The 98964-nt window shown below is 55.8% G+C and carries 96 protein-coding genes and 2 pseudogenes (1 of these 98 cut by a window edge); 47 read left to right on the forward strand and 51 right to left on the reverse strand.

Features of this window, described 5'->3' with window-relative positions; genetic code table 11:
• Both ACP15L_RS18005 and ACP15L_RS18010 read left to right on the forward strand, forming a co-directional pair.
• Positions 1 to 1397 carry the 3' portion of an FAD-dependent oxidoreductase gene (locus ACP15L_RS18005; protein WP_425085225.1) on the forward strand. 1081 nt of this gene lie to the left of the window's left edge, so 1397 of the gene's 2478 nt are visible here — the last part of the coding sequence; its start codon lies beyond the left edge, outside the window; its stop codon occupies positions 1395 to 1397.
• 66 nt (positions 1398 to 1463) lie between these two features.
• On the forward strand, positions 1464 to 2567 hold the full coding sequence (locus tag ACP15L_RS18010; RefSeq protein ID WP_425085226.1) for a mandelate racemase/muconate lactonizing enzyme family protein: 1104 nt from the start codon (positions 1464 to 1466) through the stop codon (positions 2565 to 2567).
• Positions 2568 to 2572: 5 nt separating this feature from the next.
• Here the strand turns inward: ACP15L_RS18010 and ACP15L_RS18015 are convergent, their stop codons facing one another.
• The 14 genes and pseudogenes from ACP15L_RS18015 to napF form a co-directional block, all read right to left on the reverse strand.
• The gene (locus ACP15L_RS18015; RefSeq protein ID WP_425085227.1) at positions 2573 to 3532 is read right to left on the reverse strand and encodes an ornithine cyclodeaminase family protein; all 960 of its coding nucleotides are present in this window, start codon (positions 3530 to 3532) and stop codon (positions 2573 to 2575) included.
• 11 nt (positions 3533 to 3543) lie between these two features.
• The gene (locus ACP15L_RS18020) at positions 3544 to 4671 is read right to left on the reverse strand and encodes an aminotransferase (protein ID WP_425085228.1); all 1128 of its coding nucleotides are present in this window, start codon (positions 4669 to 4671) and stop codon (positions 3544 to 3546) included.
• A gap of 9 nt (positions 4672 to 4680) precedes the next feature.
• Positions 4681 to 5646: an ornithine cyclodeaminase family protein gene (locus tag ACP15L_RS18025; RefSeq protein WP_425085229.1), complete on the reverse strand. Its 966-nt coding sequence runs from the start codon at positions 5644 to 5646 to the stop codon at positions 4681 to 4683.
• 93 nt (positions 5647 to 5739) lie between these two features.
• Positions 5740 to 6729 carry a pyridoxal-phosphate dependent enzyme gene (locus ACP15L_RS18030; protein ID WP_425085230.1) on the reverse strand — a complete coding sequence of 330 codons (990 nt, stop codon included), beginning with the start codon at positions 6727 to 6729 and terminating at the stop codon, positions 5740 to 5742.
• Positions 6730 to 6842: 113 nt separating this feature from the next.
• Complete coding sequence (locus ACP15L_RS18035) at positions 6843 to 7793, reverse strand: LysR family transcriptional regulator (protein ID WP_425085231.1); 951 nt, start codon at positions 7791 to 7793, stop codon at positions 6843 to 6845.
• Positions 7794 to 8163: 370 nt separating this feature from the next.
• Positions 8164 to 8441: pseudogene (locus tag ACP15L_RS18040) on the reverse strand (IS5/IS1182 family transposase); the annotation flags it as partial.
• 63 nt (positions 8442 to 8504) lie between these two features.
• Positions 8505 to 8768, reverse strand: a complete 264-nt coding sequence (locus tag ACP15L_RS18045) for a hypothetical protein (RefSeq protein ID WP_170472389.1) — start codon at positions 8766 to 8768, stop codon at positions 8505 to 8507.
• Positions 8769 to 8781: 13 nt separating this feature from the next.
• Positions 8782 to 9474 carry a NapC/NirT family cytochrome c gene (locus ACP15L_RS18050; RefSeq protein ID WP_170376985.1) on the reverse strand — a complete coding sequence of 231 codons (693 nt, stop codon included), beginning with the start codon at positions 9472 to 9474 and terminating at the stop codon, positions 8782 to 8784.
• A gap of 29 nt (positions 9475 to 9503) precedes the next feature.
• Positions 9504 to 9941 (reverse strand): nitrate reductase cytochrome c-type subunit, encoded by a 438-nt coding sequence (locus ACP15L_RS18055; RefSeq protein ID WP_170376987.1) that lies wholly within the window; start codon positions 9939 to 9941, stop codon positions 9504 to 9506.
• A 12-nt stretch (positions 9942 to 9953) separates the two neighbouring features.
• Positions 9954 to 10871 carry a quinol dehydrogenase ferredoxin subunit NapH gene (gene napH, locus ACP15L_RS18060; protein ID WP_425085232.1) on the reverse strand — a complete coding sequence of 306 codons (918 nt, stop codon included), beginning with the start codon at positions 10869 to 10871 and terminating at the stop codon, positions 9954 to 9956.
• Positions 10868 to 11686, reverse strand: a complete 819-nt coding sequence (gene napG / locus ACP15L_RS18065) for a ferredoxin-type protein NapG (protein WP_425085233.1) — start codon at positions 11684 to 11686, stop codon at positions 10868 to 10870. Before napG ends, napH begins: the two co-directional genes overlap by 4 nt.
• A gap of 27 nt (positions 11687 to 11713) precedes the next feature.
• Positions 11714 to 14206 (reverse strand): nitrate reductase catalytic subunit NapA, encoded by a 2493-nt coding sequence (napA, locus tag ACP15L_RS18070; RefSeq protein ID WP_425085234.1) that lies wholly within the window; start codon positions 14204 to 14206, stop codon positions 11714 to 11716.
• Between the two features lie 17 nt (positions 14207 to 14223).
• A complete protein-coding gene (locus ACP15L_RS18075; RefSeq protein ID WP_425085235.1) occupies positions 14224 to 14496 on the reverse strand; it encodes a chaperone NapD in 273 nt (90 codons plus the stop codon).
• Positions 14493 to 15005: a ferredoxin-type protein NapF gene (gene napF, locus ACP15L_RS18080; protein ID WP_425085236.1), complete on the reverse strand. Its 513-nt coding sequence runs from the start codon at positions 15003 to 15005 to the stop codon at positions 14493 to 14495. The genes ACP15L_RS18075 and napF overlap by 4 nt, the downstream gene beginning before the upstream one ends.
• 590 nt (positions 15006 to 15595) lie before the next feature.
• Between napF and ACP15L_RS18085 the strand changes: the two are divergent.
• The 3 genes and pseudogenes from ACP15L_RS18085 to ACP15L_RS18095 form a co-directional block, all read left to right on the forward strand.
• Positions 15596 to 15819: pseudogene (locus ACP15L_RS18085) on the forward strand (hypothetical protein); the annotation flags it as partial.
• A gap of 106 nt (positions 15820 to 15925) precedes the next feature.
• Positions 15926 to 17299, forward strand: coding sequence for a cytochrome ubiquinol oxidase subunit I (locus ACP15L_RS18090; protein ID WP_425085237.1), 1374 nt, complete (start codon positions 15926 to 15928; stop codon positions 17297 to 17299).
• Positions 17300 to 17305: 6 nt separating this feature from the next.
• Complete coding sequence (locus tag ACP15L_RS18095; RefSeq protein ID WP_425085238.1) at positions 17306 to 18316, forward strand: cytochrome d ubiquinol oxidase subunit II; 1011 nt, start codon at positions 17306 to 17308, stop codon at positions 18314 to 18316.
• A gap of 294 nt (positions 18317 to 18610) precedes the next feature.
• On the opposite strand, the gene ACP15L_RS18100 is transcribed toward ACP15L_RS18095, so the two are convergent.
• Genes ACP15L_RS18100 through ACP15L_RS18110 form a run of 3 tightly spaced genes read right to left on the reverse strand, consistent with a single transcriptional unit; the run spans position 18611 to position 21077 of the window.
• Complete coding sequence (locus ACP15L_RS18100) at positions 18611 to 19774, reverse strand: saccharopine dehydrogenase NADP-binding domain-containing protein (RefSeq protein WP_425085239.1); 1164 nt, start codon at positions 19772 to 19774, stop codon at positions 18611 to 18613.
• Entirely contained in the window at positions 19771 to 20472 is a 702-nt protein-coding gene (locus ACP15L_RS18105; RefSeq protein ID WP_425085240.1) for a DUF4166 domain-containing protein, read from the reverse strand. The genes ACP15L_RS18100 and ACP15L_RS18105 overlap by 4 nt, the downstream gene beginning before the upstream one ends.
• A gap of 41 nt (positions 20473 to 20513) precedes the next feature.
• Positions 20514 to 21077 carry a GbsR/MarR family transcriptional regulator gene (locus ACP15L_RS18110; RefSeq protein ID WP_425085241.1) on the reverse strand — a complete coding sequence of 188 codons (564 nt, stop codon included), beginning with the start codon at positions 21075 to 21077 and terminating at the stop codon, positions 20514 to 20516.
• A 545-nt stretch (positions 21078 to 21622) separates the two neighbouring features.
• On the opposite strand from ACP15L_RS18110, the gene ACP15L_RS18115 reads away from it, so the two are divergent.
• The 4 genes from ACP15L_RS18115 to ACP15L_RS18130 are packed head-to-tail and all read left to right on the forward strand — an operon-like array spanning position 21623 to position 24580.
• A complete protein-coding gene (locus ACP15L_RS18115) occupies positions 21623 to 21964 on the forward strand; it encodes a copper resistance CopC family protein (RefSeq protein WP_425085242.1) in 342 nt (113 codons plus the stop codon).
• A gap of 2 nt (positions 21965 to 21966) precedes the next feature.
• Positions 21967 to 22833: a copper resistance D family protein gene (locus ACP15L_RS18120; protein WP_425085243.1), complete on the forward strand. Its 867-nt coding sequence runs from the start codon at positions 21967 to 21969 to the stop codon at positions 22831 to 22833.
• An 8-nt stretch (positions 22834 to 22841) separates the two neighbouring features.
• Positions 22842 to 24152 carry a multicopper oxidase family protein gene (locus ACP15L_RS18125; RefSeq protein WP_425085244.1) on the forward strand — a complete coding sequence of 437 codons (1311 nt, stop codon included), beginning with the start codon at positions 22842 to 22844 and terminating at the stop codon, positions 24150 to 24152.
• On the forward strand, positions 24149 to 24580 hold the full coding sequence (locus ACP15L_RS18130) for a c-type cytochrome (protein WP_425085245.1): 432 nt from the start codon (positions 24149 to 24151) through the stop codon (positions 24578 to 24580). Before ACP15L_RS18125 ends, ACP15L_RS18130 begins: the two co-directional genes overlap by 4 nt.
• A 156-nt stretch (positions 24581 to 24736) precedes the next feature.
• Here ACP15L_RS18130 and ACP15L_RS18135 read toward each other — a convergent pair whose 3' ends face one another.
• Entirely contained in the window at positions 24737 to 25639 is a 903-nt protein-coding gene (locus ACP15L_RS18135; protein ID WP_425085246.1) for a LysR family transcriptional regulator, read from the reverse strand.
• A gap of 164 nt (positions 25640 to 25803) precedes the next feature.
• Between ACP15L_RS18135 and ACP15L_RS18140 the strand changes: the two genes are divergently transcribed.
• The 8 genes from ACP15L_RS18140 (at position 25804) to ACP15L_RS18175 (ending at position 33034) form a co-directional block, all read left to right on the forward strand.
• The gene (locus ACP15L_RS18140; RefSeq protein ID WP_425085308.1) at positions 25804 to 26847 is read left to right on the forward strand and encodes a D-cysteine desulfhydrase; all 1044 of its coding nucleotides are present in this window, start codon (positions 25804 to 25806) and stop codon (positions 26845 to 26847) included.
• 32 nt (positions 26848 to 26879) lie between these two features.
• Positions 26880 to 27839, forward strand: coding sequence for a glycine betaine ABC transporter substrate-binding protein (locus ACP15L_RS18145; RefSeq protein ID WP_170377011.1), 960 nt, complete (start codon positions 26880 to 26882; stop codon positions 27837 to 27839).
• A 69-nt stretch (positions 27840 to 27908) separates the two neighbouring features.
• On the forward strand, positions 27909 to 28964 hold the full coding sequence (locus tag ACP15L_RS18150) for a quaternary amine ABC transporter ATP-binding protein (protein WP_425085247.1): 1056 nt from the start codon (positions 27909 to 27911) through the stop codon (positions 28962 to 28964).
• Entirely contained in the window at positions 28961 to 30505 is a 1545-nt protein-coding gene (locus ACP15L_RS18155) for an ABC transporter permease subunit (RefSeq protein ID WP_425085248.1), read from the forward strand. Before ACP15L_RS18150 ends, ACP15L_RS18155 begins: the two co-directional genes overlap by 4 nt.
• Entirely contained in the window at positions 30502 to 31224 is a 723-nt protein-coding gene (locus tag ACP15L_RS18160) for an alpha/beta fold hydrolase (RefSeq protein ID WP_425085249.1), read from the forward strand. Before ACP15L_RS18155 ends, ACP15L_RS18160 begins: the two co-directional genes overlap by 4 nt.
• A 685-nt stretch (positions 31225 to 31909) precedes the next feature.
• A complete protein-coding gene (locus tag ACP15L_RS18165; protein WP_170690236.1) occupies positions 31910 to 32212 on the forward strand; it encodes an SH3 domain-containing protein in 303 nt (100 codons plus the stop codon).
• Positions 32213 to 32452: 240 nt separating this feature from the next.
• Positions 32453 to 32599, forward strand: coding sequence for a hypothetical protein (locus tag ACP15L_RS18170; RefSeq protein WP_425085250.1), 147 nt, complete (start codon positions 32453 to 32455; stop codon positions 32597 to 32599).
• A gap of 30 nt (positions 32600 to 32629) precedes the next feature.
• Positions 32630 to 33034: a hypothetical protein gene (locus ACP15L_RS18175; RefSeq protein ID WP_425085251.1), complete on the forward strand. Its 405-nt coding sequence runs from the start codon at positions 32630 to 32632 to the stop codon at positions 33032 to 33034.
• Between the two features lie 118 nt (positions 33035 to 33152).
• On the opposite strand, the gene ACP15L_RS18180 is transcribed toward ACP15L_RS18175, so the two are convergent.
• The 4 genes from ACP15L_RS18180 to ACP15L_RS18195 all read right to left on the reverse strand — a co-directional run bounded on the left by ACP15L_RS18180 (position 33153) and on the right by ACP15L_RS18195 (position 36902).
• On the reverse strand, positions 33153 to 33926 hold the full coding sequence (locus tag ACP15L_RS18180) for a heme ABC transporter ATP-binding protein (RefSeq protein WP_425085252.1): 774 nt from the start codon (positions 33924 to 33926) through the stop codon (positions 33153 to 33155).
• 2 nt (positions 33927 to 33928) lie between these two features.
• Positions 33929 to 35002 carry a FecCD family ABC transporter permease gene (locus ACP15L_RS18185; protein WP_425085253.1) on the reverse strand — a complete coding sequence of 358 codons (1074 nt, stop codon included), beginning with the start codon at positions 35000 to 35002 and terminating at the stop codon, positions 33929 to 33931.
• Entirely contained in the window at positions 34999 to 35778 is a 780-nt protein-coding gene (locus tag ACP15L_RS18190) for a heme/hemin ABC transporter substrate-binding protein (protein WP_425085254.1), read from the reverse strand. Before ACP15L_RS18190 ends, ACP15L_RS18185 begins: the two co-directional genes overlap by 4 nt.
• 71 nt (positions 35779 to 35849) lie before the next feature.
• On the reverse strand, positions 35850 to 36902 hold the full coding sequence (locus tag ACP15L_RS18195; protein WP_425085255.1) for a hemin-degrading factor: 1053 nt from the start codon (positions 36900 to 36902) through the stop codon (positions 35850 to 35852).
• 238 nt (positions 36903 to 37140) lie between these two features.
• On the opposite strand from ACP15L_RS18195, the gene ACP15L_RS18200 reads away from it, so the two are divergent.
• Genes ACP15L_RS18200 through ACP15L_RS18225 form a run of 6 tightly spaced genes read left to right on the forward strand, consistent with a single transcriptional unit; the run spans position 37141 to position 41884 of the window.
• Positions 37141 to 39180, forward strand: coding sequence for a TonB-dependent receptor domain-containing protein (locus ACP15L_RS18200; RefSeq protein ID WP_425085256.1), 2040 nt, complete (start codon positions 37141 to 37143; stop codon positions 39178 to 39180).
• A gap of 22 nt (positions 39181 to 39202) precedes the next feature.
• Positions 39203 to 39640: a hypothetical protein gene (locus tag ACP15L_RS18205; RefSeq protein ID WP_425085257.1), complete on the forward strand. Its 438-nt coding sequence runs from the start codon at positions 39203 to 39205 to the stop codon at positions 39638 to 39640.
• Between the two features lie 4 nt (positions 39641 to 39644).
• Complete coding sequence (locus tag ACP15L_RS18210; RefSeq protein WP_425085258.1) at positions 39645 to 40310, forward strand: MotA/TolQ/ExbB proton channel family protein; 666 nt, start codon at positions 39645 to 39647, stop codon at positions 40308 to 40310.
• On the forward strand, positions 40300 to 40671 hold the full coding sequence (locus ACP15L_RS18215) for a biopolymer transporter ExbD (protein ID WP_425085259.1): 372 nt from the start codon (positions 40300 to 40302) through the stop codon (positions 40669 to 40671). The genes ACP15L_RS18210 and ACP15L_RS18215 overlap by 11 nt, the downstream gene beginning before the upstream one ends.
• Complete coding sequence (locus tag ACP15L_RS18220; protein ID WP_425085260.1) at positions 40668 to 41063, forward strand: ExbD/TolR family protein; 396 nt, start codon at positions 40668 to 40670, stop codon at positions 41061 to 41063. The genes ACP15L_RS18215 and ACP15L_RS18220 overlap by 4 nt, the downstream gene beginning before the upstream one ends.
• A complete protein-coding gene (locus ACP15L_RS18225; RefSeq protein WP_425085261.1) occupies positions 41060 to 41884 on the forward strand; it encodes a TonB family protein in 825 nt (274 codons plus the stop codon). Before ACP15L_RS18220 ends, ACP15L_RS18225 begins: the two co-directional genes overlap by 4 nt.
• Positions 41885 to 42472: 588 nt before the next feature.
• Here the strand turns inward: ACP15L_RS18225 and ACP15L_RS18230 are convergent.
• The 3 genes from ACP15L_RS18230 to ACP15L_RS18240 form a co-directional block, all read right to left on the reverse strand.
• Entirely contained in the window at positions 42473 to 44449 is a 1977-nt protein-coding gene (locus ACP15L_RS18230; protein WP_425085262.1) for a bifunctional 2',3'-cyclic-nucleotide 2'-phosphodiesterase/3'-nucleotidase, read from the reverse strand.
• Positions 44450 to 44968: 519 nt separating this feature from the next.
• Positions 44969 to 45460 (reverse strand): AAA family ATPase, encoded by a 492-nt coding sequence (locus tag ACP15L_RS18235; protein WP_425085263.1) that lies wholly within the window; start codon positions 45458 to 45460, stop codon positions 44969 to 44971.
• A gap of 16 nt (positions 45461 to 45476) precedes the next feature.
• Positions 45477 to 46376: a LysR family transcriptional regulator gene (locus ACP15L_RS18240; protein WP_425085264.1), complete on the reverse strand. Its 900-nt coding sequence runs from the start codon at positions 46374 to 46376 to the stop codon at positions 45477 to 45479.
• Positions 46377 to 46472: 96 nt separating this feature from the next.
• Here ACP15L_RS18240 and ACP15L_RS18245 point away from each other — a divergent pair, with 96 nt between their 5' ends.
• Entirely contained in the window at positions 46473 to 47120 is a 648-nt protein-coding gene (locus ACP15L_RS18245) for a class I SAM-dependent methyltransferase (protein WP_425085265.1), read from the forward strand.
• Between the two features lie 284 nt (positions 47121 to 47404).
• Here ACP15L_RS18245 and ACP15L_RS18250 read toward each other — a convergent pair whose 3' ends face one another.
• The 7 genes from ACP15L_RS18250 to ACP15L_RS18280 all read right to left on the reverse strand — a co-directional run bounded on the left by ACP15L_RS18250 (position 47405) and on the right by ACP15L_RS18280 (position 55356).
• The gene (locus ACP15L_RS18250) at positions 47405 to 47890 is read right to left on the reverse strand and encodes a DUF3124 domain-containing protein (RefSeq protein ID WP_425085266.1); all 486 of its coding nucleotides are present in this window, start codon (positions 47888 to 47890) and stop codon (positions 47405 to 47407) included.
• 353 nt (positions 47891 to 48243) lie between these two features.
• Positions 48244 to 49260, reverse strand: a complete 1017-nt coding sequence (locus ACP15L_RS18255; protein WP_425085267.1) for a D-cysteine desulfhydrase family protein — start codon at positions 49258 to 49260, stop codon at positions 48244 to 48246.
• Positions 49261 to 49276: 16 nt separating this feature from the next.
• Positions 49277 to 50005, reverse strand: a complete 729-nt coding sequence (locus ACP15L_RS18260; protein WP_425085268.1) for a TSUP family transporter — start codon at positions 50003 to 50005, stop codon at positions 49277 to 49279.
• 37 nt (positions 50006 to 50042) lie between these two features.
• Entirely contained in the window at positions 50043 to 50783 is a 741-nt protein-coding gene (locus tag ACP15L_RS18265) for an aspartate/glutamate racemase family protein (protein ID WP_425085269.1), read from the reverse strand.
• Between the two features lie 28 nt (positions 50784 to 50811).
• Positions 50812 to 52050 (reverse strand): NAD(P)/FAD-dependent oxidoreductase, encoded by a 1239-nt coding sequence (locus tag ACP15L_RS18270; protein ID WP_425085270.1) that lies wholly within the window; start codon positions 52048 to 52050, stop codon positions 50812 to 50814.
• A 4-nt stretch (positions 52051 to 52054) separates the two neighbouring features.
• Positions 52055 to 54268, reverse strand: coding sequence for a TRAP transporter permease (locus tag ACP15L_RS18275; protein WP_425085271.1), 2214 nt, complete (start codon positions 54266 to 54268; stop codon positions 52055 to 52057).
• An 80-nt stretch (positions 54269 to 54348) separates the two neighbouring features.
• Entirely contained in the window at positions 54349 to 55356 is a 1008-nt protein-coding gene (locus tag ACP15L_RS18280) for a TAXI family TRAP transporter solute-binding subunit (protein WP_170377124.1), read from the reverse strand.
• Positions 55357 to 55493: 137 nt separating this feature from the next.
• On the opposite strand from ACP15L_RS18280, the gene ACP15L_RS18285 reads away from it, so the two are divergent.
• On the forward strand, positions 55494 to 56453 hold the full coding sequence (locus ACP15L_RS18285; RefSeq protein ID WP_425085272.1) for a LysR family transcriptional regulator: 960 nt from the start codon (positions 55494 to 55496) through the stop codon (positions 56451 to 56453).
• A 288-nt stretch (positions 56454 to 56741) separates the two neighbouring features.
• Positions 56742 to 57641 carry a histone deacetylase family protein gene (locus tag ACP15L_RS18290; RefSeq protein ID WP_425085273.1) on the forward strand — a complete coding sequence of 300 codons (900 nt, stop codon included), beginning with the start codon at positions 56742 to 56744 and terminating at the stop codon, positions 57639 to 57641.
• Positions 57642 to 57823: 182 nt separating this feature from the next.
• On the opposite strand, the gene ACP15L_RS18295 is transcribed toward ACP15L_RS18290, so the two are convergent.
• The 5 genes from ACP15L_RS18295 to ACP15L_RS18315 form a co-directional block, all read right to left on the reverse strand.
• On the reverse strand, positions 57824 to 58810 hold the full coding sequence (locus tag ACP15L_RS18295; RefSeq protein ID WP_425085274.1) for a zinc-dependent alcohol dehydrogenase family protein: 987 nt from the start codon (positions 58808 to 58810) through the stop codon (positions 57824 to 57826).
• Between the two features lie 80 nt (positions 58811 to 58890).
• Positions 58891 to 59736: an enoyl-CoA hydratase/isomerase family protein gene (locus tag ACP15L_RS18300; protein WP_425085275.1), complete on the reverse strand. Its 846-nt coding sequence runs from the start codon at positions 59734 to 59736 to the stop codon at positions 58891 to 58893.
• Positions 59737 to 59828: 92 nt separating this feature from the next.
• Entirely contained in the window at positions 59829 to 60617 is a 789-nt protein-coding gene (locus tag ACP15L_RS18305) for an SDR family NAD(P)-dependent oxidoreductase (protein WP_425085276.1), read from the reverse strand.
• 12 nt (positions 60618 to 60629) lie between these two features.
• Positions 60630 to 61595, reverse strand: a complete 966-nt coding sequence (locus ACP15L_RS18310; protein ID WP_425085277.1) for an LLM class oxidoreductase — start codon at positions 61593 to 61595, stop codon at positions 60630 to 60632.
• A 13-nt stretch (positions 61596 to 61608) separates the two neighbouring features.
• A complete protein-coding gene (locus tag ACP15L_RS18315; protein ID WP_425085278.1) occupies positions 61609 to 62385 on the reverse strand; it encodes a CmcJ/NvfI family oxidoreductase in 777 nt (258 codons plus the stop codon).
• A 113-nt stretch (positions 62386 to 62498) separates the two neighbouring features.
• Here ACP15L_RS18315 and ACP15L_RS18320 point away from each other — a divergent pair, with 113 nt between their 5' ends.
• Entirely contained in the window at positions 62499 to 63404 is a 906-nt protein-coding gene (locus ACP15L_RS18320; RefSeq protein WP_425085309.1) for a LysR substrate-binding domain-containing protein, read from the forward strand.
• 626 nt (positions 63405 to 64030) lie between these two features.
• Here the strand turns inward: ACP15L_RS18320 and ACP15L_RS18325 are convergent.
• Positions 64031 to 64960: a LysR family transcriptional regulator gene (locus tag ACP15L_RS18325; RefSeq protein ID WP_425085279.1), complete on the reverse strand. Its 930-nt coding sequence runs from the start codon at positions 64958 to 64960 to the stop codon at positions 64031 to 64033.
• A gap of 105 nt (positions 64961 to 65065) precedes the next feature.
• Here ACP15L_RS18325 and ACP15L_RS18330 point away from each other — a divergent pair, with 105 nt between their 5' ends.
• Genes ACP15L_RS18330 through ACP15L_RS18375 form a run of 10 tightly spaced genes read left to right on the forward strand, consistent with a single transcriptional unit; the run spans position 65066 to position 74951 of the window.
• A complete protein-coding gene (locus ACP15L_RS18330) occupies positions 65066 to 66127 on the forward strand; it encodes a maleylacetate reductase (RefSeq protein ID WP_425085280.1) in 1062 nt (353 codons plus the stop codon).
• Between the two features lie 25 nt (positions 66128 to 66152).
• Entirely contained in the window at positions 66153 to 67427 is a 1275-nt protein-coding gene (locus ACP15L_RS18335; protein WP_425085281.1) for an ABC transporter substrate-binding protein, read from the forward strand.
• A gap of 49 nt (positions 67428 to 67476) precedes the next feature.
• Positions 67477 to 68196: an ABC transporter ATP-binding protein gene (locus ACP15L_RS18340; protein ID WP_425085282.1), complete on the forward strand. Its 720-nt coding sequence runs from the start codon at positions 67477 to 67479 to the stop codon at positions 68194 to 68196.
• Positions 68196 to 68906, forward strand: coding sequence for an ABC transporter ATP-binding protein (locus ACP15L_RS18345; protein WP_425085283.1), 711 nt, complete (start codon positions 68196 to 68198; stop codon positions 68904 to 68906). Before ACP15L_RS18340 ends, ACP15L_RS18345 begins: the two co-directional genes overlap by 1 nt.
• Positions 68903 to 69766, forward strand: a complete 864-nt coding sequence (locus ACP15L_RS18350) for a branched-chain amino acid ABC transporter permease (protein WP_170473291.1) — start codon at positions 68903 to 68905, stop codon at positions 69764 to 69766. Before ACP15L_RS18345 ends, ACP15L_RS18350 begins: the two co-directional genes overlap by 4 nt.
• Positions 69766 to 70833, forward strand: a complete 1068-nt coding sequence (locus ACP15L_RS18355; RefSeq protein ID WP_425085284.1) for a branched-chain amino acid ABC transporter permease — start codon at positions 69766 to 69768, stop codon at positions 70831 to 70833. The genes ACP15L_RS18350 and ACP15L_RS18355 overlap by 1 nt, the downstream gene beginning before the upstream one ends.
• Before the next feature lie 3 nt (positions 70834 to 70836).
• Positions 70837 to 71418, forward strand: coding sequence for a VOC family protein (locus ACP15L_RS18360; protein ID WP_425085285.1), 582 nt, complete (start codon positions 70837 to 70839; stop codon positions 71416 to 71418).
• A gap of 28 nt (positions 71419 to 71446) precedes the next feature.
• Positions 71447 to 73204 (forward strand): FAD-dependent oxidoreductase, encoded by a 1758-nt coding sequence (locus ACP15L_RS18365; protein ID WP_425085286.1) that lies wholly within the window; start codon positions 71447 to 71449, stop codon positions 73202 to 73204.
• Positions 73205 to 73243: 39 nt separating this feature from the next.
• Positions 73244 to 74128, forward strand: coding sequence for an intradiol ring-cleavage dioxygenase (locus tag ACP15L_RS18370; RefSeq protein WP_425085287.1), 885 nt, complete (start codon positions 73244 to 73246; stop codon positions 74126 to 74128).
• Position 74129: 1 nt separating this feature from the next.
• Positions 74130 to 74951 (forward strand): 3-keto-5-aminohexanoate cleavage protein, encoded by an 822-nt coding sequence (locus tag ACP15L_RS18375; RefSeq protein ID WP_425085288.1) that lies wholly within the window; start codon positions 74130 to 74132, stop codon positions 74949 to 74951.
• Between the two features lie 45 nt (positions 74952 to 74996).
• Here the strand turns inward: ACP15L_RS18375 and ACP15L_RS18380 are convergent, their stop codons facing one another.
• From ACP15L_RS18380 to ACP15L_RS18425, 10 genes are all read right to left on the reverse strand, one after another.
• Complete coding sequence (locus ACP15L_RS18380; protein ID WP_425085289.1) at positions 74997 to 75974, reverse strand: pirin family protein; 978 nt, start codon at positions 75972 to 75974, stop codon at positions 74997 to 74999.
• 81 nt (positions 75975 to 76055) lie between these two features.
• A complete protein-coding gene (locus ACP15L_RS18385; RefSeq protein ID WP_425085290.1) occupies positions 76056 to 78236 on the reverse strand; it encodes a molybdopterin cofactor-binding domain-containing protein in 2181 nt (726 codons plus the stop codon).
• A gap of 1 nt (position 78237) precedes the next feature.
• Positions 78238 to 78690: a (2Fe-2S)-binding protein gene (locus tag ACP15L_RS18390; RefSeq protein WP_425085291.1), complete on the reverse strand. Its 453-nt coding sequence runs from the start codon at positions 78688 to 78690 to the stop codon at positions 78238 to 78240.
• Between the two features lie 55 nt (positions 78691 to 78745).
• A complete protein-coding gene (locus ACP15L_RS18395; protein WP_425085292.1) occupies positions 78746 to 79630 on the reverse strand; it encodes an efflux RND transporter periplasmic adaptor subunit in 885 nt (294 codons plus the stop codon).
• A 14-nt stretch (positions 79631 to 79644) separates the two neighbouring features.
• Positions 79645 to 81255 carry an MFS transporter gene (locus tag ACP15L_RS18400; protein WP_425085293.1) on the reverse strand — a complete coding sequence of 537 codons (1611 nt, stop codon included), beginning with the start codon at positions 81253 to 81255 and terminating at the stop codon, positions 79645 to 79647.
• Positions 81239 to 81547, reverse strand: a complete 309-nt coding sequence (locus tag ACP15L_RS18405) for a GNAT family N-acetyltransferase (RefSeq protein WP_170660609.1) — start codon at positions 81545 to 81547, stop codon at positions 81239 to 81241. The genes ACP15L_RS18400 and ACP15L_RS18405 overlap by 17 nt, the downstream gene beginning before the upstream one ends.
• Before the next feature lie 24 nt (positions 81548 to 81571).
• Complete coding sequence (locus tag ACP15L_RS18410) at positions 81572 to 83305, reverse strand: amidohydrolase (protein WP_425085294.1); 1734 nt, start codon at positions 83303 to 83305, stop codon at positions 81572 to 81574.
• A gap of 132 nt (positions 83306 to 83437) precedes the next feature.
• Entirely contained in the window at positions 83438 to 84142 is a 705-nt protein-coding gene (locus ACP15L_RS18415) for a hydrolase (protein ID WP_425085295.1), read from the reverse strand.
• A 30-nt stretch (positions 84143 to 84172) separates the two neighbouring features.
• Positions 84173 to 84427, reverse strand: a complete 255-nt coding sequence (locus ACP15L_RS18420) for a DUF1427 family protein (protein ID WP_425085296.1) — start codon at positions 84425 to 84427, stop codon at positions 84173 to 84175.
• On the reverse strand, positions 84424 to 85185 hold the full coding sequence (locus tag ACP15L_RS18425; RefSeq protein WP_425085297.1) for a pirin family protein: 762 nt from the start codon (positions 85183 to 85185) through the stop codon (positions 84424 to 84426). Before ACP15L_RS18425 ends, ACP15L_RS18420 begins: the two co-directional genes overlap by 4 nt.
• Before the next feature lie 137 nt (positions 85186 to 85322).
• Here ACP15L_RS18425 and ACP15L_RS18430 point away from each other — a divergent pair, with 137 nt between their 5' ends.
• Positions 85323 to 86273, forward strand: a complete 951-nt coding sequence (locus tag ACP15L_RS18430) for a LysR family transcriptional regulator (RefSeq protein WP_170637726.1) — start codon at positions 85323 to 85325, stop codon at positions 86271 to 86273.
• Here the strand turns inward: ACP15L_RS18430 and ACP15L_RS18435 are convergent.
• Both ACP15L_RS18435 and ACP15L_RS18440 read right to left on the reverse strand, forming a co-directional pair.
• Complete coding sequence (locus ACP15L_RS18435) at positions 86235 to 86855, reverse strand: alpha/beta hydrolase (RefSeq protein ID WP_425085298.1); 621 nt, start codon at positions 86853 to 86855, stop codon at positions 86235 to 86237. The two genes, ACP15L_RS18430 and ACP15L_RS18435, sit on opposite strands and share 39 nt — an antisense overlap.
• A gap of 14 nt (positions 86856 to 86869) precedes the next feature.
• Positions 86870 to 87805, reverse strand: a complete 936-nt coding sequence (locus ACP15L_RS18440; RefSeq protein ID WP_425085299.1) for a VOC family protein — start codon at positions 87803 to 87805, stop codon at positions 86870 to 86872.
• Positions 87806 to 87918: 113 nt separating this feature from the next.
• Here ACP15L_RS18440 and ACP15L_RS18445 point away from each other — a divergent pair, with 113 nt between their 5' ends.
• Positions 87919 to 88830 carry a LysR substrate-binding domain-containing protein gene (locus ACP15L_RS18445; protein ID WP_425085300.1) on the forward strand — a complete coding sequence of 304 codons (912 nt, stop codon included), beginning with the start codon at positions 87919 to 87921 and terminating at the stop codon, positions 88828 to 88830.
• Positions 88831 to 89125: 295 nt separating this feature from the next.
• On the opposite strand, the gene ACP15L_RS18450 is transcribed toward ACP15L_RS18445, so the two are convergent.
• The gene (locus ACP15L_RS18450) at positions 89126 to 89518 is read right to left on the reverse strand and encodes a DUF1254 domain-containing protein (RefSeq protein ID WP_425085301.1); all 393 of its coding nucleotides are present in this window, start codon (positions 89516 to 89518) and stop codon (positions 89126 to 89128) included.
• A 372-nt stretch (positions 89519 to 89890) separates the two neighbouring features.
• Here ACP15L_RS18450 and ACP15L_RS18455 point away from each other — a divergent pair, with 372 nt between their 5' ends.
• The 8 genes from ACP15L_RS18455 to ACP15L_RS18490 all read left to right on the forward strand — a co-directional run bounded on the left by ACP15L_RS18455 (position 89891) and on the right by ACP15L_RS18490 (position 98890).
• Positions 89891 to 91216 carry a mechanosensitive ion channel family protein gene (locus ACP15L_RS18455; RefSeq protein ID WP_425085302.1) on the forward strand — a complete coding sequence of 442 codons (1326 nt, stop codon included), beginning with the start codon at positions 89891 to 89893 and terminating at the stop codon, positions 91214 to 91216.
• Positions 91213 to 92826: a mechanosensitive ion channel family protein gene (locus tag ACP15L_RS18460; RefSeq protein ID WP_425085303.1), complete on the forward strand. Its 1614-nt coding sequence runs from the start codon at positions 91213 to 91215 to the stop codon at positions 92824 to 92826. The genes ACP15L_RS18455 and ACP15L_RS18460 overlap by 4 nt, the downstream gene beginning before the upstream one ends.
• Positions 92827 to 92910: 84 nt before the next feature.
• Positions 92911 to 93237 carry a potassium channel family protein gene (locus ACP15L_RS18465; protein ID WP_170377193.1) on the forward strand — a complete coding sequence of 109 codons (327 nt, stop codon included), beginning with the start codon at positions 92911 to 92913 and terminating at the stop codon, positions 93235 to 93237.
• A 180-nt stretch (positions 93238 to 93417) separates the two neighbouring features.
• Positions 93418 to 94497: an AI-2E family transporter gene (locus ACP15L_RS18470; RefSeq protein ID WP_170377195.1), complete on the forward strand. Its 1080-nt coding sequence runs from the start codon at positions 93418 to 93420 to the stop codon at positions 94495 to 94497.
• Positions 94494 to 95558 (forward strand): HlyD family secretion protein, encoded by a 1065-nt coding sequence (locus ACP15L_RS18475; RefSeq protein WP_170377197.1) that lies wholly within the window; start codon positions 94494 to 94496, stop codon positions 95556 to 95558. Before ACP15L_RS18470 ends, ACP15L_RS18475 begins: the two co-directional genes overlap by 4 nt.
• Positions 95548 to 96564: a DUF2955 domain-containing protein gene (locus ACP15L_RS18480; RefSeq protein ID WP_425085304.1), complete on the forward strand. Its 1017-nt coding sequence runs from the start codon at positions 95548 to 95550 to the stop codon at positions 96562 to 96564. The genes ACP15L_RS18475 and ACP15L_RS18480 overlap by 11 nt, the downstream gene beginning before the upstream one ends.
• Positions 96565 to 96862: 298 nt before the next feature.
• Positions 96863 to 97495 (forward strand): sulfatase-like hydrolase/transferase, encoded by a 633-nt coding sequence (locus ACP15L_RS18485; protein WP_425085305.1) that lies wholly within the window; start codon positions 96863 to 96865, stop codon positions 97493 to 97495.
• Positions 97496 to 97538: 43 nt separating this feature from the next.
• A protein-coding gene (locus ACP15L_RS18490) for an IS3 family transposase (RefSeq protein WP_425084199.1) occupies positions 97539 to 98890 on the forward strand; the annotation gives its coding sequence in 2 pieces (ribosomal slippage) (positions 97539 to 97875 and positions 97875 to 98890; 1353 coding nt in all).
• Positions 98891 to 98964 lie beyond the last annotated feature (74 nt).

Below are 98964 nucleotides of genomic sequence, written 5' to 3' on the forward strand. Positions count from 1 at the left end.
GCTGGGGTCCGGGTCTGACCCGCGAACTGGCGAAATGGATGGTTCACGGTGCCGCCGATATCAACATGCGCGACTATGACCCGCGCCGCTTTGGCAGCTACGCCAAGAAAGACTGGCAGGTTGTTAAGGCGCATGAAGACTACAAACTGCGCCACGAGATTCCCTTTCCGCATTTCAACCGTCTTGAGGGGCGCCCGATCAAACCGTCTCCGCTATATGAGATCCTCAAGGAAAAAGGTGCGGTTTATGAGGAGGTCTTCGGCCACGAACGCCCCCGTTGGTTTGCCCGTAATGGCGTGGAACAGCGCGACCACTACTCGTTCCGCCGCAACGAGGTCTTCGACATGGTTGCGCTGGAATGTCAGGCCGTGCGTGAGCGCGTGGGGATCATGGACGTGACCGCCTTCACCAAGGTTGAGGTCTCGGGGCCGGATGCCTATGCGCTGCTGGATCGCCTGACCGCGAACAAGATGCCTCAGAAAGACGGTTCGATCACGCTGACTCATTTCTTGAACCGCAGAGGGCGGATCGAGCTTGAGACCACGATCGTGCGCATGGCCGAAGATCGCTACTATCTGGTCTGCGCGGCCTTCTTCGAGCAACGCCTTGTGGATCACCTGAACCAGAACCTCGCGGGGGAGACCGTCTTCGTCAAAACGCTCTCCGAAGATTGGTCGGCTTTGTCCCTGAACGGGCCAAAATCCCGCGAGGTGCTGGCCAAATGCACCGATGCTGACCTGTCCAATGCCGGTTTCCGGTGGTTGTCGGCGCAGGAAATCACTGTCGCCGGGCACAAGGTTTGGGCCTTCCGCATGTCTTATGCGGGTGAATTGGGCTGGGAATTCCACATGCCGGATGAGGCTTGCGTTGACGTCTACAACGCGCTCTGGGCCGCGGGTGAGGCATTCGGGATCGAGAACTACGGCTCGTTCGCGATGAACAGCTTGCGGATGGAGAAAGCCTTCCCTGGCGCTGGTGAGCTGACCAATGAGGTCACTTTGCCCGAGGCGAACGTGGGCCGATTCTTCAAGCTGGACAAAGAGTATCTGGGGGTCGAAGCCACCCGCGCCAGCGCCGCACAGGCCCAGGCCGGTCAAATGCCTTGGATCTGCGCCTATCTTGAAATCGAGCCGGACGGCATCGAAGACGGTCATGGGGGTGAGGCAATTCGCATCGACGGCGATGTCGTGGGCGCGACCGCTTCGGTTGCCTATGGTCATAGCGTCGGCAAGATCCTCGCCTTTGCTTTCGTCAAGCCACATGTGAATGTCCCGGGCACCGAGGTTGAGGTCGTGATCGCCGGCTGTCCACGCAAGGGGCGTATCCTTGGCGAAGCGGCTTATGATCCGAAGTCTGAGCGTCCCAGAACGGATGCTCCAGCTGCAGTTCCGGCATAAATACGATGGGGGCAGGGCGCGCGCGCCTGCCCCCTCAACAAGCTCTGCGCCAAAAGGAAGCCTAAGTTGAAGATCACCCGCATTGCCGTTTGGGAAGTCCCTCTGACCAGCCATGAAACCTACTACATGGCGGATGGGAAAACCTGCGATACCACGACATCAGTGGTTCTGCGGCTTGACACGGATACAGGCTTGCAGGGCTGGGGGGAGGTCTGCCCGATCCCTCATTATCTGCCGGCCTACGCCAAAGGTGTCGTTCCAGCCGTCTCCGAGTTGGCACCGGTCCTGATTGGCGCCGATCCCCTTGGGCCCGAGGCTTTGATGGAGAAACTGAACGCATACCTTCCGGGCCACGCCTATGCGAAATCGGCCATTGATACGGCGCTTTGGGATCTGACCGCGCAGGCCGCCGATCTGCCTTTGCACAAGCTTTTGGGCGGCCGTCAGGTCAAGGATATGCCGCTCTATCACTCGATCACGTGCGTTGCCCCGGATGAGATGGCCCGGATGGCGCGCGACGCTTTTGACAAAGGTATGCGCCAGTTTCAGGTCAAACTGGGTGCAGATGCAGATTGGCAAACCGATGTCGAGCGCCTGGCCAAAGTGCGTGAGGCTGTTGGCCCCGGCCCGCTGGTCTATGGCGATTGGAACTGCGGCAGCGATGCGTTGACAGCGATCCGCGTGGGGCGTGCGGCGTCCCATCTGGATGTGATGCTGGAACAACCCTGCGCGACGCTGGAAGAATGTGCGCACGTTCAGCGCTCAACCGGTCTGCCGATGAAGATCGACGAAAACGCCTTAGATATAACCTCTGTCATTCAGGCACATCAGTTGGGCTGTATGCAGGCCGTTGCGTTGAAATTATCCAAGATGAGCGGCCTGTCCGCTATGCGTCAGATCCGCGATCTGTGTCTGACCCAGGGTACGCAGATGTGTATCGAGGATACCTGGGGCAGTGACATCACCACGGCTGCGCTGTTGCATCTGGCCGCCTCGACCCCTGCACGCGGGATCATGAACACCTGTGACCTCAGCCACTATGTCGGCCCCCGCCTTGCGCCGGATGGGCCAGTGCGCGAAAACGGCCGTATTGCTCCGCCCGAAGGGGTTGGGCTTGGGGTGACCCCCGATACCGAAGTCTTGGGTCAGCCCGTTGCGATCCTTGACTAAGCTGTCTACGCCAGTTGTCCGGTTTCTATCTGCAACGCGCTTGAGATCGCAATGTCCTGAGCCGCCAGCCCGGTCAAATCCGCGATGGTGATCTGATCAGCCGATTGTCGACCGGGACGCGCGCCCGACAGAATGTTCCCGAGTGTGGCAACATCGGCCTCGGTCAGGTGACCGGACTTAGCAAGGGTCTGGAACTCTCCGTGATCCAAACACTGCTCGGGTGAGTTGCAGACCAGCAGATCGGCGCGGGCGACCAGATCGGCCTCAAGCTCCTGTTTGCCGGGGCAGTCGGCGCCGACGGCCGAGATATGCGCGCCCGGTTGTACCCAGTCGTTTGCGATCAGAAAGCTCTGCGCAGGTGTTGTCGTGATGATGGCTTGCGCTGTCTTGCAGGCCGATGGCAGGTCATCGGCGCGTTCAGCCTTTAGCCCCATTGCGGTCAGGTCATCGACTGTCGCCTTGGCCTGATCCGGGGACCGCCCCCAGATTTGGAAGGACAGACGGCGATCCGGGATCAACTGTTGCAGACACTTTGCCTGATGGCGGGCCTGCAAGCCGGTGCCGACGATCAGCACCTTCTCAAACCCCTCAACCGCAAGCGCCTGCGTCGCCAATGCCCCGCCGATCCCGGTGCGGATATCCGTCAGCCAACCTTCGTCCTGCAAAAATGCCAACGGCGCGCCAGTTTTGGCCGAAAAGACAAGGTTCATGCCGTTTGAGCTGGGCAAGCCTTTGGAGGGATTGTCGTAAAACCCGGTCGCGATCTTGATGACGAAGATATCGTCCCCCTCGATATGGCCGGATTTGACGTGGCAATCCCCGGAGGCCTCGGGGAAGCCCAGATAGGTGACGGGCGGGGATTGAACCCGCCCCTGCGCGACGGCGATATAGGCCGCGCGGATCGCATCAACGGCCCTGGGGAAATCGAACCGATCCTGAATCTGCGCCTTGTCCAGCTGGATCATCTGTGCCCCTCTCAGGCGCCGCCGTGACGGGCCAGAAAGCCCGAGAATTTCTCCAGACCCGCCACCAGATCCGACGTGGGATTTGTGTAGCCCAGACGCAGCCAGCCCTCCATGTCCATGGCGCTGCCGGGGGTCAGCATCACGCCGTCCTCTTTAAGCAAGGTGACGCACAGCTCACGTGAGGACATGGGCAGGTCGTATTTCAGCAACGCCGTTGTGCCGGATTTCGGCTTGACCCATGAGATCAGAGGCTCCTGCGCGATCCAGTCTTCGACGATCTGCAGGTTCTCACGGGTGATCCGCTGCGCGCGATCCAAAATTTTGTCGCGATTTTCCAGTGCCATAGCGGCCAACAGCTCATCGACCTGACCGACCGAGATGGTGTTGTAATCGCGGTGGATCATCACGTCATGTAGCATGTCCTTGGGTCCCGCGATCCAGCCAACGCGCAGACCGGCCAAAGAATAGGCTTTGGACATCCCCGCCGTGCTGATCCCTTTTTCGTAAAGATCAGCGACCGCGGCCGTGAAGCCATCCCCGGTCTGATCGGTACCGCGATAGACCTCATCACACAGCAGCCACGCACCGGCGCTTCGCGCGATCTCGACGATCTGCTCCAGCATTTCGCGGTCTATCAAAGCTCCCGTCGGGTTGTTCGGGTTGTTGATCGCGATCAGGCGTGTGTCAGGGCGGACCATGGCGCGCAATTCATCCAGATCGGGCAGGAACGCGTTTTCAGGCTTCAGGTGCAGTAGCTTGATCTCGGCGCCGATGCTTTCAGGGATCGAGTAGTGCTGCTGATAGGTCGGGATCACCGAAATCACGTGATCCCCGCGCGCCACAAGGGTCTGATGCACCAGCGAGTTCGCCCCGATGGTGCCATGGGTGGTCAGGATGTTTTCGCGTGTCTGGTTTTCGTACAATCCGCAAATCGCGTCGCGCAACCGGTCCGAGCCTTCGATCGCGCCATAGGTCATCTTCATCGCCGACAGGTCGTTCATGATGCTGTTGTGCTGCCCCGCCATCTCGAACAACTCACCCAGAGTGATGGATTCCACGCAGGTTTCCGCGAGGTTGAGGTCGCATTTCGTCTCGAACTCATTCATCCACATTTCGACGCCGAAAGGTCTGATATCCATAGGTCTCTCCTAGTCTCTTTGTTGCGCCGAGGCCGCGTCATAAACGGCGCGGGCCATGAAGATGTCCTCTAGCCCCAGCCCGATTGAGCGGAAGAAGACGGGTTTGTCGCCCGAAGGCGGCTTGCAGGCTTCAACTTGCAATTCGGCCAGATCACCGCGAATGCTGCCCGGTTGCCATCCGGCTTCGGCCGCCAATTTCATCTCTCCGGCCGAACCGGGCGTGGTGGCGCGGTAGTCGCAATAGACCTCGGCCGTGGTCAGGAAGGCCGGGTCGACCTCATGCGCGTTGGCGACATTGGTGCTGATCGAGGTGACCAATGTTCCTGCGGCCACTGACGCGGTGTCGAACACGGGCGTACCTGACGAGGTGCAGAGCATGACGACATCCGCGCCCTGACCGGCGGCTTCGGCGCTGCCTGCCAGCTGGACGCGGCTGTCTGTAGACTGCCACTGCGCCGCAAGCTCGGCGTTTTGCGCAAGGTTGGGGGAATAGACGCGAATATCGCTCCAGTCGCGCAGGGCCAGCACATGTTTCAGATGCGCCTGCGCCACTTTACCGGAGCCGATGATCGACAGGACCTTTGCCTCAGGACGGGCGAGGTGGTCGACGGCCAAAGCGGTCGTGGCCGCGGTGCGTTCGGTCGTCAACTCACCGGAATCGCACAGCATAAGGGGCTGGCCGGTTTCCATCGACATCAGAACGGTCCACGCCGTGATCACGGGTTTGCCGGGACGCACCAGATAGGGCGAAAGCTTGGCGCCAAACAGATCGGCCCCGGTGCTTGCCCCCAGATAGGTGATGAAATCGCCCTTGTCTTCGGGGAACAGCGTCAGGGTTTGCGACGGTTGCACGGCTTGCCCGCGCCCAAGCTCGGCAAACAGAGCGCGCATCGCGGCCAGCGCGTCAACTGAGGGCAAAAGCGCGGCAACGTCTGAGGCGTTCAGCACGATTGCGGATTTTGAGGTGTCGGTCATGGCGGTGTCCTTGGTCTTTCGGTGCGGGGCAATCCCCGGAGCGTCTTAACGGGCGGGATGCGGGCAGGAAATGCCCAATCACCGGGGCGGGGGTCAGACCCCGGTGTCTTTGAGCACCGACAGAAATGTCGGCAGGCCAATATTGCGGCCACTCATGACCACGATTGCCCGTTTAGGGGCCATTTCGCGGACTTCAGGGCTAAGCGCTGCGATGACCGAGGTGATCGAGCCGCCCTCGACGATCAGCCCTTCGCAATCGGCAAACCGGGCCATTTCAGGCACCAGCGCGTCCTCGGGGATCAGAACGGCGCGATCCATGAAGTCGCGAATGATCGGGAAGGTGTAGCGATTACGCAGGCCGATGGCCCCGGTGATGCTGCTGGCAAGGCTTGGGAATTCCTCGACATGGACCGGTTTGCCGGCTTCAAGACTGCGCACCATGCCCGGTTCGACCTCCATCGAAGACCCGACAACGGAGATCTTGGGTGAGATCGACTTGGTGGCCAGCGCAATGCCGGACAAAAGACCACCTCCGGACAAAGGCGCGATGATCATGTCCGCATCGGGCAAATCGGTCAGCGCCTCTAGCGCGATCGTGCCTTGCCCTGCGATGACGTTCAGATCGTCAAACGGATCGGCCCAGGTATAGCCGTGCTGCTCCATCAGCCGATCAGCGTGATCCTGCGCCTCGTCCTGCGTGTCGCCATGCACGATCACCTCGGCCCCGAGGTCGCGCATTGCCTGACGCTTGTTTTCGGGACAGAGCGAGCAGACAACCACACGGGCCGTGATCCCCAGACGTTTGGACAGATAGGCGACGGCCCTGCCGTGATTGCCGCTGGACACGGCAATGATCCCGCGCGCGCGTTCCTCGGCGGTCAGTTGCAGAATGCGGTTTGAGGCCCCCCTCAGCTTGAAGCTGCCTGTGGTTTGCAGGTTCTCCAGCTTCAGCCAGATTTCAAAACCCGCGCGCTCCGACAGGGCCTCAGAAAACACCAGGGGTGTCTTGCGCACGATGGGCGCGATCCGCTGCGCGGTGCGCATGATCTCTTGCAGCGAGACATAGCTGTCGGGGGTCGTCATGTCAGGGGTCCTGCCGTTGCGTTCGACGCCATCGGGACACCATGTCAGAAATCGGATGCGAGAAAATCTATTTTTTCTGAAGTGAACTCTTTGCGGTGCAAAAGTGACGGCGCTCAGCTTTGAGTTTCAGCCAGCGCTGTCAGGAACAAATCGACACGTTTGTCCCCGTGGGCTTTGCGGGAGACCAACTGAATTTCGGTGTCATAGGCAAAGACCTGCGGTAGAACTGATTTCAGCTCACCCCGCTCTATCCATGGCTCGCAGGCGTGACGGGGTAGGTAGCCGAGGTAAAGGCCGCTGAGGACCATAGCCAGCATCGCCTCCATCGTGGCGGCTGTTGCGGCGCTGGTAAAAGGCCCAGGCGCCTGATGCCTGTCGCGATCATCAAAGCTGCGTTTGGAATACTGCGCTTTGGTCACTGCCTTTTCGATTTCGTCGGGGTCATACAGATCATAAATCGGATTCAACCGGCCGCAGCACAACAGCTGCTGTTCGACATAGACTGTTTCGCCGCGAAGCGAGGGGGACAATTCCTGAAACGGCCCGACGGCGATGTTGAGTTCATTGTTCAGCAAGGCGCGCTCCATTTGAGGGGCGCTCATTATGGTGATGTTCAGCGAAATCTCCGGCGCTTGCGCGGCAAACCTCTGGATCACCTTGTAGATCGGACACGAGAGATTGGTCAGAATCGCATCGTCCATCGCGATGTTGAATTGACCCTGCATGTCGCTCGTATAGGCCTGAACCGACCTGTTGAAGGACCCGATCGCAACGCTGAGCGAGCGGAGTTCCTGATACACAAGAAGCCCCCCTTCGGTCAGCTGAAACCCACCGCGTCCGCGGTCACAAAGCCGAAAGCCAAGCCGGGTTTCCAGGTTTGAGATTGCGGCACTTACGGCAGACAAGCTCATGTTCAGCCCATATTGCGCGGGGGATAGCCCTCCGGCTTCGGCGACATGGGCAAACACCTGCAAAAGCTTCATGTCCGCATCTTGCAAACGCAGTTGAACAGAGGACGCTCCACCCTGATCAGCAGTGCGCAAGTCTTGGGTCTTGTCTTTCAATTGTTCCGCCAGTCGCTGATCCGGTTTCACCACTATCTTTAAGATAGGACGAACAAGAGGTGCAACTCTCAGAGCGTGTAGAAGCCGGAATAGCTGAAACGCCAAAACCCTAAGGTCCGCAAGGCGGTCTTTCGCTTAAAGTACTTGGCGTAGAATGAGCATCACAACCTGTGACCCAACACCTAGGGTCAGGATGCAAGTCCTAAAAATGACCGTTGCTGCGAGGGCGATTGTACAAAGGAAGACTTTGGCGGCGATCATAACGTGTCGCCACGCGCATCCAATACCTGAACCTACCAAACATGATCTTACATCACTGCTTGGCAGTGCATCGCGCAGTGATGTCCCAAAAGGGGATCACCATGGTTTATTCCTCGCCATGTTCGACAGCTGGGTCGACCATCATTTGGGAAAAGTGCTTTCCTCGCTCCTACGTTTCCATCGACTGTAGAGCGTCTTGTGCGGACCGTAGACCTCGTGCGCGGTTCGCTATCGTGTTCCACTACGATTGATGAAGAAAATCTCGCTCAGCACTTGTCCATCATCTCCATCATCTCCATCATCGACCCGTGGCCTGCCGTGCGACTTCGGGAAGAAATGGCAAAGCTTGGCCATCTGCTCGTCGCTGCGCCGGATCAGATCGCTCATGCCATCGCTCCGTGTTCCAAGACGTGCATGATGCAACGCATCGAAAATCAATGCATCCTGACTCTATGGCCTGACTTGCGTTCCTTTTATTCGGATAAGGCTACCTAGACCGCCCGCACACACGCCAACCAGAATTGCAATCACGAGCTCAAGAGCTTCGATTTGAGCAAATTGAAAACCGGCAAAGACCAGTGTTTCAAACACGCCGACAAGCCCGCCCAGCGCCGCGCCCAGCCATATTTGTCTGGTCATCATCCCCAACGCCAGCCCAAGAATGCCGGGCAGGCTGAGGATGTTTCCACCGATTGTCCCAAGTATATCTAACATCTCTGACCCCTTGTTAATCGGCGCTGGTGTTGAGGAAGGACTGGATGTCATTGCCAGACACCGCCGCTTGTTTGTGCAGCGGTTTGCCGTCAACCGCTTCGGCTATGTCCTGATAGGTCTCAAGATATCCCGGCGGCAGGCTGTGAGCGATGCCCTGGTGACAGTCGATACAGGTCATCCCTGTGTCAATCGCACGCTGGTGCTCGCTGGCGGCGCGTGTTTCCTGCAAGGTAAAGTCCATATAGTCGAAGTTATGACAGTTCCGGCATTCGCGGCTGTCGGATTCCTTCATCTTCTTCCATACGGCCGAGGCCATTGCCAGACGATGATCCTCGTATTTCTCGGGGGTGCTGATGGTGCCTGCGAGTTCGTGATAGACATCTTTCACGGCCATGATCTTGGCTTTGATCTTGTGGTTCCACTCATCCGGCACGTGACAATCCGAACAGATCGCGCGCACGCCCGAGTGGTTGTTGTAGTGGATCGTCTCGCGGTACTCGCCCAAATTGGTTTCCATCGTGTGGCAGGAAACGCAGAATTCTTCGGTATTGGTCAGTTCAAGCGTCCAGTGAAAGCCACCCCAGAACAGGATACCCCCCAGAAAGCCGGCCAAGATCAAGAAACCCGAACTGAACAAAACAGCCGGTGTCCAGAACGCGTTCCACAAGCGACCGATCCAGCCGCGTTTTTCAGGAGAGTCTGCCATCTTGGTGCTCCTTTCAGTCATACGTTGGATTAGTTGCTGTGGGATGGTTCAAACAGGTTATCGACCAAGGTAGGCGCATTTACCTGCGGCACGTGGCACTGATTGCAGAAATACCGGGTCCCTGCGATGTGATCCAACTCATTGCCGTCGCGATCGAGATAGTGGGTCATCGACAAGGTGGGCGCGTTGCGTTCGCCCGCAACTGTCCAGTCATGGCAGGACAGGCACTGGTTGGTCCGCGTGTCGATCTGGTATTGTTCGATAGAATGCGGTATCAGCGGCGGCTGCTGCCGGTAGTTCCGTACAATGCGTCCTTCCATCGTTTTGTGGACTTGATCCAGCGGGACCGTTTCATCCACTTCGCCGCCTCGCAGGGTCTCAACCTGGGCGGATTGCGCAAGGGCGAACCCGCTGAGGAGTACGACTGGGATCAGGGCGGCGACGCCTGTCAGGATTGGCTTGTTCATCTGTGCACTCCCTTAGATTGGTCTGGCCGTGCCCGGATCGGACGCGGGAACGGGATCGAAAGGCGCGACGACCTGATCGTCGAACCGGTGAGTAAACTTGAAGACATCCACGGCACATACATCGATGCAGCGGCCGCAATTCGAGCAATCGGGCGTCAAGATCAGCGGCGTCGCATCCGGTTTGCCTTTCAACGCAGGCGAGATGACCTGGTTCTCCGGGCAGACGGCGTAGCAATCCATGCAGTCATTGCAGGCAGTCCGGTTGGCGGCGCTGACACGCAGCAGGCTTTTACTGCCGATCAGGCCATAGAAGGCGCCGACGGGGCAGATATGGCCACACCAACCGTGACGGGCGACGACCAGATCAAAGATGAAGATCGCAGCGATCAGCGCCCAGACAAAGCCTGCGCCGAAAATCAGCCCGCGATGCAGCATGGTGATTGGATTGACCAACTCCCACGCAATGACGCCAGTCAGGCCCGAGACGATCAGGACCGTTGCCAGTATCCACAGACGGGTGGTGCGTTTGGGTTGCCAGCCTTTGGGTAGGTCCAGCTTGCGGTGCAACCAGTTGGCGGCATCAGTCACCGGGTTGATCGGGCAGACCCACGAACAATAGACGCGCCCGCCGATCAGCGCATAGGCGACCAGAACGATGATCCCGCCGATCAAGGCGGTCAGTTCCGGCCAGTGCCCGGCCACAAAGCTTTGCAGCAGCACAAACGGATCGGTCAGGGGCAGAATGCCAAGGGTCAGCGACCCCGCCAACGTTCCCTGCACGATCCAGAGACCGAACCAAGGCCCCAGCAGAAACAACGCCAAAAAGAACAGTTGGCTGGTCCGACGCAGCAGCAGGAACTTATGCGCACTGACCCAGCCTTTGGCCTCAATAGCCTCCTGACCAACGGGAATATGAGTGTGCGCGCTCATTGGCCTGCCCCCGGTAACTCATAGGAGGGCGCAAAGCCTCCCGGCGCGGCCAGATTGTCCGTACCCGGCCCCGGCAGGCGGTCGGGCAAGTCGATCAATCCGTCCACAAGCGGACCGCCGTGGCTTTCTTTTTCTTCCCAGCCCTTGCGATAGTGATCCGCGCTGCTGCCGCGCGCCAAACGGGCGGGCAGTACTTTGATCGCAGCTTCGGGTAGAACACAGCTTTTCTCGCACATACCGCAGCCGGTGCAGCGGTCGGCATGGACGGTGGGGATGAACATCGCATGGTGGCCTGAACGCGTGTTGTGCGCGGTTTCCAGCGTGATTGCGTCGTCAATAACGGGGCAGACGCGGTAACAGACATCGCAGCGCAGACCGAGGAAGTTCAGGCAGTTTTCCTGATCGACCAGAACTGCAACGCCCATGTTGGCATCATCGATATTGTCCAAACCCGGGTCCAGCGCGCCGGTGGGACAAGCGGCAACACAGGGGATATCATCGCACATCTCGCACGGCACATCGCGGGCGGTGAAATAGGGCGTGCCGGTCGCAACGGCATCGACCCCAAGTTCCGCCAGTTTCAGGGTATCGTAAGGACAGTCCCGCACGCAAAGCCCGCAGCGGATACAAGCCGACAGGAAATCTTTCTCAGACAATGCGCCGGGCGGGCGCAAGGCTTCCGCCGGAAGCGCGCGGGCATCGCGCGCCAACCAGGCCAGCAATGACCCGGCGACTACGCAGCCACCTGCCGCGCGCGCCGAATCCTGCAGGAAGCGACGCCGTTGCGGCGAGATAGGAGTACCGGTCAGGGACATGGGGACAACCTTTGCGATCCTTCCCGGTTACGCACGCTCGACCTTGCAGGCGCATTTCTTGAAGTCGGTCTCTTTCGACAGCGGGCAGGTCGCGTCCAGCGTCAACTTGTTGGTCAGCTGATGCTCATCGAACCAGGGCATGAAGACCAGACCGCGCGGCACCTTGTTGCGCCCACGAGTCTCGACCCGGCTAGTGACCTCGCCGCGGCGGGTGGACAGAACGATCTCTTGTCCACGGCGCAGACCCCGATCTTCGGCATCCTGCGGGTGCATGTAGACGACCGCGTTCGGATAGGCGCGGTGCAGCTCCGGCACCCGGCGGGTCATCGAGCCCGAGTGCCAGTGCTCCAACACGCGGCCCGTGGACAGCCACAGATCAAATTCTTCATCGGGCTCTTCGGCGGCGGGTTCGTAGGGGGCAAAGATGATGCTGGCCTTGCCATCGGGCTTGCCATAGAACTTCACGCCCGCGCCTTCGGGCACGTAGGGGTCATAGCCTTCGCGGAAACGATAGAGCGTTTCCTTACCGTCCACGACCGGCCAGCGCATACCGCGCGCCTCGTGGTACATTTCGAACGGCGCCAGATCGTGCGCATGACCGCGCCCGAAATCGGCATATTCTTCGAACAGACCTTTCTGGACATAGTAACCGAAATGTTCCGCATCGTCGTTGTGGAAGCCTTCGGCCGTCTCAGACAGCGGGAACTGATCGATCTTGCCGTTGGCATAGAGCACATCATACATGGTCTTGCCGCGATGCTCGGGCATGGCGGCCAGAAGCTCTTCGCCCCAAACCTCTTCGACTGTGAAGCGTTTAGAGAATTCGATAAGCTGCCAGAGGTCCGATTTTGCTTCACCCGGCGCTTGCACCTGTTGCCGCCAGAACTGAGTTCGGCGCTCGGCATTGCCATAGGCGCCTTCTTTTTCGACCCACATGGCGGTGGGCAGGATCAGGTCGGCAGACACGGCTGTGACCGTCGGATAGGGGTCGGACACGGTGATGAAGTTTTCCGGGTTGCGATAGCCGGGAAAGCCTTCTTCGTTGATGTTGGGCGCGGCCTGCATGTTGTTGTTGCACTGCACCCAATACGCGTTCAGGTCACCATCCTTCAGTTTGCGGTGCTGCAGAACAGCGTGGAATCCGGGTTTGTCCGGAATGGTGCCAGCGGGAATGTTCCACGCGGTTTCGCAAATCTCACGGTGTTTGTCGTTCGTAACCACCATGTCGGCGGGCAGACGGTGGGCAAAGGTGCCAACCTCTCGTGCGGTGCCACAGGCCGACGGCTGACCGGTCAGCGAGAACGGCGAGTTGCCCGGCTCCGAAATCTTCCCGACCAGCAGGTGCACGTTATACATCAGCGAGTTCACCCAAGACCCGCGTGTGTGCTGGTTGAAGCCCATGGTCCACAGGCTCATGACCTTGCGGTTTGGGTCGGCATATTGCTGGGCCAGACGCTCAAGCTGTTCGGCGGGCACACCCGACAGCTCGGATGTGTATTCCAGCGTGTATTTCGAAACCGCCTCGGCATATTCCTCAAAGCTGATCGGTTCCATCTTGCCGCCATTTGGGTTCTCGGCCGCTTCCTGCAGCGGATGGTTGTCGCGCAGGCCATACCCGATATCGGTGACGGTTTTGGTGATGTTGACGTGGTTCTGGACGAAGTCCTCGTTCACCGCGCCATTCTGAATGATGTAATTGGCGATATAGTTCAGGATCGCCAGATCGGTCTGAGGCGCGAACACCATCCCATTGTCGGCCAGCTCGAAAGAGCGATGTTCGAAAGTGGAGAGCACATGCACCTCGGAACCCGGTTTGGTCAGGCGCGTATCGGTAAGGCGCGACCACAGGATCGGGTGCATCTCCGCCATGTTCGAGCCCCACAAAACGAAGGTGTCAGCGTGCTCAAAGTCGTCATAGCAACCCATCGGCTCATCAATGCCGAAGGTCCGCATAAAGCCTACAACCGCTGATGCCATGCAATGACGCGCGTTGGGGTCAATGTTGTTCGAGCGGAATCCGGCCTTCATCATCTTGGCAGCGGCATAGCCTTCCCAGACGGTCCACTGGCCAGAGCCGAACATGCCAACGCTGGTCGGACCCTTATTGGCCAGTGCCTCTTTCCATTTCTCGGCCATAACGTCAAAGGCTTCGTCCCAACTGACCGGCTCGAATTCACCGTTCTTGTCGTATTCGCCATTGGTCTTGCGCAGCAAGGGCGTGGTCAGACGGTCCTTGCCGTACATGATCTTGGACAGGAAGTAGCCTTTGATACAGTTCAGGCCGCGGTTCACAGGCGCGTCCGGGTCACCCTGAGTGGCCACCACGCGACCTTCTTTGGTGCCGACCAGAACCGAGCAACCCGTGCCGCAGAACCGGCACGCCGCCTTGTCCCAACGAATGTCAGACGTGCCGACTTGTGCCTGCGCTGCGCCTGTGGCCAGCGGAAGGCCAGCCGCCGAAGCGGTCGCGGCGGCAGCAGTTGATTTCAGGAAGGTCCGGCGGGATTCAGAGATGGTCATGGCATGGGTCTCCGGTTTCAAGTCTGGCAGGAAGCGTTAAGATGCGGACGGGTCTCCGCGAGGTCTTCGAAATGGTGATAGGTCAGGGTCAGAGAGATCACGCCCGGGATCTGGTGCAGATCCATGATCGTCTCGGAGGCCAGCTTTTCGGGCGTGTCTTCGACCACGACGACAACACGGCCATCTTCGGCAGTGGCATGGATTTCGACGCCGTCAAACCCTAGCATCGCCTCCTGGGCGGTCTTGGCTGCGTCGGGGGCGACGTGGACAAGGCATCCGCAGATGTTCATTGCAAGCTCTCCTGGGGGACTGTTTCGTGGCGCTCAAATCGGATTGTATTAGCGGGGCACGCGCTGGCGCAGGCACCACACCCTGTACAGGCTTGTTGGTCAATGGCGGGCTCCGACCGTCCCCCAAGCAACAGTTTGAACCCAATCGCGTTGCTGTCGCAGGCGTCCTGACACACACGGCAACTCACGCCATTCATCGAAAGACATCCTGCTGTGACATGGGCCCGCCACGGCCAATCACTCAGGTTTTCGGGTTTCAAAGCACCGGTCGTACAGGCCTCGGCGCAGGCGCCGCAGAACGTGCAGGGTGAGACATCAAGGCTGACAACAGGCCAGCCCTGCCGATCAAAGGTGATGATGTGTTCTGGGCAGGCCGAGACGCAATCGTCGCATTGGACGCACAATTCGAAAAAGTGGCCCTGATCCGCGCCGGGCGGAATGATTGCTGTCCGGTCTTCGCGCAGCGGAGCGCCACGCAGAAAGGCACGGCGGCTGGCTAGCTTATTCATAGGCTTGCGGTCCGCTGTTGATCTCGAGACTTACCAAACTCTTTATCGAACTGTCGCAGGCCAAAAATTGACCTATGTCATGTTCAATTTGATTAATTCTTGATCGTTTTTAAACTTTGCACATTTCACGCATAAGAAGAAGAGAATTTGTTTCTACCCCCGTATTTCGCCGGTGCATCTCAATCCAGGCCAATCATCGAGTCTCTTCGATAGACGCCTCTGTTCAGATTGTTTGAAAGTCCGCAATGCCACATTGAGGTCAGCGAACGTCTCTGAACTTTCAAAACCTCGCCTTGGTTTTCTTTTCACAATTCAACGTTGATACCGGCCTCTGCGGTCAAAATTTTGAACCCCTCGGTTTCTGGGTGAAGCAAGGAGAATTGAAAAATTGAGTTGGCTGAGCGATAGGAAAAACATGCAGAAAACACCTGCCACTCACAGCTATGATGCGTTTCTGCAGCTGGGGAATTCACAAGATTTCTAGCAAAATTTGTTCATAGGAAAGAAGCCAGGCAAAAAAAACCCGCTGCTTGCAAACTACCGAACACTCGTAACAGCCGCCGATTTGTCTTTTGTCAGTTTTTAGGCGTTGGAGCAGGCGCGATCATGACAGCACCAAGCGCTGCATCTGGCGCAAGATTCGTGTAGGGATCTACGAGGAAACGCTTGAAGTGCGGGCGGTGTAGGTTGCGACGAGCAATGCGGCCCCCTCTCGGTAGCATCCTGCGGATGCGCCTGCGGGTCAATGGATGCCCCCATGTTGCCGAAGTTAATTGATCAAATCCCGACCGATCAGACCATCGGATCCGTGACTACCAAAACCATGCGCCACCCTGCCGCATGACCGGCTGTCGCACATCCCTTAACGCCAAATCGGTCACACCTATCTGATTTTCAAGCAAGACTTCTAAAGGTGAACAATGGACGCGCTTCTGCTGTCCCGCATTCAATTTGGGGCAAACATATCTTTCCACATCCTCTTCCCGACGATCACGATCGCATTGGGATGGGTGCTGCTGTTTTTCAAACTGCGCTTCAACGCAACCAAAGATACTAAATGGATGGATGCCTACCGCTTTTGGGTGAAGGTCTTCGCCCTGTCCTTTGCGATGGGTGTGGTCTCGGGCATCACCATGTCCTTCCAGTTTGGCACCAACTGGCCCGGTTTCATGGAGACCGTGGGCAATATCGCCGGGCCGTTGTTGGCCTATGAGATCCTGACGGCTTTCTTCCTCGAGGCAGTGTTCCTGGGCATCATGCTGTTCGGCTTCTCACGCGTTCCCAACTGGTTGCACACGACCGCAACCTTCCTGGTAGCGTTCGGAACAACTATGTCGGCCTTCTGGATTTTGGTTCTGAACAGCTGGATGCATACGCCTGCCGGGTTCGAGCTGCGGGACGGTGTAGCTTTCGCAACCGATTGGTGGGCAATCATCTTCAACCCATCAATGCCTTACCGACTGGCCCATATGCTGCTGGCCAGCGGCCTGACGGTAGCATTCCTGGTGCTCGGATTATCGGCCTTCCGCTGGCTGCTCGGCGATCGCGGGCGGGACGTGCGAGCAACCTTCAAAACCGGCGCGTGGCTGGGCGCATTGTTGATCCCGGTGCAAATCTTCATGGGAGACATGCATGGGCTGAACACTCTTGAATATCAGCCGCAGAAGGTCGCCGCGATGGAGGGCAATTGGGAGACGCAATCAAACGTACCGCTGGTGCTGTTTGCCATTCCCGACGAGACCGTGCGTGAGAACCACTATGAGGTCAGCATTCCAAACCTCGCTTCGATCATTCTGACGCATAAGGTAGAGGGTGTGGTGCCCGGCCTGAATGATTTTGTTGCCGAGGACGGCACCGTGCTGCACCCGCCCGTTGCGCCTGTCTTCTGGTCGTTCCGCATCATGGTCGGTACCGGTATGGTCATGCTGCTGCTCAGCTGGGCGACACTGCTGTTCATGCGGCGCGGACGGGGACCTGCCGGAGTGCCCAAACTCATGCAAATCGCATTGGTCCCGATGGCCTTTTCGGGTTGGGTCGCAACGCTGGCCGGGTGGTACACAACCGAGATTGGCCGTCAGCCATGGCTGGTTCATGGTGTGCTGACAACTGAACAAGCCGTGGCTGATGTCCCCGCGCCGATGGTGGGAACGACACTGGCGGCCTACCTGCTGATCTACGCCCTGCTTCTGACCGCCTATATCGGCGTGCTGTTCTATCTGGCGCGGAAGGCGGCGCAGGGCGACCAGCCCTCCCGCCCAGATCCGAAATACCCCAAAGCAGTTCCAGCGGAGTAAACAACCATGACTTATTTTGGTGATCCGACACAGTGGCTGCCCCTGACCTTTGCGGCGCTTATGGGGCTCTCAATCCTTGTCTACGTGGTTCTGGACGGCTTTGATCTGGGCGTTGGGATCCTGTTCCCTTTTGCCGATGAGGCCGAAAAGGACCGAATGATTGCCTCTATCGGGCCGTTCTGGGACGCGAACGAGACGTGGTTGGTGCTTGCCATCGGCATCCTTCTGGTGGCCTTCCCAACCGCACATGGGGTTATCCTGACCTCGCTGTATTTGCCGGTGGCGATCATGCTGATTGGCCTGATCCTGCGCGGTGTCGCGTTCGAGTTCCGGGTCAAAGCCCCGGCGCACCACAAAAATGGTTGGGACACGGCTTTCTTTACGGGTTCGTTGATGACCGCTTTGGCTCAAGGCTTCATGCTGGGCAAATACGTCATGGGGCTGGAAAGCACTTTCGGCACCTGGATCTTCGCCGCCATCTCGGCCGTGTTTCTGGCCGTAGGATATTCGTTCATAGGAGCCTGCTGGGTCATTCTCAAAACCGACGGGGCGCTGCAGCAAAAAGCCGTTGATTGGGCTAAAGGTGGAATCTGGGGGCTGATCATCGGCATCGCTTCGGTGTCATTGGCGACCCCTTGGGTCAGTCCGCGCATCTTTGACAAATGGTTCACCTTCCCCGAGTTCTTCCTGCTGCTGCCTCTGCCACTCATGTCGGGCATTCTGATCGCTTTGCTATGGTATGCCTTGCGTCACTTGCCAACCCGCAACGACAGTTGGGCTTGGTTCCCCTTCGCGGCGTCTATCGTTTTGTTCACACTGGCATTTTTCGGGATGTCCTACAGCTTCTACCCCTATGTGGTGCCCGAACAGCTGACGATCTACGAGGCCGCAAGCGCTCCGGAAAGCCTGTTTATCGTTCTGATAGGGACAGTCTTTGTTCTGCCGGTGATCGCCGGATACACGGTGATGGCCTACACGATCTTTCGGGGCAAGGCGACTGAGTTGCGATACGACTGAGCCGCGACAATCTTTGAATGACCCGTGGACCTGGAAAACGGGTTTTTTCGCAAAGCCTGAAGCGGCCGAGATCATCCATTTCTTAGACCCGAACCACAAGAAACTCGAGTAGCTGGTTGTGTTATGATCTGAAACTCCTGGAAACACGACAATAGGCCATTCTCAAAACCATTTAAAAACAGAACATTAAGCCGAAATCCATGGTGTCTGTTCAGACTCCGAGCTCCAGCTGCAACTCATCTCGCAACCCGCAAAAAAATGTACTCTTGGCACTCTCAGCCGTTCGGCGCGGGGTTATCGTTGGGCGGTACTTTGGCACATCTGATTTCTAAGGGTACGATTTATGGTTCCGACCGTCTCTTCAGTGTCTCTCGGATCTAGGTGTTCGAACACCCCGGTGCGAAGCTGCAAATCTTCCATCGCGTGTTCAACCACGGGCCGTGGAACCTCGTTCAGGCACGGACGCGCACCCGTCTTGATGTTTGGCAACTCTCGTAGGATCGTGCGGCACATGATCCCGGGCACAAACGGACCGTGACCTTCTTCGGCGATCAGCCTCCACTTGCGGGTTACGCCTCGTCCGTTGCATTTGCCAGAAACACTCACTTCCATACCTCCACGGTTGCTCCCAAAGGGATAGAGCGCCTGTGAAATCATGTAGAGTGCGAAATAGGCCCATTCCGGTAATTCGAGCCTCGCGTGTTGCCTGAGCTGCGACAGTAGACGGAGAGCCCAGTTCATCACCGGCAGTTCAAGGCCAGCGCGGAAGGTTACGGTCCGAGCGTAGGTCAGGGCTGGAAGAAGCGCGATGTCGGGAACGTTAACGCTGTATCCAGCGCGGATCATACGCGGCTCCAGTTCATACAGTTTGCGATCCGTCCATCCGAGGGTCGTCCGCCAGGCACCATCACGCCACAGTTGATATGGACGGCCGACGCCACTCACGATGCTTTTGATAACGGACATGCCACGCGGTGCCCGGTTGCCGGGTAGGATTGCAATGTCGATCGCGTCAACGTCTTCCAGACCTTTGATCAGGTCTGCGACGATACACGAAGATAGGCCGGGCACGCTGGACGCGCCGGATAACACAAAAACACCGGCCTCCTTGGCATCGGTGTTCAGGGCTTCGATGCCTTGAGTAAATGTCGCACTATCCGACAGGTCAAGATAGTGGCAGCGATTGGCAATGCAAAGCCTTGGGATCGCATAAGGGTCGTCGCGGTAGTGTTGGAACGGTCCTGCGGCATCAATAACTACGTCCGGTTTCTGATCAAACAGCGCCTCGGGTGCTGCGCCGACATCCAGTTTTAAGGTTTGCGCATTCAGATCCTGAGCCAGAGCGCGTCCCTTTTCGGGATGCCGTCCTACCAGCCAGAGCTGGTGTCCGTCCCGCGCCAATAAGCGGGCAGTCAGAGATCCGAAAACGCCGTACCCCCCTATGATCACGACCTTCATGACCTGATGCTCCGAACTATTTCCGCATCGCGGAAGTTGGCGTCCTGCCAGATCAACGCGCCAAACAACGGATGTGTCAGTTCCAAGGTGAATCGGAAATATCCACCACCAAGCTCTTCGTGGCCGACCACCAGACGCCCTGGGCATGCCCATCGCGGAAAAGACAGCCGTCTTTGTCCCAGTTTCAGAAAATACCGGTCACTGACGAAGTAGAGGCCGGTCCGTGTGCTTTTGAGTCTGAGCGAGATGCCGATCCCAAAGCCTATATATTCCTCCAACCCGGTTGGTCCGGCAAAGCGTTTGGAACTGCCAACCATCTGCGGAAACCCTTTGGCCCGGCCATATTGCCGGATCCAAAATTGACCGTCCGCTGCCGCATCTTCTGTGACTGTCACCACAGCGGAGCGACCGACAGAGGTGCGATCGAAAGGCAGCGGTGCTCCGATAACTCGCAGGACAATGGCCAAAGCGCGTCCAATGAAGTTCATCTGCATGTGGATCACGCGCCCCTGATAGGCAAGGCTGGCATCACCCAGCAACCGTTTGCTGAATCTGCGCCGAATTGCTTTGGGCAAACGGGCCCATGCCGAAGTCCCCAGCAGGTTTTTGAACCGGTCGTCCTGGTCGCAGGCGGTATTGAATTGCGGTTGAATTGGCTCTGTTCGAGGTTCGGTTGAGGTTTCGTTCATTTCGAGCATTCTGTTATTTCCGTCATAAGAGAAACAGAGGGTAAAATTTTTTAGTGGCTCTTTTTGCCTCCGGTAAGGCTGAGCAGGGAAACAACCTTGGCTCCCATTTTCATCAACATCATCAGCTTCGGACGGGGCACTGTCAGCATGTCGCGAAACCATGTGTCGGCCGTTGACAGGAACTCTTGCATATCCTGCATCCGCTGCAGCGTGATTGGGTCCAACCCGCTTTCGGTTTCAGCTTGGGCAACGCATGCGCGCAGAGCCTGTGTAGCGGGATCGATCTCGCGCTCTTTGCGCCCCTGAGCGATACGGATCCCCATCTCCCAAACATCTACCTCGGCCTCGTAATGTTCGCGCCGATCCCCCGGTACAGGAACGCGACGGATTAGCCGCCAGCTCACCAATTCCTTTAGAGAGTTGGACACATTGGAACGGGCAATGCCTAGAGACCCAGCAATCTGTTCCGCATTGAGTGGTCGGGAGCTGAGGTACAAAAGCGCGTGTATTTGTGCCACGGAACGATTGACGCCCCACTGGTTCCCCATGTCGCCCCAATACAGGATGAACTGGCTTGCGGCATTTGATTTCGTTGTGTCGATAGTTTCTGTCATGACAGAAATATCAGGCATAAAGCACTGAAAATCAATAGCACGATTGGAATTTCAAACAACAACGCTAAGTGGAACGGGAGCTGAAGCGTCAAATATGAGGTAAAATACTGGCTGAAAAAGGTTTTTCGTGAGCGTTTTGATTTAGGCCGTCCGCTTGATCTCAACGATAACTTTACATGCGCCCAGATCGGTGCGTTGCCCTTTTCGGCTTTACGTCAAGTCGCGCGCAAAAAGAAAGCGTAATAAGGGGATAAGTTGGGGGGTCGGAAAGAGGGTTTTTTAGAATAAGCTGAGAACAGAAACACAGCCAACTGTTCTCCGATTGGAGAGCTTAAGCGTATTCAAAATTTTTGAGTGCGGATAGTGCTTGCAAATTTCGACGTGCCCGCAGCATTGGTTTTCACTTGAAGTCTCAGATTCGGGCTGTGAGCAACGGCTTGGTGACACGCATCTGGTGAAAGCTTAACCCTTTGTGACGTGGCTATGGTCATCGACTACGTCAGCAGAATACAGTGCGTCAATGGAATGAACTGAGGAACTTGCCGATGAAAATGCTCACTATAGTTGCATTGATTTCCGCGCTTGCCACAAACGCTTTTGCCCATTCGAAAGTGGACACCACCACACCCGAAGACGGCGCGACAGTTACTGAGGTGCCCTCTGAGATCAGCTTTAATTTCACGGATGATATTCGCCTGACAAAGGTTAACATGATCCATCAGGATGCGCATGCCGTCACGCTCGACTTGGGAGACCAGACAAGTTTTAGCCGCGCGTTCGCGCTCCCGCTTCAAGGTATGGGTGAAGGCATCTATCGAATTGAATGGCGGGGCTTGGGTGTGGACGGGCATGCCATGCAGGGTGAATTCACATTTACAGTGGACTGAGTATGCCCGATATCTGGGGAATAGGCGCAATACTGTCCAAGCTAATACTCTATGTCGGTATTGGCGGTTCGACTGGGCTTTTGATCACTCAGATTGCTTTCACCGACCTTTTGTCGCCTCTCAGCGATAGGGTGCGTCTGCAGGTTGTGCTGTTGGCGGCGCTTGCGCTTGTTGCCTCTGTCCTCGGGTTCATGCTGCTTGGCGCTGCCCTGACGGGTGGGGCCGATGGGATGATCGATCCTGAAATGCTCGGTCTGTTGTGGCAGACATCGGTTGGCGACGTTCTCGTCTATCGGATCACTGGAGCCATACTAATCCTCGCCGGAGTGTTTATTCCCTTTGTTGGGCAATGGATCGCCCTCGCGGGTGGATTGCTTGCTTTGTGGTCCTTTGCTCAGGTTGGGCATATTCCTGAATTGGAACCAACAGGTGTTCGCTTGCTCTTGCTCTTGCACCTTTTAGGGGTCGCGTTTTGGATCGGCATCCTCGGACCGCTGCGCACCCTTTCGCTACGGCAAGAATATCTGAGCGACGCATCCAAGTTGGGCCATCGATTTGGCCAGGCGGCTTCGATTGTTGTTCCTGCTATGATTTTGGCAGGGCTAATAATGGCTTGGATGTTGTTGGGCGATGTGAGGGCGCTGACGACTACCGGGTACGGTCAAACCCTTCTGATCAAAATTGCACTTGTAGGAGTGGTCCTGACGTTGGCGGCCGCAAACAAACTCCGCTTCGTTCCAGCCATGCAAGCAGGGGACGATAAGGCGGCGCGTCATCTAGCGCGCTCGATTGAAATCGAAACTACGGTCATACTGATGGTGCTTGTCGCCACCGCGACGCTCACCAGCGTTCTGACCCTACCGAATTGAGGCATTCTATGAAAAGGCGAGACTTCCTGTTCACAACATGCGCGGCGGCACTGGCACCGCGCATCGCTCTTGCATCAGCGCCCTTTGAACTGGTCGCACAGCCGGTCAATGCGCAAATTCTGCCCGAAGGTGATCCGGCAACTCCGATGCTTGGCTTTAATGGCAGTACGCCCGGTCCGGTGCTTCGCGCCCGTCAGGGTGATACATTTGATATTCGGTTCCTGAATCAGATTGGTGAAGGTTCTGCCGTCCATTGGCACGGGCTGCGCATCGACAATGCGATGGATGGCGTGCCGGGGATGACCCAAGACGTTGTCGAGAAGGGTGCTGAGTTCGAATACAGCTTTCGAGCACCCGATGCGGGGACGTTCTGGTATCACTCCCATAACCGATCCTGGGAACAGGTTGCCAGAGGTCTCTACGGGCCGCTGATTGTTGAGGAGCTAAGCCCGCCCGATGTGGATCACGATCTGATTGTTATGATTGACGACTGGCGCATCACCGAAGACGGAGCGCTTGTCGACGGCTTTGAGAACAGGCACGACCAGGCGCATCAAGGGCGGTTGGGGAACTACGCCCGCGCGCTTGTAGAACCAAATACGCCGGTCCGGCGCGGTGATCGCGTGCGCTTGCGGTTGATCAATGTCGCAACAGACCGGATATTCCCGATTGAGCTTGAAGGCATCGAGGGCAAAATCGTTGCGTTCGACGGTATGCCACTGCCGAACCCGCAAGAGGTTTCGAACCTCATTCTCTCACCGGCTCAACGCGCAGATATCATTGCTGACGTAACATCAGCTGATCGCATCGCCTTTGTTTTCCCAACGCGCGACGATCCTTACCTGTTGGGTGAAATTCCGGTTGAAGAGGTAAACAGCACGCGGCAACTGTCCGCTATTCCCACACTGCCACTAAACGAGCGGAAGCAGCCGGATCTGGACAATGCTGTGGACCTGTCGCTCACCATGCAAGGCGGGGCGATGAGCCGTCCCGTAAGCACGCAAACTGACATTTGGGCGTTTAACGGGCAATCTGGCCTATCGGATACGCCGCTCCACAAGTTTGAACGTGGCCAAACGGCGCGCATCCGTCTGGTAAACGACACCCGTTTCCCGCATGGCATCCATCTGCACGGGCATCATTTCTTTGAAGTCGGGGCGGACAGCAGCTTAGGCGCTTTCCGGGATACGGCGCTAGTCAATCCCGGTGAGACCCGCGAAATCGTTTGCGTGTTCGACAATCCCGGTAAATGGCTGTTGCACTGTCACATGCTAGGGCATCAGGCGGCTGGCATGAAAACATGGGTGGAAGTCGTATGAAACGCGTGTTGGTACTGGCTCTATGTGGCGTTGCGAGCGAGGCAATTGCCAGCCACGAAATGGAAGACCGAGATTTGACCAATGGGCGTGTTCTTTACGGCGAACACTGCGCGTCCTGTCATGGCGTCAACCTGGAAGGACAACCAAATTGGCAGACACCTGATGACAATGGTGTTCTGCCTGCACCACCGCATGATGAGACAGGGCACACTTGGCACCATGATAATCAGCTTCTCTTTGAGTACACACGACTTGGTGGCGAAGCAGCGTTAGCCGTACGTGGGGTCACCAGCTTTGCAAGCGGCATGCCGGGATTTAGTGATGAACTCACCGAAAATGAGATTTGGGATATTCTGGCTTATATCAGGTCAACTTGGCCCGATCGCGTTCAGGAAATGCAAGCGAGTCGCAATCCGCCGCACAATTGAGGAAAACGGTCTTCTCCGCGCTTTGTAGGGGTAGGGTCAGGCCCCCTTGCTGCCAAGACGCACAGGGCAACGCCTTCATTTTGAAGGGTTCCGTCACTCAAAATTCGGTTCCACCGGATTGTCTTGGTCTCTGGCCAGAGCTTGCGATTTATCGCCTCAAGACTTTGAAGACGGCTTGTTTGTCCAGAAATCAAGCAACGTTTTCGCTATCTCGGTCTGGTGGTGGGCGTAGACCACCACGTCGAGCTTTTCCTGACCCAATTGGTTGCGTAGGGAGATTAGCTCGCCGCTTTCAATTTCCTTGTGCACCATGCTGAACGGCAGCCAACCAACACCGAGACCGTTAAGGATCATTTCCTTTGCTCCACTTGAAAAGGCTGTCTGGCAAACGGGGTTTTTGCTGAAATCGGCGGTTCCGAACGGAAGTTTGCTCTTGTTCAATGCCTCACCAAAGTAGCTGTTTTCGGGATAGACGATGGCCGGCGTATCCAAAGGCACGTCACCGTTTCCGCGCACTGCGTACCGCAATCCGCCACCGATGACTGGAATGAGGTAGTCGTGACCCCAAGTGCCGCGACGAATGCCTGCTCCGAACGGCATTGGGGCGACGGTTTGCGCCTCATAGCATAGCAGCATGTTGGTATCGCCGCGCAGGAACAGAGTGACACAATCGTTCAGATTGGCAGTTCTGAGACGAAACCGGAGCCCCTTGAACGTTGCACGTGCACGCAATGCCATATCAGGGAAGGTGGAGACGACCGATGCATGTGTTGCGGCGATCGTCACAATCGAAACGGTGGGGCCATGTTGCGCAATTTTTGTGCGCAGGTCATTTAATCTGGCGATCAAAGAGCGGATTTCGGCTTCGTTCGAGGCCAGTGCGGGACTGATCTCGACCCGGTTCGATTTGCGATCGAGAACTTCAATCCCCAGCCACTCCTCAAAACTGCGAATACGCCTTGAGAACGCGGGTTGCGTGATGTTTCTGCGGGCCGCGGCCCGTGTCATGTTCCGCTCTTCCAGAAGGGCCAGAACATCGTCAAACCACAGCATATTCATCCGCATCTCCGTTATACCCAAAGAAAATGTATGGGCAGCCTGCGAAATATGCACTGTTTTTATTCTTTTTCTTTTGAAACTGTTTGGCTGTGGGCAAAAGCAGGGAGAGTGTGGTGGCTGAGACAATTCAGATGACCGGCGGTGACGCGATGGTCGCGCCGGAGATGGTTTTGAGCTTGTGCAAGGAGCTATCGCTGACGCTGGCGAAATTTCCCCGGGTATCGCTTGGTCATCTTCCTACGCCTTTGGAGCCGATGGATCGCCTGAGTGAGGTTTTGGGTGGTCCACGTTTGTGGGTCAAACGGGATGATTGCACCGGCCTCTCATCGGGTGGGAACAAGACCCGTAAGCTGGAATTTCTGATGGCTGACGCTGTCCAGAAAGGTGCAGATACCATCATCACGCAGGGGGCGACGCAATCCAATCACGCGCGTCAAACAGCAGCGGCGGCCGCAAAACTTGGCCTTGCGTGCCATATACTTCTTGAGGATCGCACGGGTTCCAATGACCCGAGCTATATTCTGAATGGAAACGTCCTGTTGGATCGTTTGCATGGCGCCAGCGTCTCCAAGCGTCCCGGTGGTGCGGACATGAATGCCGAGATGGAAGCCTGCGCCGCGCGGATGAAGGCAGAAGGCAAAAACCCCTACATCATTCCGGGCGGTGGATCCAACCCGATCGGGGCATTGGGCTACGTGAACTGCGCGCGCGAGTTATGCGAACAGGCGGCCCATGCCGGCTTAAAAATCGACGCGCTGGTCCATGCGACCGGCAGCTCCGGCACACAAGCCGGATTGGTCGCCGGTCTTGCGGCCCTAGAAAGTGACATTCACCTTTTGGGCATCGGCGTGCGTGCCCCACAAGACAAACAGGAAGGCATGGTCCATGATCTGGCTATGCGCACTGTCGAATATATGGAGACGGGTACGCCCATTGCGCGAGAAAATGTACGTGCAAATTGCGACTACGTCGGTGCAGGATATGGTCTTCCTACCAAAGGGATGGTTGACGCGCTTAAGCTGTTGGCCCGCACCGAAGGACTTTTGTTCGACCCGGTCTATTCAGGTAAAGGTTTGGATGGGCTCATCGACCAAACCCGCAAAGGCTATTTCGACGGCATGGACAATGTCGTCTTTCTGCATACCGGCGGAAGCGCGGCCCTGTTTGGCTATCCCGAAACTTTCGAACTTCCTGGCTACGTGGCCTGAAAATAAACAACAAACCAACAAGGAGATATCAAATGAAACTAAAAAAATACTTGATCAGCGCGGCTTTGGTTTCAGCTCTCGGCGCACCACTTGCCGCTGAAGAGGTTAAGATCGGTGTTCCTACTTGGACAGGCGCACAGGCTATTGCCCATGTCTTGGGTGAGATCGTGACCACCCGCATTGGCGGCACGGTGGAGTACGTGCCCGGTAACAACGCCACAATCTTTCAAGCGATGGATCAGGGTAAGGGCGATATCGATGTGCACCCCGATGTATGGCTGCCAAATCAGGAAGCGTTTACCAAGCAATATGTTGATGGTGCTGGCACCGTAACGTTGTCATCGAACCCCTATCAGGGCAATCAGGGTTTCTGCGTCTCCAAAGACTTTGCCGCAGAGATGAATATCACCGACATCGCGGATCTTGGACGCCCCGATGTGGCGGCCGCGATGGACAGCGATGGCAACGGTAAGGGTGAGATGTGGATCGGTGCACCCGGCTGGGCCTCGGCCAATGTGAACGAGGTGAAGGTGCGCGACTATGGCCTGTTGGACTTCATCGATCCGATCCGCGCCGAGGAAGCTGTTAAGACCGCGCGCATCAAGGACAGTATCGCCAAAAAAGAAGGATATGCCTTCTACTGCTATGAGCCGCATGCCGTCTGGTACATGTTTGACGTGGTGATGCTGACCGAACCGACTTATGACCCTGAAAAATACGTGATGGTGCAGCCCTCCGACGACCCTGACTGGTACAACAAGTCGATGGTAGCCAGCAAGGACGCTCTGAAGGAAGTTCAGATCGCTTGGTCCAACTCGCTTGGGGATCGCTCGCCGGCGATTGCGGAATTCTTTGCGAACTTCTCCCTGACCGCCGATGACGTGAGTTCGCTGGCCTTCGAGATCAGTGCCAATGGGCGCGATGCTGAAGAAGTTGCAGCCGAATGGGTTAACGCCAATTCCGAGCGCGTAGATGCGATGCTGGGTCTCTGAGCCAGACCAAAAAACAACGGGCAGCACCTAGCGGTGCTGCCCCACTTAAAGGCACGCACGGGTGGGCGGATGAGCGACGAGACTGTAATCGAAATTTCCAACATCTGGAAAATCTTCGGGGCAAAACCTGAGGCCGCTCTGGAAGCCATTCGTGCGCGGGGGCTGACCAAGGCTGAAGTCCTTGCTGAATTCAACGCGGTGGTGGGCGTGGCCGATGTCAGCCTCAACGTCAATCGCGGTGAGATCTTTTGTATCATGGGCCTATCAGGGAGCGGCAAATCCACACTCGTGCGCCATTTCAATCGCCTGCTCGAACCGACGGCAGGCAAGATCGAGATCGAGGGCACGGACGTCATGGCGCTCGGCACAAAGGAGCTTCAGGCTTTCCGCAACCGGAAAATCGGCATGGTGTTCCAGAATTTTGCTCTGATGCCCCACCGTTCGGTCCTCGACAACGTGGCAATGCCGCTGGAAATCCGCCAGGTCGCCAAAAACGAGCGTATGCGGCAGGCGGCCGCCATTCTCGACATTGTCGAACTGGGGGCGTGGGGGTCGAAATTCGCTCACGAACTCTCTGGTGGTATGCAGCAGCGTGTGGGGCTTGCCCGTGCGCTCGCGGCCAATCCTGATGTTCTATTGATGGATGAGCCATTCTCCGCACTTGATCCCCTGATCCGGCGGCAGTTGCAGGATGAGTTCATCCGGCTGTCCAAAATCCTTAAGAAGACCACGATCTTCATCACCCACGACCTTGATGAGGCCGTTCGCATTGGAGACCGGATTGCGATCATGCGTGACGGCAAGATGGTGCAGATCGGCTCGGCTGAGGACATTGTCATGCATCCCGCTGATGACTACGTCGCTGATTTCGTAGCCGGGATATCGCGCTTGAAGGTGGTGCATGCTCATGCGGCGATGCAGCCCTTGGACAGCTATCTCGCTACGTACGGCCCACTGACTGCTGACATTGATCGGGTGGACCACAATGAGACGCTTTCAGCTTTGATTACGCGAGCCATCGACGACGAACGGCCGGTTCTGGTTTCCGAAGGCGGCGAGGACAAAGGTGTCATCACTCGCGCAGATTTATTGCGCACCGTGATTGAAGGGACGGAAATGTCATGAGCGAAGATCTTGGTGTGAACCCCCTTGAAGACACAGAAAGCGAAGCCGCGCAGGCCTATGCCGAGGAACGCCGCGAGAATATCCGCACCTTTGTGCGCACAAGCCCCGACTACTACATCCGCAATTTCGACAAGATCGGGGCTTCCGCACGCTTTACAGCGACCTTCAATGTGATGGCCGGGCTCTTTGGTCCGATCTGGTTCGGCGCACGCGGGCTTTGGTCATGGGCATTGGCGTTTCTTGTCGTCGAGGCGATCGGCTTTGTGCAGATCGCGCGGGGCTTATTCGGAGATCTGGGAGCAGACGCGCTAGCCCGTGTGACCTCGATCGAAGGTACCCTCGATTTGCGCTACCAGCAGCTTGCGGCAGCTCAAGAGAGCGGCTCGGATCGAGCCGCGGCCATTCAACGCCAGATCGAAGGGCTGGAAGCCAATATAGAAGGCTTCCGCGCTGAGGCAGAGTTGCTTGCCGCGCAAGGCCCATCGATTGCTCTGACCGGTGTTGTCATCTTGCTTGTCGCCAAGCTCATCCAGGCTGTGGCCGCCAACTGGACACTGGAGGCCCGGTTCTCTGACTGGCTCTCAGACCGCACCATTCGCTCCGGCATGCCGGTCAGCCAGATAGTCTTCAGCGCAGGTTTTATGATCCTGCTGGTCGCGACTGCAATGGTCCACTATAGTTTCCCGGGCCGTTTTTCATTTCTTAGCGAATTCCCGACAGATAACTCAATTCGCCTGGCCAGTATTGACAGCGTAGAAGCATTTATCGCCTGGTGCGTCGCCAACAGTGTGGCATTCTTTGACGGGCTCACCGCGGCCATTCGCTGGTTGCTGGATGCCATGGAGGTTGCGTTGGTTCAGACCCCTTGGATCGTGGTGGCCGCGCTGATCGTTCTGTTGACATGGCTCACGGCTGGTTTGCGCATGGCTATATGGTCTGGCGCCTTTCTGGCCTATATGGGCCTTCTCGGCTTTTGGGAAAAAGCTATGACCACTTTGGCGCTTCTCGGCACAGCGGCGCTGCTTTCCATCGTGATTGGCATTCCTTTGGGCATGTTCTCTGCGCGTCGACCGCGGTTCTACGCCTTCATCCAGCCAATCATGGATTTCATGCAGACCATGCCTGCCTTTGTCTTCATGGTGCCTGTGATTGCCTTTTTCGGGGTTGGCAAGCCAGCGGCAGTCATCGTCACCATGATCTTCGGCGGGACACCCGTGGTACGCCTTACAGTTTTGGGCCTGCGCGGTGTTCCTGAGAGCGTACGTGAAGCCGCGATCAGTTTTGGCGCCAACAAGTGGTACCTTCTCACTAAGGTTGATCTGCCGCTCGCCAGCCCCTCCATTCGCGCAGGCATCAACCAGACAATCATGCTGTCGCTGGCCATGGTCGTGGTGGCCTCGCTTATTGGTGCGAAAGGGCTGGGCGAAGACGTCCTCGAGGCGCTGCAATACGCCAATGTAGGCCAGGGTATCCTCGCAGGCTTTGCCATTCTCTTCTGCGCGATGATCCTTGATCGGATCGTTCAAGGTCAGCGAAAGTGACCCCCTTTGTCCTGGTTCATGGTTTCATGGGGGGCAGCGCACAATGGGATGGGTGTAGAGATACCCTGCAGCAGCACGCTGATGTGATTGCCGTTGACCTGCCGGGGTTCGGAGCAAATGCCCATCTGCCGCCAATCGACAGTATTGGCGGATATGCGGATTGGGTCGTCCGGCACCTCCGCAGCCTTGGGGTGGAGGAGTATTTTCTGCTGGGTCACTCCATGGGCGGCATGATCGCTCAGGAAATTACCTTGCGCGATCCTGAAAGGATTAAACGCCTGGTGCTTTACGCAACTGGTGCCATCGGTGTTTTACCAGGGCGGTTCGAGACCATTGAACAGAGTAAAAAGCGCGCTGCGGAAGACGGCGCAGCGGCCACCACACGCCGGATCGCAGCAACTTGGTTTCTGGATCGCGAAGCTGCACCCGGATATGAGCACTGCGCCGCGATTGCCGCTCAAACCGCGCTGCCGGCTCTGGAGGCGGGCTTAGACGCGATGCAAGTTTGGTCAGGAGAACAGAACCTCCCCCAAATCCAGCAAGAGACCCTCGTCCTTTGGGGCGACAAAGATCGGACATATCCATGGAGCCAAACCAATATGCTCTGGGAGGCGATCCCAAATACATCGCTTGCTGTCGTGCCGGCCTGCGCCCACGCTCTCCATGCGGAGAAATCCGAACTTTTTCAACACCTTGTATCCGACTTTTTGGATAGCTGAGGTGTGCAGCCGACTTTTTCAATGGCAGGGGTCCAGCCGAAGGCAACTTTGTTTGCGCAATCTGAAACCGAGCTGCCCTCAGATTTGCTCATGCGGCGAATGATGGCGAAACGCTTGTGAAAATGGCTCGGCCAAAGTTAGTCAGAGCCGATCATCCGTTTGTCTTACATTCACCTCTCGACCGAGGCGCGAGTACCTTCAGAAATCGCAAATCGGACGGGTATCTAGATCTTGTTTAACAATACTGACGTCCGCGCTTTGGTATGGCCAAAGGCCTACAAAACCTTATGCCATAGAATGTTTACTTGGCTCCTGGGAAAACCATTACAATTAAAGAGAAAGGATCAAACAGAAGGCAATCGAGATCAGGCGTCTGCTTCACCAGAAGTCCAGTGCAAAATAAATCCGACCAGATGAACCAAATCCCCTCTTAGATCAAGGAGCCATTTGTCCCAAAATCGCTGAGGACGGACAGAACGGACGAATACAACCCAAATAGGTTCTGGAAGAGTGAAGCCGAAGACTGGTGGCCAGAGGAGCACCGGCAAACCGACCAAACCTTTTGGCAACACGATCTGTCAACTAGCCTTTACAGACTCTGAATATTGTTCAGCTTGCTAGAGTTGTTCCGCTTGTCGATCCGGCTCGCTAAGATAGTGTCTGAGGAAACAGGCAGGAAAAATCAATGCGCAGTACAATCTTCATCACCCTTGTGGCATTTGTTCTCGGGATACTTGTGACAACTGACTCTGCTACGGCGGCCTCTCTTGGGCGATACGAGGTTTATGGTGTCGAAGAGGGTGACATGTTGAAGATGAGGGCTGGGCCGGGAACGGGATACATAGTAATTGTTGGTCTTCCAAATGGAACTGCCGTGCGGGTTCACAGTTGTGAACAAACCGGCAGCACCCGTTGGTGTCGTGTGTCGCTGGATCGCGTGCGTCAGCTCAAAGGATATGTCTCTTGGGCCTATTTGCGAAAGATATGATGTGACCAATCCAGAGGACGCAGTTTGTTCTCTGCCGCGACAGGGAAACTATCTTCGCTGTAGGGCTATTCGGTGACTATGTGTTTAATCGCTTTAATCATCGCATTCGCTGGATCGGTCGCGACCTTGGTGAAAATACATACTTCCAGACGATTGTTGTAACGCCCGCGCGTAAGCCTGTGTCTCTGATCGGATCTGGCCTATAACGGTCTGCTGCTGACCTTGTCGGGGATCCGGCATGTGCGGACCAGGGCTAACATGCCGCCAATGGAGTTGATGGCGATTGCCACACGGCATAGCGTTCCGATCATCGAGCAGTTCGAGAGTGTCTATGACATGCACCGGCTCCGGACGGATGCACGGGCACTAGACGGCGTCGAAGGTTAGGCTATCGCATTTTAGGACAGTCACAGGCTAATGACCAAAGCCGACGCTTATGTCCTGCGTCACAAGGTGCTTGTCGGATTGGCGCATGAAAAGAACCTGTTGGCCAGAGTCGTCAAAGGTGCGCTGGGCGCTGTCTTACCGCTTTTGGCACCAGACACCGCCGTGCAGGTTCAACCCTACCATGACGATGTCATGAGGTCGGTCGATGTACACACTGGCGCGATTGATGTCTTCTTGTCGGAACACTGGGATTTCGCTCGGAAAGAGTTCACACTGAAGGCCAAGGCAGCGCTTGATCCGCGGTTGCAACTGGTTGATCTCCGGGCGCTGAAGGGGATGCCGCCCAGTAAAAGCTTGCTTGAGATCCTCGAGCGGGCATCAAGTTCTGAGAACAAAGCTCAGGCGATCCGACCTCTGGTTGGGGTGCAGTGGTAGCCGCTGGATGTTTCCTATGGGCCGTGGATGTATCGTTTGAAACGGTGTATGCAGCGAACCCATTGGTATCCGGCTCGCGGTATCTTTCACGCTTGAAAAAACGGACGTACTATCCTATTCAGATCATCGACTGCGGCAAAACAAATGGCATCCCGCCCGCAGGTATCGTGTTGATCGGCAAGTCGATACCGTAGACCTGCTGCATCGTCTCATTGTTGAGAACGGCTGACACTGTGCCAGACGCCCAGACTTTCCCTTCGCTCAGAATACATACCTTGTCGGCGAACAAAGCTGTCAGGTTCAGATCGTGCATAACCACTACAACACCTCCGCCTTGGGCAGCGAAGTCCCGCGCGATGCATAGAACGATGATCTGATGTGCGATGTCCAGGCTTGCAACGGGTTCATCCAGCAACAGCCAGCGCTGCTGATCCAGATCTTTGGTGTCCCAGACCTGCGTCAGAACACGCGCCATCTGAACGCGTTGCTGCTCACCGCCAGATAGGTTCTGGTAGGACCGCGTTTCGAAGCCTCCGAGGTCAACTTGCATCAATGCCCGAGACGGCAACGTGTCGTCTTCGGCAGCCAAGCCATTCGCCAGACCAAGCCTGACGACTTCGTGCACAGAGAAGGGGAAAGCCACAGTTGTTGCCTGCGGAAGAACGCCTCGTATGGCCGCCAATTCCCAAGGCTTTAGTGCCGTGATCTCGTGGCCGTTTAATGAGATCCTGCCGGAGCTTTGGATTTCTCCCGACAGTGCTTTCAGCAAAGTGGATTTACCGGATCCATTCGGGCCGATGATGGCCGTGACTTGCCCGGGTTCTGCTTTAAAATCCACGCCTTTCAGGATCTCTTTGCTTCCGATGCGGACGCTTATGTTTTCAGCTTTCATACTTACATTCCCATTGAGCCATGGCGTCGAAGCAGGATCCAGAAAAACACCGGCGCACCAAGGATCGCGGTCACGATCCCGATTGGCAACTCCGCAGGAGCGACGATCACGCGGCTGATCATATCTGCGCACAACAGTAGCGTGGCCCCCAGCAGAGCTGAATTCATCAGCAAGCGATGGTGGTCTGGTCCAGTGCTGAGACGCAGCAGATGCGGCACCACGATTCCGATAAAGCCTATGCCACCCGACACGGCAACGGCGGCACCAGTTGCCCCAGCGACCGTCAGGATCGCGAGGTTTTTGCTTCGCTGGACTGGAATACCCATGTGATGGGCAATGGCCTCACCCATCGCCAAACCGTTCAAAGCACGGGCAAGAAACTGTGTGCACACAATTGCGGTCAGAATAATCGGGGCAGCCGTTGCAACCTTTACCCACGTTGCGCCAGCAAGCGAACCCATACCCCAGAAGGTGAGGTCTCTGAGTTGCTGATCGTCAGCCATGTAGATCATCGCTCCGGATACAGCTCCGGCCAAAGCCGCCAGTGCAATGCCTGCAAGCAGCATTGTGGCGACCGATGTTTGCCCTTGACGCGTTGACACGCGATAAAGGATCAGAACCGAGGCCCATCCCCCCAGAAAGGCCGCAAAGGCAACCAGCCCGTCGCCTACCCAGGCGAGGACCGTGCGAGGCAGGAGGCCACCAAAGACGATGGCTGATATCGCGCCCAACCCAGCACCCGCGCTCACGCCGACAATGCCAGGATCGGCCAGCGGATTGCGGAACAGCCCTTGCATCACCACGCCCGAGACTGCCAGCGCCGCTCCAACAAGTATGCCCATCGCCAGACGGGGAAGTCTAATGTCCCATAGAATGATCCGGTTCAGGTCCGACAACTCACGCCCCTGAAGTAAGTCCAAGACCGCAATCGTCAGCGAGGCTTCGGACGCTCCAACCGAGACGCTGACCACACTTGTTACGGTCAGGACGACAACTAGAAACAGCGTCACGCGCCTGGCCCTGATCCTTCGCGCGTCAGCGCGCATCGGAGCGCCGTGGTCTAACGCCAGCGTCATGATCCGCTCGCGTTTTGCAGCGCCGCCGATAGGTCCAAAATTGCATCTGCTGTACGCGGGCCAAAGCCCAGAAGATACGCACCTGCCATACGGATCAGGGCTTTGTTCTGCCCTGCCGGGGTCAGTTGGATCGCGGGCATTGCAAAAAGGTCTTCGTCCGAAGTTCCGTGATTGCCGCGCCGCTCCATCATCAGGATCACGTCGGGCGCGGTGACTGCCAACGCTTCTGGCGTCATGGTTTTGAAGCCATTGACGCCAGCCGCAGCATTCTCACCGCCTGCCATTCTGATAATGCTGTCGGCCTGAGTGTTGGCCCCACCGACGGTGATTTCGCCATCCCGTGCCGAAAGGATGAACAACACACTCAACGGGTCCGCACCAGCGGAGATCGAGGCACTCTCTTGCGCCTGGTCCAGTTGTTGCGCGGCGCTTGCAGCTAACTCTTCGGCTTCAGCCTCAATGCCCAAAGCAGCGCCCACTGCGCGGATTTTTTCTACTATCCCATCTCGGGTAAACTCTTCGTCGATTGTGACAAATTCCACACCGGCTTCTTGAAGCACCGAAATGGCATCTGGCGGGCCGGAGCCTTCCAATGCCAGGATTAGGTCGGGTGCGACGGACAGCACGCCTTCGGGCGAAAGAGCGCGCCGATAACCCACATCCGGCAAATCCATCGCATCGGCCGGGTAAGTTGAGGTCCGATCACGGCCCACCAGCCGGTCTTGTTGCCCGAGAGCATAGATGATCTCGGTGATTGAACTGCCGATCGCGATCACGCGTAGTTCTTCTGCTTGCAGAGTAGTGGCTGAGAGAAAAGCAGCTGTGCAGAGTGATAAGAACCGTCGCACTACACCACCTCTTTTTTGACTTCGTCGGGCAATCCTGCGACCAAAGCATCCCAGGCGGGGCGGTGGTCAGTATCGCCGGCGCGTCGACCGAATATCTGAAAAATCAATCCGCCTTCAGCGTCAAACGCTTCAACTGAAACAGCGGGTCCTCGTTGGGTGGGTTTGGTGACGGCCCAGACGTCGGCAATATAATCGGTGCGCAGATGCAGGTTGAAATCCGGGTCCAGCACGTTCAACCAAGGCCCCATCTGTTTCAGCTTCTTGACCGGACCACCATGGATTTCAATGCAACCGCGATTGCCAACAAAGACCATGACCTCAAGCTTTTGATCACGCACCTGTTCAAACATCTGTGGAATTGTGTCCGGATTTAGTGCCCGCACCAGGGGCGCACCGGCGATACGGTAGGCCCCCAACCGGTTCATTTTGAGCTTTGACGTCAAGCGCATGAACTGATGCGTGTCCGTCATCTTAGCCCACTCATTGCGCAGGACTTCAGTTTTGTCTGGATTGGCCTTGGGTGCCTCGGCTGGTTTGCGCTGCTCGACAGTCATCGTCTGTGATTGATCGTCTGCGGCCAGCATCTGTACCAGATGTGTCCAGTGATCCAGATCCGAGCCGTCTCGGAGGAAAATCTTGTGAACCGCGTCTCCGGCCGCATCAAATACTTGAATCGAGCGGCGTGTTCCGGATTTCGTTTCACGCTCGACCGCGAAGGCATGAACCCAGTGACTGGGGAACATGCGCAGGTCAATCTCTTGGGTTAGGACCATCGCAGCATGGGCGCTGGGATGATAGTTGTCGTATTGCCCGACTTTCTCAATCACGCAGGACGGGTTGCGTGTCAGCGCCATGACCTCTCCCAACCCGTTTAACTGGCCAAAAAGCGTATCTAGGTCGGATGTCAGCCTTGTTGAACCTTGCCCAGCGAAGGCCGCCACCAGCTGTCCTTCGGACAAACCAAGTGATTCCGCCAGATCGCGATCACGTTTGCCAGCCTTCTCTGCATAGGCAGCACGAATATCCTGAGGGGCCGTAAGCACCTGTTCCATAGTGGATTTCCCATCATCGAGTGGTTCTGTGAGGCGCTGGCCCGGCCCATGATCCCGTCATTGGCCCGCTGGCAGTGACTGCAAACTCAGTCACGGAAATATGTTGACTATTTTAGTAAGTTTTATTAGCGAGCACAAGTCATCGCTGAAAGGCGATTCCAAAAAACACCAAAAAAGACAGACCTTAGCCAGCGAACTGCAAGCATCTCCGGTCCTCAAACCACTCGAAGGGACAGAAATGCGTGCTTCAATTCGAAAGGCGGGCCTGCTTGGTACCGCCTCTTGCCTCAGTTTGATCGCAGCGGCCGCTTGGGCGCAAGAACAGGATGATGGGTTCCTAGGCACTCTTGAGCTGGGCGAAAGCAAACGGGAAATCCAGACCGACACCGCAGTACCTATTACCAATATCGATCAGGAAGAAATCAATGACCGTCAGGCCAACACGGTTGCAGAGCTGATCGATACGGTGCCTGGTGTGACTCTGGTGAATGGCTCGACACCACAGGGGTCAGGTATCAACATTCGCGGCTTCGGCGCCAACAGCACCTTCGGCACCGACCAGAAAGTTCTCATTCTGATCGACGGGGCAACAACCGGTTCGGAAGAGCTATATAGGATCGGCAACCAACTCTTCACCGATCCACAGCTTTACAAAAGCGTCTCCGTGATCCGGGGCACTGTCGGGTCGTTTGAGTTCGGCTCGGGCGTCGTGGGAGGCGTGGTTCAATTGGAAACCAAAGACGCCTCGGATTTCACCGGCGGTGAGCCCGGCTTCCGGTTCCGTCAGACGTTGGAAGGCTATTCGAACGGAAGCGGCTTTGCCTCATCGTCGATTCTGGCGTGGCAGCCGAACGAGCAGACCGAGTTTCTGTTCAACTACACCTATCGCGATCAAGACGATCAGGAAGACGGGAATGGCGGCTCGATCGGCAACAGCGCCTTTACCCTGCCTTCCCTGTTGGCGAAGGGTAAATACAGCTTCGGCGACAACCTGGAGCATTCGATTACCGCATCATGGAACCAATCGACCTCGGAAGAACGGGACGTTCCGTATGACTCATTCGGTACATCTGCAGACGCTTTTGGAAATGTGGATCGTGATATCGAAACCCGGATTGGCATCCTGCGATATCAATACCGGCCAGCAGACAACGATCTGATCGATTTGGATGTGAACCTCAGTTATTCCGAGCAGTCCATCGACAGCAGCTATGTTCCTGGCTCCTCTAGCTTAGAGGGAACTCCGTTTTTCCCAAGCATTCGGGCTCTGGCGGACGCGTCACATAACTATGAAACCACCAAACTGACGATCAAGAATACCTCGTATTTCCAAACTGGAATCGCTTCGCATGATCTTCGAGCCGGGATCGAGTTCATCAATCGAGAGCGTCTGGATGCCCCGTCAGCTCCTGGTGGGACCGATCGTCGGATTGCCTTGTTCGCTGTCGATGACATTCAGATCGGCGATCAACTGACCATCACACCAGCGCTGCGTTACGAAACGCAGGACATCGAGGGGGATGGCGATACAGCACCTTTCAATGAGAGCTACGATAACGATGCTCTGATGGGGGGTCTGTCGGCGCGGTACGAATTCGCAAACGGTTTCGGCATCTTTGGCGGCGGTGCGTACACTGAAAGCCTGCCTATCATCGACGACCTTGGCACCCCGGTATTCATGACCCAACCCGAGAAATCGCGCACCTGGGAAGCAGGGTTTTCGTTCAATCGCGGAGATATCTTTGCCGAGGGCGATGTCGTGCGCGCCAAGGTGAATTTCTACGACACCAACTTGCGGGATGTCACATCGTACACTCAGTCGAATCCGATTACCGGAGCCTCGGTCCTTTTGGACAAGGTCGAAACGCGCGGTGTGGAAATTGAAGCATCATATGCGAACGTTGGCGGATTCTATGTCGACTTTAACGCCAACGTCGTAAGCGGCACGGAAACCAATGAAAACGGGCAGGAATCCCGCTGGCGCAACGAACCATCGGATTCGGCGCGGATCACATTCGGCAAACGGTTTGGCGAAACGCTTGATGTCAGCTGGGAGCTTTTCGGAGCCAGGTCTGGCTTTGATTCCTCAGGCGACCCGGTTGCCGGATTTGGCGTGAACACACTGCGCGCGTCCTACTTCCCGCAAGAAGGCGCGCTCGCAGGGTTCGAAGTTAGGGCAGGTATCGAGAACATCTTCGACAAAAACTACCTGCCGAACCTGTCGACGCGCAATGCGCCGGGCCGGAACTTCAAGCTGACCGTGGCCAAAACCTTCTGATCAAGAAAAGAAAGAACCAATAATGCGAATAGCGGCGAAAAGAAATGCTCGGTTGGTCCTGCTGGTCCTGCTCCCAATTCTGGGTGCGGGGCTTGCCTTCGCCGAGGGAACCGGTGGCATTTCGGTAGAGCTGAGTTCTGCGGAAGAACGAGACCAAAATTGCCTGCTCAGCTTTTTGGTCGAAAATACCTATGACGCTGATATCGAAAGCGCCGTCTACGAAACGGTCTTATTCGGCGCCGAAGGTGGCGTTGCTCTGCTGACGCTTCTGGATTTCGAGGATCTACCTGCAGGGCGTCCTAGGGTTCGCCAATTTCAGTTCGATGGAATGACCTGCAACCACATCACTCGAATTCTGATCAACGGCGCGCAGGAATGTTCGCATCAAGGCGGGATGGAGAATGCGTGCATGTCGAACTTGAAAGTAAAAAGCCGCCTCGAAACAGAGATGATTAGATAAGCCGATGGATGTGATCATTCAGAAATTGACAAACATCCTTGCGCTCGGCGGGCCGGTTGTTGCGATCCTGATCGTAACCTCAGTCGCAACCCTGTCGCTTGTCATTTACAAGCTTTGGCAATACGCGGCCGCCGGCGTCGGTCGCCATATCGAGCTGTCTTTGGCGATTGAAGCCTGGGACCGCCGGGACCGGGTTGCTGCGGTGGCGCATCTGGACAAAAGCCGCAGCTATCTGGCCCCGGTGATCGCCATGTCGTTCAGTGGTGATAGCAGCACGCTGTCCGAGCGTGCCGATGCCGAGGCCGAAGCGCGATTTGCGGGGCTCGAACGGGGCCTCAACGTGCTGGACATGGTGTCTCAGCTTGCGCCACTGTTGGGTTTGTTCGGCACCGTTCTTGGCATGATCGAAGCCTTCCAGACCCTGCAAGGAGCGGGTAATTCGGTAGACCCTGCACTGCTTGCAGGTGGCATTTGGGTTGCCTTGCTGACAACGGCTGCAGGATTAGCCGTCGCCATGCCAACTTCGCTTGTGCTGACTTGGTTCGAGGCACGCATGACGCGTGAGCGCATTTTTACAAACCGTGCCCTACGCACCGTTTTCGCACCTGGTCACGCCGCAGAATGCAAAGCGACCGGGATGCCAAAGGCAGCCCTTGCCCATGGCACTTGACACCCGCGCCAAGCGGCGCAAGCGCCTGTCGATGACTTCGTTGATCGACGTCATCTTTTTGCTGCTGCTGTTTTTCATGCTTACTTCAACCTTCTCGAAATTCGGCGAGATCGAGTTTTCAACGGCTTCGGCAGGCGGTTCAGACCAAGACATCCCGATCCGCTTTGTGAAGCTTGAACAGGGTCGTCTTCTGGTCGACGGGACCGTAGTAACCCTGGATAGCGTTGCCGCGCTTTTCGACGGGACCTCGGAGCAAATGGCACTGATCAGTCTCGGCCAGAACGCAACTTCGCAACAACTGATTGACCTGCTGACGGCTTTGAAAGGCGTGGCTCACCTACGGACGCAGGTGATCGGATGATGCAACTGAAACCAAAGGCGAGGCGAACCCGAGAACCCACAATTGCTCTGATCAACGTCGTCTTCCTGATGCTGGTTTTCTTCATGATTGCGGGTACGCTTGCCCCACCGCTTGGCAACTCGGTGCAACTGGTCGAAACGCAGAACCTTGAAGGGCGCGAGCCGCCAGATGCGCTCGTCATCCGTGCCGATGGTGTGCTCGAGTATCTCGGGGCCGAGCTGACGGACGTTGAAGCTTATGTTGAACGCGCTTCAATTGACCTACCGCTGGAAGTAGTACGCTTGGTTTCCGATCGCGCGCTTCCGGCGGTGCGGCTGAAAGCGGTTAGTGATGCCCTTCGTGCCTTGGGCGCAAACAAGGTCTTTGTGGTGACACAAAGGGCTCTGCAATGATCCCCAAATCCCGCGCCATAGCCGCATCTGCGATTGTATTGGCCGCCGCCACCCACGGTCTTGCTTTGCATGACTTTGGCGCACAAACGTTGACGCAAATCGAAGGTGGAGGCTCGGTCGACACAGCGGCACTCGGGACGTCCTTTAAGGATTTCACTGCTGGAACGATTGCATCTGCGCCGGCCTCGACCCGGAAAACGACTGTAGAGCCTGATCAACCAATTAAACAAGCAAACCCCGAGCGGCAGACAGCGAAGGCTGCAATACCTATCGCAAAACAGGTCGCGCCTTCGGCGAAAGGAGCATTGAAGCTAAAGGTGCCTCAAAAGGCAAGCCAGCCCGAATTGACCCAAGCCGAACAGCCTGAGGCTGAGCCCAAACGCAAAACTGCAAAGCCTCCCGTGCAAAACGCAGAACTTGAGGAGAAGAAAGTCGCCCAGCTCGCTGCAAAAGCAGGCAATGGTGAACGCGCTAGAAAAAAGGGCAGTACAACGGGCGAAACCAACAAGGGAGAAGCCGCCGCAGAAAAGACAGCCCGTTCAACCTCGGCCCAGGGCAATGCCGATGCAAGCAACTACGCGGGCAAGGTCAAACGCAAGATCCTTCGTGTGCGACGCAAAAGCGTGAACATCCGCGGTGTGGTTCTAGTGACGTTTCGCATCGCTGACAGCGGAGCTTTGGCATCGGCCAACATTGCCCGCAGTTCAGGTTCAAAGCGTTTGGATCGGATCGCCTTGTCACAGGTGCGCGCGGCTGCACCTTTTCCAATTCCGCCTGCCGGGGCCCGTCGAGAATACACTATAGAAATTTTGAGCAAGTAGAGGTGAATGCACGAGGCCGGAAGGTTTCTGAGTACCATGAGATCAGCACCAGATCGCGACACCGCGAGTGTGAACGGTAATTTCAAAATGCCCCACAGCACGCGTTAGATAGACTACGCAGCAGCCGTTCTGACGTTTCCGACAGGGGAGTTTTGCGAGCTTAGTTTCGCGTCATCCTTTTTGCTCAATCCTTTTGCAATTACAGCGAACGATCACGTGAATCCGTGGAGTTTTTTGTTTCGATTGAAGCGGCCGATTTGCCAGCAAGTTTTAACGGTGGTTTTAGTCCGCTGCGCGTAGGTTTAACCCACTACACATTTAGCTTCTGCATCGAATGTCGGGAAAGCAAATTGCGACCGCAGTTTCTAGTCAGGCCGTTGAGAATCTAGTTTGGGCCGTTGATAGGTGGTGGGAAAGCAGGGCAGGGGCTTATGCTGCGCCTGCTCAATGGTTCGCAAGGATCCAAAATCAGTATTTTTTATAAATACTTATAGAGTTTAAGCATCGCAGGCGGGCGGTCAGCATAAGCGCGATGATAGCTGCTTTAGGTGACCCCCAGATTTTTGAAAGTAAGCAAATGAGATTGTACTAGAGCTTGATGCGGAAAGCTGCGAAACCGTCTGTGCCATCTCCGGCGTCTTCGATTGAAACGCCTTTGACTTCGCCAATGTAGTCTCGGGCCTTAGGACCGGTCTCGAAAAGCACGGTTGTGTTCTCAAGAGGTGCAAAAGACCAATTGGCGTCCGCTTTTGGGTTGATCGTTCCCTGTTCAACAATATAGCGCACAATGACGTCGCGATTGGTGTCCGGGGCCTCGAATACAATTGTATCACCCAGTGCGCCGGGGAATGAACCTCCGCCCGATGCACGATAATTGTTGGTGGCGATAATGAACTCCATGTCATCAGTGACCGGTTTACCTTGGAAGGACAAATTCACAATTCTGGCTGCGTCGGGATTCACCTCTTCGCCCTTTGGTCCAAAGCGCGACGGTTGTGAAAGGTCGATCTGGTATGTCACACCATCCATTACATCGAAATTGTAAGATGGAAACTCTGGGTTCAGTAGAACCGCGTCCTCTGAGCCTGGCTCGATCTTGTTGAACATTCCGGCCGAACGCTCCAGCCAACCACGCAGCTGAACACCGTTCACGCGCACCGCGCGCACCGTATTTGGATAGAGATACAGATCAGCCACGTTTTTAATAGCAACGTCCCCGACCGGGACGTCGGTGTAGTAGTCGGGGCCTCCGCGACCACCCGCCTTGAACGGCGCTGCCGCTGATAGGATCGGTAAACCAGCGTGCTCGGTACCTTTCAGCATTTCTTCGACATACCATTTCTGTGCGATTGAAACGATCTGTACAGACGGATCGTCAGCAACAAGCGCGAAATAACTATGCAACGGAGCAGATGTCTTTCCAACTGCGCGACGGACATAGGCGAGCGTTTCGTCGTGATCCTTCGCAACCGAGTCGAGAACCTTCCGATCGTCTCCGACCAAAGCGGTGATTGAACGGTCTTCATTGCGTTGAGAAATCGCGCGGGCCTCTGACGTCGTTGTAATAACGCGCCACTCATTTCCGTCCCTTTCCAGCAACAGATCTAGCAAACCAAGATGTGAGCCCCAGAAGCCGCCCATTACAGCAGGTTTGCCCATCAGGGTGCCCTTTTCGACATCGATACCGGGTCGGTCCGAAAATGTCGGCGAGGGGAAAACAAGGTGATTGTGGCCCGTGACCAACGCGTCGATCCCGTCAACACCCGCCAAAACGACGGATGCGTTTTCCATACCGTCGATATGATTGGCGTCGCCGATACCAGAATGTGAAAGGGCGATGACTAGGTCACACCCTTGTTCTTTCATCTCTGGCACGTATGCCCGCGCGGTTTCGACGATATCGCGGGCTTGAACATTGCCTTCCAGGTACTTTCGATCCCAGTTCATGATCTGCGGCGGTGTAAAGCCAATTACGCCGATTTTGATTGAGTGCTTGGTCCCGTCGCCCGTTTCGATTTCACGGTCGATGATTGCGTAAGGTTTGATCAGCGTTTTGTCGTCACGTGGAGTTGCGCCTTGTGCCTTTGAAACGTTAGCCAAAACGACCGGGAACTCCGCGCCCGCGAGTGATTTTTCCAGAAAATCCAGTCCGTAGTTGAATTCGTGATTGCCCAAAGTGGCGGCATCATAGCCAATCGTGTTGAACGCGGTGATAATCGGGTGGGCGTCTCCTTCTTTCATGCCACGCTCATAGGCGATGTAGTCGCCCATTGGGTTCCCTTGAAGAAAGTCACCATTGTCGACCAAGATCGAGTTCGTCGCCTCAGAACGAATTTCGTTGATGATTGAGGCCGTACGGGACAAGCCCACGGTGTCACGGGGTTTGTCAGCATAGTAGTCATAGGGGAACACATGAACATGGATGTCCGTTGTTTCCATAATGCGCAAATGCGCTTGGTTGGTGGCAGCCAAAACTGAAAAAGGATGTAGGGTTATAGCCGCTGCTCCGGCAGTTGTTGCAAGAAATTGGCGACGCGAAATTGACGAGCGGCTGGAAAATGACATGGGTGACCTTTCGAATTGGCTTGCAACGAGAATTGTTGCCGCTTTTGCATAACGATCTTATGACAGTTTTTCCTACCACATTTTGCAGACTTATTTCAGGGGGTTTGGACAAGCACCATGCACCTACTCCCGAGAAGTTGCTCAGTGATTGTCTGAGGTGAAATCAAGCCAGAAGTGTTTTGATAACTTATGTGTAACTTGCTCGGTGCTTCGTACCATTGTCCGTGCATCATTGACGGCGCAAAACTATTCTGAAGGGGATCGCAGGAGCCTGTTCTGGACGGTGCGTTGCCCAGGCCCGCCAGTGACGTACGTTAACCGATAGTCGGCGTAAGCGACATTGCCGGTCTTGCCACCGCCTTGACCCATGAAGGACTCACTGGCATGCGCCTCCAATTATCGTGCGAAATCCGGGCTTAAGACCCCGTGAAAGTTGTCCGTGAGCATTCGCCATCCGTCGATCCAGAGCAGGAGGCGGAACAATGTTTGGAGCCGCCGCGACACTTTGAATTTCTGGCGCTACTGACGGTGAGTTATGATGTTGAAACCTTCTTCGGGTGATGGTGGCACGAAATGCCGCGCAATTCGGCGATATTGATCTTCCGTTGCTGCAAAGGCATGAGCGCCTTCTTTGTTGCGCTCGTGCAGCCGGAGCAGACAAACCTCATCTGACACATCCAAAAAGTGAAGGTGGTGCTGCGCAGCTGCGCCTTCCAGCAGGTCGCGCATCCAAGCCCTATTTTCAATTGTGTTCGCTGGAAAATCGAGAACGACGGAAACGCCAGCCTTCAGCAAAGAAGCCACGTGACTCCCCATGACCGGGCGCAGTTTCAAAGCGCAATTCACATAGTCCTGAAGGGACTTCATCTGATCGCCAAACAGGGCGCTAAGCCACTCATCTTCTGAAATGAGCACGGCCGCGTCTCTTTCCGCGAGTTCCGCTGCAAGAGTTGATTTCCCAGAAGCGACTTTGCCGCATAGCAAGTGAAGCGTTGGAACAGCCTGTGACATAAAGCGAACTCTCGGATTACCTGATGGTCCCTGCGCTAAGTTGGTCCGCCAGTTGATCAAACACCAACCTGATCCTTCGTGCGGTATGTAATTCGGAGTGCGTCGCCAGCCAAATCGGGAACTTAAACGGCTCGCGGTCGGGAAGCACGCGCTCCACACCTGGCGTTAAGGCAGCCACATCATCCGACATTACACTTATGCCAAACCCTTGGCGCACCAATTCCCAGGATACTATCCCGCTTTGTGAGCCAATCCTGAAGCTTTTTCGGGTGACCTGAATGCCCGCCGGATCGAGAAAGCCGATCATCGTGTCGATGTCCCCGAACCCGACAAAGTCCAATTTCGCAAGTTCATTTTCATTTTTAGGCCGTCCGACCTGATCAAGATACGAAGGTGCCGCGTAAAAATGGGCGCTGGCCTCGGCGACAAGCTTTGCTGTCAGATCCGGCTGAGTTGGGCGTACATGTCGGATCGCGATATCAGCCTCACGTCGCTGTATGTCTCGTATGTCATTTGCAGCAACGATGTCTATCTCTAGTCGAGGTGCTGCAAGTCGAATCTTTTTCAGTATCGGTGGCAGCTGGTAGGCAGACATCACATCGGATGCAGTAATCCTGACTTGCCCTTCAACAGCTTGCGACTGGCTTGTCGCAGTAAGAGAAATCCTGTTTGCCACATCCGCCATTTCTCTGACATGCAACAAAAGCTCGGCGCCAGCTGTCGTCAACTCTAGCGACTTGCCGACTCTTTCAAACAGGGTGATGCCAAGCGCAGTTTCCAGTGCAGCAACTTGACGGCCGACAGTGGGTTGAGTTTGCTCAAGAACGCGCGCCGCTGCGGAAAATGAGCCTTCTTCGGCTGTCGCAAGAAAGGACCGTACCTGATTCCAGTCGAAGTTTATAGCTTTCCAATTCATGCATTTATGCATAACATTTCTGCGGATTGTAGCAATTCCATAAATGATTGTTTGGACGTAAAGGATACGGCAACAATCTTGTAAGAGAGTAATGAAATGACTGCTTTGTCCAAGGATGCCGCGTTCTGGAGCAAAATCTCGCGAAAGTACGCGGCAGACCCAATCCGCAATATGGAAGGGTATCTGAAAACACTTGAGCTTACGAAGTCGTACCTGAAAGCAGACGACAACGTACTGGAAATCGGGTGCGGGACGGGTTCAACAGCGCTGCTGCTTGCACCGCATGTTGCCCATATCACCGCGACGGATCTCGCTCCGGGCATGATCGAGATTGCCGATGAGAAGCGGGCGAAAGAAGGATTGGAGAATGTCACTTTCAAGGTGGCCGAAGTTCTTGAGCACGGTCTTGACGAAGGGTCTTACGATGCGGTCCTGGCGCACAATTTACTTCATCTCCTGCCCGATTTGGACCAAGCGCTTGAGCACATTTCCGCACTTACAAAACCCGGTGGGTTTTTCATATCCAAAACCGTTTGCGCACCTGAGAACGGTGGTTTTAAGTATGCGATGATCAGCCGGGTCGCGATCCCAATCCTGCAGGCTCTTGGGAAAGCCCCATTTGTGCATTTTGTGTCTGGATCAGTGCTTGAAAGTAAAATTGCGTCCGCAGGCTTCGATATCCTCTATACGTCTGATCAAGCCTCAATGCTCCAAAGCCGCTATATTGTTGCGCAAAAATCTTGAAGTTTTAGTTCGTTCAGTGGCATCCGTTGAAACGATCTTTGCGTCACATTGCGCGATATTTTCCTACGGGAATGAACGGAGTTACTTTGGTCTACTTCTACTTAAAGAGTAATATTGCGAAAGGCCGTTTTGTCCGCCCTGCTACCATCCGAACGCATGGCAGCTAGGGTTGGCTATGAGCCCAAAGTGGGCTCCTGTTGCTGTGGTAATCAAAAAACCAGATAGGACTAAGTATTGGCGCGATGATCGAGTTGGTTATATCGAAATAAAAATAGTGATGGGTGCTAAGGTTCTTGTGACAAAACTTGACCTCGACTGGTAAACGAGATTCCTTGAGTGCCGCTTCCGCCGACCATGATTGCTTCAACGATGGGGGGCTGTACTGGCACTTCTGCCGACCAGGTGACGACGAAGTTCGCGCCAATCCCATCTCCGACGCTACCAATAGGTATTAGCGCATTGATCGACCCAAATGGCATCAGTTGAACGGGCTCATTTATGAGAGTTTCCAGAAGCTGCCCCGCTCTGTCGTAATAATCGACACGCTCAACTTTGATCTCTGATTGAACACTAATGTTGTGCACAACAAGGGTAGACGCGAGCGGCTCGCTGCGGCCCTCCTGCGTAAAAACTCGCGAGTAAGAAGGAACATAAATGACTTGAGAGGTTACATTCTCCGAAACCTGTGCGAATGAAAGGCTTGGTACGTTCATCAACGAAGCCAAAACCATTGAGAATGACCAAAAAGTTTTGCGGGAGAAAAACTTCATGTAGGCGAATGCTCCGTTTCTTCTGTTGTCAAAATGAGCATACGGATGACAAGATTCGGCGCAAGAATATGTCTGCTTTGTCCCCCGTCCTGTCATCTGCGGGTCTTGCGGATGAGGTCCGCGATTAAGCTCTTGCTGTGGTTATAAGCATCGTAGCATCAAGTTAATTGACTGACAGCGAGGCACGGAAATGGAATTGATTTGACTCGTAATTTTGTTCTGCTGACAGGGTGTTCTGGCGGCGAAAAACCAACCCCGCTAAAGGCTTTGGAAGAATGCGGGTTCGATCCGGGTAATGGTCATGTATTCTGTTTTCCCAGTATGGGGAGTTTTTTTGCGGGGTATTGGCAGATTTAGGATAGGTCGCTTGCCAACTCGTTTTGGTACCCAAAGAGTGCAGGCAACCCACCCGTGTGCACCATGACGACTTTCTGTCCGGGTTGGATTTTCCCTTCGCTTACCAAATGCAACAACCCTGCGAAGGTTTTCGCGGTATAGACGGGATCAAGGAATATTCCTTCGGTACGAGCCATCTTGTCCAATGCAGCCCGCGTGCCTCCACTGAGTTTCCCGTAGCCGGGAGGCAGCGCTTCGTCCATGACGTTAAGCCTGTCATGCAACGGTGCTGCGTCGATATCCAACAAATCCGCCAGTTTCTGGAGAACGGTTTTCATGCGGGCCATTTGCTTTTCGCTATCCCGGCGTACGCAGACACCAAACACAGAAGCGGTGTTTTCTTCCAAGGCTACTCCAGTCAACAAGCCTCCATGTGTGGCTCCACTACCTGAGGGTACGACAATCGCATCGACATCAGGCATCTGCTGACACAATTCTTGCCCAGCGACGAAGTAGCCCAAAGCACCCAAAGGCGGGTGGTTTAGTCCCAGATGAATGACATAAGGTTTGCGCCCTTGCGCCTTCAACTCGTCGGCGCGAGCGTGCAACGCGGCGTCCGCACCGACTTCGTCCTCGCCTTCGGGGTAGGTCATGTGTTCGGCACCCAGAATTTGTGCCAACAAAACATTCCCAGAGCTGTAATACGCCTTGCCCATATCGGACACACGCTCTTCCAGTTGCAGGACGGATTGCATGCCCAGTTTTGCTGCGGCGGCTGCAGCAGACCGAACAAAGTTTGACTGAACTGCGCCGGTGATCAGAATAGTATCCGCACCTTTCTGCAGGGCATCACCGAAATAGAATTCAAGCTGACGCGTTTTGTTTCCGCCAAACCCAAGCCCGGTGAGGTCATCGCGTTTCAGCCAGAGGTCGATGCCCAATTCCGAAGACAACCTGTCCAGCCGCTCCAATGGGGTTGGGCCTGACATGAATTGGGCCCGCGGAAATCTGTCCAGTTTGTTGTCTTGTGTCATCGTCTGCCCTTCGAGTTTACGCGATCGCAAATGCGCGATGAAAGAGAACGCCGCAGGCCATCAGAGATACCACGCGGATCGCCGTTGTGACCAAGGTCTGCGGTAAATGTGGCCCCATTGCACGACCAAAAAAACTGCCGATCAACGTGAGCGCCACGAAGCCCCATAGCTGCGGGCCATAAGCGAAGGCTTGAGTCTCGGACAGGCTATGCAACAGGAATGCGATGCCGTATGCCACCAGCGCAATGGGTTGAACCAACTTGGCAACTTCTTTGGCAGGGCGGCCTTTCGCAATCAATCCAAAAACCATTAGCGGGCCGGGCGTCGCTGCCCAAACAGTCGCCAGCCCGGACAAGCCGGAAACGGTCGAAAACCCTGCTGTTCCAATTGAGCGGCGCAGGGGCAGCAAGGTCGTCACAAGCCCGATCAGCAACAGGCTGGCTGTTAGGGCAAGGACAAACGCCTCGCTTAGCCAGGGGTATACGACAAGGCCCGCGACCACTCCGAGGAGACATCCGATAATTGCCGTGCGAATGGTTTGTCGGTCGGCCTTCAGCACCTGTCGGTCTGTCGCGACCGCTGAAACGACAGTATTCAACAGCAGCAGTATTGGAACAGCCGTTGATGTACCAAGCAGGATCATCATCGGCGGTCCGGCAAGGATGCTAAACCCGATGCCGACGCCGACTTGCAGCATTGCGCCAAGGCCGATGGCAACCATCAGGATGGTTAGGTCGACGGACACTAAAATCCTCCAAGTCCCGCGCGATACTGCTGTTTCTTTACGTCCAAGGCATGATGCCAACATAGGAATTGCGCGTCGCAACGGTATGCGCCATCTGCGCCAGTGTCGTCAAATCGAAGACGGGAAGTTGCAACTCGTCCTGAAGGCGCGCCGCATAAGGCGGCAGATCGGTACACTCCAACACAAGCGACCGTATGTCCGGCGCTTGCCGTTTAAGTCGCCGCGCCGCCTCAAGGACTTCAGCCTCAATGAGGTCGGTGTCCATACGGGTGCGCGTGTTTCGCAGGATCACCTCAGCGAATTCGCTGGTGTCCTCTAGCCCTTGTACCGCGACGGGAATGCCCGCAGCGCCGACACCTTCGAAATGCTTCGGCGTCAGAGCGGATGCATCCGCGGTCAACACGCCCACCGGCGCATTCGCCCCGGTCATGTGAAAGGCCAGAGGAACCTGTATCAAGCTGGATGCAAAGACGGGAACGGAAACCGCCGCAGCCAATTCCTTTTGAAACAGAGCCAGAAATCCACAGCTTCCCGTGATTGCCCGAACGCCCTCGGCCTCAAGCCGTTGCGCGCCCTTGATAAAGGGTGCCAATAGCTCGGGTGTCGGGTTGTTTAGCAGGGTCGGTACGGTGATGCCCTCGATCATTTCGTAAAGAACGGGAAACGGAATGCTGGACGGATTCTTGATGTGCCCGGGCGGTTTGGGGAAATAGCTTTCAAGGCACAAAACCCCGATCGAAGCCCCGCAGATGTTTTGGCCACCTTTGTAAATTGGCATGGTGCTCAGGTCCTTTCGAATAGGGGATTTAGAAACGGGCCAGCGAGAACGGGTCTAGGTTGATATTCGGGCTGCGTCCGGACACCAGATCTGCCACAAGCTCTCCGGTCTTTGGCGCCATCATCAGCCCGTAATGAGAATGGCCGAACGCGGTAAAAAGCCCGTCCTTTCCGTTCAGCGGCCCAATCGCTGGCAGGCTATCGGGAAAAGAGGGGCGTCGGCCCATCCAGAACTTTGCCGCGCCAGTATCGAGGTCCGACACCAAAGATTTTGCCTGATCGGTCAGTATCTTTTCCTTGCGCGGATCCGCTGGCGCATCGACGCTGCCAAACTCGGCCGTACCGGCAACCCTAAGGCCGCCCTGCATCGAACTTGCGACGACCTTTGCGTCCACATCCATGACCGAGTTGTTCAGCACTGCCGAAGGGGCCGGGAATTCAACGTGGTAACCCCGTTCGGCCACCAACGGCACAGGTATGCCAAGGGGTTTGAGCAGGCCGGCAGACCACACTCCGGCCGCGAGGACAACATTGCGCGCGTGCAGCGTGTCATGTGACGTGGCAAGCTGCCAAATGCCGTCTTCGGTGTGGCTCAGCTTGGTGACTTCGGACCGCACAAACTCAGCACCTTGCGCACGTGCTTTTTCGGCCAATACAGCGCCCAAACGCCCGGGAGACGTTGCGCGGGCCTGACCTTTGATCACAATCGCTGCCTTGAGGTCTTTTGACAGAGCTGGTTCCAAGCGCCGCAATTCAGCGCCGTCGACCCGCTCCAATTCACCGCCTTTTTCCTGGCGGATCAGATAGCCAAGATCATCAAGGTTGGCTTGTTCAGGGTTGCGGAACGCGTGGATGTAGTAACTGTCCACGATCAGCGCTTCGTGGCCCGTGCCCTGCAGGTGCCGACGGTACAGATCAATGGAGGGGCGACACAAAATCTCCATCGCATCCGAGACTTCACGAACCGTCTTCTCGCCAGACTTGCCCAGAAAGCGCAGCCCCCATGGGATCATCTTCGGCCAGAAGGACGTCCGTACCGAAAGCGCGCTTTTCGGGTCCAACAGCATTTGGGGTAGCTTTTTCCAAATCCCCGGAACGGCCTGCGGAATGATCGACCAGGGCGACACAACCCCCGCGTTGCCGAACGAGGTTTCCTGCCCGGGGTCGCTCCGGTCGATAATTCGGACCGGTATGCCCCGTTCTTGCAGCGACAGCGCGCAACAAATGCCGACGATCCCTGCGCCGATGATGGTCACTTGCTCTGTCATCGCATCAAGCCGGGGAATGGCTGCGATTGCGCGCGATCAGTTGGGAGACAATGACCGGCGCCGCGACAGCAAGCGCTATCAGGTCAGCCGTCAGGCTGGGCGCAACAAAGATCACCCCCGCGATGGCCATCAGGATACGCGACGCGATGTTCAGCGGTTTCAGCCAGTATCCGACCACAGCTGCGGACAGGGCGATGACCCCGGCGATACAACTCGTGGCGGTGTAGGTGAACTCCCACAGGTTGAACCCGGTTGAGGACACGAACAAAAGGACAGGCGCATAAACGAAGGCCATTGGCGCGATCACCTTGCCCAACCCAAGGGTAAAGGCAGAGAGACCAGTTCGGAACGGGTTGGAGTTCGCAATGGCCGCCGCCGCATAGGCCGAAGTGCAGACGGGTGGCGTGATCTCGGACACAACACCGTAGTAGAGTACGAACAGGTGGCTTGCGATCGGCGGGACACCCAGCTGCGCCAGCGCGGGCTGTGCGACTGATACCAGCATGATGTAGAGCGCGGTGGTGGGGATGCCCGCGCCCATCAGGATGCAAACAATGGCAATGAAGACCAGCGAGATGAACAGTTGCAGGTCTTCCATCGCAAACAGCTGCCAGCTGCCAAACGAGATCATGTTGTACAGGTCAGCGGCCAGATTGCCTGCGCCCTGAGTGACCATGAAGCCGATACGAAAGCCAATGCCAGTTGTGTTGATAACACCGACGACAATGCCGACGGCGGCAGCAGCGGCGCCCACGGCCAGCGAGTATTTCACACCCAGCTCAACCGCTTGCAGCATCTCGGGTACTTCGATGCGTTTCTGCGGGTTCAACGTGGCGATCACCGACAAGGCACACAGGATCGCTGTCATAGTCAGATCGAACCCGCCATCCGAGAATTTCCACAGCACGAAGGCTAGGAACGCCGCAGCATAAATCAGCGTGGGCGGTTGTTTGATGCGCGACATGCCTGCGATCACTGCCAGAGAAATGCCACAGAAGGCGGACATGAACGGCGTATATCCTGTGAACAGCACGACAAGCAGACCGATCAGAGGCACGATGTTGGCCCAACCTTCGGCCCAGACGGCCTTGAGTTGCGGCAGTTGCTCTTTCGCCAAGCCTTGCAGGTTCAGCTTGCGTGCCATCAGGTGCACCACCGCGAAGACCCCGACATAGTGAAGGATTGCGGGGAAGATCGCAGCGATGACAATGGTTGTGTAGGGCACCTCAAGAAACTCGGCCATGATGAAGGCCGCTGCCCCCATGATTGGCGGCGTGATTTGCCCTCCGGCTGACGATGCGGCTTCGACGCCGCCCGCAAAATGGCCGGGGTACCCAAGGCGCTTCATGTTGGGAATGGTCAGCGCGCCGGTCGAAACGGTGTTGGCCACCGAAGAGCCCGAGATCGTGCCGAAGAACGCCGAGGATACCACCGACACTTTTGCCGGCCCACCGGTATAGCGGCCCGCCAAAATGGTTGCGTTGTCGATGAAGAGTTGCCCCAATCCGGTGCGCTGCGCGATCACGCCGAACAGGACGAAATGGAACACGATGGTCGAGACGACCCAGAGTGTGACGCCATAGATGCCTTCCTGCGGGAAATACATAGACGATACGAAAGTTTTGAAGTTCACGCCGGGATGCTGCAGCAAGCCGGGGAAATACGGTCCCAACAGGGCGTATGAGATAAATACACAGATGATCAGTGGCAGCACCCAACCCAGCGTGCGGCGTGCGATGTCCAAAACCAGCAGGATGATGACTACGCCCAAAACCACGTCATAGGTGTTCGGGTTGCCCATTCGGAACGTCTGTTCCTCGATCCCCAGAAACGGAATGCCGCGCCATGCGACCCCAACATACAGCGCTCCGATGATCCCCAGCGCCATAAAAACCAAGTCGTACAGAGGGATGTTGCCGATACGGAACCGGCTGACCTTGAGCGCATAGAGGTTTTTGGAGCCGATTATCGGAATTGTCGCGTAGACCAGAATGAACAGCAGGGCCAGATAGATACCCATGTGCCAATGGTCGGCGGGCAGGCCAAAACCGGCCGTGAAGAATTCGTAGAACGCAAGGATCAGGGCAACAACGCGCAGCACCTTGCCCGCGGCGGGCGTGACCTGCCGGACGGCGGCACCTTCGTCGAACTGTTCTTCGATGGCGGCCAGTTCCTCGGCCGTCAATTCGTGGTCATCAAGTTTCTGGGTCTCGGACATGATGGCCCCCCGATTTCGCATAATTCCAGAGTGCGGTGCCCCGCGCAGGGGCACCGACGACAGGTGTCAGTAAGGTACGGTTACTGAAGCAGACCAGCTTCTTTGTAGAATTTCTCGGCCCCAGGATGCAGGGGTACACCCAGCGCCTCGACGCCATCCAGCGCCGTATCGGGAGTGATCTGCTTGCCTTTGGCGTGACCATTGTCCAGCAGCTTGCGGGTATTGTCGTTCCACAGCGCCTTGGTCAGGCCGTAGACCAGTTCGTCGGACAATTCCGAAGATACTACCAGCATCGCGCTGACCGCCGGGGTTTTGGTTTCACCGTCGATACCTTCGTAAACGCCACCCGGGATGGCCGAGGGGATGTATGCCGGGATGATCTCATTGATCTTCGCCATGTCTTCGTCGCTGAAGGAATGCAGATTCATGCCCTTGGTTGACGACAGCTGAACCATCGCAGCTACGGGCCAGCCTGCTGCGTAGAAATAGGCATCTAGCTGACCGTCAGCCAGACGCTCGGCGCTTTGGCTGTTGTTCAGCTCGGCCTCATCCATGTTGTCACGGTTGACGCCCCAAGCATCCAGCATCTGCAGCACGGCAACCTGTGTACCAGAACCGGCTTGCGCGATACCGACGCGCTTGCCTTCAAGATCGCTCAGATCGTTGATTGTCTCACCGGCGGGCAGAACCAAGTGGAGGTCTTCGGGGAACAGGTTGGCGACAATGCGAAGATTGGGATGAGGTTTGCCCTCGAACTTACCCTCACCCAGATACATCGAGCGGGTAACGTCGGCTGCGGCCAGACCGGCCTCAAGCTCTCCGTTCTGAACGGCGGCGTTGTTGAACACCGACGCGGTGGTGGATTGAGCGATAGCAATCAGCCCCGGTACGCCGCATTGGCCGCCTTCTTCGCAGGGGCGCGAACCCGGAGGGGCGGAGATACCGTTTGCGATGGTGCCACCGATGGGGAAGTAAGTTCCGCCTGCGCCGCCTGTGCCGATGCGGAAAAAAGTTGGGTCCTGTGCCAGTGCCGGGGCGGCAAGTGCGCCTGCCAGGGCCAGTCCCGTCAAACATTTCACAAATTTCATCATCATCTCCCTTGTTGGATCGTCGGATTCGGTTCGGCCGAATTTCGATCCTGCAAGCGTAGTAGCAATTTTCATAAATACAAATTTGTTATATTTCATAAAACTAAGGTTTAGCTTATATATTGGACATGAATCTTATGCAGTTGACCGTTTTTCGCGAGGTGATGGAGACCGGCTCTATCTCTCAAACCGCCAAGAAACTAAACCGCACCCAGCCTGCGATCAGTCTGGCCTTGAAGAACCTTGAAAAGACCCTCGGCCTGAAACTGTTCGAGCGCAAGGGACGGCGATTGGTCCCGGTTCCCGAAGCGCATTACCTTTTGGCCGAAACAACAGGCATACTGGACCGCCTCGCGACGATTTCCAGTACAATGGAAGGGTTAATTAAAGGGCATTCCGGAAGTCTGAATATCGCTACAATGCCGGGCCCATCCGCTTTCTTGTTCCCGCGTTTTATCAGCCAATCAGTCGGCGAAAACCCTGAGATACGTATCACATTGTCTACACGCAGTTCACCTCAGATTATTGAGCTTGCAGGCACGCAGAATATTGATTTCGGCTTTGCGGACTTCGATCATTCAACCGGGAAAGAGCCTCAGTATTCAACAGAACTGATCCGGGCAGATTGTTTTTGCGCCGTTGATCGTGACAGCCCGCTTGCTTCACGCGGAACCATGTCGATTTCCGATCTCGACGGAGCGCCTATGGGGGGATTGCATGCCACGCACCCGTTCCAGCGTAAAATTCGACAAGAGTTTCAAGATGTTTCAGCTGACTACAACCCAACAGTGACCTGTCAGTACTTTCTACCCCTGATACCCTTTGTGAGCTCAGGTCAATGTTATTCGATCGTGGATCCTTTGACCGTGGCGACTGAACAAGAACTAAACCTGTCCAACGGAAAAGTTGCGTTCGTGCCCTTCGAAAAGCCGCTCAGATATGAATATGCGCTCCTTGAGCCCGATCACCGACCGCCGTCTCAACTGGCTTTAAAGATCAAGGCGGGCTGGAAAACTGAAGTTTTAAAGATGTTGGCAGGGGTGAATGCCAACCCTCATGCAGTTGGGATAGATGAAACAGGAAGCGAGCAAACCTGAATGGCATTGTTTTACAAACAGAAAACTGATCGGAGGGAATGTCGACTTGGATCGACTCGCGACAAGTAGACGAATGTTAGCTATGGGGCCGGAACCTCAAGTTTCTTGGACCGGACCAAAAGTTGGCTTTGTCCCGTACGCCGGACATTCGCATCAGATATCAACTGTCACCTTACTGCACATTTGCGCACGTCATGAAACGCATTGCTATTGGCGGCGGACGTTGCAGATCTGTTCGGTGATCAGCTATGCTTTGGCGCATTGCCTGAGTTTCCTTTTGACTAAGTCATGAGATTTTACGCTCCCCACAGATCCTCCCTTACCCTGCCTTCCGGACATCGGTTTCCGCAGGACAAGTACAGAATGCTCCATACGCTACTGCTGAAAGACGGTATTCTTCAGGAGGCGCAGCTGGCGGAGTCTTTGCCAGCCAGCGATGAATCGATACTGCGCGCGCACGCCGCCGATTTTGTCGCGCAGTTTGAAAACGGGGAACTGGAAGAAAAGGCCATGAAACGGATTGGGTTTCCGTGGAGCCGGGAACTTGTGAGGCGGGTTCGCGCCACAGCCGGCGGCGCAATTGCTGCTGCTGAGACAGCTCTGGAGTACGGTATCTCGGGGCAGCTCGCTGGCGGCACGCACCATGCCCATCCAACGTTTGGATCTGGCTATTGCGTCTACAACGATCAGGCCGTCGCTGCGCTCCACCTGCTTGCGGCTGGCATAGTCGAAAGGGTCGCGATCATCGATCTTGATGTCCATCAGGGCGATGGCAGCGCCGCCATTTTCGCCGACAACCCATCGGTCTTCGTCTTTTCGATGCACGGGGAAAAGAATTTTCCGTTCCGCAAGTTTCCAGCGGATCTCGATGTTGCCCTGCCGGATGGCACCGGCGACAAGGACTACCTTCGCGCCTTAGCCGATCACTTGCCGGCTGTGTTTGAATTTCGTCCCGACCTCATTCTATACCAGGCAGGCGTTGATCCGCTGGCAGAAGACAAGCTAGGGCGGCTTGCGCTGACCTATGATGGCCTTATCCAACGCGATCAGGCGGTACTGAACGCCTGCAAAGGCCGCGGCATCCCGGTCTCGATGGCAATCGGCGGCGGCTATGCCGACCCCATTGAGGCGTCCGTCACGGCTTACGCCAATACCTACCGGGTCGCAAAGAAGCTTCACCGATTTTGACGACAGATATGATCATAGTGATTTGTCATTTTTACTGTGTTTCGATGGACGTCTGTGAACCCAAAGTAACATAGGATACAATCGGCTCTAAGGTCAGCAATGCAAGATGTGCGTCATCAAATACAGCTCAAACTGAGTTGGTGCAAATAGTCACTATGTGCGCACCAACCCCAGTTATCTTGTCACGCCTCCACTATGACCTTTCCGACCTTAGATCCATTCGTCAGGTGCGCATAAGCTGCACCGAGATCGGCCCACCCAAACTTTTGTTCGTCAACAATCGGTTTGAGCGCGCCGTCATCCGCCAGATCTGCCAGTATCCTCAGGATGTCGCCATGTGTTTGACGCCCGACATCGTGCATCATCGGGATCAGCATGAAAACGACGTGCAGAGACAGACCTCTGAAATGCGCAGGCGTCAAATCGATCTCGACCATCGCGACCGTTGAGGCAACTTGACCATTGAGTTTGGCGGCGGCGAATGAGTTTGTCATGTTCTGCCCGCCAACGCTATCAAACACTACATCGAAGCCCACACCGCTGGTGTGCTCAGCCACGTAGTCCTGGACCTTTTGCGTTGTGAAATCTACCGGCCGCGCGCCCAGCTCTTCGATCAGGGCCATCTGATCCGCGCCGCGACCCGTTGCGGATACTTTGGCACCAAGGTGGCGGGCGATTTGGATGGCAATATGGCCAACGCCACCTGCACCACCCTGCACCAGCACGGTCTGCCCTTCGCCAACACCGGCACGGGTCAGCCCTTCATAGGCGGTGATGCCGACGAGAGGTAGCGCTGCAGCTTCCCGCATGCTCAGCGTCTTAGGTTTGTGCGCGATCAGGCGCGCGTCTGCGTTAATGTACTCCGCCAAAGCGCCCGGGAGATCCATCAATCCACCTGCGCAGCCATATACCTCATCACCTACGGCGAAGTCTGTCACGCCTTCGCCAATCGCGACGACTGTGCCAGCGAAATCCATGCCAAGTACGGCGGGCAATTGGGGGGACAGAGGCAGGTCCGCGCCCATGCTTCGGATCATTGTGTCGACGGTGTTGACGCTGGTCGCGGCCACTTTGACGACAACATGTCCGGGTGTCGCGACCGGATCGGGAATTTCAGCAAGCTCGAACAGCGCATCGGGTCCGTAAGAGTTGAGAACCATTGCTTTCATTGGGATTTTCCTTTTGTGAGATGCTGTCAGGCCTACGTCGGAACCACGCACGCCTGGCGAGATTATTGTCTTGGGGGTGGTCAGTTGATGTCCTGCACCTGCATCACCAGATCGCCCCATTTGCGCTGGTTCTCGATGTCGTGTTCCAAACCTTGTTCATCCGCGATCGTGAAACGTTTGACCGCTGGAGTTTTGCTGGTCGCCTGATACAGCCAATAGGCTTCGGCCTTCAGCGCCTCGTCAATGGGCTTGTCGATGGATTCATAGACCATCTGCTTGCAGGCATTGATCGACTCTGCAGGGAATTGTGCGATGCGTTCGGCCAGCGCGGTTACATACGGGCCGATTTCATCCGGCTCCAATGCCTTGTTGATGGTTCCCAGACGTTCGGCATCATCCGCGTCATAGTCTTGTGCGCTCAGGATGATCTCAAGCGCTTTCCCAAGACCGGTTTGACGGGCCATGCGCGAGGCGCCACCGCCGCAGGGCAGGATGCCCATTCCGACCTCCATTTGCATGAACTTGTACTTTCCCCGTGCGGCAAATCGCATATCCAACGCCAAGGCCAATTCGTGCCCGCCACCGCGCGCAAACCCTTCCAGCTTTGCGATGGTCGCCTGTGGTACCTTGCTGATCCGCTCGCAAACCGATTGGAGATCCAAAAGCTGAGCGTCCTCGCGGGACACGGCTTCGGTCGACATGTCCTTGAGTAGTTCGGTATCGTAGTGGCAGACCCAGATTTCCGGATTGGCCGATTGAAAGATCACGACCTTGGTGTCGCGGTCCCGCTCGAGCCGCATGGCCAGACTGTTGAGATCGGCCAGCATTTCCTGACCCTGTACGTTCACGGAGCCGAAGTTGAAGGTGACCGTGGCGATGCCGTTCTCGACAGTTACGTCAAAAGTTTGAAAGTTCTCGTATTTCATCAGGCAGTCCTTTCTGGGGCCTCGACGCAGCGCGCGTGAGGGGTAGAGGAGTGTTAGAGGTGGAAGTGTTCGGCGTTTTCGCGCCGGGATGGTCAGCCCGTCTGGCTGATCAAGTCATTGATGGTGTTCATGACCTCGGCGGCGTGATTTTGATCGAGCGCTGCGGCGTGCGGATCAGCGAAAGCCCCACTGTCATTGTCGAAATAGGCTCCTGACGCGTCCGCAAACCGCGCACCCATGGCCGCATCAATCAAGATGTCAGCGCCGATGTTCATATCGTTCCCGGCGAGGCCAAAGCCTTCTTTCACCATCTTTGATGCCAAAAGGGATCCGGGATTTACGGCGACCATCACTGGTGCATTCGACAGGGATTTGGCCCATTCGCGGGTCCAGATGGTGATCGCCAACTTGCTTTGGGCGTAGGCTTCCATGTCAGCCAGTGGCACATTGCCCTGCATGGCCTTGAGGTTTACCGGGGCCTGTGCCGCTGATGACAGATTCACGACCCGCCCGTCAGCAGGAATGATCGGCAAAAGCAATTCGGTCAGCAGATACGGTGCAAGCGTGTTCACCACAAAGCGAATGTCCTGACCATTTTCAAGCACGGCTTGCGGGGCTTTCAGCACACCTGCGTTATTGATCAATACATCCAGTTTATGATGCTTCGCCCGAACGTTTTCGGCCAGTTTTCGAACCGCGGACAGATCGCTCAGATCAGCGGCATAGGTTTCGACGTCCCCGCCGACGGCGGCAGCCGCGCTCTCCAATTTGGATGCACTGCGTCCATGGAGGAGCACTTTATGCCCATCGGCAGCCAGCTTCTTCGCTGTCAGTAGGCCAATGCCGTCGGTTGAACCTGTAATGAGAATAGTCTTGGTCATCGGTCTGATCCTTCAGGAAAAGTCAGGCAGCAGAGTATCCGCCAGATGTTCGAGGGTTGTGTCGATGGGCGCTTGATTGAACCTTAGGTTCAGGGCGACGTGATTGACCCCGAGCTTTTCAATCTCGTGCAGATAACTGCGAAGGAAGTCGGTGCCAGATTGAAACCCAAGATGGATCGGGCGCGGAGGTGCGGCAGCGTCGGCTACAACATCGACGTAGAGCGATTGCATCACAGGCTTATCCGGTTGACCTGCAGCTTTCACGCGTCTGCGGTAATCTGCGATGACTTGACCCTGAGCCGCCGCATTGCGCGGATATGTCATCCAGCCATCTCCGTTCTGCGCTACCCAATCAGGTGATTGTTGGCTGCCGCCGGTAATGAGCATCGGGAGGCGCTTCCCGTGCGGTTTTGGTAATAGATCAATCCCGCCATGCAGTTTGCCCTGTGCATTTTGATGCGTCGGGTAAGCCGATCCAACGGCGCGGATGTACTCAACACTATCGCGGAAACGTGCCCCGCGATCTTCAAAGCTCTGGTTCATCGCCGGGTACTCCTCGGGCCGGTCGCCGGACGCGACACCCAAAAGCAACCGCCCGGCAGAGAGCACATCTGCTGTCGCTGCTGCCTTGGCGACATGAGCGGGGTGACGCAATGGCAGGATCACGCTCGACGTTCCAAGCGCAATCCGATCCGTCGCCGTTGCCAACGCTCCCAGATAGACAAATGGATCGAAAACCTGCCCGGGGTCGCCAAAGCTTGGAACATTGAAGGGCACGTCCCGCAGCCAAAGTGCTGCGAACCCAAGCTCCTCGGCTTTCTGAGCCGCTTCCAAATGCCCTCGTAGCGTCGGTTCTGCCCCGACGGCATAGGCTTCGAGAGGCAATACAAGGCCGACGCTCAGTCGTCCGGGACGGAACACCTGGTTGTAGGCCAAATTGATTTGCTCAAACCAAGCCGGCTGCGTTTCATCCAACATGTCTTGCCCTCCTTTAATAGCGCACCAAAGTGCGGCTTTCGATGCTTTTTCGAATGGTAGTGATGTTTGGATCCTCGACCATATCGAGTGCGCTATGAGCAATCGAAGCCAGGCCTTGATTGTCATATATGTTGAAGACCGCGACCTCATCCGGTGTCATTTTGGATTGATAGATCCACTCATGTTTGGGGTTTCCCGCCAGCCCCATGATTTGCCCCACGCGGTCAGGATAGATCAGGTCCAGTAGAATCCAGTCAGACGGGTCGACAGACGACGGCCGTACAAAGCCCAGAGGTGCCGAATTGATCCGATGATCCACAGGGCGCCACACATTGACAAAAGCGTAGTGACCTTGCGCCCACTCTGCTGCGGTCTCGGCGCCCAGCAAGTCGACAAGCCGCTGTTTGGCTCCGTCCTTGCTGTAGTCGCTATGAACATTGCGCGCCGGTTTGCGCGTTGCTTCAGGGTCATCCACTCGAAGTGTGTGATCAAAAACCACGACCTCTCTCGCACCCAGCTTTTCCAGCAGCATAGCCTTGAGTTCGGCATCGTAAATTGGTTTCCAGCTGTCGCCTGCAAAGTCTCGGACCTGCGTTTCAAGTGGCATGATTTCAACGGCATCACACGCAAAAGAAACCGACGAGGTCGTTGCGCGGTTGTCTGATAGTACAACGGATGTCGCGACCAGTTCAGGGGAAATCAGGTTGCCAGCAACCCCGCCAGCATCAAGCTCAAAGGCTTGCCGGTAGGATTTGTGAACATGGTAGTTGACCGTGGCTGTCCGTGTCATGTGCGCCTCCTGCCTATGCTCTGCTGTCTCTGTGAAAGGGATTTAAACACAATCAAATTGCAGATAAACTGCCTATTCGTGTATTTATAATTCGGAATAACAATATAATGGGTTTGGACACAGACGCGCTTCGATTGTTTATAAGGGCAGCAGACATGCTGAACATCAGCGCGGCGGGGCGTGATCTGGGTATGGCCCCAGCGGTCTCCAGCGCAAGGCTTGCCAAGCTCGAACAGAACCTCGGTTTCGAGCTTTTGCACCGCACGACACGCAAAGTGTCGTTGTCGGTGGAAGGAGCGGATTTCCTGCCCTTCGCTCGTGAGATCATTGCGCAGGAAGAGGCGGCATTTGCTGCTTTGGGCAAGCAAATGACAACGATCAAGGGTACATTGCGTTTTGCTGCGCCAAGCAGTTTTGCACAGCTTTACATCGCGCCAATCCTGCCAAAGTTCCTTGAACAGCACCCCGATCTCACGCTCGATCTGCGCCTGTCGGATGTGCAGTTCGATCTGATCGAAGGAAGCTATGATCTAGCGCTCAGGAACGCGCCATTGGTCGACACCAGCCTGAAAGGCCGCAAGTTGGCTGATGACCAACGTATTCTTTGTGCTGCGCCACACTACCTCGACACGCACGGCGTTCCTGATACACCAGCCGATTTGACAAACCACCGTCTGATCGCTTTCCAAAACCTCCAACCGCGTTCACTGACAGGACCGGCGGGCGAAAACGTTGTTTTCGATCCCGCATCCGCCAAAGGCCAATTGATTATCGATGACGGTCAAAGTCAGGTTCGCGCCACATTAGCCGGAGCCGGTATTTCTTTGAATGCTCGATGGAGCGTGCATGACCAACTGAAATCAGGTCGTTTGGTACGGGTTCTTCCAAACTTTGAAGCCAGCGAAGACAATGTCTTGTGGCTGATCTATCCCAAGTCCAACGTACTGTCCCCCAAAGTGCGGGTTTTCATGGACTTTCTGGTTGCAGAGATAGGCGCTAAGCCTCCTTGGGAAACATGAGCGCTTTAGGATAATGCGCATTTAGACACTATTGAACCAAGGTTGGGGACAGGCGCCAAGCGGACATGCCTTGTCCGATCGCAAATGTCTGGATTTCCCCGCCCAGCCGCCATCGCACCTTATCGAGTTGCTGCACGGTTTCTGAATGACCGCTTTGTGGGCCGCACTACGCCTGTCGAATAGCATGCCACGCCGCTCACGCGTTTGCCACGTGGCAGATCAGTCGGAACCGGCGGCTTCGCAGTCTGGTCTACAAGTCAGCCGTGATTTCCGTAAGGAAGGTCAAATCGAACGCAACTGTCTTCGGGAGTATGAAAAGTTGGGGTTGGGTCAGTTTGTGACGCAAAAGTCAAATTCATCTGACGTCTAACAAGAAATGTAGAACGTCACCGACAACTGCCTAACGAAAACTCCCAAACCTCAGAAAATCGGTGAATCTCGTCATTCAATTCTGACCCAGACGTTAAGTATCTCTGACCTAAAAACAATGAAATATACAGAGGTTCACTAAACCCAATAGGATCCCTGAGGCAGCACGCATTGAAAAACAACCGTCTAAAACTTCGCGCGGGCTTCACAAAGCAACTCAATCTCTCGGGTTTTTCAGGCTAGACCAGTCAGAGAGATCATCCCGCGCCACAAATCAAGCGATCCAGCATTTCGAACTTTTGCTTAATGAACTCAAGCACGCGCTCCGACGAAGCCGGCATGCTTCGGGCGCTTAGCGTAACGCATCCCAAGTGCCGGTCGGGATCACCGATTTTTATCGGCAGTGCTGCCAAAGTTTTTTGCCGTTGCATCATGAAAACCACCGAAAAAGGTAAAACGGTTAGAGAGTCTGAACCCGTCAGAACGTTCACAACCGCACTCAAAGACCCGCCCGTGAAACTGATTTTGAGATCTCGCATACCGATACCGTCCAGCGTGTTTCTCAAGTCACGAAACAGCGGGCTGTTCGCAGGTGGCGCGATCCAAGAATACTCGGTGATATCTTCCAGCTTCACCTCCTTTTTGCGCGCCAATGGGTGCCCAACACGGCACGCAATGACGTTTCGACCAGGCAGGATTTGACGAAATTCGTACTCATCAGACACGTCTGCCGGGCGCATAGGAAGAATGGCCAAGTCCAGAGTTTCAGCGGACAACTGGGACAAAAGTTCAGTGGGGTATCCATAGGATTGGTCGATCCGAATATTGGGATATTCGGCTTGAAACTCTGCAATCACGTTCGAGATGACACCGTCCATAAAGATCGGCGTACCCGCAACCCGCACTGCACCGGCAATGCCCTGACGGTGTTCGTCCACAACGCGGCTTGCATGGCGACCCGCGCTTAGGATTCTTTGACCTTCCTGAGCAAGCGCAAGACCAAGCTCAGTAGGTTGCAAAGGTCTGCGGGTCGGCAGGAATAAGGGCTCTCCCACCCTGTCCTCCAAGAGAGAGACGCTTCTGGAGACACTGGGTTGAGATTTCCCAAGTAAAGCAGCGCCTTCGGTCAACCCTCCGGCCTCGACAATAGCGGCAAGAATCTCGAGATGTCTGGGATCAAGCTTCATAACTCAAAGTTATATTGATGGTCGATAATTCGATCAAGAGTGCTGTCTTTGCCTGCTAGCGTTCCCTCCAGATCCGCAATCCATCGCTTGTCAGGAACGCGCCCAATGGCTCTCAGCACCACCAGCATCAATGGCCAGAAAGTCCGGTTCGGCGCAGGTTTGCGCAACTACATCTGCGCGGAGTTGGCGGAGCTGGGATCGAACAAGGCGCTGATCCTGTCGACACCTCAGCAAGTCGATATGGCAATGGAGCTTGCGACAACCGTTGGGGATCGTGCTGCAGGCGTCTTCACTCGCGCAATCATGCACACCCCGGTTGGCGTGACCGAAGAAGCGGTTGAACATGCCTTGTCTGTCAAAGCCGATAGCATTGTCTCTATCGGTGGAGGTTCGACGATTGGCTTAGGCAAGGCGATTGCCCTTCGGACCTCTTTGCCACAAATCGCCATCCCGACAACATATGCAGGTAGCGAGGCTACCCCAATCCTGGGTCAGACTGAGGATGGCATCAAAACCACCCTGACAGACCCGAAGGTTCTGCCGCGGGTCATTCTGTACGATCCCGAACTTGTGGCGTCATTGCCGCCCGCAATGACCGTGACCAGCGCCTTGAACGCAATGGCTCATGCAGCCGAGGCGCTTTATGCCAAGGATCGCACGGATCAGACCACGGAATTGGCGATCGACGGCCTTAAGGCGTTTGCGGAAGGTCTGCCGACCGTTGTCGAAAGCCCCGACGACCTGAAAGCCAGAGAAGAAACGCAGCGTGGTGCATGGGCCTGCGGCACGGTACTTGGCCTGGTCGGAATGGCTCTGCATCACAAGCTTTGCCATACGCTGGGCGGGTCCTTCAATCTGCCGCACGCGGAAACCCACGCAGTCGTTCTGCCACATGCCATCGCCTACAACGCGGTGGGTGCGCCGGAGCTTCTGGCACCTGTGTCGGACATACTCGGCGGCACTGACCCAGGCCAGGCGCTTTGGGATTTCTCCAAATCCATGGGCGCACCAATGGCTCTGAAGGACTTTGGCCTGTCTGAGGCCGATCTGGATCGCGCCACCGAAATCGCACTCAAGAACCCGTATTGGAACCCGCTGCCGGTCACTGCTGATGGGCTGCGGGCGCTTCTTCAAAACGCGTGGGCGGGAAACGCCCCAAGCGTTTGACTTCACCGTGTCAAGGGAGGGACACATGATCACACGACGCAAATTGCTGCAATCCAGCGCTGCAACCGGCCTCGGACTGGCCGCCGGCACGCTCGCTGCGCCCGCTATCGCTCAGGGTGCCAAGATCAAGCTGGGCTATGTCAGCCCGCAATCAGGTCCTCTGGCCGCGTTCTCTGAGGCCGACAAGTTTATTCTCGACAATTTCGCCGCATCTGAGGCCGGTGCGAATTTTGAAGTCATCGTCAAAGACAGCCAGTCTAACCCGAACCGGGCAGCAGATGTCGCGGGCGAGCTGATCGTGGATGATGAGATCGACCTGATGCTGGTCGCTTCGACGCCAGAAACGACCAACCCGGTTGCCTCGACTTGTGAGGCCGAGGAAGTTCCGTGTATTTCCACTGTTGCGCCATGGCAGCCGTGGTTCATTGGCCAGCAGGGCAATCCCGGCGATCCAGCCAGTTGGGAGCCGTTCTACTACGCCTATCACTTCTTCTGGGGGCTTGAGGATGTGATCTCGGTCTTCACGGCGATGTGGGGCCAGTTGGAGACCAACAAGCAGGTCGGTGCTCTGTTCCCAAATGACGGCGATGGCAATGCATGGGGCGATCCAAATGTGGGTTTCCCACCGGTTCTATCCGAGTTGGGATATAGCCTGACAGATCCCGGGCGGTACCAGAACCTTACCGACGATTTCTCGGCACAGATCAACGCGTTCCGCCAGGCGAATGTTGAAATTGTAACCGGCGTTCCCATCCCGCCTGACTTCACCACCTTCTGGAGCCAAGCCAAGCAGCAAGGCTTCACCCCTAAGGCGGCGAGCATCGGCAAGGCCATCCTGTTCCCGCAAGCCGTCGAAGCTTTGGGCAACGCAGGCAACAACCTGAGTTCCGAGGTGTGGTGGTCGCCGACCCATCCGTTCTCTTCATCGCTCACTGGCGCAAGTTCAGCTGAACTGGCTCAGGGTTACATGGCCGCCACAAGCCGCCAGTGGACCCAGCCTATCGGATTTGTACACGCGTTGTTCGAAATGGCGGCAAACGTTATGGGCCGTGTCGATGATGCAGGTGACGGGGATGTAGTGGCTGAGGCCATTGCAGCTACGCAGCTGGACTCGATCGTTGGAAGGATTGCTTTTGATGGGGCTGGCCTGCCACCGTTCGCAGCGCAGAACGTTGCGAAAACGCCCTTGGTGGGCGGGCAATGGCGGCTGCTCGATAATGGCAGCTATGATCTCGTGATCGTCGACAACTCTTCGGCACCCGAAATCCCGACCGCAGGTGTGATGGAAGAAATCTCCTGATCGCAATGAAACCAGCGCCCCGGACCCTGTCCGGGGCAGGAACTCCGGTATGACCATTCTTTCGCTCAAAAACGTCTCGAAAAGCTTCGGTGCGCTCACCGTCACTGACGATGTCAGTTTTGATGTCGCTCAGGGGCAGGCCCTTGGGATCATTGGCCCCAATGGGGCGGGCAAGTCGACGCTGTTCAATCTGATTACCGGCAACCTGACCTCAGATGCTGGATCAATCCATTTCGACGGGGCTGACGTGACGCGCGTGCCGCCGATGCAGCGCTGCTTGTCGGGTATTGGGCGCTCGTTCCAGATCCCTCAGCCGTTTGATCATCTGACGGTGTTCGAAAACCTGCTGGTGGCCGCGACGCATGGGCAGAGCAAATCTGAACATGAGGTCGAACAGTACTGCGCCCGCATTCTTGAACAAACGGAGTTGTTGGATGTGGCCAATGACACGGCCGGTGGATTGCGGCTGTTGCAACGCAAGCGGTTGGAGTTGGCCCGCGCGATGGCAACCAATCCAAAGCTATTGCTCCTGGACGAAATCGCCGGAGGTCTTACCGACGCCGAATGCACCGCGCTGATCAACACGATCAAGGGGCTGCACAGCAGCGGTGTGACGATCATCTGGATCGAACATGTCCTGCATGCGCTCACCTCGGTCGTCGAACGGCTGCTGGTTCTGGATTTCGGCAAGGTCATCGGCCTCGGCGATCCGGACGAGATCATGAACAGCCGGGAAGTTAAAGAAATCTATCTGGGGATCGAAGTCTGATGAGCCTGTTAGAGACCCACGCGCTGACCGCCCACTACGGAGATTTCCAAGCCCTGTTCGGCGTGGATATCCATCTGGACGAAGGTGAAACCGTCGCCATCATCGGGGCAAACGGAGCCGGGAAATCGACCCTCATGCGCTCAATCTCGGGCGTTCTGACCAACGGGTCGGATCAAGTGCGCTTTGACGGCCAACCCGTTGGGGGCTTGGCTGCTGATGAGATCATGGCGCGCGGCGTGGCCATGGTGCCCGAGGGGCGCCGGCTGTTTCCTTCCCTAAGCGTCGAGGAAAACTTGCTGATCGGCACCTATGGCCGCAAGGTATCTGGCCATTGGTCATTGCAAACAATCTATGACCTGTTCCCGATCCTGAAAGAGCGCCGCAACCACCCCGGCACAGCCCTGTCTGGCGGGCAACAGCAGATGGTTGCAATCGGTCGCGCCCTGATGAGCAACCCCCGAGTTCTGCTCTGTGACGAGATCAGCCTTGGTCTGGCGCCGGTGGTCATCAAAGACATCTACGATGCCGTCCCCCGCATTCAGGAGTCCGGGGCCAGCCTGATCGTGGTGGAGCAGGACATTGGCCAGGCGATGAAAGTCGCAGACCGCGTCTATTGCATGATGGAGGGCCGCGTCACGCTGGAAGGCACCGCCGAGACGCTCAGCCGTGAGGCCATACACGACGCCTATTTCGGAGGAGCCGCCGCATGATCTGGATCGACACCATCATTCAGGGCGTTCTGTTGGGCGGGCTCTACGCGCTGTTCGCCGCAGGCTTGAGCCTTGTGTTCGGGATCATGCGTTTGGTCAATCTGGCCCATGGCGATCTGATCGTCTTTGCGGCCTATCTGATCCTTCTGCTGGTCTCACTGCTTGGGCTCTCTCCGTTTCTGGCAGCGATCATTGCCGCACCGATCATGTTTGGCGTCGGCTGGGCGTTGCAGAGACATGTGCTGAACCGAGTGCTGGGGCCTGATATCCTGCCGCCTTTGCTTGTGACATTCGGTCTGTCGGTCGTCTTGCAGAATGCTCTGCTCGAAGGGTTCTCAGCCGATAGCCAACGTTTGCCTGCGGGTGAGATTGCAACGGCGTCCGTTCAAATGGGCGGGCTGAACCTCGGCGTTCTGCCGCTGCTGACCTTTGCCTCGGCAATCCTTGTTATCATCGGTCTGAACCAGCTTTTCTATCGCACCGAATTGGGTCGGGCGTTCCGCGCGACCTCGGATGATGCGGTGACGGCTGGTTTGATGGGCATCCGGCCAGAACGTATCTTCGCCACTGCGACTGCCATTGCGATGTTGGTTGTAACGCTGGCGGCGCTATATCTGGGAATGCGGGCGAACTTTGACCCCAATATCGGCCCGGCACGCCTGATCTACGCCTTCGAGGCCGTGATCATTGGTGGCCTCGGCAGCCTGTGGGGCACTCTGATCGGAGGCATCATCATCGGTGTCGCGCAGACTGTCGGCGCAGCAATCAACCCCGAATGGCAAATCCTGGCCGGTCACCTGGCCTTTCTCATCGTGCTTCTGATCAAACCCAGAGGCCTGTTTCCAAGGGCGGTGGACTGATGGCAGATACTTCGATGTACCGCGTCCAAACGCAGACCCGCTCGTCCTACAGTGCCGGAGCCGTCTGTATCGCTCTGATCATCCTATTCATCCTGCTGCCGACATTTGCCAGCAGGGGGTTGATTCAAGACCTGTTCTTCATCTTCACCATGCTTGTACTGGCGCAGTTCTGGAACTTGCTGGCGGGGTATGGTGGCCTTGTGTCCGTCGGCCAGCAAGCCTTCGTGGGCATGGGGGCCTACGCCATGTTTGGCGGTGTCATCCTTTGGGGTATGGACCCGGTTCTGGCGATCCTGCTGGGCGGCGTTGCAGCCCTGATCGTCGCCATACCCACAGCCTTTTTCGCATTTCGGTTGCAAGGGGCTTATTTTGCCATCGGAACATGGGTCATCGCCGAGGTCATGCGCCTTCTGGTGGCCCAATGGAAAGTGCTCGGCGGCGGCACCGGAACCTCTCTGCCGCGCACCGCGACGCGTGAGATGTGGGCCACTGAGTGGATCCAGACCACCTTTGACGTTCGCGGAGCTGCAGCGCGCGATATCCTGACCTACTGGCTGGCCTTAGCGCTGGTGATCGCGACGATTGCGGGCATCTATTGGTTGCTCAGAACAAAGCGCGGGCTGGCGCTGGCTGCGGTACGCGACAATGTCGAAGCAGCGAAATCCGTCGGCGTGGATGCGGTGCGGATGAAATGGCTGGTCTACCTGGTCTCAGCCGCTGGAACGGGACTAACGGGCGCTCTGATTTACGTTCAGAAACTGCGGGTTTCACCGGATGCGGCGTTCTCGGTCACCGACTGGACGGCTTACGTGATTTTCATCGTCGTGATCGGAGGCATCGGCACCATCGAAGGCCCGATTCTGGGCGTGCTGATCTTCTTCATCCTACAAAGCCTGCTCGCTGACTACGGCTCTTGGTATCTCATGGTGCTTGGGCTGATCGGGATCGCCGCCATGCTCTTCGCCCCGCGCGGTATCTGGGGGCTGATCTCTGAGAAAACCGGACTTCAAATATTCCCCGTGCGCCGTCGTCTGGTGATTGGCGCGCAGTCGAACAAGGAGGATTGATCCATGAAAACTCTCGCACTGACGGCCGCAGTCACAGCATTAGGAACGGGCGCACTTGCTGGCAGTTCCTTGCCGGGAATGACGGGCACAGACCACGTGGGATTTACAGTCCCGAGCGTTGATGAGGCTGTAACCTTCTTTCAGGACGTCATCGGTTGCAATGTGTTCTACCCGCTCGGTCCGTTTTCGGGCGGTGATAGCACTTGGATGGCGGACCATCTGAACGTGGACGCCAAGGCCGAGATCCCAACGATGCGGTTGGTACGCTGCGGCAACGGTGCCAATTTCGAAATTTTCGAATACACCGCGCCGGACCAGGATACGAAACTGCCGCGCAACTCGGATATCGGCGGTCATCATATCGCGTTCTACACCACCGATATGGAAGATGCCGTCAGCTATTTGCAGGGCAAAGGCATTAAGGTCCTGGGCAATCCGACCACCATGACTGACGGCCCAAGCGCTGGCGAGACCTGGGTCTATTTCCTCGCCCCCTGGGGCATGCAGCTGGAACTGGTCAGCTACCCGGACGGCAAAGCCTATGAGGCCGAATATGACGGCCGCCTCTGGGATCCGCGGTCCTGAGAAATTCAAAGAACAAGGGAGAGAGCTTATGGCCACCATCACAACGGATGTCCTGATCATCGGGACCGGCCCGGCGGGGTCTGCAACGGCGGCTCTGCTGTCGAGCTATGGCGTCGAGAATATGGTCATCAACCGCTATCGCTGGCTGGCCAATACGCCGCGGGCACATATCACCAATCAGCGCACGATGGAGGTGCTGCGCGACCTTGGTCATGAGGTCGAGGCCGAAGCTTATATGCACGCCGCGCATCAGGATCTGATGGGCGAAAACGTGTTCTGCGAAAGCCTCGCCGGTGAGGAAATCGGGCGCATGAAAAGCTGGGGAAATCATCCTCTGTCCAAGGCCGAGCACCTGCTGTCCAGCCCGACCATGATGAACGATCTGCCTCAGACCTTCATGGAGCCGATCCTGTTTGGCACGGCCTGCCGCCGTGGAACTCAGGCGCGGATGAGCACAGAATACTTGCGCCATGAGCAGGACGCGGATGGGGTGACAACGACGTGTTTGGATCGTTTGTCGGGCGAAGAAATCACGATCCGCTCGAAATACTTGGTCGGCGCGGATGGGGGCAATTCTCTGGTCGCGGAACATGCCGGTCTGCCTTTCGAAGGTGAGATGGGCGTCGGCGGGTCCATGAACATCCTGTTCCGCGCAGATCTCAGTAAATACGTCGCGCATCGGCCATCGGTCCTCTATTGGGTGATGCAACCGGGTGCGAATGTCGGTGGCATTGGCATGGGTCTAGTCCGCATGGTCCGCCCATGGAACGAATGGCTCATCGTTTGGGGCTATGACATCAACCAACCCGCCCCCGAGGTGGACGAGGCCATGGCCACTCAGGTTGCACGGCAATTGGTTGGCGACCCCGAGCTTGAGATCGAACTGATCAGCGCCAACACCTGGACCGTCAACAATATGTACGCGACCCATATGCAAAAGGATCGCGTGTTCATAATGGGTGACGCGGCACACCGACACCCACCTTCAAACGGGCTGGGGTCGAACACGTCGATACAGGACAGTTTCAACTTGGCTTGGAAACTGGCGGCTGTCCTGAAAGGCCATGCCGGAGAGGACCTGCTGGACAGCTACAGCGAAGAACGCGCGCCGGTAGCAAAGCAGATCGTCACACGGGCCAATCAATCCATCGGTGAATTCGGCCCCATCTTTGAATCGCTCGGAATGGCCGAAGGCGTCGACCCAGAGGTCATGCAAAGCAATCTAGAGGCTCGCACAGGATCAACGCCTGAAGCTGCAGCACAAAGGCAGGCCATTCGCGAGGCGATTGCCTTCAAGAAATATGAGTTCGATGCGCATGGCGTTGAAATGAACCAGCGCTACGACTCCTGTGCGATTGAAACGGATGGTCAACCCAATCCCGGTTTTGATCAGGATGCTGAGCTGCATTACCAGCCGACGACTTGGCCCGGCGCGCGTATTCCACATGTCTGGGTGTTTGATCATGATACAGGGAACAAGCATTCAACTCTGGATTTATGCGGTCGCGGAGAATTCACTGTGCTTACCGGTATCGGTGGTGAGGCGTGGGTGAATGCGGCGGAAACCGTCTCGAAAGAATTGGGTATGCCCATTCGCTGTCACGTCATCGGTCCGCGCCAGACTTATGTCGACCACACCGGAGATTGGGCGCGCGCGTCAGAGATTTCGGATACGGGCTGTTTGTTGGTCCGTCCTGATCAACACGTGGCATGGCGCTCAGCCGATATGGCTGCGGATGCCGAAGCTGAACTGCGTCGCGCGCTGACCACAGTCCTTTCGCGATGAGCCAATCTGGAGCAAACTTACACAAGTCAGGAGGCCAAAATGGACTCGCATGAGATGGGATACTTTACCGAGGAAAACTCGGCCGAGGTCGTCACGGCACGCAACAAAAACGCGGAAAGCGAAAGGCTGAAGCAGGTGATGGAAGTCATCACGCGAAAGCTCCATGAAGCCGTGAAGGAAATCGAACCGACGCAGCAGGAATGGTTCGAGGCGATCATGTTCCTGACCAAGGTTGGGCACATGTGCGATGACTGGCGACAGGAGTACATTCTTCTGTCCGATGTCCTGGGCGTGTCGATGCTGGTGGATGCCGTGAACTCACGCCGCCCCACGGGGGCCTCCGAGAACACTGTGCTGGGTCCATTCCATGTGGGAGGTGCCCCGGAATATGAGATGGGACACAATATTTGTCTCGACCAAAAGGGCGAGGACATGGTGGTGCGGGGTCGTGTTACCGATGTGGAAGGCAACCCGTTGGAAGGTGTCAAGATTGATGTCTGGCAAGCCAATGATGACGGGTTTTACGACGTGCAGCAGAAAGGTATTCAACCTGATTTCAACCTGCGTGGCGTCTTCACAACCGGAGCCGACGGCACCTATTGGTTCCGGGCCGTGCGACCCAAGAACTACCCTATCCCGGATGACGGGCCGGTTGGCGATCTGTTGAAGCGTCTTGGTCGGCACCCGTACCGACCAGCGCACCTGCACTACATCGTTTCAAAAGACGGCTACGACGACCTGACCACGCATATTTTCGATCCCGACGACCAATATATCAATTCGGACGCGGTTTTTGGGGTCAAAGAAAGCCTGATCGCCGAATTCAACCGGGTCGATGATCCGGCGCGATCTGCGGTAGTTGGCTTTGAAGGTCCCTTTTGGGATGTCGAATTCGACTTTGTCCTCGCACCGAAAGAGGCGTGAAATGTCTGAACCCTGCATCATCTGTGTTGCAATAACCGGGTCCTTGCCAACCAAAGCCAATAACCCGGCTGTGCCCATAACAGTCGAAGAACAAGTCGAAAGCACACAGGCAGCCTTTGAGGCGGGGGCGTCTATCTGCCATGCCCATGTTCGAAATGATGACGAGACACCATCGAGCGACCCGGAAAAGTTCGCAAGGTTGAAAGAGGGGCTTGAGAAACACTGCCCTGGCATGATCATCCAGTTTTCGACTGGGGGGCGATCGGGGGCAGGTAAGACGCGCGGCGGCATGCTGCCGTTGCGACCGGATATGGCGTCGTTGTCGGTTGGATCGAACAACTTCCCCACGCGCGTCTACGAAAACCCACCTAATTTGGTCGATTGGCTCGCGGCTGAGATGGTGACTTATGACGTCAAACCAGAGATCGAAGCCTTCGATCTGAGCCACATCCTGAAAGCGGCCGAGATGCACAAGAAAGGTCAAATCAAAGACGCGCCTTATGTGCAATTTGTCATGGGCGTGAAAAACGCGATGCCCGCAGATCGCGACGTATTCGATTTCTACGTGAAGACAGTTGAGCGACTGTTTCCGGGTGCGCCTTGGTGCGCTGCAGGCATTGGTGCGCAGCAGGAGGTTCTGAACCACTGGGCAATTTCATCAGGTGGCCATGCGCGAACGGGATTGGAAGACAACGTGCGCCTGGATCGCAATACGCTGGCACCATCAAATGCAGCGCTTGTAACGCGGACTACAGAGATCTGTGCCAAATACAATCGTCCGGTTGCAACAGCGGTCCAGGCACGAACTATTCTAGGCCTCTAGACCGGGTTTGCGCACCTTTGAAAACCCACAATCCCGGTTAAAAAGTCAGGCTGAAGCCTCGGTCTTTATATTGGGCAAGGTTTGTTCAAGTTCTGGCGTGATAGGGATGTGCTCGGCGTCGTCACCCGGTGGCAGTTTAAATGGGCCATTGGCCCAATCCGCCGCCTTCCAAGACTCTTTGGCGTCTTCAATCCTGTCTTGGGACGATGAAACGAAGTTCCACCAGATGTAACGCTCCTCGCTCAGGGTTGCCCCGCCCAGCGCCATGAGACGCGCTCCCTTTTCGCCAGCCCGAACGCTGATTTTATCACCGGGCCGAAAGACCATCATTTGACCGGCGTGGAAGACGTCGCCAGCAACCTCAACTGACCCTTCAGTGACGTAGATTCCACGGTCTTCCTGATCGTCCGGCAATGGAAAATGCGCACCCGGCGAAAGAATGACGTCGACGTAAAACGTCTCGGATTGCATCGTCACGGGGCTGGATTTGCCATAGGCTGATCCGAGTATGAGTTTTGCTTGAATGCCAGTATCTTGAAGCTTTGGAAGGGCTGCGTTCTTGTGGTGCTCAAAGTCCGGTGCCATGTCTTCGCGGTCTTTTGGCAACGCGATCCAGGTTTGAATACCAAACAACCTATTGCGCTTGGCCCGTGTTTCCGCGCTGGTGCGTTCCGAATGTGTGACGCCCTTGCCTGCAACCATCCAGTTCACTTCGCCCGGATAGATCATCTGATGAGTGCCAAGGCTGTCGCGATGCTCAAACTCGCCATCATACAAATAGGTTACGGTTCCAAGACCGATATGCGGATGAGGGCGAACGTCTATGCCGCCTTCCGTGACGAACTCGGCCGGGCCCATCTGGTCGAAAAAGATGAACGGTCCAACCATCTGGCGTTCGGGCGCGGGCAATGCACGCCGGACCTCAAACCCACCAAGATCACGGGCGCGCGGAATAATCAGAGTTTCAACACTGTCTGCCGAAGCATTTGGGCACACAGGGTTATGCGTGGGGTTCCAACTCATACATTGGGTCCTTTGTCTGTAGTTGGGTCTTGGCAAATGCGCCGCCGGTCAAAGGAAATGACCGGCAGCATCCTTAGCCCGCTACGTTTCCAGCGCGGCGGTGACGCGATCTGGAGTAAACGGCATGTGGCGCAAGCGCTTGCCTTGGGCGGCATAGAACGCGTTGGCAATAGCTGCGGGCACCATCGGAGTGCCAACCTCGCCAACACCAACAGGCGGCGCATCGACCTCTGCGATGTAGATCTCGATGTCCGGCATCTGCGACGCGCGTGTGATCTCGTAGTCCCAGAAGTTGCTCTGCACCACTTCGCCGTTTTCGATGTCGATCTTTTCGGAAAGAGCCATCGAGATACCGAATACGATGCCACCTTCGATCTGATTGAGTGCGTTGTCTGGCGTGACGATCAGGCCCGCATCTATCGCGGCCCAGAAGTTGGTGATCTGGATCTCTCCACTGTCCGCGTCGACTTCAACTTCTGCCACACCTGCGGCCATGGATGAGCTGTAGCCTGCAAAAGAGAGTCCTAAGTTTCGATTACCCCGATTTTGCCAATCAGACATCTCGGCCACCTTCTCAAGCAGGTGCTGCCCACGCGGGTTTTCGGAAACAAGATCTAGCCGGAACTCCAATGGATCCCGCCCGGCTTGTTCTGCGAGTTCGTCCATGAAACACTCCGCCGCAAAGGCCGTGTAGGACGCGCCAATACCGCGATAGGGGGCAAGGCGGGCGTGCCGGTGCATGATCAGATGATCGGCGCGGAAATCCTTGATGCCATAGAACTTGCTCTCGGCACCCCGCATTGAGATCACATCGTTCGGGTTCACCGCATCCCAACGCAGCGGGTTGAAGAAACCAATGACCGTTGGTGTAGCGACCTTGTGATACCACCCGTCCAGTTTTCCCTCCGCTGTCAGACCGGCCTCAAGCTTTTGGGCCGCAGCCGGGCGGAAGGTCCCCTGCTTCACGTCGTCTTCACGCGGCCAAATCACTTTGACAGGGCGTCCAACGGCCTTAGAGCACAGCGCCGCATCACGCACATAGTTCTGCATCAGGGCTGTGCGTCGACCAAAGCCTCCGCCCATCGTCATCATGTTCAGTCGAACGCTTTCGACGGGGATATCCAGCACCTCGGACACAGTCCGCGCAGTCCACGACTGCGTTTGCGTGCCCGCCCAAACCTCAGCACCTTGCCCGTCCGAATCGACATCAGCGACCGCCGCCATCGGCTCAATCTGAGCATGGTAGGCATAGTCCGACAGATAAAGCTGCGAATACTGACGGTCAGCGTTGCCAATGGCTGCAGGGGCGTCGCCTTTCTCGGCCCAGGTTGCCCCCGACGCTTCAGGAGCGCTGACAGCGGCGGCGTATTCGGCCAGCGTCTCTTCGCTGTTTGAGGTTCGGAAAGGTGAGGTGGTGGACCATTCGACCTCAAGCAAACCCCGTGCGCCCAAGGCAGACCAAAGGCTTTCCGCGACGACGGCGACACCGTCCGGTACCGTCACGATTTCGATGACGCCCGGTACTTCGCGCGCGGCAGAGTCGTTGATGGAAAGCGCTACCTCGTCCTCGACTGGTGCACGTAGAACCGCCGCATAGGCCATATTGGGCACTTCCACATCAATCGCGTATTCGGCCTGACCTGTGCTTTTGGCCGGAACGTCGCGACGCGGTAGGTCTTGCCCGATGATCCGAAACGCGGATGGGTCTTTCAGCGGCACGGTCTCAGCGTCTGGTACCGTCACGTCCCTTGAACCAAGCGCCGCCAGTTCACCATACCCTGCCTGTTGGTCATCGGGCCCCAAAATAACACTTGGTTCGGTCCTAAGGCTGGCTTTGTCCACACCCCATTCGCGCGCTGCGATTTGCAGCAACACGTCGCGCGCTTGAGCGCCCGCTTTGCGCATCGGATCGAAGTAGAACTGTGTTCCGGTGCTGCCAGCCGTATACAAAACACCGCCGAACAGCTGATTTCCAAAGCGTCGATCATCAGCGTTTAGCTGTTCGATCTCAACGTCGTCCCATGCGGCATCCAACTCCTCGGCAAGGATTTGTGGCAGCGTGGAGTAGCTGCTTTGTCCCATTTCGGTCGACGGGAAGACGATCCGGATGCTTCCATCCGCTCGGATCGTCAACCAGTGATTGACATCCAGCGCGCCAACTGCTGCCTCAGCCCGGACGGATGAGATGCCTCCCGCACCGATGAAAAATGTCAGTCCAGCAGCGCCTTGTAGAAACCCACGGCGGTTCATGGTCATCGTCATCTCAAACCTCCTTGGCTGCGCGTTCGATGGCTTTGAAAATTCGGTTGTACGTTCCGCATCGACATAAGTTCGAACTCATCTCATCGACGATTTCTTCGCGCGTCGGGGATGGATTGTCCGCTAGAAGTGCCGCCGCGCGCATGATCTGACCCGACTGGCAATAGCCGCATTGGGCAACCTGCTCTTCGATCCAGGCCCTCTGAACAGGATGCGAGCCGTCTTCGGACAATCCTTCGATCGTCGTGACTCGCGCATCCTCCACGTCGCTAACCGACATCTGACATGCGAAGCTCGCCACACCATCCACATGCACCGTGCAGGCTCCACACATGGCAGCACCGCACCCGTATTTCGTACCCTTGAGTTTGAGCGTATCTCGAAGGACCAGCAGCAACATTTCGTCAGGGGGGTTATCAACCTCTACGGGTCGGCCGTTCAATTCGAATTTGATCATTTGGAACAGTCCTTGTGATGCCTGATGTTGAGGGGATCTTGTGGGGTGGATTTCTTCATGGCCTGACCATGGAGTGGTCTTGCTCGGCGCCGGTGACTGGGTGGACCATGGGCGTGACACGGACTTTCATTCCCGGTCGCAACGTTTGGTTGGGGTTTTCTAGATCTGCCCAGACACGTATCTTTCCGCTTTTTTCATCGAACCAGACCGCCGATCCAGTGAGCCGAATTGCATCTGACAGAACCCGACCAATTTCCGTTTCAACACGAAACCAGCCAGATTTTGATAACTCCTCTGAGCGCGTGTTAGTCGTGTTCAGCCCTGAAACCCAATGGGCATAGGGAAGCTCGAACACAACGCGCAGGCGGTTGAGATTTACGAGTTGAAACAGGGGCGGATCGCCGGAATTGAACTCAACCAGCGAACCCGGTCCAACACGCGGGTCTTCGACATGTCCTGAGATCGGCGCACGTATGAGCGTGTCCTCGTAGTTGGTTTGTGCGATCTCCAACTCGGTTTCCGCCAAGTCCCTTTCGGCCTCAGCCAAAGCCAGATTTGTTTCGGCGTCCAACAATGCAACCTCTGTTGCCGCTCCTCGCGTTGAGAGTTGGGCGGCGCGGGCCAACCTATCTTGGGCTTGAAGCAACAGAGCCTCGGCTTTGGCCAACTCTGCACTCGCGGCATCGACCGCCAGTTTCTCCAGATCGTTTCGAAGCTGCAGCAATGGCGTGCCCGCTTGGACATAGTCACCTTGCTCAACCAGCACTTCTTCGACGATGCCCTCCGCCCGGCTATAAACGTCCGATCGGTCGACTGCTTCGATACGGCCTTCAAACTCCGCTCCACTCGCAGATGCCTGCTCAGGCGCATGGGCCCAGAACAGAGCCGCAAAGACTGTGGCCGAAAGAATGGGCCTTTGGGTAACCAAAATCGATAGCATCACAAACACTCTCATCATGGTGCGATCAGATGGCGAACGACCGGCCCGCTTTCACGGGTATCAAAGGCTGCGACAGCCCGTTGAAGGTCCTGATCCTGGTGTGATACACGCTCGTGCTGAGCCAGATGTTCTTCCCAAGATGAAACCATAAAGGCTTCGACCCATAGCTCAGGCTCTTCTGCACTTTGGAAAACGCGCCAATCATAGGCTCCGTCGCGCCAGCGCTCGCCTGACCATTCTTGAATCGCGGACAGGAACGCAGCTTCGTCCTCGGGTCGGATGCGATACTCGACTTCGACCATGACGGGACCGCGGGATGCCAAGCCGTGCTCTTCAAGGGCAACTTGCGGCGCCGGCCAATGCATAGAGGGCGTCAGGTCCAGATCTTCGCCCTGACCAAGCTGGAACTTGCGCGTAAGAAGCAAGCCAACGATCAAACCGCCTGCTGCGATCAGCAAGGTGATCGAAACAGATGTTGCCGTGGCCACCTGACCCCAGAATGCTGATCCAAACGCCATGGACCCGAAGAACACCATCAGATTCACAGACAATCCTCGGGCCCTGACCCAGTTGGGCAGCGCGGTCTGCGCCGACACATTGAACGTGGTGAGAACGGCAATCCAGCTAAAGCCACCCAATAGTGCGGCGATATAGGCCAGAGGAGGGGTTGTCGCCGTCGCAAGAATTGCCATGGCAACGGCGGTGCCGATGGTGCCGCCTGCAGCTGTCGTGCTTGCATCAAGCTTCGCGCGGAAATGCGGAAGGGTCAAAGCACCCGCAACAGCCCCGGCGCCGATCAAAGTCAGCAACAATCCATACAGCGTCGCGCCGCCCGCTTCGATCGTTCGGACGACCAGCGGCAGCAGAGCCCAATAGGCAGAGGCAAAGATGAAGAAGGCAAAGGATCGGATCAACGTGGCCTTGAGCGGGCCGTTATTTGCGACGTGCCGCATGCCGGTCATCATCGCGTTGAACACGGGCTGAGATGTCTTCGATACACCGCCGTCATGCTTCCACAACAACAGAGCGCCAATGATCACGAGATAACTGACCGCATTGACCGCAAAAGGCGCCGCCAAGCTGACCGATGCAATCAAAACGCCCGCCAAGGCGGGGCCGATCGCGCGGCTGATGTTGATGCCCATTGAATTCAAGGCAATGGCGGGCTGCAAAGCGTCACGCGGCACCAGAGTTGGCACGATCGCTTGCCAGGCCGGAGCCATGAAAGCCGTGCCAGTTCCGATGACCAACGTGAACAGGATCAGCAGCGTAGGTGTTACAAGCTCAAGCTGAACCAGCACGGTTAGCAAGGACACCAGCACCAGAAGCACCACGTTCACTGTGATCAACAGCTTGCGTTTGTCCAACCGGTCCGCCAGCGTACCGGCGTACAAAGCGAAGATGAACACTGGCAGGGTTGTTGCCGCCTGCACCAATGAGACGACCGCCGGGGATGAATTGAGCGTCGTCATCAGCCACCCCGCGCCCACATCATGCATCCAAGTGCCGACGTTGGAGATCAGGGTCGCAACCCAAAGAAGCGCGAACGCCCGATGTTTGAACGGGATCCAAGCCGAGTTCGATGCCGCAGGTGCAGGTTTCGCGATGCTACCACTGGATGACATCTGCCAACTCCTCGCGGTTTTTTTCGGCGTAGGACCGCACAAACGGGCAAAGCGGCACGATGCGAAGACCTTTGTCGCGCGCGTCCGCCACAAGCTGCGCGGCCAAGGTCCGAGCCAAGCCGCGACCACGCAACTCTTCCGGGACAAACGTGTGGTCGGCGATAACGAGGCTAGGCGTGACTTTTGACAGCGTCAGTTCAGCCTCGCTCACGATCCCGGACACCGAAGCGCCGTATCGTGCTTTTGTATCGCTTTCGCTGTAAGTGATTTTTAGCTTTTGATCGTCCAACATGGGAAATCTCCTGAGGTCTTGCCGCTATTCAGCGGCAAGGCTGCCTTGGCTTTGCGTCACAGCGCCGGGTGCACCGAAAATTGGAACGGGTGACCAATCTGGAAGCTCTGGCAGTGGGGTAGGCGCATGCGCCGCAAAACGGGCCTTGGCATGTACGATCTTGCCGCCCGTAAGTGTCAGGTCGGCCTCGATCTCGGTGATCTCATCCTCGGCGATCGAGAAATAATCCCGGTCGAGCACGGCGATATCCGCCCATTGGCCCGCCTTGATCTGACCTTTCTTACCCGCTTCCCGGCTGAACCAAGCCCCGGCGGCGGTCCAATGACGCAGCGCGTCGTGCCGATCCAAGCGGTTCGCTGCACTCCAGATGACGTCTCCGCCACGACCTTTGCCAGAAACGGCCCAATGAATGGCCAACCACGGATTATAGGACGACACCCGCGTCGCATCCGTGCCAGCAGCCAGAGGCACACCCGAGGCCATCATCTTCTTGACCGGCATGACTTCGCGCAGTGCGTCTTCACCGTAACGGTCGCGATAGGCTGTGGTCTGAAAAGCGATGCGGTTTTGATAGCTGATACCGCCGCCCAGACGGGCGACCCACTCCATGGTGGATTCTGAGATCGTCTCGCCGTGATCGAAAATCCAATTCAGCTCTTCCAGCCCTTTGTCACGGCCGACCTCTTCAATAAGGCTCAGCAACCGGTGGGCGCTTTCCTCGTAGGTACAATGGAAGCGGATCGGCCAGCGGTTTTCGAACAGAAACTCGAGTACCGGCCTGAGGTCCCCCTCCATTCGCTTGGGCAGATCGGGGCGTGGGTAGCTGAAATCTTCGAAATCATAGGCCGACGCGACCAGCATCTCGCCCGCGCCCACGCATTTCAGGTAGTCGTTGCCTTCGTCTGGCTTGACGATGTCATTCCAACGTTTGAAATCGTCCAGCTCAAACATCGGGCGCTGCGCAAATAGTTGATAGCCGATGCGCACGGTTTGCTCGCCGCGTTTGTTCAACTCGGTGATGACGCCGTAATCGTCGGGATAGTTCAGGAACCCACCCGCGCAATCCAAAGCCGAGGTCAATCCAAGACCATTCAGCGCCTTGAAATAGTGCTTGGTCGAGGTGACCTGCTGTTCGAAATCCAGCTTGGGGGCCATATCCAACAACGCGTAAAGCGGTTGCGCGTTGGGGCGCGCCATCGCGAGGCCTGTCGGGTTGCCCTGATCGTCCCGCTCCAGACGCCCTGAGACAAAGGGCTCGTAGAAGTGTTTGTCGATGCCGATTGCACGCAGGGCGGCTTTGTTCAGCCACGCCCGATCATAGAGATGCAACACGTACACAGGCACATCCGGCGCGACCGCATTGATCTCATCAATCGTCGGCAAGCGCTTTTCGGCGAATTGATCAACGGACCAACCACCAACCACGCGGATCCATTGCCCGGCAGGAGTACGCTCTGCTTGCGCCTTCAGCATACGCAGACCGTCAGCAAGCGACGGAACGTGATCCCAGCGCAGCTCCATGGCGAAGTTGTTGCCTTGTCGGATGATGTGCGTATGGCTGTCGATCAGGCCGGGAATTACACGCTGGCCGCCCAGATCAATGGTCTCGGTTTCGGGTCCCGCGAGCCTAAGCATGTCCTTGTCAGTTCCAACGGCGGTGATTTGATCGCCTGAAATGGCCACAGCCGTTGCTTCGGGCCTGTCAGGATCCATTGTCGTGATCTTGCCGTTGAAGAGTATCTTGTCTGGGGCGGCCATGGTGCAGATCCTTTGGCAAAACGTGAGGTGTCTGTGCCCACCGAAAGGGCACAGATTGAGAGAGGTTTGGAAAGTCTCCCGCTCGGTTTCATGGGGAGGGATGAGGGGACCGAGCGGGCGTTGCGCGGCAGACTACTCTGCGGCGACTTTTCCGGCAGGTACCGCTTCCAGCGTAGGGCCAGAGTGGCGGCTGCGCGATGGCGCCTTGTGAACCATCGTATAAGCGTAATCGACACCCATGCCGTAGGCACCGGAGTGTTCACGCACCAAGTCCATGACAGCATCGTAGGTGTCGCGGCGCGCCCAATCCCGCTGCCATTCCAGCAGAACCTGCTGCCAGGTCACCGGGATGACTCCGGCCTGGACCATCCGATCCATCGCGTATTTGTGGGCATCAGCCGACGTACCGCCCGACGCGTCAGCAACCATGTAAATTTCGTAGTCCGTATCGGCCATGCAGCTCAGCGCGAAGGTGATATTGCAGACCTCGGTCCAAAGACCCGAGACAACGATTTTCTTGCGTCCTTCCGCAGCTCCTCGTGCCAGTGCATCGCGGACTTTCTGGTCGTCCCAGGAATTCATCGACGTGCGTTCGAGAAGAGGTGCCTGTGGGTTTACATCCAGAAGTTCAGGATAGGTATGCCCCGAAAAACTGTCCGTTTCGACCGTGGTGATGATAGTGGGGACGTCAAAGATCTTGGCGGCTTTGGCCAAGGCAACGGTGTTATTCTTCAGCGTCTGACGATCAATCGACTGCACGCCAAAAGCCATCTGTGGCTGATGATCGATGAAGATGATCTGGCTGTTCTCAGGTGTAAGGACTTCAAGTTTGGACATTTTTCATTCCTTGGTTGAGGTTGGATGGGGTTAAAGGGTTTTGGGTTCGGTTGGTTGGCCCGTCTCTTCAGCCTGCTTGACGGCGAAGGATTTCAGATGCAGGGCCTGTGACACAGCGTCGGAATGACCCCGAATCCATTGCACTGCAGCTTCTCCGGCGAGCATGCCCAAGAGGCCCAAAAGCGCGATGATTGGCGGGGCCGGACTACGGACTGCGATCAGGCCATAGATGACCCCAATCCCGAGGCCCGCTGCGAGCGATATGAGATATGGTTGCCAAGTCACGTCGGGTCTCCTTGAAATTCTGTTTCGATTGATCTGGCTTTGAGGCTTTTGGATTCTTTCCTTGCTGCGGGGCTTGGCATATCGAAAACCAGCGCAGCCCCGTCAGTGTGCCATTGCAGAGTGACCTGTGCGGATCGCGGAACCTGTAGACCGTCACCCGCGCTCAGACGTTCGTGCTCGGCAAAGGCAAGCCCATCCAGCAAATGAACGAAGTGGTCACTTTCGCCATTTGGAGAAAGCACAAGTTCTTGTCCTTCGGTGAACCGACGAAGCGCCAGTCGCGCCCTTGATTTCAACGGGATCAAAGGGTGCAATGAGGCGGGTCCAGCGAGCAGGACATCTCCTTCGTTCGGAAGCGAGGCTTGTGTGTATGAAGGCTGACCACCCACCTCATCCGGGATCAGCCAGATTTGCAGGAATTTTGCGGGCTCCGACGTGGAGCCGTTGTATTCGGAATGGCGCACGCCGTTGCCTGCCGACATTCCCTGCACTTCGCCTGTGCTGATACTGGCGACATTGCCCTGATCATCCTCGTGGCGCAGTTGCCCATCCAGAACCAGTGTAATGATATCCATATCCGCATGATCATGCGCCGCAAAACCACCACCTGGGATCAGGCCGTCTTCGTTGATCACGCGCAGATTGGCGAACCCCATGCGCGTCGGGTCTTGGAACTGGCCGAACGAAAACGTGTGATAGCTGTCCAGCCATCCGTTTTGCGTACGTCCCCGCGATGCTTTTTCGTGGATCTTGATCATTTCACTCAGTTCCAAGTTCTGTTGCTCTTCGATGTGGGGCGTAGTTTGAACTCGACAAAGCAGAAGTTCTGCGGGTATGCATTAGTTAGGCTAAACTGTTTTTCTGTATTGCCATGCCGCTGTCCCGATTGCCTTCCTTGCTAAGTTTGCGCGCCTTTGAGGCCGCAGCGCGGCGCGGCTCGATCAAGGAAGCGGCCTATGAGCTTTCGGTGACGCCGGGTGCGGTGAGCCAGCAGATTAAGGCGCTGGAGGCCGACCTTGGGGTGGCTTTGTTTGTGCGAAAGACCCGCGCGATTCATCTGACACCGGAAGGGCAGCGCTTGCAGCCAACGATCAGCGAAGCGTTCTTGCAGATCCGTCAGGTGGTTGACGAGGTCCGACCCAAGAAGACGCCAAAACTGCGCATCAGTTCCAGCAATGCGCTGATCAGCAAGTGGCTTTTGCCGAGGCTGCACAAGTTCACCAAGGACCACCCCGACGTTCAGGTCCACATTGAATCCGAAAACCCTTCTGACCATAAAACTCACGCGACCGCCGATATCGAAATTCGATACACTAGCGAACCGCCTGAGGACCGCTATACGGAGTTGCTTCACCGCGAGTTGATGCTGGTGGTCGCCAGCCCAGCTGTGCTGGACACGTTCGACATAAAGTCCCCTGCCGACATCAAGGCCACGCATGTTCTGTACGATACAACGCCGATGCTGGACGGGTCGGTTCCCAGTTGGGTTCTTTGGAGCCAACACGCCGGGCTTCCGAATGGAGTTGATCCTTCGAAAGCCATGCGGTTTGAAAGGCCTCCGGGTGGTCAGATTGTGGACGCTGCGATCGCAGGTGCGGGTGTCGCGCTCTGCGGGTCGCTGCTGGTCTATTCCGCGCTTTCGGACGGACGGCTTGTTTGTCCGTTCGGTCCGGTGGTGGAAACCGGGTTCAGCTATTTCATATGTTGCCACCCGGGCCGGGAACGTGAAGAGCATATCCATGAGTTCATGTCCTGGGCGCGCAAAGAGGCCGCCGTCTTGTCTACGTTGAATGCAATGCGTGAACCTTCACCCGGGGCCGACATCCCCGTTGAAGTGGGAGGCTAGAGCCGTCAGTTCAGAGTTTCGCAGCTCGTGTCCGCCTTCATGGACGTCCGAAGTGACCTCGGCACCATGATCAGAAAGCCAACTGATAAGGCGTTCCGTCATTGGCCATGGCGTGATTGGGTCGCGTCGTCCGGCGGTCACCAGAACTTTCCTCCCCACCAGCTGAGGATGCGCGTTCGGCTCCCATGTGACCATCGGATGCAAAAGGCCGACCCGCTCGAACAGGTCCGGGCGTTTGAGAAAGACCGCCGCCAAAATGTTTGCCCCGTTCGAATAGCCGAAGCCATAGACCGGATGACTGGGATGCGATGCGCGATGGGCTTCGATGAACGCAATCATCTTGTCCGTCGCACGCGCAAGGTCTTCCATGTCATACACACCCTCGGCAGTGCGGCGGAAGAAACGCGCGGCCCCCATCTCAAAGACATCGCCGCGTGGTGATACGATCCCGGCGCCAGCAACAAGAGTGCCGGCCAATTCAACAAGCTGGTGCTCATCCCCTCCAGTGCCATGAAAGGCAAAGACCAGCGGACGAGCGGGTTGCGGCGCATGCACAAGCGCCTGATAGAGATCTTTAGACATTTCAACCTCTGAAATCATGATGCAAGTGGGGGCAGGAGGTTTTCGATCTTGCTGCGATGTGGCTCGTATCGGGTGGGCAGCTTGAGCGCCTCACCCAGATGGGCCGTGTCTTCGTCGCGGTCAAAGCCGGGCTCGTTTGTGGCGATTTCGAACAGCACACCACCCGGCGTGCGGAAATAGATCGCCCAGAAATAGTCACGGTCGATGACCGGCGTGACCTGATAGCCTGTATCCATCAAGGCCTGCCGAACTCGCAGTTGCGCGGCGCGGTCCTCGACGGCAAAAGCGATATGATGAACGGACCCAGCGCCCTGACCAGCGGTCGGGGTACTTGACGATAGCTGCTGCAGATCGATCGTGTCCGCAGCATTGCCCCCTTCGATCACATAACGAGTGACGTCACCTTCGGTTTCAGCTTTCTGGTATCCCATGAAGGTCAGCAGTTCACCCGTCGCATGGACATCCTTCAGAGCGAACCGAGCGCCTCGGAACCCAAGAATCGCGACCTCATCGGGAACACCGCCCTGGGTCCAGGCTGTCCGGCCTCGCGCATCAGACTCGACCAATGCAAAGCTATCGCCATCGGGGCCGTCAAAAGACAGACGCTTTTCTCCGAAGACCGTGCCATCGGCCAGCCCAGTCACGCCCTCAGATGCAAGACGTTGTTTCCAGAATTGGACACCCCCTGTAGGGATGGCAAACTCGGTCACACCTACCTCGCCGGCACCTCTGCGCCCTTTTGGCATCTGACCAAAAGGAAAGTAGGTCATAACCGAGCCCGGTGTTCCAACCTCATCCCCGTAATAGAGGTGATACACCTCAGGCGCATCGAAATTGACCGTCTTTTTCACCCGGCGCATGCCAAGTGTGTTGGTGAAAAAAGCGTTGTTGGCGCTGGCGTCTGCGGCCATCGATGTGACGTGGTGCAGCCCTTTGATATCTTTGATCATGTTCCGCTCCTGGGCGAGTGTTCAACTTGCATCAAAGATGGCGCATCTATTATTAAAGTTAATAGATAAGTATGTGGCTTTATTATTGTCGAAAACGGAATTATTAAGCTGACATGATCGAGCTCAAACCCATCCGCGTTCTGCGCGCTGTATCAGACCTGAAAAGCTTTTCCCTAGCAGCGCGCGAACTGGGCATCGCGCCGGCATCAGCAACACGCATCATAGCGCAGCTTGAGAGAGACCTGGGCACACAGCTTCTGTTGCGTACGACTAGGCAAGTTTCACTAACCAGCGCCGGAGCGACTGTCCTTGCGCAGTACAGACCGCTTTTGGAGGGGTTTGAAAAGGTCACACGAAATCTTCAAAGGGCCAATCAACCTGACAAGGGCCATCTGCGTCTGACCGCACCGGTATCACTAGGCGTCACGTTGCTGCCGCAAGTGATCTCGGGGTTTCGTCGCGCCTATCCGAATATTTCAGTCGAGATCAACTTCACCGATACCCTGCTTGATGTGATCGAAGAAAACTGCGACCTCGCTGTGCGTGTATCGGGCCCGCCGACCGACAAATCGACAATTTGGCGCAAACTGTGCGAAGTTCCGCGGCATATGATTGCTGCGCCGTCTCTGTTTGAACGCATCCCCAGACCTGATCATCCGCGCGATCTGAACCCAAACTTTCTGATGTCATACAGCGCGCAAGGCCGTGCTGAAACTTGGGATTTCTCTCATGCAGGTGGCAACGATTCAGTTCAAGCAGGCGGAAAGATAATCTCCAACAATGGAGACTTTCTCTACGCTCTTGCGGTCGCGGGAGAGGGCATATGTGTTCTACCGGATTTCATTACTGACAAGGGATTAGCTAGCGGACAAGTCGTACAGGTGATGCCAAGCTGGTCTATCACGTCGTTATGGTTGACGCTGTACTACCCCCCATACGAACAACTCCCACCGATCGTTGGAACGTTTGCGGATTACTTTGAAAAATTTGTGCAAGACCACCCGAACCTGGAAACACAAGTTTGAAGCCATTTGGGCTGCAAATCAGCCCTCGTTTTCCGTAGGGCAAGTCAGATTGAACGACACTGTTTACGGGAGCATGAAATGGGGGTGCTTGTGGCCGTATATGCCGCCATCCATGACAGGCGTCGTTTCCAAGTTCACCCCGTAAACGTCGACATACTGTGTCGACACCTCACCGCATGCTTCAGACAACGGGTAAACCTTGATTTTTTGTCAGCGCCGTGGCTTTCGCAAGGTTTTCTTCGGCGCCGCCGCTGGCAAGGATCGGACGAAGCACGGCAAAGCTACAGTTTGTGTCCTATTCATAGACCAGAGTGTTCGGAAGCAGTGGGCCGTTGTATCCCTGCGGCACAAGCGTAAACCTTGCTCCTGCACCGCAGTCCCGACCGATGGAACCGACGTCGTCCAGAGGGCGTTGCCATGCATCCAAAATTGTGCCGAAGATTCCAATACCCTCTTCGGACGCAGGCATTTCAATAACGATCGGGCCGTCTTCGATAGTCCAATAGGCGTGTAAGTAGGGCGTCGTGTTATTCGGTGTTGCAGTCTGGAAACGCCAATCCTGGGCTTCTGAATTGTACCCAATGTCATTGGAACCAACCCATGCATTGGCAAGTGCATCACGATAAAACTTGAAATTCATCAGCGGCATCGCCCAAACGGCTGCGTCGGCAGCTCGATGATAGGTCATCTGCTCGGCAGTGGTGGCATTCGCTAGATCGAACTCACTTCATCGGCGGTTCTTGTAGCAGCTAGGCCGAAAGCAAGTGCCTTTGCAATTGTGATATCTTTCAAGCGCATCATGGAGGAAATCTTTCCAAAATTGTCCAAGTCTTATGAAGCCCTTTCCCTTTTTGGGTCGACCTTAGAACGGCTGCAAAAATGAATTTTCTATACTCGGAATGCAGTAACATCGGCGAATTGGAGTGACTGCCATTTTCTACCACGATGCGGGGTTAGCGAAGTCGTTACTTGCACTTAAACATGCAAAAATAAACATAAGTCTAGATTTGATGGGTCCTCCTATGCTCTCCTCAAGCGCTATAGGAGTAGGGGACTTCAAATGAAACGACTGAGCAGATTTAGACTGGTCTGGTTATTACTTTGGTGCGTTGCGGTGTCGTCGAATGGGTTTCCTGTTGTCGCTCAAGTCACTGAACCAGAGCAGGAAGTTGTTGTGCTGGAAAACAACAACTTGATGGAAGAGGTGGTTGAAAAATCAATCCCGGCAGATGACTTGGAAATCCTACTCGTCCCGTTAACGGCGGAAGAGTTATCCGACGTCGCAGGTAGTTGGCAGGGTTACGTGCGATCGCAACTCGAAGACGTCGCACAAATCAACCTTCAGCTTCGGTCAGCAAGCGGAGAGCAGGAGGCTAGCTTGCGGTCTCAATTGTCTTCCTTAAGTGAATCTGGATCAGATTTTCTGAACAACTACCGACTGGTGCTTGAAGCCTGGACTTTGAAAGGAGCAAAGGCGGAAGAATTAGAGCCTCACACCGACTATATTCTTGCCTTGAAAGCTGGCGCACTTAAGACGACCGATATTCAAACACTTTTTCAGAACGCCTGGGCTTGGCTGTTTTCTTGGGATGGCGGCGTTGGCGTACTGATGGCTGCCCTGGGCGTTTTGTTCGCTGTCTGGGCCATGATGTTTGTCGCAAGAATGATGCGACGGATCACCGAACGCGGTCTGGGCAAAATTCCAACGATTTCCAGGATGCTCAAGCGCTTCATAGCCACAACGGTTTACTGGGTTGTTTTTGTGCTTGGCATACTCATCGTATTGGCTCTCTTCGGAGTCAATGTCACGCCGCTGTTTGCGGTGCTTGGCGGTTTGTCTTTTATTCTTGGCTTCGCTTTGCAGGAAACTTTGGGCAACCTTGCAAGCGGTTTGATGATAATGGTTCTCAAGCCGTTTGATACCGGCGACTATATTCAGGTCGGGGGCTCATCAGGTTTTGTGGACGAGATGTCAGTTGTTTCGACCAAGATCAGAACGTTCGACAACCAGATCATAGTGGTGCCAAACAGCAAGATTTGGGGGGATGTGATCACCAATGTGAGCGCATCTGAAGAACGTCGGGTCGATCTGGTTTTTGGCATCGCCTATTCGGACAACGCAGCCCAGGCAATTGACGTTCTGAAAGACTTGGTCGCCCAACATGCGCTGTGTTTGAAGACGCCGGAGCCGGAAGTATTTGTGGGCGAGTTGGGTGACAACTCTGTCAATATCTTTTGCCGACCGTGGTCCAAATCAGACGACTATTGGACAGTCTATTGGGACCTAACGGGTCAAGCAAAGGAGCGGTTTGACGAAGAAGGTATTTCGATCCCGTTCCCACAACGGGATGTTCACTTGATACCTGTGCAAGGAGCAAACTCATGAGAGCTTTTTCAGTTTGGTTCGTATCATTTCTTCTCTTGTGCAATGTCGCGTTTGCCCAGTCCGAGGAGATCCTCGTTGCACCCGAAGAAAGAGACGATCCCGAGTTCATAGCCCCGGTCGTTATAGACGGCGCGGAGTTGTTCGTGGTTCGAGGATCGAGCGCATTGCCTGCCATTGAAAGGGCGGCAAAAATTGAGGAACGAATTGCTCAGGTCGCAGATGCGTCTCAACGAAACACGGTCCAGATGCAGATTTCGGATGCCGAGTTCGGAAAATTAATCCGCGCGGATGGACAAATGGTTACGATCACCACGCAAGCGGATGCTGAACACGAACAAATGGCAATTGAGGTTCTTGCGGGGCTTCAATCCGAAGCGATCGAGGCGGCAATCCTCCAATACCGAGAAGGTCGGTCCAATGAGGGCAGAGTGGGCAGTGCCATGGCGGCATTTGCTTGGACGTTAATCTTTGCTTTGGCTTCGTATGGGTTTTTTGCAAAACGTAAAAAGCTATTGAAATACATAAGAAAAATCTTGGAGAAGAGGGCAGAAGGCGTCGAGGAAGCCACCAAGTCCATCTTAAGGAGCCGGGCTATCGCGTCGATCATCGTCTATTCAATTCACATCTTGATGTGGGTCCTTTTTCTGTTCTTCTTCTACTACTATCTTTCTCTGGTCCTGCTTTCTTTCGCCGAAACACAGGGTATTGCTCAAATCCTTTTGAAGTATGTCAGTGAGCCGCTCATCAGCGTTGTCTTGGCAATCATGAGCTACATTCCAAACCTGATCATGCTCGCCATCATTGCCGCTGTCACAAGAATGGCCATTCGTGGCATCGATCTATTCTTTGAAAACCTCGAGAATGGTGCTTTCAAGATCAAGGACTTTGAAGACCATTGGATTGCACCTACAAAAATGCTGGTCAGGGCATTGATCATCGTGATCGCGCTCGTATTCGCTTACCCTTACATTCCAGGGTCTGATTCACGAGCTTTTCAGGGTCTGACCATTCTCGCAGGTATCATGGTTTCGCTCGGGTCAAACACGGTTGTTTCAAATATGATGGCGGGCCTGTTTGTTATCTATAGACGCAGTACCAACATTGGCGATCGCATTCAGGTCGGCGACAAGATAGGGGATGTCACCGAAATCAAGCTGATGGAAACACTCATCAAGTCGATAAAAAACGAGATGATTAGTATTCCAAACTCGCAATTGTTAAATTCCGAGGTTGTGAATTACTCGCGCAAAGTGGATGGGCGAGGACTGCTGGTTCATACCTCAGTCGGGATCGGATACGAGGAACCTCCAAAGAAAATCAAGGCTATGCTTGTGGAGGCAGCTCTTCGAACTCAAGGCTTGAAAAAGACGCCTGAACCCTTTGTCCTTTGGACGCAGCTGGCTGACTACGCGATCAATTATGAGATCAATGCGTATACGTCGCGTGGATCGAGCTTGCCCAAAATCCTGTCTGATCTTCGTGAGAACATAGTTGAAGTGTTCAATGAAAACGGAACACAGATCATGACGCCGTCCTACATAGCAGATCCGCCTGAACCCAAAGTTTCGACAGAAGAATGGAACGGCAGGCTTGCTCATGAAGTTGAATAGGGTCTTTAGCCAAACGGCGATACGCGATTCATAATAAATTCTAAAACTGCTATGTAATTATGTGTTAGTTGCTAAGGTAGTCCAATGAACGCGCTTACCAGAATCACCAGAGGGATCCGAACCGCCTTTAAGGATGGCAGAGTGAAAGGCCTTTTGGCGTTCACGGTCGGAATGATTTTATGGGCCTCGGTCTTCTACCACTTTGTAGAAGGTTGGAGTTGGCTCGACTCAATCTACTTTTCTGTCGTTACAATTTCGACCGTAGGGTTTGGTGATTTTTCACCTGAAACCGCAGTGGGGAAAATCTTCACAATGTTTTACATCATTGTAGGGCTGGGCGTTTTTGTGACTGCTGCGACCACCGTGGCTGATACGATCTTATCCCAAGACGACAAGAAAACAGACGAATAAACTGCACCTGGTTTCGTCCAATCGAGTTTGTGCACAGGCATGAGATTGTCTGCGCATTTCAAACCGTGTTGCGGATTCACTTTTGTCTTCAAATCGATAGGTCATCACCCCAATCTCAAAAAAATATACATATAACGTTTTTTGAGTATAATATTCAGAAAACAAACCCAGGGGGATGGAATGGAAAAAACTCAGGACGCGAAGATTGTCGATCTAGCGATACGACTGCTGTTTCTCGGACTATTTCTCTATAGCGCATTGGTCATGGTGGCCCCGCTCGCAAGCGTGGTCATCTGGGCAACGATCCTTTGCGTGGCGCTCTATCCGGTGTTTGATTGGATGCAATCCAAATTGGGAGGGCGAAAGAAGCTTGCAGCGACGATCTTGGTTTTGTTGGGCCTTGTTCTAACCCTGGGGCCAGTCGCAACTGCGGTTTCCGGTGCCGCAGAACTTGGATCCGAGTTTGCGGAACAGGCCGACAAGGGCGAAATAAAAATCCCTCCAGCACCCGAAGGTCTCAAGGAACTACCGGTAGTCGGCGGGAAAATTGCTGATGTTTGGGGCATGTTCGAGCGGAATCTGGATGGTGCGCTTGCAAAATACGGCACCCAAATTCTTGAAATCACCAAGTCTCTTTTTGGAAAGGTGTTAGGAATCGGAATTGGGCTTCTTGGCCTCGCTCTGTCGGTATTGATAATGGGGGCTCTGTTCAGTCCCGGACCAAGTATGGTGCAGGGCCTTCAGCGCTTTGCCAACCGTGTATTTGCACCGCGTGGTGGTGAATTCGTTACTCTGGCAGGCGCAACGATCCGAAATGTGACGAAGGGTGTAATTGGCGTTGCCGCCATTCAGGCCGTCGTCGTGTGGATATTGCTGGTTCTGTTTGGGATTGGCTCGGCCGCGACGCTGGCGTTTGTCTGTCTGATCCTTTCGATCATCCAGATTGGACCCGGTTTGGTGCTTATACCAGTGATCATCTATGCATGGAGTTCTATGTCCGGAGGTGCAGCTTTGATTTTCACCATACTGGCCATTCCCGTGACCATAATGGACAGCTTCCTACGCCCCGTCTTTATCTCGAAAGGCCTTGAAACGCCGATGCTTGTAATCCTCATTGGGGTTCTGGGAGGCATGATGGCCTACGGCTTGATCGGCATTTTCATGGGACCCGTGTTGTTTGCGGTCTTCTATGAGTTGTTCAAAGTTTGGATTGACGCACCACCGGTTAGCGAAGACGCCGCTGAAGGAGCTGCAGAATGAGGAAGACGATCTGGTCGACATTAGCCGTCATTCTCATTTTTCTCGTCTGGTATCTGGTCGCTGACAGAAAGACACCGTTCACAGGAAATGCCAGAGTAAAGGCCGTAGCGACCCAGATCGTTCCGCAGGTAACTGGGACGGTGACCGAGGTTCTTGTTCAAAACGGTCAGGTGGTCTCGGCAGGGGATGTTCTAGTTCGGATTGATGCCAGGCCTTACGAAATTGATCGTGACAAAGCCCAAGCCGATCTCGAGGCAGCCACTCAGGAGGTGGGCGCCTCGTCAGCCGAAGTAAGCGCTGCGCAGGCCAAACTGGCGAGGGCGCAGAGTGATCTCGACACCATGCGTCTTCAGACAGAGCGCGTATTTGCGCTCGAAAAGAAGGGTTTGATTGCCGTCTCAAAGGCCGATGATGCGCGAGGGCAGTTGGCAGAATCTGAAGCAAATTTTGAGAACGCAAAAGCGGATCTGGAAAAAGCAAAGCAGAGGCTCGGTGACGACGGGGTTGAAAACCCGAAGATCCAGCGCGCGTTGGCTGCTTTGGCAGATGCGGAACTGAACCTTGAATGGACTGAACTGCGTGCTCCGGCAACAGGTGTCATCTCAAACTTGCTGATAGCCCCCGGTACGTATGCCCGATCCGGGCAAGATCTATTAACGTTTCTGGATGCAACGGACGTCTGGATCGAAGCGTATTTTACCGAGAACAACCTGGGAAGAGCGTCGATAGGGTCTCCGGTTGATGTGGTGTTGGATATGCATCCCGGTAAGATTGTCCCTGGCGTCATTGAGAGCTTCAGTGCCGCTGTGTCTTTGAGTGGTGGTGACGAACCCGGGCAATTGGCAAGCGCACCAAGTACCAAGGGGTTCTTGCGAGAGCCTGAAAGGTTCCCAGTCAGGATCGTCTTACCCGGTTATGAAGCTGGAAGTGCCGAAGACGATCTTCGCTTTCAACTGAACGGGCAGGCCGATGTGATTATGTATCTAAGTGACAACTCGTTACTGAACCTCGTAGGCCGTACCTATATCCGCGTGGTTTCAATTCTGTCCTATGCGTACTGAGGACCAGCGCTCTGTCGCCCGGCTTGCGCTGGGTGTGACCGGTGTCTTTTCGTTGGGCTTGTTTCTTGGTTGGCCACTCGCAGTCGTCGGGGCGGTATTCACTGCACTGTTTCTTCAAGCGCCTGCCTCATTGCCTTTGGCGGCGTTTGGCAAGCTGTTTGTCTTCTCAATTGGATTGATGTTCATTTCGTTCCTGCTGTCCTCAATCTTCTCACCATATCCCGTTGTGTTTCTCATCCTCGTGGCGATTGGAATAATCCTGTCTTTCGTTTGGTCGGTTTCTGGTGCCGGAGTATTGCCGGGTGTCATCGCTCTTATGGGGGCGTTGATGATCCCGAACTTGGTTCTGCAATCGCAGGATTTGGCCTTGGTGCTCGTGTACTGGATACCGCTGAATTTGTTTTTTGCAGGTTTCGTGTCGACACTGATGTTCGTGCTAATTCCCGCTGAACCTCCGACGGCCGCTCAGAAGAAAGCAGCAACGTCGTCAGACTTCGACCCTCATCGCCGCATCGTCCGGATGTCACTTGTCACAGTTCCGTTTGCTATGGCGTTCTTCGTTTCCGGCGCATCCGCACTGCTGGTTCTGTTTTTTGTCGCGCTGCTGAGCCAGCAACTCGCGGCGATGCCTGCGGCGGGCAAAACCGTAGCAAAAGCAATGCTGACGGCTAACCTTCTTGGAGCGGTAGTCTCCATAATTTGTTACGAGATAAACGTAGTAGCTCCGGTAATTCTCACGTCTATTCTGCTATGTTTTTTCTTTTGCCTGACCCTCGGAGCACTTGGAAAATCACAAGCCCCGCTCGCCGCTGCCGCTGGCTCTGCAATTACGACCGCTTTGATCGTCTACGGTGGGTCAATTGCGCCTTTTTCCGACGAAGCTGACGTAAAGAGTATTACGCGCGTTCTGCAAGTCGCCAGCGCCGCGATCTTCGTAATTGTTGCCTATGTCGTGGTTGACGAATTCTGGCCTGAAAAGAAACGTCAGCCTGCATCAGAGGCCTGACGTGGAACTGTTAGACAATTCATTTCACATGAGGTTTGGAAGATATACTGTTCTAAATCGCGTACCACGACACAGAATGCACACCTCAAGGATACATCCAAACTCGGGAAGTTGACTTTCCGCGTTGTACGAATTGCCACCGGTTCGCTTCGCGGGCTCATCACTCTGGATCTGAAACTTACCGTTCGTTCAGGACGTAGCCTAGTTTCTAAGCGATCCCTTACAAGACGGTCATTTTCGACCGCAGGCATCCAACTTCGCCAGTCTCGAACGAATGATATCTATAGGGAGCGTCATCATGAAGCGGTTTTCGCGAACATTCCTACTGTTGCTTTCTCTTCTAATTGGCACTGTCGCCTCAGCTCAGGACAAGCCCAATATAGTCTTTATTTTTCTCGATAACTTTGGCTGGGGTGAGCCAGGGTTCAATGGTGGAGGAATAATTCGCGGCACCGCCACTCCGGAAATGGATGCTCTGGCCGCTGAGGGCTTAAGGCTCACGAACTTCAACGTCGAGAGTCAGTGCACGCCGTCCCGCGCAGCGACCATGACAGGACGATATGGCATTCGGAGCGGAAACCATACAGTCCCACTGGGAGGCGGCGTTTACGGTCTGACTCAGTGGGAAATCACGATGGCCGAGATGCTCAAAGACGCTGGATACAACACGGCCATGTACGGAAAATGGCACCTTGGATGGACCGAAGGGCGCTATCCAACGAGTCAAGGATTCGACGAGTTTTACGGTGTTGAAACCACGGACGTTACAGTCTGGCGCACGCTTCCGGGATTTGCTGAAGCCAACATGGAAGAGCCAGTTGTGATGCAGGGTATTGCAGGCGAACCGGCGACCGTTGCGCGGGACTACGATCTGGACTATCGCGGCGAGTGTCTGACGTCAGCGCCAATGGGACAGTTTAGGTCGATTTGATAAGAGAGGGTTTCTGGCTCATCGTAACCGCCAAGGAGTGGAGATGAGAAAGAAACCCGGAACCAAGCAGAGCCACGGTGAGAAGGTCGTAAAGGACATTCGCCGTGCGACCCGCAAACAGTATTCCGCAGAAGAGAAGATCAGGATCGTGCTGGACGGCCTAAAAGGCGAGGACAGCATTGCAGAGCTGTGCCGTCGTGAGGTCATCGCGCAGAGCCTTTATTACAGCTGGTCCAAGGAATTTCTGGAGGCCGGCAAGAAACGTCTGGCAGGCGACACGGCCCGCGCGGCAACTTCCACCGAAGTGAAGGATCTGAGACGGGAAGCCCGTGATCTGAAGGAGGTGGTTGCCGAACAGGCTCTTGAACTGCGGTTGCTCAAAAAAAGCATGATCGCGGATGGGGACGACGACGCATGAGATATCCCGCATCCGAAAAACTGGAAGTCATCCGCTTGGTTGAGCAATCGCATCTGCCGACCAAGCGCACTTTGGAGAAGCTGGGCATTCCGAAGACCACCTTCTATCGCTGGTACGACCGATATCTCGTCGGCGGCCCCGAGGCGCTTGAAGATCGTAGACCCACGCCGTCACGGGTCTGGAACCGCATTCCCACGCCAGTGCGCGAGAAGATCAAGGATCTGGCTCTGAAGGAAAGTGAGCTTTCCCCGCGTGAATTGGCTGTTCGCTTCACTGACACAGAAAAGTACTTTGTGTCAGAGGCTTCGGTCTACCGCATCCTCAAGTCTTACGATCTGATCACCAGCCCAGCCTATGTGGTTTTGTCAGCCGCAGACGAGTTCCAGGACAAGACAACACGACCGAACCAACTCTGGCAGACCGATTTTACCTATCTCAAGGTGATCGGCTGGGGCTGGTTCTATCTCAGCACGATCCTGGACGATTACAGCCGCTACATCATCGCCTGGAAGCTTTGCACGACGATGAAGACCGAGGATGTGACCGACACACTGGACCTCGCCCTGCACGCCTCAGGCTGTGATCAGGCAACGGTGCTGCACAAGCCACGTCTGCTCAGCGACAACGGGTCCAGTTACATCTCTGGTGAGCTTGCCGAATGGCTGGAAGATCAGAAAATGGATCATGTTCGAGGGGCACCATACCATCCGCAAACTCAGGGAAAGATCGAGCGCTGGCACCAGACGCTCAAGAACCGCATCCTGTTGGAAAACTACTATCTGCCCGGTGATCTCACGCAGCAGATTGACGCCTTCGTCGAGCACTACAATCACCGGCGTTATCACGAGAGCCTGCAAAACCTCACGCCCGCTGATGTCTACTTCGGACGCGGGCAGACCATTCTAAAACAACGAGAAAGGATCAAACGAAAGACTATCGAAACCCGGCGCTTGCTTCACCGCAAAACCGCCGCATAATCAATCTAACCAGATGAGACAGATACTCTCTTAGATCACGCCGCCATCCGTCCCAAAACCCCTGACAACGGACA

The organism is Ruegeria profundi, assembly GCF_049800715.1.
Taxonomy (GTDB): Bacteria; Pseudomonadota; Alphaproteobacteria; order Rhodobacterales; family Rhodobacteraceae; genus Ruegeria; species Ruegeria profundi_A.

Excerpts from the sequence above, each read along its gene's own strand:
- ACP15L_RS18015 (WP_425085227.1), bottom strand. The coding sequence starts at position 3,532 with ATGATCCAGCTGGACAAGGCGCAGATTCAGGATCGGTTCGATTTCCCC.
- ACP15L_RS18020 (WP_425085228.1), bottom strand. The coding sequence starts at position 4,671 with ATGGATATCAGACCTTTCGGCGTCGAAATGTGGATGAATGAGTTCGAG.
- ACP15L_RS18025 (WP_425085229.1), bottom strand. The coding sequence starts at position 5,646 with ATGACCGACACCTCAAAATCCGCAATCGTGCTGAACGCCTCAGACGTT.
- ACP15L_RS18030 (WP_425085230.1), bottom strand. The coding sequence starts at position 6,729 with ATGACGACCCCCGACAGCTATGTCTCGCTGCAAGAGATCATGCGCACC.
- ACP15L_RS18045 (WP_170472389.1), bottom strand. The coding sequence starts at position 8,768 with ATGTTAGATATACTTGGGACAATCGGTGGAAACATCCTCAGCCTGCCC.
- ACP15L_RS18050 (WP_170376985.1), bottom strand. The coding sequence starts at position 9,474 with ATGGCAGACTCTCCTGAAAAACGCGGCTGGATCGGTCGCTTGTGGAAC.
- ACP15L_RS18055 (WP_170376987.1), bottom strand. The coding sequence starts at position 9,941 with ATGAACAAGCCAATCCTGACAGGCGTCGCCGCCCTGATCCCAGTCGTA.
- napH (WP_425085232.1), bottom strand. The coding sequence starts at position 10,871 with ATGAGCGCGCACACTCATATTCCCGTTGGTCAGGAGGCTATTGAGGCC.
- napG (WP_425085233.1), bottom strand. The coding sequence starts at position 11,686 with ATGTCCCTGACCGGTACTCCTATCTCGCCGCAACGGCGTCGCTTCCTG.
- napA (WP_425085234.1), bottom strand. The coding sequence starts at position 14,206 with ATGACCATCTCTGAATCCCGCCGGACCTTCCTGAAATCAACTGCTGCC.
- ACP15L_RS18075 (WP_425085235.1), bottom strand. The coding sequence starts at position 14,496 with ATGAACATCTGCGGATGCCTTGTCCACGTCGCCCCCGACGCAGCCAAG.
- napF (WP_425085236.1), bottom strand. The coding sequence starts at position 15,005 with ATGAATAAGCTAGCCAGCCGCCGTGCCTTTCTGCGTGGCGCTCCGCTG.
- ACP15L_RS18090 (WP_425085237.1), top strand. The coding sequence starts at position 15,926 with ATGGACGCGCTTCTGCTGTCCCGCATTCAATTTGGGGCAAACATATCT.
- ACP15L_RS18095 (WP_425085238.1), top strand. The coding sequence starts at position 17,306 with ATGACTTATTTTGGTGATCCGACACAGTGGCTGCCCCTGACCTTTGCG.
- ACP15L_RS18100 (WP_425085239.1), bottom strand. The coding sequence starts at position 19,774 with ATGAAGGTCGTGATCATAGGGGGGTACGGCGTTTTCGGATCTCTGACT.
- ACP15L_RS18105 (WP_425085240.1), bottom strand. The coding sequence starts at position 20,472 with ATGCTCGAAATGAACGAAACCTCAACCGAACCTCGAACAGAGCCAATT.
- ACP15L_RS18110 (WP_425085241.1), bottom strand. The coding sequence starts at position 21,077 with ATGACAGAAACTATCGACACAACGAAATCAAATGCCGCAAGCCAGTTC.
- ACP15L_RS18115 (WP_425085242.1), top strand. The coding sequence starts at position 21,623 with ATGAAAATGCTCACTATAGTTGCATTGATTTCCGCGCTTGCCACAAAC.
- ACP15L_RS18120 (WP_425085243.1), top strand. The coding sequence starts at position 21,967 with ATGCCCGATATCTGGGGAATAGGCGCAATACTGTCCAAGCTAATACTC.
- ACP15L_RS18125 (WP_425085244.1), top strand. The coding sequence starts at position 22,842 with ATGAAAAGGCGAGACTTCCTGTTCACAACATGCGCGGCGGCACTGGCA.
- ACP15L_RS18130 (WP_425085245.1), top strand. The coding sequence starts at position 24,149 with ATGAAACGCGTGTTGGTACTGGCTCTATGTGGCGTTGCGAGCGAGGCA.
- ACP15L_RS18135 (WP_425085246.1), bottom strand. The coding sequence starts at position 25,639 with ATGAATATGCTGTGGTTTGACGATGTTCTGGCCCTTCTGGAAGAGCGG.
- ACP15L_RS18140 (WP_425085308.1), top strand. The coding sequence starts at position 25,804 with ATGGTTTTGAGCTTGTGCAAGGAGCTATCGCTGACGCTGGCGAAATTT.
- ACP15L_RS18145 (WP_170377011.1), top strand. The coding sequence starts at position 26,880 with ATGAAACTAAAAAAATACTTGATCAGCGCGGCTTTGGTTTCAGCTCTC.
- ACP15L_RS18150 (WP_425085247.1), top strand. The coding sequence starts at position 27,909 with ATGAGCGACGAGACTGTAATCGAAATTTCCAACATCTGGAAAATCTTC.
- ACP15L_RS18155 (WP_425085248.1), top strand. The coding sequence starts at position 28,961 with ATGAGCGAAGATCTTGGTGTGAACCCCCTTGAAGACACAGAAAGCGAA.
- ACP15L_RS18165 (WP_170690236.1), top strand. The coding sequence starts at position 31,910 with ATGCGCAGTACAATCTTCATCACCCTTGTGGCATTTGTTCTCGGGATA.
- ACP15L_RS18175 (WP_425085251.1), top strand. The coding sequence starts at position 32,630 with ATGACCAAAGCCGACGCTTATGTCCTGCGTCACAAGGTGCTTGTCGGA.
- ACP15L_RS18180 (WP_425085252.1), bottom strand. The coding sequence starts at position 33,926 with ATGAAAGCTGAAAACATAAGCGTCCGCATCGGAAGCAAAGAGATCCTG.
- ACP15L_RS18185 (WP_425085253.1), bottom strand. The coding sequence starts at position 35,002 with ATGACGCTGGCGTTAGACCACGGCGCTCCGATGCGCGCTGACGCGCGA.
- ACP15L_RS18195 (WP_425085255.1), bottom strand. The coding sequence starts at position 36,902 with ATGGAACAGGTGCTTACGGCCCCTCAGGATATTCGTGCTGCCTATGCA.
- ACP15L_RS18200 (WP_425085256.1), top strand. The coding sequence starts at position 37,141 with ATGCGTGCTTCAATTCGAAAGGCGGGCCTGCTTGGTACCGCCTCTTGC.
- ACP15L_RS18205 (WP_425085257.1), top strand. The coding sequence starts at position 39,203 with ATGCGAATAGCGGCGAAAAGAAATGCTCGGTTGGTCCTGCTGGTCCTG.
- ACP15L_RS18210 (WP_425085258.1), top strand. The coding sequence starts at position 39,645 with ATGGATGTGATCATTCAGAAATTGACAAACATCCTTGCGCTCGGCGGG.
- ACP15L_RS18215 (WP_425085259.1), top strand. The coding sequence starts at position 40,300 with ATGGCACTTGACACCCGCGCCAAGCGGCGCAAGCGCCTGTCGATGACT.
- ACP15L_RS18220 (WP_425085260.1), top strand. The coding sequence starts at position 40,668 with ATGATGCAACTGAAACCAAAGGCGAGGCGAACCCGAGAACCCACAATT.
- ACP15L_RS18225 (WP_425085261.1), top strand. The coding sequence starts at position 41,060 with ATGATCCCCAAATCCCGCGCCATAGCCGCATCTGCGATTGTATTGGCC.
- ACP15L_RS18230 (WP_425085262.1), bottom strand. The coding sequence starts at position 44,449 with ATGTCATTTTCCAGCCGCTCGTCAATTTCGCGTCGCCAATTTCTTGCA.
- ACP15L_RS18235 (WP_425085263.1), bottom strand. The coding sequence starts at position 45,460 with ATGTCACAGGCTGTTCCAACGCTTCACTTGCTATGCGGCAAAGTCGCT.
- ACP15L_RS18240 (WP_425085264.1), bottom strand. The coding sequence starts at position 46,376 with ATGAATTGGAAAGCTATAAACTTCGACTGGAATCAGGTACGGTCCTTT.
- ACP15L_RS18245 (WP_425085265.1), top strand. The coding sequence starts at position 46,473 with ATGACTGCTTTGTCCAAGGATGCCGCGTTCTGGAGCAAAATCTCGCGA.
- ACP15L_RS18250 (WP_425085266.1), bottom strand. The coding sequence starts at position 47,890 with ATGAAGTTTTTCTCCCGCAAAACTTTTTGGTCATTCTCAATGGTTTTG.
- ACP15L_RS18255 (WP_425085267.1), bottom strand. The coding sequence starts at position 49,260 with ATGACACAAGACAACAAACTGGACAGATTTCCGCGGGCCCAATTCATG.
- ACP15L_RS18265 (WP_425085269.1), bottom strand. The coding sequence starts at position 50,783 with ATGCCAATTTACAAAGGTGGCCAAAACATCTGCGGGGCTTCGATCGGG.
- ACP15L_RS18270 (WP_425085270.1), bottom strand. The coding sequence starts at position 52,050 with ATGACAGAGCAAGTGACCATCATCGGCGCAGGGATCGTCGGCATTTGT.
- ACP15L_RS18275 (WP_425085271.1), bottom strand. The coding sequence starts at position 54,268 with ATGTCCGAGACCCAGAAACTTGATGACCACGAATTGACGGCCGAGGAA.
- ACP15L_RS18280 (WP_170377124.1), bottom strand. The coding sequence starts at position 55,356 with ATGAAATTTGTGAAATGTTTGACGGGACTGGCCCTGGCAGGCGCACTT.
- ACP15L_RS18285 (WP_425085272.1), top strand. The coding sequence starts at position 55,494 with ATGCAGTTGACCGTTTTTCGCGAGGTGATGGAGACCGGCTCTATCTCT.
- ACP15L_RS18290 (WP_425085273.1), top strand. The coding sequence starts at position 56,742 with ATGAGATTTTACGCTCCCCACAGATCCTCCCTTACCCTGCCTTCCGGA.
- ACP15L_RS18295 (WP_425085274.1), bottom strand. The coding sequence starts at position 58,810 with ATGAAAGCAATGGTTCTCAACTCTTACGGACCCGATGCGCTGTTCGAG.
- ACP15L_RS18300 (WP_425085275.1), bottom strand. The coding sequence starts at position 59,736 with ATGAAATACGAGAACTTTCAAACTTTTGACGTAACTGTCGAGAACGGC.
- ACP15L_RS18305 (WP_425085276.1), bottom strand. The coding sequence starts at position 60,617 with ATGACCAAGACTATTCTCATTACAGGTTCAACCGACGGCATTGGCCTA.
- ACP15L_RS18310 (WP_425085277.1), bottom strand. The coding sequence starts at position 61,595 with ATGTTGGATGAAACGCAGCCGGCTTGGTTTGAGCAAATCAATTTGGCC.
- ACP15L_RS18315 (WP_425085278.1), bottom strand. The coding sequence starts at position 62,385 with ATGACACGGACAGCCACGGTCAACTACCATGTTCACAAATCCTACCGG.
- ACP15L_RS18325 (WP_425085279.1), bottom strand. The coding sequence starts at position 64,960 with ATGAAGCTTGATCCCAGACATCTCGAGATTCTTGCCGCTATTGTCGAG.
- ACP15L_RS18330 (WP_425085280.1), top strand. The coding sequence starts at position 65,066 with ATGGCTCTCAGCACCACCAGCATCAATGGCCAGAAAGTCCGGTTCGGC.
- ACP15L_RS18335 (WP_425085281.1), top strand. The coding sequence starts at position 66,153 with ATGATCACACGACGCAAATTGCTGCAATCCAGCGCTGCAACCGGCCTC.
- ACP15L_RS18340 (WP_425085282.1), top strand. The coding sequence starts at position 67,477 with ATGACCATTCTTTCGCTCAAAAACGTCTCGAAAAGCTTCGGTGCGCTC.
- ACP15L_RS18345 (WP_425085283.1), top strand. The coding sequence starts at position 68,196 with ATGAGCCTGTTAGAGACCCACGCGCTGACCGCCCACTACGGAGATTTC.
- ACP15L_RS18350 (WP_170473291.1), top strand. The coding sequence starts at position 68,903 with ATGATCTGGATCGACACCATCATTCAGGGCGTTCTGTTGGGCGGGCTC.
- ACP15L_RS18355 (WP_425085284.1), top strand. The coding sequence starts at position 69,766 with ATGGCAGATACTTCGATGTACCGCGTCCAAACGCAGACCCGCTCGTCC.
- ACP15L_RS18360 (WP_425085285.1), top strand. The coding sequence starts at position 70,837 with ATGAAAACTCTCGCACTGACGGCCGCAGTCACAGCATTAGGAACGGGC.
- ACP15L_RS18365 (WP_425085286.1), top strand. The coding sequence starts at position 71,447 with ATGGCCACCATCACAACGGATGTCCTGATCATCGGGACCGGCCCGGCG.
- ACP15L_RS18370 (WP_425085287.1), top strand. The coding sequence starts at position 73,244 with ATGGACTCGCATGAGATGGGATACTTTACCGAGGAAAACTCGGCCGAG.
- ACP15L_RS18375 (WP_425085288.1), top strand. The coding sequence starts at position 74,130 with ATGTCTGAACCCTGCATCATCTGTGTTGCAATAACCGGGTCCTTGCCA.
- ACP15L_RS18380 (WP_425085289.1), bottom strand. The coding sequence starts at position 75,974 with ATGAGTTGGAACCCCACGCATAACCCTGTGTGCCCAAATGCTTCGGCA.
- ACP15L_RS18385 (WP_425085290.1), bottom strand. The coding sequence starts at position 78,236 with ATGACGATGACCATGAACCGCCGTGGGTTTCTACAAGGCGCTGCTGGA.
- ACP15L_RS18390 (WP_425085291.1), bottom strand. The coding sequence starts at position 78,690 with ATGATCAAATTCGAATTGAACGGCCGACCCGTAGAGGTTGATAACCCC.
- ACP15L_RS18395 (WP_425085292.1), bottom strand. The coding sequence starts at position 79,630 with ATGCTATCGATTTTGGTTACCCAAAGGCCCATTCTTTCGGCCACAGTC.
- ACP15L_RS18400 (WP_425085293.1), bottom strand. The coding sequence starts at position 81,255 with ATGTCATCCAGTGGTAGCATCGCGAAACCTGCACCTGCGGCATCGAAC.
- ACP15L_RS18405 (WP_170660609.1), bottom strand. The coding sequence starts at position 81,547 with ATGTTGGACGATCAAAAGCTAAAAATCACTTACAGCGAAAGCGATACA.
- ACP15L_RS18410 (WP_425085294.1), bottom strand. The coding sequence starts at position 83,305 with ATGGCCGCCCCAGACAAGATACTCTTCAACGGCAAGATCACGACAATG.
- ACP15L_RS18415 (WP_425085295.1), bottom strand. The coding sequence starts at position 84,142 with ATGTCCAAACTTGAAGTCCTTACACCTGAGAACAGCCAGATCATCTTC.
- ACP15L_RS18425 (WP_425085297.1), bottom strand. The coding sequence starts at position 85,185 with ATGATCAAGATCCACGAAAAAGCATCGCGGGGACGTACGCAAAACGGA.
- ACP15L_RS18435 (WP_425085298.1), bottom strand. The coding sequence starts at position 86,855 with ATGTCTAAAGATCTCTATCAGGCGCTTGTGCATGCGCCGCAACCCGCT.
- ACP15L_RS18440 (WP_425085299.1), bottom strand. The coding sequence starts at position 87,805 with ATGATCAAAGATATCAAAGGGCTGCACCACGTCACATCGATGGCCGCA.
- ACP15L_RS18445 (WP_425085300.1), top strand. The coding sequence starts at position 87,919 with ATGATCGAGCTCAAACCCATCCGCGTTCTGCGCGCTGTATCAGACCTG.
- ACP15L_RS18450 (WP_425085301.1), bottom strand. The coding sequence starts at position 89,518 with ATGACCTATCATCGAGCTGCCGACGCAGCCGTTTGGGCGATGCCGCTG.
- ACP15L_RS18455 (WP_425085302.1), top strand. The coding sequence starts at position 89,891 with ATGAAACGACTGAGCAGATTTAGACTGGTCTGGTTATTACTTTGGTGC.
- ACP15L_RS18460 (WP_425085303.1), top strand. The coding sequence starts at position 91,213 with ATGAGAGCTTTTTCAGTTTGGTTCGTATCATTTCTTCTCTTGTGCAAT.
- ACP15L_RS18465 (WP_170377193.1), top strand. The coding sequence starts at position 92,911 with ATGAACGCGCTTACCAGAATCACCAGAGGGATCCGAACCGCCTTTAAG.
- ACP15L_RS18470 (WP_170377195.1), top strand. The coding sequence starts at position 93,418 with ATGGAAAAAACTCAGGACGCGAAGATTGTCGATCTAGCGATACGACTG.
- ACP15L_RS18475 (WP_170377197.1), top strand. The coding sequence starts at position 94,494 with ATGAGGAAGACGATCTGGTCGACATTAGCCGTCATTCTCATTTTTCTC.
- ACP15L_RS18480 (WP_425085304.1), top strand. The coding sequence starts at position 95,548 with ATGCGTACTGAGGACCAGCGCTCTGTCGCCCGGCTTGCGCTGGGTGTG.
- ACP15L_RS18485 (WP_425085305.1), top strand. The coding sequence starts at position 96,863 with ATGAAGCGGTTTTCGCGAACATTCCTACTGTTGCTTTCTCTTCTAATT.